103 protein-coding genes and 2 pseudogenes (2 of these 105 cut by a window edge) are annotated in these 115,343 nt (G+C 69.6%); 52 read left to right on the top strand and 53 right to left on the bottom strand.

Annotation, left to right across the window (positions count from 1 at the left end; all coding sequences use genetic code 11):
• On the bottom strand, nt 1-514 hold the 5' portion of the coding sequence (locus L324_RS03195; protein WP_037304443.1) for a GNAT family N-acetyltransferase. It extends 362 nt beyond the left edge of the window; 514 of the gene's 876 nt are visible here — the first part of the coding sequence; the start codon lies at nt 512-514; the stop codon falls past the left edge of the window.
• Between the two features lie 65 nt (nt 515-579).
• Here L324_RS03195 and L324_RS03190 point away from each other — a divergent pair, with 65 nt between their 5' ends.
• Together L324_RS03190 and L324_RS03185 are read left to right on the top strand one after the other, a co-directional pair.
• Entirely contained in the window at nt 580-1,425 is an 846-nt protein-coding gene (locus tag L324_RS03190; protein WP_037303949.1) for an SCO6745 family protein, read from the top strand.
• 40 nt (nt 1,426-1,465) lie between these two features.
• Complete coding sequence (locus L324_RS03185; RefSeq protein ID WP_037304442.1) at nt 1,466-1,951, top strand: pyridoxamine 5'-phosphate oxidase family protein; 486 nt, start codon at nt 1,466-1,468, stop codon at nt 1,949-1,951.
• 96 nt (nt 1,952-2,047) lie between these two features.
• Here the strand turns inward: L324_RS03185 and L324_RS03180 are convergent, their stop codons facing one another.
• On the bottom strand, nt 2,048-3,211 hold the full coding sequence (locus tag L324_RS03180) for a steroid 3-ketoacyl-CoA thiolase (protein ID WP_037303948.1): 1,164 nt from the start codon (nt 3,209-3,211) through the stop codon (nt 2,048-2,050).
• A gap of 243 nt (nt 3,212-3,454) precedes the next feature.
• On the opposite strand from L324_RS03180, the gene L324_RS03175 reads away from it, so the two are divergent.
• The 3 genes from L324_RS03175 (at nt 3,455) to L324_RS03165 (ending at nt 6,615) form a co-directional block, all read left to right on the top strand.
• The gene (locus tag L324_RS03175; protein WP_037303945.1) at nt 3,455-4,681 is read left to right on the top strand and encodes a cytochrome P450; all 1,227 of its coding nucleotides are present in this window, start codon (nt 3,455-3,457) and stop codon (nt 4,679-4,681) included.
• Between the two features lie 75 nt (nt 4,682-4,756).
• Complete coding sequence (locus L324_RS03170) at nt 4,757-5,545, top strand: transglutaminase-like domain-containing protein (RefSeq protein ID WP_037303943.1); 789 nt, start codon at nt 4,757-4,759, stop codon at nt 5,543-5,545.
• Between the two features lie 47 nt (nt 5,546-5,592).
• Nucleotides 5,593-6,615 (top strand): YhjD/YihY/BrkB family envelope integrity protein, encoded by a 1,023-nt coding sequence (locus L324_RS03165; protein WP_037303942.1) that lies wholly within the window; start codon nt 5,593-5,595, stop codon nt 6,613-6,615.
• 18 nt (nt 6,616-6,633) lie between these two features.
• Here L324_RS03165 and L324_RS03160 read toward each other — a convergent pair whose 3' ends face one another.
• From L324_RS03160 to L324_RS03150, 3 genes are read right to left on the bottom strand one after another with little or no spacing between them, the layout of a single operon-like run.
• Nucleotides 6,634-7,797: a thiolase family protein gene (locus L324_RS03160; protein WP_037303941.1), complete on the bottom strand. Its 1,164-nt coding sequence runs from the start codon at nt 7,795-7,797 to the stop codon at nt 6,634-6,636.
• Nucleotides 7,794-8,849 carry a thiolase family protein gene (locus L324_RS03155; protein ID WP_037303940.1) on the bottom strand — a complete coding sequence of 352 codons (1,056 nt, stop codon included), beginning with the start codon at nt 8,847-8,849 and terminating at the stop codon, nt 7,794-7,796. The genes L324_RS03160 and L324_RS03155 overlap by 4 nt, the downstream gene beginning before the upstream one ends.
• Nucleotides 8,850-8,857: 8 nt before the next feature.
• Nucleotides 8,858-9,886 (bottom strand): Zn-ribbon domain-containing OB-fold protein, encoded by a 1,029-nt coding sequence (locus L324_RS03150; RefSeq protein ID WP_051173595.1) that lies wholly within the window; start codon nt 9,884-9,886, stop codon nt 8,858-8,860.
• 53 nt (nt 9,887-9,939) lie between these two features.
• Here L324_RS03150 and L324_RS03145 point away from each other — a divergent pair, with 53 nt between their 5' ends.
• On the top strand, nt 9,940-11,499 hold the full coding sequence (locus L324_RS03145) for an acyl-CoA synthetase (protein WP_037303938.1): 1,560 nt from the start codon (nt 9,940-9,942) through the stop codon (nt 11,497-11,499).
• Between the two features lie 90 nt (nt 11,500-11,589).
• Here the strand turns inward: L324_RS03145 and L324_RS03140 are convergent, their stop codons facing one another.
• A complete protein-coding gene (locus L324_RS03140) occupies nt 11,590-12,378 on the bottom strand; it encodes a crotonase/enoyl-CoA hydratase family protein (RefSeq protein WP_037304441.1) in 789 nt (262 codons plus the stop codon).
• A gap of 79 nt (nt 12,379-12,457) precedes the next feature.
• Here L324_RS03140 and L324_RS03135 point away from each other — a divergent pair, with 79 nt between their 5' ends.
• Both L324_RS03135 and L324_RS03130 read left to right on the top strand, forming a co-directional pair.
• The gene (locus L324_RS03135; RefSeq protein WP_177342621.1) at nt 12,458-14,074 is read left to right on the top strand and encodes an acyl-CoA synthetase; all 1,617 of its coding nucleotides are present in this window, start codon (nt 12,458-12,460) and stop codon (nt 14,072-14,074) included.
• 184 nt (nt 14,075-14,258) lie between these two features.
• Complete coding sequence (locus tag L324_RS03130) at nt 14,259-15,365, top strand: NAD(P)H-dependent flavin oxidoreductase (RefSeq protein WP_037303934.1); 1,107 nt, start codon at nt 14,259-14,261, stop codon at nt 15,363-15,365.
• A gap of 72 nt (nt 15,366-15,437) precedes the next feature.
• Here the strand turns inward: L324_RS03130 and L324_RS03125 are convergent, their stop codons facing one another.
• Together L324_RS03125 and L324_RS03120 are read right to left on the bottom strand one after the other, a co-directional pair.
• A complete protein-coding gene (locus L324_RS03125; protein ID WP_037303932.1) occupies nt 15,438-16,244 on the bottom strand; it encodes a S1 family peptidase in 807 nt (268 codons plus the stop codon).
• A gap of 124 nt (nt 16,245-16,368) precedes the next feature.
• Entirely contained in the window at nt 16,369-17,622 is a 1,254-nt protein-coding gene (locus L324_RS03120) for an APC family permease (protein ID WP_037303931.1), read from the bottom strand.
• A gap of 72 nt (nt 17,623-17,694) precedes the next feature.
• On the opposite strand from L324_RS03120, the gene L324_RS03115 reads away from it, so the two are divergent.
• The 9 genes from L324_RS03115 to L324_RS03075 all read left to right on the top strand — a co-directional run bounded on the left by L324_RS03115 (nt 17,695) and on the right by L324_RS03075 (nt 25,248).
• Entirely contained in the window at nt 17,695-18,471 is a 777-nt protein-coding gene (locus L324_RS03115) for a GntR family transcriptional regulator (RefSeq protein ID WP_037303930.1), read from the top strand.
• Between the two features lie 186 nt (nt 18,472-18,657).
• Nucleotides 18,658-19,770, top strand: a complete 1,113-nt coding sequence (locus L324_RS03110; protein WP_037303929.1) for a TIGR03364 family FAD-dependent oxidoreductase — start codon at nt 18,658-18,660, stop codon at nt 19,768-19,770.
• A complete protein-coding gene (locus L324_RS03105) occupies nt 19,764-20,438 on the top strand; it encodes a phosphonatase-like hydrolase (protein ID WP_037303928.1) in 675 nt (224 codons plus the stop codon). Before L324_RS03110 ends, L324_RS03105 begins: the two co-directional genes overlap by 7 nt.
• A 16-nt stretch (nt 20,439-20,454) precedes the next feature.
• Nucleotides 20,455-21,474, top strand: coding sequence for a 2-aminoethylphosphonate ABC transporter substrate-binding protein (locus L324_RS03100; RefSeq protein WP_037303927.1), 1,020 nt, complete (start codon nt 20,455-20,457; stop codon nt 21,472-21,474).
• The gene (locus tag L324_RS03095; RefSeq protein WP_037303926.1) at nt 21,471-22,532 is read left to right on the top strand and encodes an ABC transporter ATP-binding protein; all 1,062 of its coding nucleotides are present in this window, start codon (nt 21,471-21,473) and stop codon (nt 22,530-22,532) included. Before L324_RS03100 ends, L324_RS03095 begins: the two co-directional genes overlap by 4 nt.
• Complete coding sequence (locus L324_RS03090; protein WP_037303924.1) at nt 22,529-23,383, top strand: 2-aminoethylphosphonate ABC transporter permease subunit; 855 nt, start codon at nt 22,529-22,531, stop codon at nt 23,381-23,383. The genes L324_RS03095 and L324_RS03090 overlap by 4 nt, the downstream gene beginning before the upstream one ends.
• Entirely contained in the window at nt 23,361-24,158 is a 798-nt protein-coding gene (locus tag L324_RS03085; RefSeq protein WP_037303923.1) for an ABC transporter permease, read from the top strand. Before L324_RS03090 ends, L324_RS03085 begins: the two co-directional genes overlap by 23 nt.
• A 51-nt stretch (nt 24,159-24,209) precedes the next feature.
• Nucleotides 24,210-24,686, top strand: a complete 477-nt coding sequence (locus tag L324_RS03080; protein ID WP_037303920.1) for a hypothetical protein — start codon at nt 24,210-24,212, stop codon at nt 24,684-24,686.
• 43 nt (nt 24,687-24,729) lie between these two features.
• Nucleotides 24,730-25,248 carry a hypothetical protein gene (locus L324_RS03075; RefSeq protein ID WP_037303918.1) on the top strand — a complete coding sequence of 173 codons (519 nt, stop codon included), beginning with the start codon at nt 24,730-24,732 and terminating at the stop codon, nt 25,246-25,248.
• Nucleotides 25,249-25,312: 64 nt separating this feature from the next.
• Here the strand turns inward: L324_RS03075 and L324_RS03070 are convergent, their stop codons facing one another.
• The 4 genes from L324_RS03070 to L324_RS03055 form a co-directional block, all read right to left on the bottom strand.
• A complete protein-coding gene (locus L324_RS03070) occupies nt 25,313-26,971 on the bottom strand; it encodes a fumarate hydratase (RefSeq protein ID WP_037303917.1) in 1,659 nt (552 codons plus the stop codon).
• Nucleotides 26,972-27,279: 308 nt separating this feature from the next.
• Entirely contained in the window at nt 27,280-28,311 is a 1,032-nt protein-coding gene (locus L324_RS03065) for a sigma-70 family RNA polymerase sigma factor (RefSeq protein WP_037303915.1), read from the bottom strand.
• A gap of 246 nt (nt 28,312-28,557) precedes the next feature.
• A complete protein-coding gene (gene dtd / locus L324_RS03060) occupies nt 28,558-28,983 on the bottom strand; it encodes a D-aminoacyl-tRNA deacylase (RefSeq protein WP_037303913.1) in 426 nt (141 codons plus the stop codon).
• Nucleotides 28,983-30,479 (bottom strand): DUF7782 domain-containing protein, encoded by a 1,497-nt coding sequence (locus L324_RS03055; protein WP_037303910.1) that lies wholly within the window; start codon nt 30,477-30,479, stop codon nt 28,983-28,985. Before L324_RS03055 ends, dtd begins: the two co-directional genes overlap by 1 nt.
• A gap of 72 nt (nt 30,480-30,551) precedes the next feature.
• Between L324_RS03055 and L324_RS03050 the strand changes: the two genes are divergently transcribed.
• Nucleotides 30,552-31,817: an amidohydrolase gene (locus L324_RS03050; RefSeq protein ID WP_037303908.1), complete on the top strand. Its 1,266-nt coding sequence runs from the start codon at nt 30,552-30,554 to the stop codon at nt 31,815-31,817.
• 17 nt (nt 31,818-31,834) lie between these two features.
• On the top strand, nt 31,835-32,188 hold the full coding sequence (locus L324_RS03045; RefSeq protein WP_037303906.1) for a DUF3099 domain-containing protein: 354 nt from the start codon (nt 31,835-31,837) through the stop codon (nt 32,186-32,188).
• 82 nt (nt 32,189-32,270) lie between these two features.
• On the opposite strand, the gene L324_RS03040 is transcribed toward L324_RS03045, so the two are convergent.
• Genes L324_RS03040 through L324_RS03025 form a run of 4 tightly spaced genes read right to left on the bottom strand, consistent with a single transcriptional unit; the run spans nt 32,271 to nt 35,517 of the window.
• Nucleotides 32,271-33,143, bottom strand: a complete 873-nt coding sequence (locus tag L324_RS03040; RefSeq protein ID WP_037303905.1) for a carbohydrate kinase family protein — start codon at nt 33,141-33,143, stop codon at nt 32,271-32,273.
• Nucleotides 33,140-34,057, bottom strand: coding sequence for a pseudouridine-5'-phosphate glycosidase (locus L324_RS03035; RefSeq protein WP_037303903.1), 918 nt, complete (start codon nt 34,055-34,057; stop codon nt 33,140-33,142). Before L324_RS03035 ends, L324_RS03040 begins: the two co-directional genes overlap by 4 nt.
• Nucleotides 34,058-34,066: 9 nt before the next feature.
• Nucleotides 34,067-34,711, bottom strand: a complete 645-nt coding sequence (locus L324_RS03030) for an HD domain-containing protein (protein ID WP_037303901.1) — start codon at nt 34,709-34,711, stop codon at nt 34,067-34,069.
• Nucleotides 34,711-35,517 carry a sporulation protein gene (locus L324_RS03025; protein ID WP_037303899.1) on the bottom strand — a complete coding sequence of 269 codons (807 nt, stop codon included), beginning with the start codon at nt 35,515-35,517 and terminating at the stop codon, nt 34,711-34,713. The genes L324_RS03030 and L324_RS03025 overlap by 1 nt, the downstream gene beginning before the upstream one ends.
• Before the next feature lie 58 nt (nt 35,518-35,575).
• Here L324_RS03025 and L324_RS03020 point away from each other — a divergent pair, with 58 nt between their 5' ends.
• Both L324_RS03020 and L324_RS03015 read left to right on the top strand, forming a co-directional pair.
• Nucleotides 35,576-35,818 (top strand): DUF3039 domain-containing protein, encoded by a 243-nt coding sequence (locus L324_RS03020; RefSeq protein WP_007033595.1) that lies wholly within the window; start codon nt 35,576-35,578, stop codon nt 35,816-35,818.
• Nucleotides 35,819-35,942: 124 nt separating this feature from the next.
• Entirely contained in the window at nt 35,943-36,779 is an 837-nt protein-coding gene (locus L324_RS03015) for a hypothetical protein (protein WP_037303897.1), read from the top strand.
• Between the two features lie 58 nt (nt 36,780-36,837).
• Here the strand turns inward: L324_RS03015 and L324_RS03010 are convergent, their stop codons facing one another.
• Together L324_RS03010 and L324_RS03005 are read right to left on the bottom strand one after the other, a co-directional pair.
• A complete protein-coding gene (locus tag L324_RS03010) occupies nt 36,838-39,972 on the bottom strand; it encodes an efflux RND transporter permease subunit (RefSeq protein WP_037303896.1) in 3,135 nt (1,044 codons plus the stop codon).
• Between the two features lie 134 nt (nt 39,973-40,106).
• Nucleotides 40,107-41,210, bottom strand: coding sequence for a YihY/virulence factor BrkB family protein (locus L324_RS03005; protein ID WP_037303895.1), 1,104 nt, complete (start codon nt 41,208-41,210; stop codon nt 40,107-40,109).
• Between the two features lie 261 nt (nt 41,211-41,471).
• Between L324_RS03005 and L324_RS03000 the strand changes: the two genes are divergently transcribed.
• From L324_RS03000 to L324_RS02980, 5 genes are all read left to right on the top strand, one after another.
• A complete protein-coding gene (locus tag L324_RS03000; RefSeq protein ID WP_037304440.1) occupies nt 41,472-43,226 on the top strand; it encodes a DEAD/DEAH box helicase in 1,755 nt (584 codons plus the stop codon).
• A 566-nt stretch (nt 43,227-43,792) separates the two neighbouring features.
• On the top strand, nt 43,793-44,926 hold the full coding sequence (locus tag L324_RS02995; protein WP_037303893.1) for a sugar ABC transporter substrate-binding protein: 1,134 nt from the start codon (nt 43,793-43,795) through the stop codon (nt 44,924-44,926).
• Between the two features lie 90 nt (nt 44,927-45,016).
• Nucleotides 45,017-45,790, top strand: coding sequence for an ATP-binding cassette domain-containing protein (locus L324_RS02990; protein ID WP_037303892.1), 774 nt, complete (start codon nt 45,017-45,019; stop codon nt 45,788-45,790).
• Between the two features lie 21 nt (nt 45,791-45,811).
• Nucleotides 45,812-47,272, top strand: a complete 1,461-nt coding sequence (locus L324_RS02985; RefSeq protein ID WP_037303891.1) for a sugar ABC transporter permease — start codon at nt 45,812-45,814, stop codon at nt 47,270-47,272.
• A gap of 11 nt (nt 47,273-47,283) precedes the next feature.
• A complete protein-coding gene (locus tag L324_RS02980) occupies nt 47,284-48,465 on the top strand; it encodes an ROK family transcriptional regulator (RefSeq protein WP_051173591.1) in 1,182 nt (393 codons plus the stop codon).
• A gap of 58 nt (nt 48,466-48,523) precedes the next feature.
• On the opposite strand, the gene L324_RS02975 is transcribed toward L324_RS02980, so the two are convergent.
• The 3 genes from L324_RS02975 to L324_RS43400 all read right to left on the bottom strand — a co-directional run bounded on the left by L324_RS02975 (nt 48,524) and on the right by L324_RS43400 (nt 50,275).
• Nucleotides 48,524-49,129, bottom strand: a complete 606-nt coding sequence (locus L324_RS02975) for a TetR/AcrR family transcriptional regulator (RefSeq protein ID WP_037303889.1) — start codon at nt 49,127-49,129, stop codon at nt 48,524-48,526.
• On the bottom strand, nt 49,110-49,973 hold the full coding sequence (locus L324_RS02970) for an alpha/beta fold hydrolase (RefSeq protein ID WP_037303888.1): 864 nt from the start codon (nt 49,971-49,973) through the stop codon (nt 49,110-49,112). Before L324_RS02970 ends, L324_RS02975 begins: the two co-directional genes overlap by 20 nt.
• A 122-nt stretch (nt 49,974-50,095) precedes the next feature.
• Nucleotides 50,096-50,275 carry a DUF7455 domain-containing protein gene (locus L324_RS43400; RefSeq protein WP_016332937.1) on the bottom strand — a complete coding sequence of 60 codons (180 nt, stop codon included), beginning with the start codon at nt 50,273-50,275 and terminating at the stop codon, nt 50,096-50,098.
• A 339-nt stretch (nt 50,276-50,614) separates the two neighbouring features.
• Here L324_RS43400 and L324_RS02960 point away from each other — a divergent pair, with 339 nt between their 5' ends.
• The 3 genes from L324_RS02960 to L324_RS02950 all read left to right on the top strand — a co-directional run bounded on the left by L324_RS02960 (nt 50,615) and on the right by L324_RS02950 (nt 53,488).
• Nucleotides 50,615-51,418: an EamA family transporter gene (locus L324_RS02960; RefSeq protein WP_037303885.1), complete on the top strand. Its 804-nt coding sequence runs from the start codon at nt 50,615-50,617 to the stop codon at nt 51,416-51,418.
• A 66-nt stretch (nt 51,419-51,484) separates the two neighbouring features.
• Complete coding sequence (locus L324_RS02955; RefSeq protein ID WP_037303884.1) at nt 51,485-52,837, top strand: type I glutamate--ammonia ligase; 1,353 nt, start codon at nt 51,485-51,487, stop codon at nt 52,835-52,837.
• Between the two features lie 15 nt (nt 52,838-52,852).
• Nucleotides 52,853-53,488 (top strand): DUF6885 family protein, encoded by a 636-nt coding sequence (locus L324_RS02950; protein ID WP_037303883.1) that lies wholly within the window; start codon nt 52,853-52,855, stop codon nt 53,486-53,488.
• Here the strand turns inward: L324_RS02950 and L324_RS02945 are convergent.
• From L324_RS02945 to L324_RS02935, 3 genes are all read right to left on the bottom strand, one after another.
• Entirely contained in the window at nt 53,463-54,908 is a 1,446-nt protein-coding gene (locus L324_RS02945) for an APC family permease (RefSeq protein ID WP_037303882.1), read from the bottom strand. The two genes, L324_RS02950 and L324_RS02945, sit on opposite strands and share 26 nt — an antisense overlap.
• 71 nt (nt 54,909-54,979) lie before the next feature.
• A complete protein-coding gene (locus tag L324_RS02940) occupies nt 54,980-55,633 on the bottom strand; it encodes a response regulator (protein WP_037303881.1) in 654 nt (217 codons plus the stop codon).
• Nucleotides 55,630-56,829: a sensor histidine kinase gene (locus L324_RS02935; RefSeq protein ID WP_037303880.1), complete on the bottom strand. Its 1,200-nt coding sequence runs from the start codon at nt 56,827-56,829 to the stop codon at nt 55,630-55,632. The genes L324_RS02940 and L324_RS02935 overlap by 4 nt, the downstream gene beginning before the upstream one ends.
• 109 nt (nt 56,830-56,938) lie before the next feature.
• Between L324_RS02935 and L324_RS02930 the strand changes: the two are divergent.
• Together L324_RS02930 and L324_RS02925 are read left to right on the top strand one after the other, a co-directional pair.
• Nucleotides 56,939-57,520, top strand: a pseudogene (locus L324_RS02930) (hypothetical protein); the annotation flags it as partial.
• 110 nt (nt 57,521-57,630) lie between these two features.
• Complete coding sequence (locus tag L324_RS02925; RefSeq protein ID WP_037303879.1) at nt 57,631-57,846, top strand: hypothetical protein; 216 nt, start codon at nt 57,631-57,633, stop codon at nt 57,844-57,846.
• Here L324_RS02925 and L324_RS02920 read toward each other — a convergent pair.
• Both L324_RS02920 and L324_RS02915 read right to left on the bottom strand, forming a co-directional pair.
• A complete protein-coding gene (locus tag L324_RS02920; protein ID WP_037303878.1) occupies nt 57,838-59,070 on the bottom strand; it encodes a hypothetical protein in 1,233 nt (410 codons plus the stop codon). The two genes, L324_RS02925 and L324_RS02920, sit on opposite strands and share 9 nt — an antisense overlap.
• Complete coding sequence (locus tag L324_RS02915) at nt 59,067-59,864, bottom strand: class I SAM-dependent methyltransferase (protein WP_037303877.1); 798 nt, start codon at nt 59,862-59,864, stop codon at nt 59,067-59,069. Before L324_RS02915 ends, L324_RS02920 begins: the two co-directional genes overlap by 4 nt.
• Nucleotides 59,865-59,926: 62 nt before the next feature.
• Here L324_RS02915 and L324_RS02910 point away from each other — a divergent pair, with 62 nt between their 5' ends.
• A complete protein-coding gene (locus L324_RS02910) occupies nt 59,927-60,304 on the top strand; it encodes a hypothetical protein (RefSeq protein ID WP_037303876.1) in 378 nt (125 codons plus the stop codon).
• Between the two features lie 46 nt (nt 60,305-60,350).
• On the top strand, nt 60,351-61,550 hold the full coding sequence (locus L324_RS02905; protein WP_235783386.1) for a hypothetical protein: 1,200 nt from the start codon (nt 60,351-60,353) through the stop codon (nt 61,548-61,550).
• Nucleotide 61,551: 1 nt separating this feature from the next.
• Here the strand turns inward: L324_RS02905 and L324_RS02900 are convergent, their stop codons facing one another.
• From L324_RS02900 to ppgK, 3 genes are all read right to left on the bottom strand, one after another.
• Nucleotides 61,552-62,406, bottom strand: coding sequence for an LLM class flavin-dependent oxidoreductase (locus L324_RS02900; protein ID WP_037303874.1), 855 nt, complete (start codon nt 62,404-62,406; stop codon nt 61,552-61,554).
• 99 nt (nt 62,407-62,505) lie between these two features.
• Nucleotides 62,506-63,903 (bottom strand): RNA polymerase sigma factor, encoded by a 1,398-nt coding sequence (locus L324_RS02895; protein WP_037303873.1) that lies wholly within the window; start codon nt 63,901-63,903, stop codon nt 62,506-62,508.
• A 246-nt stretch (nt 63,904-64,149) separates the two neighbouring features.
• A complete protein-coding gene (gene ppgK, locus L324_RS02890; RefSeq protein WP_037303871.1) occupies nt 64,150-64,911 on the bottom strand; it encodes a polyphosphate--glucose phosphotransferase in 762 nt (253 codons plus the stop codon).
• A gap of 67 nt (nt 64,912-64,978) precedes the next feature.
• On the opposite strand from ppgK, the gene L324_RS02885 reads away from it, so the two are divergent.
• Nucleotides 64,979-65,797: an inositol monophosphatase family protein gene (locus L324_RS02885; protein ID WP_037303869.1), complete on the top strand. Its 819-nt coding sequence runs from the start codon at nt 64,979-64,981 to the stop codon at nt 65,795-65,797.
• Between the two features lie 108 nt (nt 65,798-65,905).
• On the opposite strand, the gene cei is transcribed toward L324_RS02885, so the two are convergent.
• Nucleotides 65,906-66,589, bottom strand: coding sequence for an envelope integrity protein Cei (gene cei / locus L324_RS02880; protein WP_037303867.1), 684 nt, complete (start codon nt 66,587-66,589; stop codon nt 65,906-65,908).
• A 475-nt stretch (nt 66,590-67,064) separates the two neighbouring features.
• Between cei and L324_RS02875 the strand changes: the two genes are divergently transcribed.
• Nucleotides 67,065-67,373 (top strand): DUF4193 domain-containing protein, encoded by a 309-nt coding sequence (locus L324_RS02875; RefSeq protein WP_005164528.1) that lies wholly within the window; start codon nt 67,065-67,067, stop codon nt 67,371-67,373.
• Nucleotides 67,374-67,480: 107 nt separating this feature from the next.
• Here the strand turns inward: L324_RS02875 and L324_RS02870 are convergent, their stop codons facing one another.
• Nucleotides 67,481-67,975 (bottom strand): DUF3093 domain-containing protein, encoded by a 495-nt coding sequence (locus tag L324_RS02870; protein WP_037303864.1) that lies wholly within the window; start codon nt 67,973-67,975, stop codon nt 67,481-67,483.
• 24 nt (nt 67,976-67,999) lie between these two features.
• Between L324_RS02870 and dut the strand changes: the two genes are divergently transcribed.
• Entirely contained in the window at nt 68,000-68,482 is a 483-nt protein-coding gene (dut, locus tag L324_RS02865; protein WP_037303862.1) for a dUTP diphosphatase, read from the top strand.
• Entirely contained in the window at nt 68,482-69,138 is a 657-nt protein-coding gene (locus tag L324_RS02860) for a DUF3710 domain-containing protein (protein WP_037303860.1), read from the top strand. Before dut ends, L324_RS02860 begins: the two co-directional genes overlap by 1 nt.
• On the opposite strand, the gene L324_RS02855 is transcribed toward L324_RS02860, so the two are convergent.
• A complete protein-coding gene (locus L324_RS02855; RefSeq protein WP_201769632.1) occupies nt 69,135-69,845 on the bottom strand; it encodes an alpha/beta fold hydrolase in 711 nt (236 codons plus the stop codon). The two genes, L324_RS02860 and L324_RS02855, sit on opposite strands and share 4 nt — an antisense overlap.
• A 102-nt stretch (nt 69,846-69,947) precedes the next feature.
• On the opposite strand from L324_RS02855, the gene L324_RS02850 reads away from it, so the two are divergent.
• On the top strand, nt 69,948-70,328 hold the full coding sequence (locus tag L324_RS02850; protein WP_020637383.1) for an OB-fold nucleic acid binding domain-containing protein: 381 nt from the start codon (nt 69,948-69,950) through the stop codon (nt 70,326-70,328).
• Nucleotides 70,329-70,337: 9 nt separating this feature from the next.
• Entirely contained in the window at nt 70,338-71,075 is a 738-nt protein-coding gene (locus L324_RS02845; protein ID WP_037303855.1) for a DUF3159 domain-containing protein, read from the top strand.
• Nucleotides 71,076-71,159: 84 nt separating this feature from the next.
• Here the strand turns inward: L324_RS02845 and L324_RS02840 are convergent, their stop codons facing one another.
• On the bottom strand, nt 71,160-71,816 hold the full coding sequence (locus L324_RS02840) for a potassium channel family protein (RefSeq protein WP_007033567.1): 657 nt from the start codon (nt 71,814-71,816) through the stop codon (nt 71,160-71,162).
• Complete coding sequence (locus tag L324_RS02835) at nt 71,816-72,481, bottom strand: potassium channel family protein (RefSeq protein WP_037303851.1); 666 nt, start codon at nt 72,479-72,481, stop codon at nt 71,816-71,818. Before L324_RS02835 ends, L324_RS02840 begins: the two co-directional genes overlap by 1 nt.
• A 208-nt stretch (nt 72,482-72,689) precedes the next feature.
• On the opposite strand from L324_RS02835, the gene L324_RS02830 reads away from it, so the two are divergent.
• The 5 genes and pseudogenes from L324_RS02830 to L324_RS02810 form a co-directional block, all read left to right on the top strand.
• Entirely contained in the window at nt 72,690-74,717 is a 2,028-nt protein-coding gene (locus tag L324_RS02830) for an APC family permease (RefSeq protein ID WP_173426342.1), read from the top strand.
• Complete coding sequence (locus L324_RS02825) at nt 74,714-75,919, top strand: class I SAM-dependent RNA methyltransferase (RefSeq protein ID WP_037303849.1); 1,206 nt, start codon at nt 74,714-74,716, stop codon at nt 75,917-75,919. The genes L324_RS02830 and L324_RS02825 overlap by 4 nt, the downstream gene beginning before the upstream one ends.
• Nucleotides 75,920-75,970: 51 nt before the next feature.
• On the top strand, nt 75,971-76,369 hold the full coding sequence (locus L324_RS02820) for a hypothetical protein (protein ID WP_235783385.1): 399 nt from the start codon (nt 75,971-75,973) through the stop codon (nt 76,367-76,369).
• Nucleotides 76,370-76,511: 142 nt separating this feature from the next.
• On the top strand, nt 76,512-77,675 hold the full coding sequence (locus L324_RS02815) for an HNH endonuclease signature motif containing protein (protein WP_051173622.1): 1,164 nt from the start codon (nt 76,512-76,514) through the stop codon (nt 77,673-77,675).
• 1,075 nt (nt 77,676-78,750) lie between these two features.
• A pseudogene (locus L324_RS02810) lies at nt 78,751-79,455 on the top strand (IS256 family transposase); the annotation flags it as partial.
• Between the two features lie 159 nt (nt 79,456-79,614).
• Here L324_RS02810 and L324_RS02805 read toward each other — a convergent pair.
• From L324_RS02805 to L324_RS02795, 3 genes are read right to left on the bottom strand one after another with little or no spacing between them, the layout of a single operon-like run.
• Nucleotides 79,615-81,168, bottom strand: a complete 1,554-nt coding sequence (locus L324_RS02805; RefSeq protein WP_037303848.1) for a GMC family oxidoreductase — start codon at nt 81,166-81,168, stop codon at nt 79,615-79,617.
• Nucleotides 81,165-82,676: an APC family permease gene (locus L324_RS02800; RefSeq protein WP_037303847.1), complete on the bottom strand. Its 1,512-nt coding sequence runs from the start codon at nt 82,674-82,676 to the stop codon at nt 81,165-81,167. The genes L324_RS02805 and L324_RS02800 overlap by 4 nt, the downstream gene beginning before the upstream one ends.
• Nucleotides 82,677-82,692: 16 nt before the next feature.
• Nucleotides 82,693-84,180: an aldehyde dehydrogenase family protein gene (locus L324_RS02795; RefSeq protein WP_037303846.1), complete on the bottom strand. Its 1,488-nt coding sequence runs from the start codon at nt 84,178-84,180 to the stop codon at nt 82,693-82,695.
• Between the two features lie 217 nt (nt 84,181-84,397).
• Here L324_RS02795 and dxs point away from each other — a divergent pair, with 217 nt between their 5' ends.
• Nucleotides 84,398-86,302 (top strand): 1-deoxy-D-xylulose-5-phosphate synthase, encoded by a 1,905-nt coding sequence (gene dxs, locus L324_RS02790; RefSeq protein WP_037303844.1) that lies wholly within the window; start codon nt 84,398-84,400, stop codon nt 86,300-86,302.
• 64 nt (nt 86,303-86,366) lie between these two features.
• Here dxs and L324_RS02785 read toward each other — a convergent pair whose 3' ends face one another.
• From L324_RS02785 to L324_RS02765, 5 genes are all read right to left on the bottom strand, one after another.
• Nucleotides 86,367-87,821: a purine-cytosine permease family protein gene (locus L324_RS02785; protein ID WP_037303843.1), complete on the bottom strand. Its 1,455-nt coding sequence runs from the start codon at nt 87,819-87,821 to the stop codon at nt 86,367-86,369.
• A gap of 80 nt (nt 87,822-87,901) precedes the next feature.
• The gene (locus tag L324_RS02780; RefSeq protein ID WP_037303842.1) at nt 87,902-89,308 is read right to left on the bottom strand and encodes an aminobutyraldehyde dehydrogenase; all 1,407 of its coding nucleotides are present in this window, start codon (nt 89,306-89,308) and stop codon (nt 87,902-87,904) included.
• Nucleotides 89,305-90,960, bottom strand: coding sequence for a thiamine pyrophosphate-binding protein (locus tag L324_RS02775; RefSeq protein WP_037303840.1), 1,656 nt, complete (start codon nt 90,958-90,960; stop codon nt 89,305-89,307). The genes L324_RS02780 and L324_RS02775 overlap by 4 nt, the downstream gene beginning before the upstream one ends.
• Nucleotides 90,957-91,910: an agmatinase gene (speB, locus tag L324_RS02770; RefSeq protein ID WP_051173588.1), complete on the bottom strand. Its 954-nt coding sequence runs from the start codon at nt 91,908-91,910 to the stop codon at nt 90,957-90,959. Before speB ends, L324_RS02775 begins: the two co-directional genes overlap by 4 nt.
• A gap of 21 nt (nt 91,911-91,931) precedes the next feature.
• The gene (locus L324_RS02765; RefSeq protein WP_037304428.1) at nt 91,932-93,383 is read right to left on the bottom strand and encodes a sodium:solute symporter family protein; all 1,452 of its coding nucleotides are present in this window, start codon (nt 93,381-93,383) and stop codon (nt 91,932-91,934) included.
• Nucleotides 93,384-93,493: 110 nt separating this feature from the next.
• On the opposite strand from L324_RS02765, the gene L324_RS02760 reads away from it, so the two are divergent.
• From L324_RS02760 to L324_RS02745, 4 genes are all read left to right on the top strand, one after another.
• On the top strand, nt 93,494-94,981 hold the full coding sequence (locus L324_RS02760) for a PucR family transcriptional regulator (RefSeq protein ID WP_173426341.1): 1,488 nt from the start codon (nt 93,494-93,496) through the stop codon (nt 94,979-94,981).
• A gap of 81 nt (nt 94,982-95,062) precedes the next feature.
• Nucleotides 95,063-95,740 (top strand): response regulator transcription factor, encoded by a 678-nt coding sequence (locus L324_RS02755; RefSeq protein ID WP_037303838.1) that lies wholly within the window; start codon nt 95,063-95,065, stop codon nt 95,738-95,740.
• Entirely contained in the window at nt 95,737-96,864 is a 1,128-nt protein-coding gene (locus L324_RS02750) for a sensor histidine kinase (RefSeq protein ID WP_037303837.1), read from the top strand. The genes L324_RS02755 and L324_RS02750 overlap by 4 nt, the downstream gene beginning before the upstream one ends.
• Nucleotides 96,865-96,890: 26 nt before the next feature.
• Complete coding sequence (locus L324_RS02745) at nt 96,891-97,715, top strand: aldo/keto reductase (protein ID WP_037303836.1); 825 nt, start codon at nt 96,891-96,893, stop codon at nt 97,713-97,715.
• A gap of 49 nt (nt 97,716-97,764) precedes the next feature.
• On the opposite strand, the gene L324_RS02740 is transcribed toward L324_RS02745, so the two are convergent.
• The 4 genes from L324_RS02740 to L324_RS02725 form a co-directional block, all read right to left on the bottom strand.
• The gene (locus L324_RS02740) at nt 97,765-99,366 is read right to left on the bottom strand and encodes a PHP domain-containing protein (protein ID WP_037304426.1); all 1,602 of its coding nucleotides are present in this window, start codon (nt 99,364-99,366) and stop codon (nt 97,765-97,767) included.
• Between the two features lie 172 nt (nt 99,367-99,538).
• Complete coding sequence (locus tag L324_RS02735) at nt 99,539-99,724, bottom strand: hypothetical protein (protein ID WP_037303835.1); 186 nt, start codon at nt 99,722-99,724, stop codon at nt 99,539-99,541.
• A 161-nt stretch (nt 99,725-99,885) separates the two neighbouring features.
• Nucleotides 99,886-101,997, bottom strand: a complete 2,112-nt coding sequence (locus L324_RS02730) for a 3-hydroxyacyl-CoA dehydrogenase NAD-binding domain-containing protein (protein ID WP_037303834.1) — start codon at nt 101,995-101,997, stop codon at nt 99,886-99,888.
• The gene (locus L324_RS02725) at nt 101,997-103,238 is read right to left on the bottom strand and encodes a thiolase family protein (RefSeq protein ID WP_051173586.1); all 1,242 of its coding nucleotides are present in this window, start codon (nt 103,236-103,238) and stop codon (nt 101,997-101,999) included. Before L324_RS02725 ends, L324_RS02730 begins: the two co-directional genes overlap by 1 nt.
• Before the next feature lie 185 nt (nt 103,239-103,423).
• Here L324_RS02725 and bla point away from each other — a divergent pair, with 185 nt between their 5' ends.
• A complete protein-coding gene (bla, locus tag L324_RS02720) occupies nt 103,424-104,344 on the top strand; it encodes a class A beta-lactamase (RefSeq protein WP_037303832.1) in 921 nt (306 codons plus the stop codon).
• A gap of 336 nt (nt 104,345-104,680) precedes the next feature.
• Here the strand turns inward: bla and L324_RS02715 are convergent, their stop codons facing one another.
• The gene (locus tag L324_RS02715; protein ID WP_235783384.1) at nt 104,681-105,265 is read right to left on the bottom strand and encodes a D-alanyl-D-alanine carboxypeptidase family protein; all 585 of its coding nucleotides are present in this window, start codon (nt 105,263-105,265) and stop codon (nt 104,681-104,683) included.
• A 213-nt stretch (nt 105,266-105,478) separates the two neighbouring features.
• Between L324_RS02715 and L324_RS02710 the strand changes: the two genes are divergently transcribed.
• A complete protein-coding gene (locus L324_RS02710) occupies nt 105,479-105,637 on the top strand; it encodes a ribbon-helix-helix domain-containing protein (RefSeq protein ID WP_037303828.1) in 159 nt (52 codons plus the stop codon).
• Between the two features lie 38 nt (nt 105,638-105,675).
• Here the strand turns inward: L324_RS02710 and L324_RS02705 are convergent, their stop codons facing one another.
• From L324_RS02705 to L324_RS02685, 5 genes are all read right to left on the bottom strand, one after another.
• Nucleotides 105,676-107,289 carry an allophanate hydrolase gene (locus L324_RS02705; protein ID WP_037303826.1) on the bottom strand — a complete coding sequence of 538 codons (1,614 nt, stop codon included), beginning with the start codon at nt 107,287-107,289 and terminating at the stop codon, nt 105,676-105,678.
• Nucleotides 107,290-107,460: 171 nt separating this feature from the next.
• Nucleotides 107,461-111,030, bottom strand: a complete 3,570-nt coding sequence (uca, locus tag L324_RS02700) for an urea carboxylase (RefSeq protein WP_037303824.1) — start codon at nt 111,028-111,030, stop codon at nt 107,461-107,463.
• Nucleotides 111,027-111,644, bottom strand: coding sequence for an urea amidolyase associated protein UAAP2 (locus tag L324_RS02695; RefSeq protein ID WP_037303821.1), 618 nt, complete (start codon nt 111,642-111,644; stop codon nt 111,027-111,029). Before L324_RS02695 ends, uca begins: the two co-directional genes overlap by 4 nt.
• Nucleotides 111,641-112,474 carry an urea amidolyase associated protein UAAP1 gene (locus L324_RS02690; RefSeq protein ID WP_037303819.1) on the bottom strand — a complete coding sequence of 278 codons (834 nt, stop codon included), beginning with the start codon at nt 112,472-112,474 and terminating at the stop codon, nt 111,641-111,643. Before L324_RS02690 ends, L324_RS02695 begins: the two co-directional genes overlap by 4 nt.
• 11 nt (nt 112,475-112,485) lie before the next feature.
• Complete coding sequence (locus L324_RS02685) at nt 112,486-113,952, bottom strand: amino acid permease (RefSeq protein WP_037303818.1); 1,467 nt, start codon at nt 113,950-113,952, stop codon at nt 112,486-112,488.
• Nucleotides 113,953-114,130: 178 nt separating this feature from the next.
• On the opposite strand from L324_RS02685, the gene L324_RS02680 reads away from it, so the two are divergent.
• Nucleotides 114,131-114,787 (top strand): TetR/AcrR family transcriptional regulator, encoded by a 657-nt coding sequence (locus tag L324_RS02680; RefSeq protein WP_037303817.1) that lies wholly within the window; start codon nt 114,131-114,133, stop codon nt 114,785-114,787.
• A 79-nt stretch (nt 114,788-114,866) separates the two neighbouring features.
• Here L324_RS02680 and L324_RS02675 read toward each other — a convergent pair whose 3' ends face one another.
• A protein-coding gene (locus L324_RS02675) for a ribonuclease D (RefSeq protein ID WP_051173585.1) crosses the window boundary here: on the bottom strand, nt 114,867-115,343 show its end. 789 nt of this gene lie beyond the right edge of the window; the window shows 477 of its 1,266 coding nt (coding positions 790-1,266); its start codon lies off the right edge, out of view; it ends in the stop codon at nt 114,867-114,869.

The raw sequence follows: 115,343 nt of genomic DNA, 5'->3' as shown, positions 1-115,343 counted from the left end.
CGTCGAACGACGCCCGGATCACGGCGGCCCACACCTGCCCCTGGTCCGGCCCGATCACCTCGATCCGCACGCCCGGATCCTTCACCGGCTCGGTGAGGTCGAGACGCAGCGGCGTCCACGGCTCGTCGAGGTACCAGCCCCGCTCGGGCAACAGGTCCTGGATCAGCGCGTCCTTCGGTGCCTCGATGAACACCTTCCCGGCAGGCAGCACTCCGCGTTCCGGCTCGATCACGTCCTCGGCCAGCCGCCGCGCCAGCTCTTCGTCCCGGCGCGCGTCGGGATCGGTCGTCAGGCGCAGCAGGTCCGCTCCGTCCAGCAGGCCGACGGCGAGGATCCGGCCGTCCCGGCGCCAGATCCGGACCGCCGCGGCCGTCGCCTCGGCCCCGAACCGCCGGAACCAGCCCAGGTCACCCGCATGCAGCTGCCACGCCGTGCCCTCCCGCTGCCACTCCCGCAGTACGGCCACGGCCTCGTCCAGCCCGTCGGCTCCCGGCTTTTCCACGATGATCGCCATGGTCGTGATCAGACACCACGGCGGACGGGCTCGCATCCGGTTTTCGGTGCGGCCAAGATGGAGGAGTGAAGTCACTTCAGCGCCGCCTCTGGGAGGCGGTCGAGCCGCTGCACGCCGTCGTCTACTTCGCCCCGGAAACGGCGGCCGCGGCCAAGGCCGTGGGCCTGCCGGGCTGGTGGATGGGCTATTTCGCCGGACGCGTCGCGCCGCTCGGCCCGCTGGCGGAACCACCTGTCACCGCGATGCTCTTCGGCTTCGCACCGCGGATGGTCGCGCGATCTTTGCCCGACGCCTGGAAATACGCAGAACCGGCCGCCGTGCTCCAGAGCCGGATGGAGGCCGTCGAGGCGGCCCTGGACCGGATCCTGCCCGCCGACGCGCCGCTGGAAGAACTCGCCGGACTGCTCGAACAGGCCGTCGCCGGCTGCGATCACGCGGCGAGGCCGCTCGCCGCCGCGTGGTCCTCGGTCGCCCGTCCCGCCGGACCGGCCGGGCGGGTCTGGCTCGCGGCGACGGTGCTGCGCGAGCATCGCGGGGACGGTCACGTGCTCTCCGCCGTCGCCGCCGGACTGCGCGGGCTCGACACGACGCTGACCCACATCGGCAGCGGGGCGGTGACCCGCGAGGTCGTCCAGGTCAACCGCGGCTGGTCCGACGACGAGTGGGACGAGAGCGTCGCACGGCTCCAGGCCAGGGGTGTCCTCGACGGCGATCTGGCCCTCACCGACTCGGGAATCGCGCTGCGCCAACGGATCGAGGACGAGACCGACCGGCTCGCCACCGGGCCGCTCGAAGCGCTCGGCGAGGACGGCGCGGCCGAGGTGGTGCGGTTGGCCGTCCCGTTGAGCCGCCGGATCTTCGACACCGGCGCGATCCCGCTGCCGAACCCGATGGGGGCGCCGCGGCCCTGACCGCTCGAAACTGTCGGACCCCGGTGGGATGCTGTGCGGCATGGCGACGTGGCAGCAGTTCAGTGAAGAGGCGCCCGAGCTGGCGGCGAAGATCAAGGAGCGGTTCACCGCGGCCAAATCGCATGTGCTGGCGACGGTCCGGCGGGACGGCTCGCCCAGGGTCAGTGGCAGTGAGGTCGATTTCCGTGAGCAGGATCTGCTGATCGGTTCGATGATCAACGCGATGAAGGCGAAGGACCTGCGACGGGACGGCAGGTTCGCGATCCACGCCGCCTCGGCGATCGACGAGGGCGGCGCGGACGCGAAGGTGTCGGGAAAGGCCGTCGAGATCACCGATCCGGCGGAGGTCGCCCGCCTGCAGGGCGACGACGGGGAGGCACACGTCTTCCGGCTCGACCTCACCGAGGCGGTGCTCACCTGGGTCGAGGGCGACACCATCTATTTCGACTTCTGGAAGGAGGGCCAGGGGAGCAAACGGCTCGCGAGGCCGGACAACGGTCCGGTGGTCGAGGTCGCCGCGGAGTAGACGCGAACCGGCGTGCTGAATGTCCACAAGGGACACTCGCTGACGGGTCACCTGCCGCGTACTGTGCGGGGCCGGCGGCGGTCGCGTCCGCCCACGCTAGATCCGCTCGATGATGGTGCCGGTGGAAAGCGCGCCACCGGCGCACATCGTCACCAGGGCGGTGCTCGCGTCGCGGCGTTCGAGTTCGTGCAGTGCCGTGGTCAGCAGCCGCGCGCCGGTACTGCCGACCGGATGTCCGAGGGCGATCGCGCCACCGTTCACGTTGACCTTGTCCTCGTCGGGCCGGTGCACCCGCTGCCACGACAACACAACCGAAGCGAAGGCCTCGTTGACTTCGAAGAGGTCGAGGTCGCCGATCGTCATCCCCGCCTTGGCCAGGACCCGTTCGGTCGACTGCACGGGGCCGTCGAGGTGGTAGTACGGCTCCGCGCCGACCAACGCCTGCGAGACGATCCGCGCCCGTGGTTTGAGGCCCAGTGCCTTGGCCCGGTCCGAGTCCATCAGGAGGAGCGCGGCCGCGCCGTCGGAGATCTGCGACGAGGTCCCGGCCGTGTGGACGCCGTCTTCGAGGACGGGCTTGAGCTTGGCGAGCCCTTCGACGGTCGTCTCGCGCAGGCCCTGGTCGCGGGCCACCAACCGGGTCTCCCCGGTCGGCGAGCCGTCTTCGCCGAGCACGGGTGCCTTCACCGCGACGACCTCGCGATCGAAGTGCCCGGCCGCCCACGCGGCGGCGGCCTTGGCCTGCGAGGCCGTCCCGAAGCGGTCGACGTCGAGGCGGGTGATCCCGCGCCGTCGCGCGATCCGTTCGGCCGCGCCATACTGGTTCGGCATGTCGATCGACCACGACGCGGGCCGTGGCGTGCCGATGCCCTCACCGCGGTTCGCGCCCAGCGGCACCCGGCTCATCGCTTCGACGCCGCAGGAGACGCCGGCGTCGATCGCCCCGGCCGCGATCAGTCCGGCGATCAGATGCGTCGCCTGCTGCGCCGAGCCGCACTGGGCGTCGATCGTGGTCGCGCCGGTGGTCTCGGGCAGCCCGGCGTGCAGCCAGGCCGTCCGCGTGATGTTGCCTGCCTGCTCGCCTGCCTGGGTCACGGCACCGCCGATCGCCTGCTCGACCAGTGCGGGATCCAGGCCCGCGCGGTCGAGCAGGGCACGCTGTGCCGCGCCGAGGATCTCGGCGGCGTGCAGCCCCGCGAGGTGGCCCCCGCGCTTGCCGATGGGGGTGCGGACCGCCTCGACGATCACCGGACTACCCACGTTCGCCTCCCGGATAACACTGTTCACTACCGAAAAAGTAGAACACGTTCTTGATTTGAGCAAGTCATCCCAGGGTCGACTCGTTTTTGATCACTGGTCGCGGTTACCGCTCCTGGCTGGGATTCCATGATCCCGCTCGGGTGAGTTAACGGGTTTCACTGAAAACTCTTCACTTGGTAAACGCCGTATGCTTCAATCGGGGTTAGAACGTGTTTCATTGGCGAACCGCGTAGGAGGTAGCCCGTGGCCGCTCCCCTGATCCCCGCCGGTTTCGATTTCACCGATCCGGATCTGTACGCCACCAGACTGCCTCTGGCCGAGTTCGCCGAACTCCGCCGCACGGCACCGGTCTGGTGGAACCCGCAGCCGCACAACACCGCGGGCTTCCGCGACGACGGCTACTGGGTGGTCAGCCGGCTCGACGACGTCAAGGCGGTGTCGAGGGACAGCGAGCTGTTCTCCTCCCGGGAGAAGACCGCGATCATCCGCTTCGACGAGAACATGACCGACGACAGTCTCGAAGCCAACCGGCTCGTCCTCCTCAACATGGACGCCCCGCAGCACACGAAACTGCGCCGGATCGTCTCGAAGGGCTTCACGCCGAGGTCGATCGCGAAACTCGAGGACACCCTGCGCGACCGTGCGGAGCGGATCGTCAGCGAGGCCAAGAAAAAGGGTAGCGGGGACTTCGTCGCCGACGTCGCCTGCGAACTTCCGTTGCAGGCCATCGCCGAACTGATCGGCATCCCGCAGGAAGACCGCCTCAAGGTCTTCGACTGGTCCAACCAGATGGTCGCCTACGACGATCCCGAGTACGAGGTCGAACCGCTCGCCGCGTCCGCGGAGATCGTCGGCTACGCCTGGAACATGGCCGAAGAACGGCGCAAATGCCCGATGGACGACATCGTCACGAAGCTGGTCCAGGCCGACGTCGACGGTGAATCGCTGGCCTCGGACGAATTCGGTTTCTTCGTCATCCTGCTGGCCGTCGCGGGCAACGAGACGACGCGCAACGCGATCACCCACGGCATGAAGGCGTTCCTCGACCACCCCGACCAGTGGGAGCTGTACAAGAAGGAACGGCCGAAGACCGCGCCGGACGAGATCGTCCGCTGGGCCACCCCCGTGGTCGCCTTCCAGCGCACCGCGACCCGCGACACCGAACTCGGCGGGCAGCACATCCGCAAGGGCGACCGGGTCGGCATGTTCTACAGCTCCGCGAACTTCGACCCGGACCACTTCGACGAGCCGGAGAAGTTCGACATCCTCCGCGAGGACAACCCGCACGTCGGGTTCGGCGGCACGGGCTCGCACTACTGCATCGGCGCGAACCTCGCCCGGCTGGAGATCGACCTGATCTTCAACGCCATCGCCGACGTCATGCCGGACATCAGCGAAGCTGCCCCGCCCGACCGGCTCCGGTCGAGCTGGCTCAACGGGATCAAGCACTACCAAGTGCGCTATGCCTGACAACACGGCCTGACAACACAGCCTGACCGGACGGCCTGATCGGCCCGGACCGGCGCGGTGGGGCACCATGGGGTCATGGGTCCCCACGTGCAGGTCGACGTCGAAATGTCCTTCCGGGTCACGAAACCCGGTCCCGCCGCGTTCGTGGTCGCCCTCGCCGGCGGGGCCGATCAGGAGGAGTTCGCCTATCCCGCGCCGCCGCGCCAGGTGGCGTTCGAACACGGGACCCGGGCGCAGGTCGTCGATCTGCCGCCCGGGGAGCATGTCGTGCGGTACCGGGCCGCACGCGCCTTCGGCCCCGCCGCGGCCGAGCCCGTCGGCATGGAGGACCTCATCCGCTACACCCGGCCGAGCCGGTACTGCCCCTCGGACCGGATGGGCGGGCTCGCGCTGTCGCGCTTCGGCGACCTGCCCGACGCACGTGCCAAGGTCGAGGCGATCGTCCGGCACGCGGGCGAGCATCTGTCCTATGTGGTCGGTTCCGGTTCGCCGACCGACGACGCCGTCGACACCTATCTCGCCGGTGAAGGGGTTTGCCGCGACTACGCGCACGTCTGCATCTCACTGTGCCGCGTGCTCGACATCCCCGCCCGGTTCACCGCGGTCTACGCGCCGGGACTGTCCCCAATGGACTTCCACGCCGTGTTCGAGGCCGCGATCGACGGCCACTGGTACGTGTTCGACGCCACCGGACTCGCGCCGAGGCAGAGCCTGAGCCGGATCGCGACCGGACGGGACGCCGCCGACACCGCGTTCCTCTCCACCCTCGGCTGTGAGCTGGACTTTCTCGGCAACACCGTCCTGGCGACCGCGGGTCCTTCGCTGCCCGAGGATGACGGTTCGGAGCTGATCGCGCTCGCGTGATCGCGTGTTGCCCACGAGCTGTGACCTCACTGAGGTAGACAGTCCGTGTGAGGGAGAAGCAGGCACCGACGAAATGGCAGCGGCTGCGCGCCCGCTACCGCTGGCTGGACCACGTGGCGCGGGCGGTGAACCGCTACATCGAGTACGGCGGTTACCACTACGTCGCCTCGATCACGTATTTCAGCCTGTTCTCGCTGGTGCCCATCCTCATGGTCGCGGCGTCGGTGGCCGGCTTCGTGCTGGCGAGCCAGCCGCAGGTGATCGAGTCGATGCTGAACGCGATCACCGGCACGCTGCCCGGCGGCCTCGGCGACAAGGCGGGGGAACTGCTCACCGGATTCGTGGAGCAACGCACCAGCGTCGGGGTCATCGGTCTGGTGATCGGGCTCTACTCCGGCTGGAACTGGATGAACGCGCTGCGGGACGCCCTCACCGCGCTGTGGGGCCAGAACCGGTCGGATCTCCCGCTGCTGCGCACCATCGCCGCGGACCTGCTCGCGCTGCTCGGCCTCGCGTCAGCGCTACTGGTGTCCTTCGCCATCACCATTTCCGGCTCCGCGCTCGGCCGCTACCTACTGGGACTGGCCGGGGTCGACGACACCGCATGGGGACACAACGTCCTTTCGGCGATCTCGATCCCGCTCGCGTTGCTGGCCAACTGGCTCGTGTTCCTCTGGGTGCTCACCCGGCTGCCGCGGAAACCGGTCGGGGTCCGCAGCGCGATGCGCGGCGCGGTCGCCCTGGCACTCGGCTTCGAACTGCTGAAACAGGCCGGTGGGATCTACCTGCGCTTGATCGGCAATTCGCCGACGGGGGTCGCGTTCGGCTCCATCATCGGTCTCATCTTCTTCATCTCGCTGGTCGCCAGGATGCTGGTGTTCGTCACGGCGTGGACGGCGACCGCGCGCGACGCGCCCCCGGAGCCGGTCCGCCCACCGCCTCCCGTGGTGGTCCGGCCCGTGGTGGCGCCGCCCGATCGGCACGGGCTCAAACCGATGCTCGTCGGTGCGGTGACCGGGGTGGTCGCCACCCTCGTCGCACAACGTCTCCGCCCGCGCCGCCGCTCCTGACTCCGCGCGCGGCGGGGCTCAAGAGCCCGGCTTCGCCGAGCCCACCACCCACATCGAGAAGAACTGCGAACCGCCGCCGTACGCGTGCCCGAGCGCGACGCGCGCGCCGTCGACCTGGTAGTCCCCGGCCCGCCCCATCACCTGTTTGGCCGCCTCGGAGAACCGGAGCATCCCGGACGCGCCGATCGGGTTCGACGACAGCACCCCGCCGGAGGGGTTGACCGGCAGCCGCCCGCCGAGCGCGGTCTCGCCCGCCTCGGTGAGCTTCCAGCCTTGACCCTCGTCAGTGAACCCGAGGTTCTCCAGCCACATCGGCTCGAACCACGAGAAGGGCACGTAGATCTCGGCGGTGTCCACTTCGGACAGTGGATCGGTGATCCCCGCCGCCCGCCACAACGCGGCGGCGGCGTCGCGGCCCGCCCGCGGGTTGACCTGGTCGCGACCGGCGAACGTCGTCGGCTCGGTCCGCATCGCGGTCGCGTGGATCCACGCCGCGCCACCGGGAACCGCGTCGCCGGCGGCCTCGTCACCGATCACCATCGCGCAGGCGCCGTCCGAGGACGGGCAGGTCTCGTCGTAACGGATCGGATCCCACAGCATCTGCGAAGCCCGCACCGATTCCACCGTGATGTCGGACTGCCGCAGGTGGGCATAGGGATTCAGGGCCCCGTTACGCCGGTCCTTGGCCGCGACGATCGCGCCGACATGGTCGGGCGCGCCGGACCGCCGGATGTAGGAGCGCACGTGCGGCGCGAAGTACCCGCCCGCCCCGGCGCCCACCGGCATCTGGAACGGCGGAAGGATCGACAGTCCCCACATCGCGTTCGATTCGGACTGTTTCTCGAAGGCGACCGTCAGTACCCGCTGGTGTACCCCGGCCTGCACCAGCGACGTCGCCACGAGCGCGGTCGACCCGCCGACCGAACCCGCGGTGTGCACGCGCAGCAAGGGTTTCCCGGTCGCGCCGAGCGCGTCGGCGAGGAACAGTTCGGGCATCATCACGCCCTCGAACAGATCCGGCGCCTTGCCGAGGACGACGGCGTCGATGTCGTCCCAGCCGGTCCCGGCGTCGAGCATCGCCCGGTCGATCGCTTCCCGGAGCAGCCCGGGCATCGACACGTCGGTGCGCTTGGCCTTGTGGTGCGTCTGGCCGGTTCCCAGTACGGCCGCGAGGTGCTTCACGAGAGGACCTCCAAGGTCGCGACCAGGTTCTGCTGCAGGACGGGGCCGCTGGTCGCGTGGGCGAGGGTCTTGCGCGCGCTGCCGTCGAGGATGCGGTTCGCCGCCTCGCCGATGCGGGCCAGCCCGGCGGAGAACATCGGATTGCCGGTCAGCACGCCGCCCGAGGGGTTGATCCGCACCCGCTCGTCCAGGCCCAGCGCGTCGCGCAGGATCAGTTCCTGGTGGGTGAACGGCGCGTGCAGTTCGGCCAGTTCGACGCCGTCGAGGTCGAGCGCCCGGGCGGCGGCCACTGTGGACGGTGACCGGGTGAGGTCCCGTACGCCGAGCGCGGGGGAGTCGACCCGGTGCTCGATCCCGGTGATCACCGCCGGGCTGTCGGCGAGGTCCGCCGCCCGCTCGGCCGAAGCGAGCACGATGACGGCCGCGCCGTCGGTGACCGGGGCGATGTCGTGTGCCCGCAAGGGATCCGCGAAGTAGGGGGTGTCGAGGAGTTCGGCGACCTCGGCCGTCCCGGAGAACTGCGCGGCGGGATTCGCGGCGGCGTCGGCACGGCTGCGCGCGGCGACCTCGGCGAGGTCCTTTTCGGACCACAGCCCGGCTTCGAGGCCGAGTCTGGCCTGGATCCCGGCGACACTCACCGAGTCCGGCCACAGCGGCGCGACGACGTAGGGGTCCATCTGCAGCGCGAGCACGCGCCGGAGCTGCCCGGCCGAAGACTTGCCGAAACCGTAGACGAGCGCCGTTTCGACCTCGCCCATCCGGATCTTCAGCCACGCTTCGTAGAGCGCCCAGGCGGCGTCCATCTCGACGTGCGACTCGTGGATGGGCGGGAAGGCGCCGATGGCGTCGACAGCGGCGATGAAGGAGAACGCGCGGCCGGCGAGGTAGTCCGAGGAGCCCGAGCACCAGAATCCGATGTCCTCTTTGGATAGACCGGTTCCGGCGAGTACCTCGGCGAAGATCGGCACCAGCATTTCCACGCCATTGGTGGTGCCCTGGGTGCGGCGGACGTTGGGGGCCTGGGCGAAACCCACTACGGCGACATCTGGCACTGTGGTCCTCACAGATGGTGGGCGAAGGATTCGTAGGGCGCGTCCGGCTCGCCGGTCGGCTCGAAATGGCCGATGTTCTCCAGCGACGTCCACCATTCGTCGGCCGGTTTCCAGGCGGCGCGCACGCGCATGCCCATCCGGACGTCGGCGGCGTCGCAGCCGAGGACCAGGTGCAGGAACGCGATGTCCGCGCCGTCGAGCAGGATGTACGCCGCCACGTAGGGCGGTTTGATCCGCTGGCCGAGGAACGGCACGTTCACGATGCAGAACGTGGTGACGATGCCGGTGTCGGGGAGTTCGACCTCGTCGGTGGTCGGCACGCCGTCGGTGGGGCAGGCGCCGCGCGGCGGGATGTAGACCTTGTCGCACGACGGGCAACGCTGGCCGATCAGCTTCCCTTCGGCGAGCCCGCGCAGGTACCGGCTCTCCTCCGGTGACGCGGAATGCTCGTAACGCAGGTGGATCGGCGTGATCACCACGCTGACCGGCGCGCCCTCCTCGCGTTTCGCGATCGGGGGAGGCGTCTCGGTGAGTTCGGTGTCGGGTCCGTCGGCGGGGACGAAGTAGGCGATGTCGCGGATGTGCCCGACCGTCTCGTCCGCCCAGCGGATCCGCACCCGTTGCCCGGTGTGGACTCCTTCGGGGGAGCCGGCGTCGACAGCGTGCAGGATCGCGGTGTCGGCGCCGTCGAGCCGGATCAGCGCCCACGCGAACGGCCGCGACAGGGGCTGGCCGTCGAGCGGTTCGGCGATCCAGGACCAGGACACGATCTCGCCCTCGTCGGCGACCGGCACGAACTCGGACAGCGCCTCGGCGGTCACGGGGTCGTATTCCAGTGGCGGCACGTGGACGCGGCCGTCGCTGCCCCGGACGCCTTCGACGCGGCGCTCGCGCAGGGCGTTGACGAACCGGCCGAGTACCGGGCCGACTGAACGCGTGTAGTCGAAGCCCACGTTGAGCGGGGCCGACAGCGGGAGTTCTGGTGCACTCACGACTTGAGTGAAACACGTTCTCGATTTCTCGGCAAGATCGGCCATCTGGGCCTCCCTGACGGTTGCCCTTGAGTGAAACGCGTTCTAGATTTGCGCGTATGTCGACAGCCACGGGGACACTTGGGGTCTGGAATATCGCCGCGCAGGAGCCGGAGCGGGTAGCGCTCGTCGATCCGGACGGCCGTTCGATCGGCTACGGAGAGCTCGCCGCGAAGGCGAACGCGTACGCCCGGGGCCTGCAGGCGCTCGGGCTCGAGGCCGGGGACGTGGTCGTCGTCCTGCAGCCCAACGGCGACGAACTCGTGGCCGCCTACTTCGCCGCCATCCAGTCCGGTCTGTACATCGTGGTGGTCAACTGGCATCTGGTCGGGCCGGAGGTCGCCTACATCCTTTCCGACAGCGGCGCCAAGGCGTTCCTCGCGCACGAACGGTTCGCCGACGTCGCGATCGCGGCCGCCGACGAGGCGGGGATCCCGGAGCGGGGACGGTTCGCCGTCGGCGACGTCGAGGGCTTCCGCCGGATCGAGGAACTCGGCTCTGGCGAAGGCGACGGCCGCCCGGAGCGGCGCACGGCCGGCTCGCCGATGCTCTACACGTCCGGGACCACCGGGCGGCCCAAGGGTGTCCGTCGTCCCTTGAGCGGCGCCGATCCCGACGAAGTCCCTGGCGCGTCGACGTGGTTCTTCGGGATCTTCGGACTGGCGCCGCACGACGATCACGTGCATCTGTGCGGATCGCCGCTGTATCACACGGCCGTGCTCAACTTCGTCGCGATCTCCCTGCAGCTGGGGCATACCGCGGTGCTGATGGACCGCTGGGACGCCGAGGAGATGCTGCGGCTGATCGAGCGGCACCGCGTCACGCACAGCCATATGGTGCCGACGCAGTTCCGGCGCCTGCTCGCGCTGCCGGACGACGTCCGGGCGGCCTACGACCTGAGTTCGCTGCGCGTGATGATCCACGGCGCCGCGCCCTGTCCGCTCGAGGTCAAACGCCGGATGCTCGACTGGTGGGGGCCGGTCGTCACCGAGTACTACGCGGCCACCGAGGGCGGCGGCACGGCGATCTCGGGGGAGGAATGGCTCAAGAAACCGGGTTCGGTGGGGCTGCCGTGGCCGGGTTCGACGATCAAGATCCTCGACGACGAGGGCAGGGAACTGCCCGCCGGCGAGACCGGGACCGTCTACATGAAGATGGGCGACTCGAAGTTCGAGTATCACAAAGACCGGGCTAAGACCGACAAGGCGCGGGTCGGGGACCTGTTCACCCTCGGCGACGTCGGCCATCTCGACGAGGACGGGTACCTCTTCCTGCACGACCGCAAGGCCGATCTGATCATTTCCGGCGGGGTCAACATCTATCCGGCGGAGATCGAAGGCGAACTGGTGATGCACCCGAAGATCGCCGACGTCGCCGTGTTCGGCGTCCCGCATGAGGACTGGGGTGAGGCGATCAAGGCCGTCGTACAGCCCGCCGACGGTGTCGAGCCGTCCGACGAGCTGACCGCGGAGATCCTCGAGTACGCGGCGTCCCGGCTGGCGAAGTTCAAACTCCCGCGTTCGGTCGACTACCTGCCCGAACTGCCGCGCGACCCCAACGGGAAGCTCTACAAGCGCAAGCTGCGCGACCCGTACTGGGCCGGTCACCGCGTCCCCTGACCCCGCATTTAGTCCTCTGGATGCGGTAGTTGCGCACGCAACCACCGCATCCAGAGGACTAAATGCATGAGGGGGCGAGGGTGGCGGGGGTCAGCGGCCCCGGAAGACGGGCTTGCGCTTCTCGGCGAAGGCGCGGGGGCCTTCCTTCGCGTCTTCGCTCGCGAAGACCTCGATGCCGTACTGGGCGTCGAGCTTGAAGGCCTCCTCCTCGTGCATGCCCTCGGTGTCACGCATCGTCTTGAGGATCGCGCGGACCGCGAGCGGCCCGTTCGCGGCGATCAGCCCGGCCAGTTCCATGGCCTTGTCGAGCGCCTTCCCGTCCGGGACGACGTGGCCGATCAGGCCGATTTCCAGCGCCTCGGCCGCGGTGATATGCCGTCCGGTCAGCAGCAGGTCGGCGGCGACGGTGTACGGGATCTGGCGGGGGAGCCGGACGGCCGAACCGCCCATCGGGAACAGGCTCCACCGCGCCTCGGACACGCCGAACCTCGCGCTCTCGCCCGCGACACGCAGATCCGTCCCCTGCAGGATCTCCGTCCCGCCCGCGATCGCCGCGCCTTCGACGGCCGCGATCAACGGCTTCGTCAGCCGTCGTCCCTTGAGCAGGCCTTCGATCCGGCTGGGGTCGAACGTGCCCTTCTCGAACGAGTCACTCGGCGAGTTCTTCGACATCGACTTCAGGTCCGCGCCCGCGCAGAACGCGCCGCCGGCGCCGGTGAGCACGCAGCACCGGATGTCGTCGTCGGAGTCGACACGGTTCCACGCCTCGACCATGATCCCGAGCATCTCGCCGCTGAGCGCGTTGCGGGCCTCCGGCCGGTTCATCGTGACCACGAGGGTGTGGCCGATCTTCTCGACCAGCGCGTGCGGTTCGCCCACCAGAGCCTCCACTGACCCCATCGATTTCCCTGTAACAGCCACCATTGCCCAGAACGATAACATGTTCTACTTTGAGGGAGTGGCACTCAACATCGCGGATCTACTCGAGCACGCCGTCGACGCCGTGCCGGAGCGCATCGCGGTCGTCTGTGGCGATCGGCGGGTCACCTTCGCCGAACTGGAAGAGCGCGCCAACCGGCTGGCGCACCATCTCGCCGCACACGGCGTGGGAGCTGGAGCCCACATCGGTGTCTATTCCCGGAACTCGATCGAAGCCCTGGAATCGATGATCGCCGCGTACAAGCTGCGCGCGATCGCGATCAACGTCAACTACCGCTACGTCCACGGCGAGCTGCGGTACCTGTTCGACAACGCCGACCTCGTGGCGCTGATCCACGAGCGCGGCTACTCGGACAAGGTCGCGGCCGTCCTGCCGGAAACGCCGAAACTGAAACACGTTGTCGTTGTCGACGACGGGAGTGACGGCGACTATTCGTCCTACGGCGGCGTGGACTACGAGGCCGCGCTCGCCGAAGGCTCACCCGAGCGCGACTTCGCCGAGCGCAGCGCCGACGACATCTACATCCTCTACACCGGCGGGACCACCGGGTATCCGAAGGGCGTCCTGTGGCGTCACGAGGACATCTGGCGCGCGCTCGGCGGCGGCATCAACTTCGTCACCGGCGAGTACGTCCCGGACGAATGGACGCTCGCCGAACAGGGCAAGTCGGGCAGCCTGGTCCGGCTCCCGGCCGCGCCCCTGATCCACGGCGCCGCGCAGTGGGCCGCCTTCGGCGCGCTGTTCACCGGCAGCCCGGTCGTGTTCGTGCCGCGGTTCGACGCGCACGAGATCTGGAAAGCCGTGCAGGACAACAAGGTCCAGGTGCTCACCATCGTCGGCGACGCGATGGCGCGGCCGCTGATCGACGCCTACCGCGAGGGCGACTACGACGCGTCGTCGATCGTCGCGGTGTCGAGCCACGCCGCCCTGTTCTCCCAGTCGGTGAAGCAGGAATTCCTGGCGATGCTCCCGAACGTGGTGATCACCGACGCGATCGGCTCCTCCGAAAGCGGGTTCACCGGTATCGGCATGGTCAGCAAGGATTCCGATCATTCCGCCGGTCCCCGGGTCAGCTTCGGCAAGGACGCGATCCTGGTGGACGACGACGGCGGGCTCGTCGACCCGAAGCCCGGCGCGATCGGGTTGATCGCGCGCCGCGGTCACGTCCCCCTCGGCTACTACAAGGATCCCGCCAAGACCGAGAAGATCTTCATCGAGGTCGACGGCAAGCGGTACGTCGTTCCGGGTGACTACGCGCGCTACGAGGAAGACGGCACGGTGACCCTGCTCGGCCGGGGCTCGCAGTGTGTGAACACCGGCGGCGAAAAGGTGTACCCGGAGGAAGTCGAGGGTGCCCTGAAGTCACATCCGGACGTCTTCGACGCGCTCGTCATCGGCATCCCCGACGACCGGCTCGGCCAGCGGGTGGCCGCGGTGATCCAGCCGAGGTCCGGCCGGGAACTGGACTTCGCCGCGCTCGAAGCCCATGTGCGGACCGAGATCGCCGGGTACAAGGTGCCGCGCACCCTCTGGCTCGCCGAAGAGATCGGGCGTTCCCCCAGCGGGAAACCGGACTACCCCTGGGCTCAGCGCTACGCCTCAGAGCACGAGCCCATCAGCATCCAGCCCGCGTAAGAGCCAGTGGGCGGAGCTGAAGACGTAACTCGAAAAGCGACCGAAAGCGTGAACCCGCCTCGGCCGAAGGCCCCGCTATCGCGGTGGCAGGGCGCCCTCCTCATCTCGGTGAGGTGCATGGCGGGCCGCGCCCTGCCGACGTCGATCGCGGACGCGGGTTCACCAACAGGCACTAAGGAGTTTCATGCGCACGTCTCTGTGTGACCGGCTCGGGATCGACCTGCCGATCGTCGGGTTCACCCCGTCCGAACACGTCGCCGCGGCGATCAGCCGGGCGGGCGGGCTGGGCGTGCTGGGCTGTGTGCGGTTCAACGACGCCGCCGAACTCGACGCCGTCCTGTCCTGGATGGACGAGAACACCGGCGGCAAACCGTACGGCGTCGACATCGTGATGCCCGCCAAGATCCCGGCCGAGGGAACGTCGGTCGACCTCGCGAAGCTCATCCCGCAGGAGCATCGCGACTTCGTGGAGCGGACCCTGCGTGACCTCGCCGTGCCGCCGTTGCCGGACGACACCGACGAACGCGCCGGGGTGCTGGGCTGGCTGCATTCGGTCGCGCGGTCGCATGTCGAGGTCGCGCTGAAACACCCGATCCGCCTGATCGCCAACGCCCTCGGTTCACCGCCGGTGGACGTCATCGAGCAGTGCCACGCGAAGGGTGTGCCGGTCGCCGCGCTGGCGGGCAAGGCCGAACACGCCGTCCGGCACGTCGACAACGGCGTGGACATCGTTGTGGCGCAAGGCTATGAGGCGGGCGGGCACACCGGCGAGATCGCGTCGATGGTCCTGCTGCCCGAGGTCGTCGACGCGGTCGGTGACCGGGTGCCGGTGCTCGCCGCGGGCGGGATCGGCTCTGGGCGGCAGGTCGCGGCCGCGCTCGCGCTGGGCGCGTCCGGGGTGTGGATGGGCTCGTTCTGGCTCGCCACCGAGGAATACCTCCAGACCATGGGGGACTCCGAGGCGATGCAACGGGCACTGGTCGCGGCGGGTTCGTCCGACACCGTCCGGACGCGGATCTACACCGGCAAACCGGCGCGGCTGCTCAAGACGCGGTGGACCGAGGCGTGGGCCTCGCCCGACGCGCCCGAACCGCTGCCGATGCCACTGCAGAACCTGCTGGTTTCCCACGCGCACAACCGGATCCATCACGCGGCGGATCCGAGCGTGGTGTCGATGCCGGTGGGACAGATCGTCGGGCGGATGGACCGGGTGCGGCCGGTCGCCGACGTGATCGCGGAACTCGTTTCGGGGTACGAGGAAACACTGTCGCGTTTGGACAAAACCCGCTGAAGTGTCATAAGGGGTCCCCATAGGACGAGAATTGTCCTATGGGGACCCCTTATGACATGCCGTGCGAGGAAGCTAGAGACCGGCGGCCGCGTTCTTGATGGCGGTCGCGAAGGTGCTCACCTCGGTGTAGACGCCGGGAGCGTGCGCCCGCGCGCACCCTTCGCCCCAGCTGACGATGCCGACCTGGATCCAGGCTCCGGCGCTGTCGCGACGGAACATCGGGCCGCCCGAGTCACCCTGGCAGGTGTCGACGCCGCCGGAGTTGATGTTGCCCGCGCAGATCTCGGCGCTGTCGATCAGGTCGGCGTAGCTGCCGCCCTGCGCCTTGCAGGTCGCGTCGGAGACGAACGGGACCGTGGCCTTGAGCAGGTAGCGCTGCTGCGCCCCGCCCTCGGTCGCGGCACCCCAGCCGGCGACGGTGAACGTGCCGTTGTTGTAGGCCGTCGTGCCGGCGATCGGCAGCGTCGGGATCCCGCTGACCGGGCTCGCGAGCTTGATCAGGGCCCAGTCACCACCGGTGGAGGTGGGGTAGGTCGGCGACCGGTACACGTAGGTCGACTTGACCTTCTTGGCCGCGGTGCTCTGCAGGTCGACGACACCGAGGGTGGCGGTGATGGTCGTGTTGGCGCCGGTGCGCGACACACAGTGCGCGGCGGTCAGCACGATCTGAGAGGTGTAAAGCGCACCACCGCAGCCCATGGAAAGCCTTACCATCCAAGGGAATTCACCCTGGGCGGCTCGGGTTCCACCGACCACGTCGGTGGACGGCGGCTGCGCGGCCGCGGCGGGCGGGGCCGTGGCGAGGGCCGCCAGGGTTCCGGCCGCCGCGACGGCGATCAGGGTCTTTTTGAGCAGGCTGAACCGACGCTTGATGTCCAAGGGTTCATTCCTTCCGGCTGTCCACAGTGGAGGCAGGGAGACTGACTGCGGCCATCTGACTACAGCAGGTGGGCGGACGCCGGGACAACCGACTTTCTTCGGATCTTTGGGCCGATGATGGTGATTAACGGACGTTCGCCGCGAAGCGCCGACGAATGGCGTAGCCCAGAGCGCCTAACGCCAGTACTCCGGAACCGGTGAGCACCGAAACCGCCGGAAGACTGAACGCGAGTACCAGGCAGCCGAGCAGCCCCACGACGGCGATCGCCCGCGACCCCGGCCGCAGGGTCAGCGCGCTGGCGTTCGCGATGGCGTAGTACGCCAGCACCGCGAACGACGAAAAGCCGATCGCGCCGCGCAGGTCGACGGTGCTCGCGAGCAGGGCGACGACGACGCCGACGGTGAGCTCGGCCCGGTGCGGGACGCCGAAGCGAGGATGCACCGCGGTCAGGTAGCGGGGGAGATGCCCGTCGCGCGCCATCGCCAGCGTGGTCCGCGAGACCCCCAGCACGAGCGCGAGCAGCGAACCCAGCGCGGCGAGTGCGGCACCCACCCGGATCGCGGGGGTGAGCCAGGACCAGGACGACCTCGCGACGCCTTCCGCGATCGGGTCCGGGCTGTGGCCGAGCAGATCCGGTCCGAGCCGGTACAGCAGGACGAAGGCCAGGACGGCGTAGACGGCGAGCGCCAGCCCGAGCGCGATCGGCACGGCGCGGGGGATGGTGCGGGCGGGATCACGGACCTCCTCGCCCAGTGTCGCGATCCGGGCATACCCGGCGAACGCGAAGAACAGCAGGCCGGCGGCCTCGAGGACACCGCCGACGCCGGGGGTGACCGCCGGGCCCGATGCCCCCGCCGCGAGACCGCCGCCGAAGAGCATCGCCACCGCCGCCAGTGTCAGGATCGTCAGCGTGATGGACACGATCAGCCGGGTCGCGAACGCGGAGCGCTGGACGCCGCGGTAGTTGAGCCCGGTCAGGGTCGCGACGACGCCGACCGCGAACAGGCCCCGCCACGGCTGGCCGAGTCCGGGGGCGGCGTAGGTGACGACGGTCAGCGCCATCGCCGCGCAACTGGCGGTCTTGCCGACCACGAACCCCCAGCCGGCCAGATGCCCCCAGAACTCGCCGAGCCGTTCACGTCCGTAGACGTAGGTTCCGCCGGACGACGGATAGAGCGCGGCCAACCGCGCGGAGGAGGTCGCGTTGCAGTACGCGACGATGGCGGCGAGGGCCAGTCCGGCCGGGAGCCAGGCTCCCGCGGCGCGCGCGGCGGGGGCGAAGGCGACGAAAACCCCCGCCCCGATCATGGATCCGAGGCCGATGAAGACGGCGTCGCGGGTGCCGAGCCGCCGGGCGAGCGAGTTCTGTTCGTCCACGAGTGTGAGCGTGGCATGAACACTTCGTTCGGGTCAGTACAGGCCAGGTGAATTCGGCCTAGGATCTGGACAGTGCGTACACGTTCACCGAGAGTCCATCCGTCCTCAGACGGCCCGGTTCGGGACGGTATTCCCGAACACGGTCGCGTTCCCCGCTATTACGCGGTCAAAGTCGAACTGCTCGATGTGATCTCGGAATTGGGTGAAGGTGCCGTACTTCCCACCGAGAGGGAACTTTCCGAACGTTTTGAGGTTTCTCGCGCGACGGTCCGCCAGGCCGTCGGTGAACTCGTGCTCGAAGGCCGTCTCAGCAGGCGGCAGGGAAGCGGCACCTATGTCGCGGGCCCCAAGCTCGTCCAGCCGCTCGCCTTGGTGAGTTACACCGAAGGACTCAGGAGGCAGGGGATTGAGCCCGGCCGGAATTTGATCTCATTGGAACGCCGGGAAGCCGGTCCGTCGCTGGGTTCGGAACTGGAAATCGATCCCGACGACGACGTCATCCACATCGAGCGGGTGCTCCTGGCCGACGATGAGCGGGTCGGACTGGAATCGACGTATCTCACCGCCGCGCGTTTCCCGACCCTCATGGATGTGTTCGATCCCACACAGTCGCTCTACGCGTGTTTGCGGGAAAGGCTCGGCGTGGTCTTCGACGGCGCCGAGGAGCGAGTCGAGACCGTGCTCGCCACGCCCCGCGAGGCGCTGTTGATCGGGACGAATCCGGCACTGCCGATGCTGTTGATGCACCGGACGTCGTGGGGGCCCGACGGGATCCCCTTCGAACGCGTCCGGTCGCTCTTCCGCGGTGACCGGCTGTCCTTCGAGACCCGCCTCGGCCGCGTGGAGTAACCCGACCTCCACGCGTTCAGTCCTCTCGATGCGGTATTTGCGCATTCAACGACCGCATTCAGAGGACGAAACGCAGGGGTAATATAACGCAAAGATAACAGGTCTGGTCCACATTTCGGGGGTACTTCACCTGGGGTTAGGGTCAGGGTCACGAGGCGTTGGTGCGGGCCAGCGAGCGTCTGCGGGGTGCGAATCCTCATCATCGGCGGCGGAGTGCTCGGCACTCAGCACGCCTGGCAGGCCGTCGAACGCGGCCACGACGTCGTCCAGATCGAACGCGAGCCCGAAGCCCGGGGCGCCTCCGTGCGCAACTTCGGGCTGGTCTGGGTCGGCGGCCGCGCCACCGGCCCCGAACTGGAGACCGCCGCGCGGGCCAGGGTGCTGTGGGAGCGCATCGGCGAACGTGTCCCCGGGATCGGCTTCCGGCCGAACGGCTCGCTCACCGTCGTCCGCACGGACGCCGAACTCGCCGTCGCCCGCGCCGCCGCCGCGACCACGGAGGACCGCGGCTTCAAACTGCTCGACGCGGCCGAGACCCGCGAGCTGAATCCGGCCCTGCGCGGCGACATTTTCGGCGCGCTCTGGTGCGACCGTGACGCCGCCGTCGAACCGCGCGTCGCCCAGCCCGCCCTGCGTGCCGAGCTGGCGAAATCCGGCCGCTACACCTGGCTGCCCGGCCGCGAGATCCGCGACCTGACCACCCGCGGCGTCGTCGACGACACCGGTGAGACCCACGAAGGCGACGTCGTCGTCCTGTGCACCGGCGCCCGGACGGGTGGGCTGGTCAAGGAACTCGCCGGGCCGACCCCGATCCGCCGGGTCCGGCTGCAGATGGCGCAGACCGAACCGCTCGGGGAGACCCTCACCACCACAGTCGCCGACGCCGACAGCTTCCGCTACTACCCGGCGTATCGCGGCGAGGCGCTCGACGGCCTCAACGCCCGCCAGCCGCAGGGCGAGATCGCCGCGGCCAACGCCATGCAGCTCCTCATGGTCCAGCGCCTCGACGGCTCGCTCACCATCGGCGACACCCACGAGTACGACGAGCCGTTCTCCTTCGACACCACCGAAGACCCCTACGACCACCTGGCCGAAGTCGCCGGGGCACTGCTCGGACGGCCGCTCCCGCGGATCGTCCGCCGCTGGGCCGGGGTCTACGCCCAGACCACCGACACCTCCCGGATCGTCCACCGCGCCCGCGTCGCGGACAACGCGTGGCTCGTCACCGGACCGGGCGGCCGGGGGATGACCTGTTCCCCCGCCATCGCCGAAGACACCGCGGAGGAGCTGTCATGGTGAAGACCGAACTCGTCGTCCTGGACATGGCGGGTACCACCGTCGCCGACGACGGCCTGGTGATCCGCGCCTTCACCGAGGCGATCGCCACCGCCGGTGTGTCCGAAGAGGACAGTCGCTTCCCCGGCATGCTCGACTACGTGGTCGAAACCATGGGCCAGTCCAAGATCGTCGTCTTCCGCGCCCTGCTCGACGGAGACGAGGAACGCGCCCGGCTGGCGAACACCGCCTTCCAGGACTCCTACGGGAAACTCGTCGCCGACGGCCATTGCGAGCCGGTCCCCGGCGCCGAGGCGACGATCCAGGAGCTGCGCGCTCGCGGGGTGAAGGTCGCGCTCACCACCGGTTTCGCCGCGGCCACGCAGAACGCGATCCTGGACGCACTGGGCTGGCACGGTCTCGCCGACGCCGTGCTGGCGCCGGAGGAGGGCGTCCGGGGCCGCCCGTTCCCCGACCTCGTCCTCGCCGCCGCCCTGCGGCTCGAGATCACCGACGTCCGCCGGATCGCCGTCGCCGGTGACACCCCGTCGGACGTCCAGACCGGCTTGCGCTCCGGCGCCTCGCTCGTCGCCGGAGTGCTCACGGGATCGGCGAAGAGGCCGGAACTGGAAGCCGCCGGTGCCACCCACGTCCTCGAATCCGTCCGCGATCTCCCCGACCTGCTGTCCTAAAAGGAGTTTTGACGACATGAAGAAACTCGCGGCCGCCGCCCTCACCGGGCTGCTCACGATCACCCTGGCCGCCTGTGGTGGCACCGCCGGCGGCGCGTCCGGCGACCAGACCGTCACCCTGTACACAGTGGACGGTCTCGAAGACTGGTACGCCCAGCGCGTCGAGGAGTTCAAGGCCAAGACCGGCATCACCGTGCAGGCGGTGACCGCCGGATCGGGCGAGGTCGCCTCGCGGGTGGAGAAGGAGAAGGCCAACACCCAGGCCGACATCCTCGTCACCCTCCCGCCGTTCATCCAGCGCGCCGCCTCGCAGGGGCTGCTCGCGGCCACGGCGCCGTCCGGGATCGACCAGGTCCCCGCCGGGCAGAAGGACGGCCAGGGCCGGTACTTCGCGATCATGAACAACTACCTCAGCTTCATCCGCAATCCGCAGGTTTCGCCCAAAACCTGGGACGATCTGCTCGCGCCCGCGCTCAAGGGCAAGATCCAGTACTCGACGCCCGGCGAGGCGGGCGACGGCACCGCGGTGCTGCTGCAACTCCAGCACGCCCTCGGCGAACAGGGCGCGCTCGAGTACCTCGCGAAGCTCGAAGCCAACAACGCGGGCCCGTCGTCCTCCACCGGCAAGCTGCAGCCGAAGGTGGCCAAGGCCGAGATCCTGGTGGCCAACGGCGACGTCCAGATGAACCTCGCATCGATCGAGAAGAGCGGCGGTTTCGAGGTCTTCTTCCCGGCCGACGCCCAGGGCAAGCGGTCCACCTTCGCCCTCCCGTACTACGCGGGCCTGGTGAACAACGCGCCGCACGCCGAGAACGCCAAGAAGTTCCTGGAGTTCCTGCTCTCGCCCGAGGTCCAGGGCAAGGCCGTCGACGCCTTCGGCGCCCCGGCGCGGACCGACGTCACGCCGTCCGGGCCGCGGGCGGACAAGGTGAAGGCCGCACTCGACGGCGTCGAGATCTGGCAGCCCGACTGGGACGCCGTGCTCGCGAAGCTCGACGCCGACCTCGCCGCGTACAAGAAGGCCGTGGGCCGGTGACCCCGGCGGTCGAGTTCCGCGGCGTGTCCGTCCGCTTCGGACAGACGACGGCGCTCTCCCCGCTGGACCTCACCGTGGCCAGAGGGGAGACGCTGGCGATGCTCGGGCCGTCCGGCTCCGGCAAGTCGACGGCCTTGAAGGCGCTCGCGGGCTTCGTGGTGCCGAGCACCGGCCGCGTCCTGCTGGACGGTGAGGACGTCACCGCGCTGCCGCCGCACCGGCGCGGCCTCGGCGTGGTCGTCCAGAGCTACGCGCTGTTCCCGCACATGCGGGTCGAGGCCAACGTCGCATTCGGGCTCAAGGCGAGGAAGACCCCGCGCGCCGAGACGGCGAGCCGGGTGACCGAGGCGCTGGAACTGGTCGGCATGGGGAAGTACGCGCGGCGTTACCCGCGGGAGCTTTCCGGCGGGCAGCAGCAGCGGGTCGCCCTCGCCAGGGCCTTGGCCATCCGGCCGCGGGTGCTGCTGCTCGACGAGCCACTGTCCGCTTTGGACGCCGCCCTGCGCGAGGACATGGTCGCGGAACTGCTGCGGCTGCGTGCCGAACTGCCCGACACCACGCTGATCTACGTCACCCACGACCAGGGTGAGGCGCTGGCGCTGGCCGACCGGATCGCGGTCATGCGCGAGTCGAAACTGGTCGAACTCGGGCCGAGCCGCGAGCTGTACCAGCGTCCGTCGACGGAGTTCACCGCGAGCTTCCTCGGCGCGTCCAACCTCATCCCCGTGGAACTCATGCACAACGACGGTACCCGCGTCCGGCTCGCCGGCCGCGAACTGGCGGCGGACCCCGCCGGCGCGATCCGGGCGGGGCGGCCGGTCGCGCTCGGCGTCCGGCCCCACCGGGTCGGGATCACCGCGGTGGACGCTCCCGGCGCGGTACCCGCGATCCTGCGCGGTGTCCAGTGGCGCGGCACGGGTTTCCGGCTCGACCTCGAACTCGCGCACGACGGTGGCGAGGTCCGGGCCGAGGTGCCGGACGTCGAAGGGCTGCCCGTCGTGGGGGAGAAGGTCGGAGTGTCCATTCCGGACGGTTGCCCGCTGGTGAGCGTCGGATGACCGGTCTCGCCCTCGCCGCCACGGCGGCACCGGCGCGGCGGCGGGAGGAACGGCCCGGCCGCGGCTGGCTCCTGCTGCCACCGGTGCTCGTCCTGCTCGGCTTCTTCGGCTACCCGCTGGTGCTGGTCGTCCTGCAGTCCCTGGAATCGAAGACCGGTGAGTTCGGGCTTTCGGTGTGGCTGGACGTGCTGGGCTCGGCGGAATTCCGGGACGCCGCCTGGAAGACCGTCGCGCTCGCGCTCGGCGCCACCGCCGGCTGTGTGGTGCTCGGGACGTTCCTCGCGCTGGTGATCGCGTTCGTGCCGTTCCCCGGCGCGCGGACGCTCTCGCGGCTGGTGGACACCGTGCTCGCGTTCCCCTCGTTCCTCATCGCGCTCGCGTTCACCTTCCTCTACGGCGGCGCGGGGATCCTGGGCGCGGGCGGGTTCCTGTACTCACCGGCCGGGATCCTGCTGGCGGAGATCACCTTCTACACGCCGTTCGTGATGCGGCCGGCGCTCGCCGCTTTCGGCCAGGTCTCGTCGGCGCAGATGGAGGTCGCGGCCAGCCTCGGCGCGAAACCCGGGCGGGTGCTGCGTCAGGTGATCCTGCCCGAAGCGTGGGTGTCGCTGGCGTCCGGCGCCTGCCTGACCATGCTGCTGGCGATGAACGAGTTCGGCATCGTGCTGTTCCTCGGCGCCAAGGACGTCACCACGCTGCCGATGCTGGTCTACGGCAAGGGGATCGTCACCTTCGACTTCCCGCAGGCGTGTGTCATCGCGGTGGTCAACGTCGTGTTCTCCCTTGCCCTGTACGGAACCTACCGGCGACTGACGAAGGGAGGCGGCCGTGCTGCTGTGGACCAGGCGTAGCCGGATCCTGCTGTGGGCGGTGTTCGCGGTGCTGTTCACCGTGATCGTGCTGGCGCCGCTGCTGATGATCGTGCTGGCGTCGGTCGCCGGGACCTGGACGGGCCTGCTGCCCGGTGCGCTCACCGGCTCGCATTTCGCGCAGGCGCTGTCCGGTGAGACGTTCGCGAGCCTCTCGGTGAGCATCCAGACCGGCGTCATCACGTCGGCGGTCTCGGTGCTGCTGGGGACGTGGGCGGCGCTCGCGGCGCCGTCCGCGCCGCGACGGCTCCGGAAGGCCGTCGACACCCTGTTCCATCTGCCGATCGCGGTGCCGTCGGTGGTACTGGGACTGGCGCTGCTGGTGGCGTTCAGCCGTCCGCCGCTGGCCTTCAACGGGACACGCTGGATCGTGCTGCTCGGGCATCTGATGATCCTGCTCCCGTTCTCCTACAGCACGGTCTCCGCCGCGATCGCGCGGATGGACCCGCTGCTGGCGCAGGCGGCGGCGAGCCTCGGCGCTTCACCGGCCCGTGTGCTGCTGCGGGTGCGGCTGCCGGTCCTGTTGCCGTCGATCTCGGCGTCGGCGAGTCTCGCGCTGGCGATGTCGATGGGCGAACTGGGCGCGACGACGATGCTGTACCCGCCGGACTGGCGCACGCTGCCCGCGAGCATCTTCGCGCTCACCGACCGGGGACAGGTGTTCCTGGCGTCGGCGAGCACGGTGCTGCTGCTGGCCGTCACGCTCGCCGGGGTGGTGCTCCTCGGCCTGGTCCGCGGCCGCGCGGCTCAGCGGTGAAGGACAGGCGGGTGATGCAACCCCGGACGGTGTTCCCACCGTCCTGAAGCCATGAAGAACGCAGCGAAGACGCTAGGCGCGGGGCTCGTGCTCGCCGCGACGGCGGCCTGCGGCGCGGGCGGCCCGGGAGCACCGGCGAACACGAATGTCCCGCCAGTCGTCACCACACCCTCGGATCTGCCCACCTCGCTCCCGGCCAGCCCGCCGGTCGCGAAACCACCGATGTCGCGGCCGACCGTCGGCCCGCCGCCCTCGGACAAGATGCTGCCGCCGTCTCAGGTCGACGCCAAGGTGCCCGCCCAGGTCAGCGCCGAGAACGGCGGCCTGAACGTGTACCTCGAACTGAGCGGCTGCGACGAGGCGAAGGCGAGCCTCGCCGAGGAGAACGCGCAGCGGGTCGTGGTCAAGGTGAAGATCGACCACGGCAAGCCCGGGCAGATGTGCCCGCAGGTCATCCGCTACGCCGTCCTGCCGGTGAAACTCGCCGCCCCGCTCGGTCCGCGGACCGTCGTCCTGGAAGCGGGGTGAGACCATGTGCAACCCCACGACGGCCTCGTTCCGTCCCAGTCACATGAGGTACTTAACGAATGTCATCGGCCTGGGCCTGATCGTCGTTGCGGTATCCGCCTGCGGGGCGCAGAACCAGGCGGTGGAACCCGCGGCCGGACCCGCGAGCGGCAACCTGAGTACCGTCCCGCCGTCGCCGACCGCGCCGCCGTCCTCGTCACCGGCGCCCGCGCCGGGGAGCCAGCCCGGTGTCCCGGGCGCGCCGCGCCAGGAGGTCCCGGAAGGCAGCACCAAGGTGCCGGACAAACAGCTCGACGCGTCGGCGCTCCCCGCGGACTATCCGCGTGAGGTGTACACCAGCAACGGCGGGACGATCCTGAACATCCGCGGCCAGGAAGGCGGCTGCGGGCACGCGACGGCCGAGGCCGCGCAGCAGGACGGGACCCGGGTCACCGTCAACCTGACCGAACTGAAGGGCCAGACCGGCCAGATGTGCACCATGGACATCCGGTACCCGGTGATCTCGGTGGCGCTGGCGGCGCCGCTGGGTGAGCGGACCGTGGTGCTGAAGCAGATGCGGTAACGCGCTCGCGCGCGCCATGAAAGGTCCTTTCCTTGCGAAATTTGCAAGGAAAGGACCTTTCCTCTCACCGGAAGCTGATCTGCAGCACCGGTTCCGAGGTGGCCTCGAAGAAGTCGTTGCCCTTGTCGTCGATGACGATGAACGCGGGGAAGTCCTCGACCTCGATCTTCCAGACCGCCTCCATCCCCAGCTCGGCGTACTCGAGGACGTCGACCTTCTTGATGCAGTCCTGCGCGAGCCGCGCGGCCGGGCCGCCGATCGAGCCGAGGTAGAACCCGCCGTGCTCGTTGCACGCGGCGGTCACCTTCTTGGACCGGTTGCCCTTCGCCAGCATCACCAGCGAACCGCCCGCCGCCTGGAACTGCTCGACGTAGGAGTCCATGCGGCCCGCGGTGGTCGGCCCGAACGAACCCGACGCGTAGCCCTCGGGCGTCTTCGCCGGGCCCGCGTAGTAGACGGGGTGGTCGCGAAGGTACTGAGGCATCTCTTCGCCCGCGTCGAGCCGCTCGGCGATCTTCGCGTGCGCGATGTCGCGGGCGACGACGAGCGGACCGGTCAGTGACAGGCGCGTCTTCACCGGCAGCTGCGAGAGCTGGGCGCGGATCTCCGCCATCGGGCGGTTGAGGTCGACGGTCACCACCTCGTCGGACAGGTCGTCCTCGGTGACGTCGGGCAGGAACCGCGCCGGGTCGCGTTCGAGCTGCTCCAGGAAGACACCCTCGGCGGTGATCTTCGCCTTGGCCTGACGGTCGGCCGAACACGAGACGGCGACACCGACCGGGCAGGACGCGCCGTGGCGCGGCAGCCGGATCACGCGGACGTCGTGGCAGAAGTACTTGCCGCCGAACTGCGCGCCGATGCCGAACTGGCGCGTCATCTCCAGCACCTGCTGTTCGAGATCGACGTCGCGGAAACCGTGGCCCAGCTCCGAACCCTCGGTGGGGAGGTCGTCGAGGTAGCGGGCGGAGGCCAGCTTCGCGACCTTCAGGTTGAACTCCGCCGACGTGCCGCCGACGACGATCGCGAGGTGGTACGGCGGGCAGGCGGCGGTGCCGAGGCTGCGCAGTTTCTCGTCGAGGAACTTCGCGAGCCGCTTCGGGTTCAGGACGGCTTTCGTTTCCTGATAGAGGAACGTCTTGTTCGCGCTGCCGCCGCCCTTGGCCATGAACAGGAATTCATAGCTCGGGTCGCCTTGACCGTCTTTGTGGTAGAGCTCGATCTGCGCGGGCAAGTTGGTACCCGTATTACGCTCATCCCAGAAATTCACCGGCGCCATCTGCGAATAGCGCAGATTCAACTCCTGATAGGCGTCGAAAATGCCTCGCGACAGCGCGCGTTCGTCGTCCGCGCCGGTGAGCACGCCTTCGCCGCGCTTGCCGATCACGATGGCGGTGCCGGTGTCCTGGCACATCGGGAGGACGCCGCCGGCGGAGATCGCCGCGTTGCGCAGCAGGTCCATCGCGACGAACCGGTCGTTGCCGCTCGCCTCCGGGTCGTCGACGATCGCGCGCAGCTGCGCCAGGTGCGACGAGCGCAGCAGGTGCTGGATGTCGGTGATCGCGGTCTTGGCGAGCTTGGTCAGCGCCTCGGGCTCGACCTTGAGGAACTTCCGGCCCGCGGCCTCGACGACCTCGACACCTTCGGTGCTGAGCAGCCGGTACTCGGTGTGGGTGTCCTTCGCGAGCGGAAGGACTTCGGTGTGCTGGAACGTGGTGGGCGCCACTGCGCGGGCTCCTTTGCCGGCATCGGGAACCCGCCCACGGTACTAGGCGGTCCTCCCGTGACCGGCGTCACGTCCAGGTGAAGGCGGCGGGAATGCAATTCGCACTCCGCAATTTGTCGCGGGGCCGCACAAATTAGTTCGGGAGGCCGGGCCCACCCCGACGGACCCGACCTCCCGGGGAAAGCGATCCGGGCGCGAACACCCGACCGCGAAGACTTATTACCTGCTCGACGGTCTCGTGACGCAGGTCATAAGTCAACGCTGCCGAACGGGTGTCGCTTTTCGAGCGCCTAAAGGCGCAGTGAGGATTACGAAGCGTAGGCGCGCAAGCGGTCGGCCCGCTCACCCTGACGAAGCTTCGACATGACCTCTCGCTCGATCTGGCGAACGCGCTCACGGGACAGCCCGAAGTGCTTGCCGATCTGGTCGAGCGTGCGCGGCTGGCCGTCGTCGAGGCCGTAGCGCAGGCGGATCACCTGCGACTCCCGGTCGTCCAGCGTCGCGAGCACGCGGCGCAGGTCGTCCTGGAGCAGACCGGAGATCACGGCGCTCTCGGCGTCGGTCGCCTCGGAGTCCTCGATGAAGTCACCGAGCGGGGCGTCCTCTTCGGTGCCGACCGGCATGTCGAGGCTCACCGGGTCACGCGAGTGGTCGAGCAGATCGGAGATCTTGTGCGCCGGAATGCCCGATTCCGCGGCCAGTTCCTCGTGGGTGGCGTCGCGCCCGAGCTGCTGGTGCAGGTCGCGCTTGATGCGGGCCAGCTTGTTGACCTGCTCCACCAGGTGGACCGGCAGCCGGATGGTGCGTCCCTGGTCGGCCATCCCCCTGGTGATGGCCTGGCGGATCCACCAGGTGGCGTAGGTCGAGAACTTGAACCCCTTGGAGTAGTCGAACTTCTCCACCGCGCGGATCAGACCCAGGTTCCCCTCCTGGATCAGGTCGAGCAGCGGCATCCCCCGGCCGGTGTAGCGCTTCGCGAGCGAGACCACGAGGCGGAGGTTGGCCTCCAGCAGGTGGTTCTTCGCGACGTGGCCGTCACGCACGAGGGCCCTCATCTCGGAGCGCCGCTTCGGCGTGAGGTTCTCGGCGGTGTCCAGCACGTGCTGGGCGAAAACCCCGGCTTCGATGCGCTTGGCCAGCTCGACCTCGTCGGCGGCGGACAGCAGCGCCGTCTTGCCGATTCCGTTGAGGTACACGCGAACGAGGTCCGCGGCCGGGCTCTGGGCGTCGAGGTCGGCGTCGGTGAGTGCCCCCGCGCTCACCGGCTCCTGGGTGGATTGCGCCGGGATACGGCGCTCGCGAATCCCGCGCGCTTCGCGTTCGAGAGTCTGGACTGACATTCTGCCTCCCCGGTCACGGGCTGAACGTGCTGCGATGTGTCCGCCGGATCCGCCTCGGCGTAGCGAGCCCTGTGGAAACCCGCTACTCCTCGTCGGCCCAGCTTGGCTGGACACTTGGCTCAACGCCGGGAGGTCCGAAAACGTTCCCGGCCGCTATACAGGAGACGGGCGGCTGACCTGGGACGTTGCTCGACCAACCCTGAGCTTTTCCTGAGAATGCCCGCGCGGGGGAGCGGGAAACGTGGTCTAGACCTCTAGGAGGAGCGTGAAAGGACCGTCGTTCACGCTGCGGACCGCCATCATGGCCCCGAACCGGCCCGTTTCGACCCGTGCGCCGCGTTCGCGCAGGGCGTCGACGACGGCCGTCACGAGCGGCTCGGCGGTCTCGGGCCGGGCGGCCGCCGTCCACGACGGACGGCGGCCTTTGCGGGTATCGCCATAAAGGGTGAACTGGCTTACGACAAGTAGGGGAGCGCCGGTGGTGGCACAGGATTCCTCGTCGCGAAGTATGCGAGCTTCGTGAAGTTTGCGTGCCATCGTCGCCGCTTTCGTCACGTCGTCGTCGACGTGGATTCCCAGCAGCACCAGCAAACCCGGCTCGTCGATGGCGCCGGTCACCTCGTCGCCGACGGTCACGCTCGCTTCCGTGACCCGCGCCACCACCGCCCGCATCAGACCGCCGGGAGGAGCATGCCGTGCCGGACCAGTTCGCGGACGACAGGCAGCGCGGCGGCGGCCAGTTCCTCCGGTTCGAGGCCCTGTGCGGCCGCCAGGAGCACGATCAGGTCCTCCAGCGGAAGAGCGCCCTGGCAGCCGGCGAGCAGCCGGGTCGCCAGTTCGTCGACTTCATGCGACCACCCGGGGCCGTCGGTGCGGTGCAGGCGCTGGACGGTGGTGGCCCAGCCCTCCTCGCCCGGCTCGGCGACGCTCTCCAGAAGAACGCTCTCCGGGACGCGGAACCGGACATCGAGGAGCGAATCCCCGTTGGCGCGCAGCCATTCCACCCGGTCCAGCCAGTTCGCCGCCTCGGCGCCCAGCGGGTCGTCGTAGGCCTGGCGGAGGTCTTCGCACACGATCGTCGGCGTGCCGCCCGCCGCGCGGCGGAGGGTGACGAAGCCGAAACCGATGCCCTGGACGTTGTTTTCGGCGAACCAGTCGAGCCAGTCGCCGGATTTCGCCCTGCCTTCGGGGGAGCGGGGGTCGATACCCGCGTCGCGCAGCCACGTGCCGACGTACAGCCCCGGATCCGCGATGTCGCGCTGGACGAACCACGCGTCGGTCTCTGCGGGCAGCCAGCGGGTCACCCGGTCGCCCCAGTCCTCGCCCTCGACGTGCAGCCAGGACGCGAGGAGCTGCCCGGTGCCGCCGTCGTTGAGAAACCCGGGCAGCTGCCGCACCACGAGCGCGCTGGCGTCGTCGCCGGCGAGGCCGGAGTCACGGTAGGTGTAGTCGACCCGCGGCGGGCCGACCACGAACGGGGGATTGCAGACGATCTGGTCGAACCGGCGCCGCGCGACCGGCGCGAACCATTCGCCCCGCACGAGTTCGACGTCCAGTTCGTTGAGCCGGAAGGTGGCCGCGGCGAGCGCCAGCGCGCGGGCCGAGAGATCGGTGGCGGTGACCTTCTTCGCGTGGCGGGTGGCGTGCAGGGCCTGGACGCCGTTGCCGGTGCCGAGGTCGAGCAGGCTGCCGACCTCGCGGCGGCTGGTGGCGCGGATCAGGCTCAGCGAGGCGTGCCCGACGCCGAGCACGTGGTCCTCGGGCACGGTCTGGCCCAGGATGTCGGCGTCGAGATCCGAAACGACCCACCAGGAGCCTTCGTCGTCGCCGTGCGGCCGGACGTCGAGACCGGCCCGGTAGCCGTCGGCCGCGGGGACGAGCAGGGTGGCGGTGACCGCGTCATCGAGGGCCAGTGGCGCGAAAGCGGCCTCGACGTCCTTCTCCGGCTCTGTCGAACCCAGGAGGAACAGCCGGATCAGCGTCCCGAGGTCCCCCGCGTCGCGCGTGGCGCGGTAGGCGAGTTCGGGCTCGCCGCGGCCGAGGGCGGCGTGCGCGGAGCCGAGGACGTCGACCACGCCGTCGGCGTCGTACCCCGTCCGGCGGAAGGCGTCCCGCAGCCTCGCGCAGACGTCGTCGGACAGGTCGGGGAGGGCCGCTCGTGTGCTCACGGTCGGTAATTGCGACGGATAAGGTGCGCCGGGGCTTCTGCTCACGGTCGGTAATACTGCCAGGATGAGGTCGTGAGCCTAGAAAGTGTCCTGGCACCGCTGAAGGCGGCGCTGCCCGGACTGGAAGACCTGTACACCGACCTCCACCGGCATCCGGAGCTGTCGTTCGCCGAAACCCGCACCGCCGCCGAGCTGGCCAAGCGGCTCGAAGCCGACGGCTACGAGGTGCACACCGGCATCGGCCGCACCGGCGTCCTGGGTGTGCTGCGCAACGGGCCGGGCCCGAAGGTGATGCTGCGAGCCGACATCGACGCGCTGCCGGTCGAGGAGAAGACCGGCCTGCCCTACGCCAGCACCGCCCGCGGGGTGGACGCGGACGGCCGCGACGTGCCGGTGATGCACGCCTGCGGCCACGACATGCACGCCACCTGGCTCTCCGGCGCCGCCTCGCTGCTGGCCGCCGGGCGGGCGCACTGGTCCGGCACGCTGATGGTCGTCTTCCAGCCGGGCGAGGAAGCAGGCGACGGCGCTGTCGGCATGGTCCGCGACGGGGTCTTCGAACCCGCGGGCAAGCCCGACGTCGTCCTCGGCCAGCACGTCGTCCCCGGCCCGGCGGGCTGGGTGCTGACCAGGCCCGGCGTGCTCATGGCGGCCACCGACGCGCTGCGCATCACCCTGCACGGCCGGGGCGGGCACGGCTCGCGCCCCGAGACGACCGTGGACCCCGCGGTGCTCGCCGCGTCCGTGGTGCTCAAACTGCAGACGATCGTCTCGCGGGAGATCGCGGCGACCGACTCGGCGGTGGTGACCGTCGGGTCGTTGCACGTCGGTACCGCGCACAACATCATCGCCGACCACGCCGTCCTCGAGGTCAACGTCCGGTCGTTCGACCAGGCCGTGCGGGAGAAGGTCGTCGCGGCGGTCGAGCGGATCGTGCACGGCGAGGCGGCCACCGCGGGCGCGCCGAAGCCGCCGGACATCGAACGGATCGGGTCGTTCCCGGTCACCGAGAACGACGAGGCGGCCACCGAGAAGCTCACCGCGGCCTTCCTCGACCACTTCGGCGAGGGCCGGGTCATGCCCGCGCCGCTGATCACCGGCAGCGAGGACTTCAGCGAGTTCGGCCGCGCCGCCGGGGTACCTTCGGTGTTCTGGCTGGTCGGCGGGCTGGACGAGCAGCAGGTCATCTCCGCGATGGCCGCCGGCCGGTTCGAACAGGACATCCCGTCGAACCATTCGCCGCTGTTCGCGCCCGTCCCGCATCCGACGCTTTCGACCGGTGTCGAAGCACTCGTGGTCGCTGCCTGGCACCGGCTCACCCACCCGGGTGTCGGATGAGCCCGGCGAGTGGGAGCATGGAAGCCGGAGGTGGTGCTGTGAACGCGCCCGCCCACGGTCCCGAACCGAGGGAACCCGCTCCGGTGCTGATCACCGAAGCCGCCCCGTCCTACGAAGACCAGCTCGCCAGGCGGAAGCGGAAGTACATCATCATGATGTCGTTCCGCTTCCCGTGTCTCATCCTCGCCGGGATCTTCTACCAGACCTGGTGGCTCGCGCTGGCGCTGATCGCGATCTCGATCCCGCTGCCGTGGATCGCCGTCCTGGTGGCCAACGACCGGCCGCCGCGCAAGAGCGAGCCGGTGAACCGGTACCGGCCCGAGCCGACCCGCATCGAAAGCGGCGGGCACCAGGTCATCGACGGCGGCTGACGCGTTTCGCGCATGCCATGAAAGGTCCTTTCCTTGCAAAATTTGCAAGGAAAGGACCTTTCATGGCGTGTGACAGGGGCGGCTACGGCTGCGGACCGACCTTCGCGACCGCCCGCGCACCCAGCCGCGTACCGGCCCGGAGAACCTCCACCGTCGACTCGCCGCGCAGCCACGCCGCCAGTACACCGGCGTCGAAGGCGTCCCCGGCACCGGTGGAGTCGACGCACTCCGCGGGCCGCGACGGGACCGAGGTGACCGTGCCGCCCGCGTCGACCCAGCTGGCGCCGTCGAGACCGGCGGTGACCACGACCTCGCCGACGTAGTCCAGCAGTTCCTTCGCCGCCACCGGATCGCTCGACCCGGTCAGCGCGACCAGTTCACTGGTGTTCGGCATCAGCAGGTCGACGCCGCGCACGTCGTCGAGGAAGGCCGCCGGATCGGTGATCAGCGTCGCCGCCTGCGGGTCGACCGACGTCGTCAGCCCGGCCTTCTTCGCCGCGGCCAGCGCGGCGAGCGCGGCGGGCCGTGACGACGGCTGCAGCAGGACGTAACCCGAAAGGTGCAGGTGACTCGCGCCGGTCAGCGCCTCCGGGGTGATGTCGGCGGGGCTGAACTTCGAGTTCGCGCCGCGGTCGGCGAGCATGCTCCGCTCGCCGTCGCCGTCGACGAGGACCACGACGCAGAACGTCGGTTCGTCGGGGTCGACGGCGAAGGCACAGCGGACCCCGGCCGCCTCCAGTTCGCTCTTCACCATGCGGCCACCGGAATCGTCGCCGATCCGCGCGATCAGCGTGGTCTCCGCGTCCTCGGCGCGCAGCCAGAGCGCGGTGTTCGCGCCCGCGCCGCCGCTGGTGAAGTGGACCTTCGCGCGGATGTCGCCGCCGTGCGGGATCGGGCCCTCGTGCCGGGCGACGACGTCGAGGCCGACGTCGCCGACGACCACGATGCCGCTCATGCCGCGGTCCCGGCGAGCGCGACGGCGACCTCGGTGGCCAGTTCCGCGTTGGACAGCACCAGTGCCTCGTTCGCGTCGAGGCTCACGCCGCCGCTGGCGGTGTGGAAATGCTCCAGCAGGACCGGGGTCACGTCGCTGCCGTGGACTCCCCGCGTGCGCAGGAGTTCGAGCCCTTCGGTGAGCAGCCGGTCGTGCAGTTCTTTGTCCATTTCGGACGCTTCGGGAATGGGATTCGCCAGCAGTACCCCGGAATTCGCGTGCACCCGGTGCGCGGCGATGATCGCGGCCGCCTGCGCGGCGTCGTCGACCCGCCACGGCACCTCGAAACCGGACGAGCGGAGGTAGAACGCCGGGAAGTCGCCGGTGCGGTAACCCAGCACGGGGACCGAGTTGGTCTCCAGGACCTCCAGGGTCGCGGCGATGTCGAGCACCGACTTCACCCCGGAGCACACGACCGTGGTCGGCACCTTCGCGAGGACACCCAAATCCGCCGAGACGTCCCAGCTCTGTGCCGCGCCCATGTGCACGCCGCCCAGCCCGCCGGTGGCGAACATGCCGATCCCGGCCGCGGCGGCCAGCGCCGCGGTGCTGGCGACGGTCGTCGCCCCGGAGCGGCCGAGGCCGACGGCCGGGCCGATGTCGCGCAGGGAGAGCTTGTCCAGGTCCGCGCCGGGCGCGCAGACCCGCTCCAGCTGCTCGCCGGTGAGACCGACCAGGGGGACGCCGTCGAGGACGGCGATCGTCGCGGGTACGGCGCCGCCGTCCCGCACCACCTGCTCCAGCCGCCGGGCGACGTCGAGGTTGCGACCGGGCGGGAGACCGTGGGAGAGGATGGTGCTCTCCAGCGCGACGACGGGATCACCGTCGGCGAGGGCGGAGGCGACCTCTTCGTGAAGGGACAGTTGCGGAGTCACGAACGAACATCATCGGTGATGGGGGTCCGCGTCACTCCAGTGGGTCAGTTCGGTGGCGAGATTCTCCCGGGCCTTGCTCTCCCAGCGTGCCCGCGCGATGTCACTGCGGTACAACCGCGGCCGGGCCAGCAGTTTCTCCAGCACGGCCACGCGTCCCGCTCGCCAGTCCTCGTCGGAGTAGATCGAGTACTCCGCCCGGACGCCGCTCGCGTACTCCTCGTAGACCTCGGGCGCGGCGCCGAGGACGGCGAGATCGGCGTCGAGCAGCGCGGTCGCGAGGAGGTCGTCGGCCGGGGCGGCGTGGTCGATCGTGGCGAGGACCAGCCGCTCGGCGCGGGCGATGCCGTCTTCGGGGACGCCGGCGTTGGCGAGTTCGGCGCGGGTCCAGGCCGCGCTGGCCCGTTCGTCTTCGCCGGGACGGGCGTCGTAGACGACGTCGTGCGTCCAGGCGGCGATGGCGACGACCGCCCGTTCGCGGGAGCCCAGGCCGAACGCGACGGCCAGGTCGCCGCTGTCCCGCGCGACGGCCGTGGCGTGCCGGAGATCGTGGTAGCGGCGGTGCGGTTCGGCGTACCGGGTTTCGAGGTCGTTCCACGCGACGGCGGCGACCTGGTGGTCGCCGCCGAGCCGGGTGATCGCGGTCGGCCAGTCCATCAGTCGAAGATCCCGCGCGACTTGGCCACCTCGTGCAGCCAGCCTTCCAGCTGCGGCTCCCACTTGACCCGCTCCAGCGCGGCGTGGTCGACCTTGAACAGGCCCAGGAACTCCTGCCCGCGCCCGCCGAACCCGCCGCTCTTGGACACCCGGACCCGCTTGGTCACTTCGAGGACGACCTGCGTCTCCGCCGCCGAGGACAGGAAGGTCACCGCCACGGAGGTGAAGACGCTCGCGAACCGCGGCGACGGGGTGAAGCGGATCTCCTGGAAGAACGGGAGCTGCTGGACCGCGCCGTTGATCCGGCCCCGCTCCAGTACGGCCTCGCGGAAGACGAAGCCGGTCCGGCTGAAGGCGTCCAGGATCCGCTTCTGCGCGGGCAGCGGCTCGATCGCGGCACCGTCGACGTCCATCGGGTCGGTGACGGAGTTCGCGATGTCGAGGCTGGTCTGCAGGCCGACGGCCATACCGGGCAGCGGCTTGCCGAAGACGCTGGAGATCGGCGTCTCCCAGGGGAGGGCGACCTCGAACGGGATGCGGACCTGCTGGCCCGCCGCGACGCGTTCGCGGCCCACCAGCTGCTGGGTGCCGAACTCGAGATCCTCGACACCGGGAGCGCGCTCGTCCGGCGTCTGGACCCGGGCGAGCAGCTTGACCGAGAGACCGTTGATCTCTTGATCGACTTCGCCGCCGAGCAGCAGGACCTCGCCGCGCAGGGGACGGCCGGGGGAGACCGTACGGTCTAGCAGCCGGGCGTCGATCTTCGCTCCGCCCGAACCGAATGTCGCGAGCACCTTCTGGAACATGGGCGAGATCCTGCCAGGTCGCCGGTGTGCGCAGGAGGATTTGGGGCATTATGGAGGGGTGAGCACACAGACCCTTCCGAAGCCGGATACCCGTCCCGAGGGCACCGACGGCACCGACGACGATTCGCCGAAGATGTTCCACTACGTGCGCAAGAACAAGATCGCCGAAAGCGCGGTCATGGGCACGCACGTGGTGGCGCTGTGCGGTGAGGTCTTCCCGGTGACGAAGTCGGCGAAGCCCGGTTCGCCGGTCTGCCCGGACTGCAAGAAGATCTACGACGGTCTCAAGCCCGGCGACTGACGCATGACCGTCCGGTGTCTGATTCCGGACAAAATCTGAAAATCCTTCACATGGCGGCTGCCCGTCCCGGTTTTCGCTGGTAATTCATTACCCGCCAGCGAAAAACCGCCGGGACGGAGCCTTCATGCGTAGAACCGGGATCGTGCTCGCCATCGCCGCGTTGGTCGCGGTGTTCTCACCGGCCGCCGCTCAGGCGGTCACCGGCTGGACCACGGTCGGCTCGGACAACGCCCGCCCCCTCGACGAGGGGCAGGGCCTGGCCACCATCGAACGGCCGTCCGGGACCCTCTACCGCTACACCGGGATCGCGACCGTCCCGGTGAGCCTGTCGTCGCAGGGCTGGAACCACGTCGGCGACCCGGGTTCGGCGCAGGGCTGGTACGTCGAGCCGTACCAGCGCGACGACAGGGGCGCGAAGCTCTTCCGCGTCGAGTCACCCACGGGGACGTGGGCGAACTACACGCACACGCTGGAATCGTGGGAGGCGAACAACAACTCGTTCGCCGCCGTGACCCCCGACGCGCGCTGGATGGTGGCGGGTGAATGGGGCACGATGGACCGGCTCCTCGTGCATCCGATGCCCGGCGTCGCGCATACGGACCCGTCGGCGAACCTGCCGTACGCGTCCGCGATCCGGCTCGACCGGCCGGTGCGGGACATCCAGGGCTGCGACTTCCTCACCGCGACGCGGCTGCTGTGCGCGTCCGACGATCCCGAGGGCTCGCTGTTCGGCACGACCAAACCGCTGCTGCAGGTCGATCTCTCCGGGGCGCTGTCCGGTGCGGACGTGACCGGGCGGGTGACCTCGCTGGGCCAGCTGCCCTTGAAGAGCATGTGCAGCGGGAACTTCGAGACCGAGGGCGTCGACGTGGCCGCCGACGGGACCCTGCGCGTGATCGTGCTGTCGCCGAGCTGGTGTGTCGCCTTCGACAGCAAGACTTGGCGGTTCCGGAAGGCGTAGGAGCGCGTCTCGTGAGTGGTAATGACGGTTCTAACCGTCATTACCACTCACGAGCCACCTACGAAGCCGGTTCCGGGGTCAGCGTCTCGGCGGCCGGGGCCGCCGGGGAACGCTTCGCGTCCTTCTTCGCGCGGCGCTTCTCTTTCCGCGTCTCGACCATCGTGTACAGCGTCGGCACCAGGATCAGCGTGAGCAGGGTCGAGCTGACCAGCCCGCCGATGACCACGATCGCGAGCGGCTGCCCGATGAACCCGCCCTGGCCGGTGAGCCCCAGCGCCATCGGGACCAGCGCGAAGATGGTCGCCGCCGCGGTCATCAGGATCGGCCGCAGCCGCCGCCTGCCGCCCTCGGTCACCGCGTCGGTGATGCTCATCCCCGAAGCCCGGTACTGGTTGATCAGGTCGATCAGCACGATCGCGTTGGTCACCACGATGCCGACGAGCATCAGCATGCCGATCAGCGCGGGCAGGCCGAGCGCCGTCCCGGTGGCCAGCAGCAGCCCGATCGCGCCGGTCGCCGCGAACGGGATCGACACCAGCAGGATCAACGGCTGGATCAGGCTGCGGAAGGTCGCCACCATGATCAGGTACACGATCGCGATCGCGGCCAGCAGCGCGAGGAACAGGTTCCCGAACGCCTCCTGCTGATCCTCGCTGACTCCGCCGAGCTTGTACGCCGCGCCACCGGTGAAGGTCAGACCGTCCAGTTTGGACTGGATGGCCCGCGTGGTGGCGGCCAGGTCCGCGCCGGTGTTCTTGGCGGTGACCGTGGTGCTCAGCTCGCCCGAGGTGCGGTGCACCGCGGCCGGGCCGTCCACAGTGGACACCTTCGCGACCGAGTCCAGCCGGACGACGCCGGTGGCCGACGGGATCGGCAGCGCCTTGATCGCGTCCACCGACACCGGGGCCGCCGTGCCCGCGCGCAGCACGATGTCCGTGCGCTGCCCGTCCACCGGCAGCTGGGTCACCGTGCGGCCGGCGATGGCCTGGTTCGCGATCTGGCCGATCGACGTCGCCGAAAGCCCGCTCGCGGCGGCCGCGGCGGCGTCGACCTCGACCTGCACGCGCGGCGAGCCCTGCGCGAGGTCACTGGTCACCTCGGTCAGGTCCGGCACCCCGGCCAGCGCCTGCCGGACCTGTTCGGCGGCGGGTTTCAGCGCGGCCTCGTCGGGCGCCGTGACGGTGATCGAGATCCCGTCGGAGTTGAAGCCGGACGCGTCCGCGCCGACCTTGACCTCGCCGAGTTCCGGCCGCTCCAGCTTGTCCCGCAACCGGTTCGACAGCGCGTCGAGGTCGGTGTCCTTGGCGACGGTGACCGAGATGCTGGTCGACGTCCCGCCCATGCCGAAGAACCCGGCCCCGCCGATGCTGACCTGGTAGGTCTTCACCGCCGGTTCGGCGGCAAGCGCCTGCTCCACCGCGCCTGCGGCCTTCTCCTTGGCCTCGGGGCTGGTGCCGGGCGGCAGTTTCTGCGACAGGTTCAGCGTCGTCCCGCCGGACTGGTCGAGGAAGTTCGTGTTCAGTCGCGACGCCAGCCCGACCGTGCCGCCGAAGATGATCAGCGCGAGCAGGACCACGGTGACACGGCGCTTGGTCGCGAACCGGATCACCGGCACGTACCCGCGCTGCAGCAGTCCCCGGCGTTCCTTGTCCTCGGCCGCCTGCCGCGTGAGCTCGGCCTCGTGCTCGTTCGCCGGGGTCTTGGGCGGCTTGAGGAACCAGTACGCGAGCACCGGCACGATCGTCAGCGAGACCAGCAGCGACGCCAGCAGCGCCACGGTGACGGTGATCGCGAACGGCGAGAACAGCTCGCCGACGAATCCGCCGACGAAGGCGATCGGCAGGAACACCGCGACGGTGGTGAGAGTGGACGACGTCACCGCGCCGGCCACCTCGCGCACGCCGTCGAGCACCGCGCGCTGTTTCTCCTCGCCGTAGGCCAGATGTCGTTTGATGTTCTCCAGCACCACGATCGAGTCGTCGACGACCCGGCCGATCGCGATGGTGAGCGCGCCGAGGGTGAGCAGGTTCAGCGACAGATCGCCGGTCCACAGCGCGAGCAGCGCCACCACCACCGAAAGCGGGATCGACACCGCCGTCACGAGCGTGGACCGCAGCGACATCAGGAACAGCAGGATCACCACGACCGCGAACGCCAGCCCCAGCAGTCCTTCGGTGGTCAGCCCGCTGATCGCGTCCTTGACCGGGGTGCCCTGGTCGAACACGACGTTCATCTCGGCGCCGGTCTTCTTCGACAGGCCGGGCAGCTTGTCCCGGACGGAATCCGAGATCGCGACCGCGTTCCCGTTCTCCACCATGGTGATCGAGAGCCCGAGGCTCGGCTTGCCGTTGGTGCGCGTGATCGACGTCGGCGGCGCGAAGCCCGCCTGGACGTCCGCGACGTCACCCAATTTGACCGGCACCGGCTTGCCCGCCGGGGCGCCGGGGCGCGGCGACGGCGTCAGGTAGAGGTCGCGGATCGTGTCGACCGTGGTCGGCCCGCCGCCGACCTGGACGGTGAGCGTCTTGTCGCCTTCGGTCAGCGTCCCGGCCGGGACCGCGGCACCGGCCGTCTGCAGCGTGGTGGCGATCGACGACGGGTCGACGCCCGCAGCGGCCAGTTTCGCGTAGTCCAGCGCGATGGTGACCCGCGGCTGCCGCGCCCCGGTCACCTCGACCTCGCGGACGCCGTCGATCTTGCGCAGTTCCGGCGCGACCTCCCCGGTCAGCGCGGGCGCGAGCGCCTGCGGGTCGCCGGTGGTCCCGGCGGCGAGCAGCACGACCGGCAGATCGTCGGTGGACCCCGCCGACACCGACGGTTCGGTGTTCTGCGGCAGCCTGGTCTTGACCCCGTCGACGACACGCTGGATCTGCCCGACGGCGGCGTCGATGTCCGTGCCGAACTCGAAGCGCGCGGTGATCCGCGACAGGCCCTCCGACGACGTCGAGCTCAGCTCTTCGAGCCCTTTCAGGCCCTGGAGCCCCCCTTCGAGCGGTTCGGTGACCTGCCGGTCCACCGCGTCCGGGGACGCTCCCGAGTAGGGCGTGATGATCTGCGCCTGCGGGAACTGCAGCGACGGGAACAGCTGCTGCTTCAGCTGCGGGAGGGCGAAGGCGCCGAAGCCGATCACCACCAGGGCGAGCAGCCCGATGAGACTTCGGTTGCGCAGGCTCAGTCTGGCCAGCGTGGACATGGCGGGATCCCCCAGGAAAGGTGTTCGGGAACGTGCGGGATACCGCGAGCTTTTCATGGCGGAGGGCGGACTGGATTCACACCACGGGTGGAACCGAAGTACGACTTCGGGATGAGGCTATCCCCCATTCGGGGTCAGCTTCGCCGTTCTGTCACCTGTTCGGCTTCGCTCTGCGCCTCTTCGTTCACTGACTGTTCTGATTCGGTTTCGTCGTCCTGACGGGGACGCCGCAGCGGGACGGTGGTCCGTTCCCACAGTTTGCGGCCCTCCTCGGCGCGGATCCGCTCGCTGGCCCGTTCCATCTCCAGCCGTCGCCATTTCCGGCGCTGCCGCTTGGTCGCCTTGGCGGGCCACAGTTCCTGGATCGCGCTGTTGAAGTAGGCGCCGCCGACCACCGCGAGCCCGATGAAGAACATCAGCAGCAGGAACGCGATCGGCGCGGCGAGGGCGCCGTAGGTGTAGCCGGTCTTGGTGATCCAGTTGAGGTAGATGCGCAGACCGACACTGGAGAGCAGGAAGACGATCATGGCGAGCATCGCGCCCGGCAGCCCGCGGTGCCACGGCAGGCGGCGCGGCAGCGAGAGCTTGTAGAGCGTGGTGAGCGCCAGCACGATCATCCCGCCGAGTACGGGGTAGTACAGCGTGCCGACCCAGTACGAGACCGTGTCCCGCCACGCGTTCGGGAAGAACTGGGGAAGCAGGTCGGGCCCGATCGCCAGCAGCGGCAGCCCGACCACCAGGATGACCAGCCCGGCCAGGTACAGCAGCAGCGCGAAGATCCGCTGCCAGACGTCGTTGCGGACGCCGTACTGGTCGTGCGCCACGGTGATCGCGTCGACGAACGACGACATCGCCGACGAGCCCGCCCACAGGGAGATCAGGAAGCCGATCGAGACGATCTCGCCCTTGCCGACGAACAGGATGCTGTTGACCGTCGGCTCGATGATGTCGTGGACGGCGTTGTCGCTGAAGATCGTCTTGCTGAAGGTGATGATCCGGTCGTGGACCGCGGTCACGACCTCCTGGCCGAACCAGTCGCCGACGAAGCCGAGACAGCCGAGGAGACCGAGCAGCAGCGGCGGCAGCGACAGCGTCTGCCAGAAGGCGGCCTCGGCGGCCTCGGAGAAGATGTTGCCTTCCCATGCCTTGTTGAGCGTGCGGCTGAGCAGGCGCAACGGACCTCTGCGGACCTTCGCGACCCCGGCGGCCGTCTCTTCCCGGCCGTTCTCCTCGCTCATGCAGCTCCTCCGCCAGCGCCGAGCGCCCTTGACGATGTCCAGCATGGTGCATGCCCGGGCATTCGGCTCGTCACCCCTGGGTTTTCGGGTGAGTAACCCGACAACGGGGGTGGCGCTTCCGGCGTTCCACGGGCCCGGCGGGTAGGCTCACTCCAGTGCCCTCACCTCAGGCGCCGGCGTCGCGGCCGGATACCAAAGTGGGGGCTTTTGCTTGTCGGACAGCGGTGAACAGCGCTTGTGAGGGAGAGGGAGGTGACCGGCATGTCGGAAACAGTGGAACGTGATCGTGGCACGTTGGGCGCGCCTCCCGCGGCGAAGGACAGCACCGCGAGGCCGCTGCGTGCCTGGCAGCGCCGCGCGCTGACGAAGTACCTGACGAAGAAGCCCAAGGACTTCCTGGCGGTCGCGACGCCGGGCGCGGGCAAGACGGTGTTCGGTCTCCGGATCGCCGCCGAGCTGCTGAGCGACCGGACCGTCGAAGCGATCACCATCGTCGCGCCGACGGAGCACCTGAAGCACCAGTGGGCCGCCTCGGCGGCGGCCGCGGGGATCGCGATCGACTCGAACTTCCGCAACGGCGCCGGTGCCACCTCGCGGGACTACCAGGGTGTCGCGGTCACCTACGCGCAGGTCGCGGCGCATCCGACGCTGCACCGCGTGCGCACCGAGAACCGCAAGACCCTGGTCATCCTGGACGAGATCCACCACGGCGGTGACGCGAAGTCCTGGGGCGACGCGGTCCGCGAGGCGTTCACGCCCGCCGTCCGCCGTCTCGCGCTGACCGGGACGCCGTTCCGCAGCGACGACTCGCAGATCCCGTTCGTCACCTACGAGCCCGACGGCTCCGGGTTCCAGCGCAGCAAGGCCGACCACGCCTACGGTTACGCCGACGCGCTCGCCGACGGCGTCGTCCGGCCGGTCGTCTTCCTCGCCTACTCCGGTGAAGCCTCCTGGCGCACGAGCGCGGGGGAGGAGTTCACCGCGCGGCTCGGCGAGCCGCTGACCGCCGAGCAGAACGCGCGGGCCTGGCGGACCGCGCTCGACCCGGCGGGCGAATGGATCCCCGCGGTCCTGCAGGCCGCCGACACCCGCCTCGCGCAGTTGCGCGCCAACGGCATCCCGGACGCCGGTGGCCTGGTGATCGCCACCGACCAGGAGTCCGCGCGCGCCTACGCCAAGATCCTGCAGCGCATCTCCGGCCAGAACCCGACGGTCGTCCTCTCCGACGACCCCAAGGCGTCCGGGCGGATCAAGGAGTTCTCCGACTCGACCGACCGCTGGCTCGTCGCGGTCCGGATGGTGTCCGAAGGCGTCGACGTCCCGCGCCTGGCCGTCGGCGTCTACGCCACGAGCGCGTCGACCCCGCTGTTCTTCGCGCAGGCCATCGGCCGGTACGTGCGTTCGCGCAAACCCGGCGAGACGGCCTCGGTCTTCCTGCCGAGCGTGCCGGTGCTGCTGGAACTCGCCAGTGAGCTGGAGGCCCAGCGCGACCACGTCCTCGGCAAGCCGCACCGGGAGAAGGAAGGCTGGGAGGACGAACTCCTCGCCCAGGCCAACCGCACCGAGGACGAGCCGGGCGAAGAGGAGAAGGCGTTCACCTCGCTGGGCGCCTCCGCCGAACTCGACCAGGTCATCTACGACGGCAACTCCTTCGGCACCGCGGTGTTCTCCGGTTCCGACGAGGAACAGGAGTACCTCGGGCTGCCCGGGCTGCTCGAACCGGACCAGGTGCGCGCCCTGCTGCGGAAGCGGCAGGAAGAGCAGATCGCCGACGAGAAGCGGCGCAAGCCGAAGGCCGAGGAGGCCGCGCCGGTCGCGCGGCCGCAGTCGGTCAGTGAACGGCTCGGCAGCCTCCGCAAGGAGCTGAACGCCCTCGTCGGCGTGCACCACCACCGGACCAAGAAGCCGCACGGCGCGATCCACAACGAGCTGCGCCGGATCTGCGGCGGGCCGCCGACCGCGATGGCGACGGTGGAACAGCTCGAAGAGCGCATCGTCACCCTGCGTTCCTGGTAGCCGCTCCGTACAAACGTCATGAAGGGTCCCCATAGGACGAATTTCGTCTGATGGGGACCCCTCATGACATACGCGTGGCTGAAGGGCGCTTTCCCCGCATGCGATGCGAGGAAAGCGCCCTTCGCCGCATGCGATGCGGTGAAGGGCCCCTTCAGCCCGCCCACCCCGGCCCGCGCCTCATCGCCACCCTTCACGGTGCGTTGCCATGTGCCCAGGCCGGGAAGCGACCAAGCATCCGCGGGCCAGGGCGAAGACGTGCCATGAAAGGTCCTTTCCTGGCAAAATTTGCCAGGAAAGGACCTTTCCTAGCGTTAGGGACCCAGACACCGCGGCAGCCGCGGTCACACTCCGTGAGTGGTGGCGGTCACACCGTCAGCGCACCTAGACTTCGTACGCCTTGCTACGGCCACGTTGCCAAACCGTGTCCATTTGATGAGGCTTAATCGATCCAGCCGTCTTCCGTGGACCCCGTTCGGCGGCATATGTTGTCGCCCACAACATATGCGCGATGGTGCGACCGGTCCGCCAGGATCGCCGCCCGCGAGCAAGATCCGGAAGGAACGAGGATGCGCAGCAGAACCCTTACCCTCCTCGCCGCGACGGTGGGCGCCGGCCTGGTGCTCTCCGCCTGTGGCGCCAACACCGCCGACTCGGGCAGCAGCAACTCCTCGCAGTCCGCCCCCGCCCCGGGCGGTGCCGCCACCGGCGGGAAGGTCGGCGTCATCCTTCCGGAGACGGCGTCCTCCGCCCGCTGGGAGGCCTTCGACAAGCCGTTCCTGACCAAGGCGCTCAAGGACGCGGGCTTCGACGCCGACGTCCAGAACGCCCAGGGCGACGTCCAGAAGTTCACCACGCTGGCCGACGGCATGATCGGGCAGAGCGTCAAGGTCCTGATCATCGCCTCGATCAACAGCGAGGTCGGCGCGGCGGTGGCCCGCAAGGCGCAGGCCGCGGGCATCCCGACGATCGACTACGACCGCCTGAACCTCGGCGGCAGCTCCGACTACTACGTCTCGTTCGACAACGAGAAGGTCGGCCAGCTGCAGGGCCAGGGTCTCGCCGACGCGCTGAAGGACAAGAAGGGCGCCGAGGTCGTCATGATCGAGGGTGCCCCGACCGACAACAACGCGACGCTGTTCGCCAACGGCCAGAAGTCGGTCCTGCAGCCGAAGTTCGCCAGCGGTGACCTGAAGCTCGTGCGCGAACAGGCCATCGACAACTGGGACAACCAGAAGGGCGGCCAGACCTTCGAGCAGATCCTGACCGACAACAAGGGCAAGGTCGACGGCGTCGTCGCCGCGAACGACGGTCTCGCCGGCGCGGTCATCACCGTGCTGAAGAAGAACGGCCTCAACGGCAAGGTCCCGGTCACCGGTCAGGACGCCACCGCGGACGGCCTCATGGCCATCCTGCGCGGCGACCAGTACATGACGGTCTTCAAGCCGATCAAGGAAGAGGCGGAAGCCGCGGCGAAGCTCGCCGTCCTGCTGGCGAAGGGCGACAAGGCGGGTGCCGACGCGCTGGCCACCGGCAAGGCGAAGGACCCGAAGGGCAACCGCGACGTCAAGTCCGTGCTGCTCGAGCCGAAGCTGACCACCAAGGACGGCGTCAAGGAGGTCGTGTCGCAGGGCTACGTCAAGGCGGCCGAGATCTGCGGCGGCGAACTGGCCGCGGCTTGCGCGCAGCTCGGTATCTCCTGACCCGTTAAATCCAGACAACCGGGCCGGGGCGCTTCCCGTGGGACAGTGCGCCCCGGCCCGGTATCCAGCCGGGAGAATTCGAGAACCCCCATGAGTGAACCGATCCTCGAACTGAGGCAGATCAACAAGAGCTTCGGACCGGTCCACGTCCTCCACGACGTGGACTTCGACGTGCGGGCCGGTGAGGTCACCGCGCTGGTCGGCGACAACGGGGCAGGCAAGTCCACCCTGGTCAAGTCGATCGCCGGGATCCACGGCTACGACTCCGGCACGGTGAAGTTCCAGGGTGAGCCCGTGCACATCCACGGCCCGCGCGACGCCGCCGATCTCGGGATCGAGGTCGTCTACCAGGACCTCGCCCTGGCCGAGAACCTCGACATCGTGCAGAACATGTTCCTCGGCCGGGAACGCGGCAGCAAATGGCTGCTCGACGAGGCCAGCATGGAGAAGGCGGCCCGCGAGACGCTCGCGTCGCTTTCCGTCCGCACCGTGAAGTCCGTCCGCACCCCGGTTTCGGCGCTCTCGGGCGGACAGCGGCAGACCGTCGCGATCGCCAAGTCCGTGCTGTGGGACTCCAAGGTGGTCCTGCTCGACGAGCCGACCGCCGCGCTCGGTGTCGCGCAGACCCGGCAGGTGCTCGACCTGGTCCGCCGCCTCGCCGAACAGGGCCTCGGTGTGGTGCTGATCAGCCACAACATGGCCGACGTGTTCGAGGTCGCCGACCGCATCGCGGTGCTCTACCTGGGCCGCCTCGTCGCCAACGTGCACACCAAGGACGTCACCCACGGCCAGGTCGTGGAACTGATCACCGCCGGCCGCTCCGGCGATCTCGGCCTTGCCCGCCCCGAAGCCGCCGTCCTGTAAACGGGCGAGAAAGAACCGGAAATGACTGAGACACCTGCAAAGCCCGCCTCGCCGGAGGGGGGCAAGTCGGCGGCCGCCGCGCTCAACCCGTCGGCGGCCATCACGGACTTCGGCATCGACACGACATCGATGTCGACGTCGGAGGCGATCGGCGACTACTTCTCCCGGATCAAGGCGGGCCAGCTGGGTTCGCTCCCGGCGCTGCTCGGCCTGCTCGTGCTGGTGATCGTGTTCGCGTCGCTGTCGGACACGTTCCTGACGATGAACAACATCGCGAACCTGCTGGCGCAGGGCGCCGGCAAGGCGATCATCGCGATGGGCATCGTGTTCGTGCTGCTGCTCGGCGAGATCGACCTGTCCGCGGGTACCGCGTCCGGTGTCACCGCCGCCGTACTCGCGATGCACTACGTGCGCAACGGAAACCTGCTGGGCGGGATGGGGAACGGCGTCTTCATCGCGTTCCTCGTCGTACTCGCGATCGCCGGTCTGCTCGGCGTGATCCTGCGGATCTGGGCCGGTGTCGGGTTCGCGGTGCTCGCCATCGCGCTCGTGCTGTCCGGAACGGCGGCCAACCCGTGGATCGAGATCCTGCTCGCGATCAGCGTCGGTGGCGCGATCGGTGTCCTCACCGGGTTCCTGGTCTCGAAGATCGGCATGCCCTCGTTCGTCGTGACGCTGGCGCTCTTCCTCGCCTGGCAGGGTGTCATCCTGCAGTTCATCGGTGAGGGCGGCACGCTCGGCATCAGCACCTCGGACGTGCTGTTCAAGGTCGCCAACGGCAATCTGTCCATTGTGGGCAGCTGGGTCCTCTTCCTGATCGCGGCGGGCGGATTCGCCGCGGTGACGCTGGGCCAGCACTTCTCGCGGCTCAAACGCGGCCTGGTCACCCAGCCGACGCCGATGGTGCTGTTCAAGGTCGGCGCGATCGCCGTGGTGGCCGCGGTGGCGACCTACCTCCTGACGCTGAACCGCGCGCCCAACCCGAACATCGTGATCTCCGGCGTCCCGTACGTCGTGCCGATCGTGCTCGGCCTGCTGGTGCTCGGTACCTACGTGCTCAACCGCACGCAGTACGGCCGCCACATCTACGCCGTCGGCGGCAACCGCGAGGCGGCTCGCCGCGCGGGTATCAACGTCGAGAAGATCCGGGCGTCGGTGTTCGTCATCTGCTCGGCGGTGGCGGCGATCGGCGCGATCGTCTACTCGTCGAAGGTCGGCTCGGTCGACCCGCAGGCGGGTGGCCTCAACACGCTGCTGTTCGCGGTCGGCGCCGCGGTCATCGGTGGCACGTCGCTGTTCGGCGGCAAGGGCCGGGTGGTCGACGCGGTGATCGGTGGCCTGGTCCTGGCGGTCGTGGAGAACGCGCTCGGCCTGCTGAAGCAGTCGGCGGCGGTGGTCAACATCGTCACCGGTCTGGTGCTGCTGCTCGCGGCCACGGTGGACGCGCTGTCCCGGCGCCGCGCGGCTGCGTCACCGCGCTGAGTCCGCATGGAATGATGAAGTCCGTGACCAGCACACCCGTTGCACGACCAGACGAGGTGCGCAGGCACAACCGCACGACCTTGCTCAGGTTGCTGCACGTCAGCGGCCCGAGCACCCGGGCGACCCTGGCCACCGAGCTGGGGCTCAACCGCAGCACCATCAAGACCCTCGTCGACGGGCTCGCGGAAGCGGGCGTCGTCGAGGAGAGGGTCCCGAGGCCGGGACGAGGGGCGGGCCGCCCCTCGCTCCTGGTCCTGCCGCAGCCTCAGGCGGCGGTGGTGCTCGCGGTCGACCTCCAGGTCGAACACGTGGCGATCGCGCTGGTCGGGTTCGGCGGCCAGATCCTCGGGCGCAACAGCTGGAACCTCCGCGGCCGGATGCGGGAGGCCGACGAGGTGATCACGCACGTGATCGAGTCGACCACCATGCTGGCGGGCGACCTCGGCGTGCAGCCGATCGCCGCGGGGGTCTCCGTGCCCGGCGTCGTCCGCCGGGTCGACGGGCACGTGCACGAGGCGCCCAACCTGCGCTGGACCGACGTGTCGCTCGGGGAACGGCTCGGCGGTGTGCTGCGCGTCCCCGTCCTCGTCGGCAACGACGCCGAACTCGGCGCCGTCGCCGAACACCTGCGCGGAGCCGCGCGGGGCTCGTCCGACGCCGTGTACGTCTCCGCGGACGTCGGCGTCGGGGGCGGGATCATCGCGGACGGCTCGTCGCTGCGCGGCGGCGCCGGCTACGTCGGCGAGATCGGGCATATGGCGGTCCGGCCGGGCGGCCGTCCCTGCTACTGCGGCTCCCGCGGCTGCTGGGAGACCGAGGTCGGCGAGGCGGCGCTGTGCCGCGCGCTCGACCTGCCCGAGGACACCCCGCGCGGGGCGATCCTGGTCGAACTGCGCGCACTGGGCAGTGATCCGCGGGCGGCCGCGGAACGGCTGTCGGAGTTCGCCGAGTGGCTGACGGTGGGCCTGGTGAACGTGGTCAACCTGCTCGGCCCGCAGCTGGTCGTCCTGGGGGATCTGCTCACCGCGCTGCCGGATTCGGTGGTGGGGTCGGTCGCGGACGAGGTCCGGCGGCGAAGCCTGGTCAGCCGGGCGGTCGGCGGGACGCAGATCGTGAGTTCGGCGCTCGGCGCGGACGTGAAACTCCTGGGCGCGGCCGAAGCGGCGTTCGAGATGATCCTGGACACCGTCTGACACGCGTTCAGTCCTCTGGATGCGGTGCTTGCGCGACGCAAGGACCGCATCCAGAGGACTAAACGCGGTCCTTCACGAGGCCAGAGAGCAGGGCCACCAGGGCTTGCAGGGCCTTGGCCTTCGCCGCGTCGGGGTCCTCGGCGTGCGCGATCATCAACGCCGCCTCCGCGCAGGCGCTCAGCACCAGCTGGGCCAGCTCCGGGATGGGCCCCTCGATCAGCCGCCCGTCCGCGGCGACGGCCTCCAGGAGCTCCGTGATCAGGCCCAGCCCGTACCGGTTCTCCAGCTCGCGCCATTCCTGCCAGCCGAGGACGGTGATGGCGTCGGTGAGCGAGATCCGCACCACCTCGGGCCGCAGGCACAGGTCCAGGAAGCGGCTCAGCGCGCCGAGCGCCGCCGTCCAGGGATCGTCCGCCGCCCGCAGGACCGCCTGGAGTTCCGCGGTGATCTCCGTTTCGACCTGCTCGACCACGGCACGGAACAGTCCTTGCTTGTCCCCGAAGTGGTGGTACAGCGCGCCACGGGTGACCCCCGCCGCCCGGACGATCTCGTCGGCGGGCACGGCGGCGTAGCCCTGTTCGGCGAACAGTCTCCGCGCCGCCGTGATCAGGGCGGTCTGCGTCGACTGCGAGCGTTCGGTCTGGCTACGTCGTGGCGTGGGCACGCAGGAATTCCACCACCATGCCGCTCAGCCGCTCCGGCTGGTCCTCCGGCACGAAGGCGTAGGAGTCCTCGATCGTCTTCAGTTCGGCGTTCGGCAGGACACCGGCGAGTTTCCGGCCCAGCCACAGCGGGAAATGCCGGTCCTCGGGCGCCCAGACCAGCAGGACGGGCTTGCCGAACAGGGGCAGGCGCTCGGCGGCGGTCAGTGTGTAGCGCTTGTCGATCGCGGCGGTGAACCGGACGACGTCCTCGCGGATCGCGGGATTCCGCCTGCTGGGGAGCAGGTAGGCGTCGAGGACGTGGTCCGGGACCGGATGCTTGGCCAGCCACACGAACTTCGTCGCCTTCAGCAGCGAGCGCGAGCGCAGCGCCTGGATCACCGGCCGGAAGCCGCCGGGGATCCGCGCCAGTGTGCTCAGCGGGGCGAACATCGGCGGCAGGAACCGCTCGAAGGAGTCCGACGGCGTCAGCACGACCCGTCCGATCCGCTCGGGGGAGGTGGTCATGAGCAGCTGTGTGAGCGCGCCGCCGGTGTCGTTGGCGACCACCGTGACGTCGGTCAGGCCGAGCACTTCGAGGAACCGGGCGATGAGCGCGGCGACGCCGGGCGGGCTCAGGTCGGCGCCGGGGACCGGGATCTCGTGCGAGCCCAGCGGCCAGTCCGGGGTCAGGCAGCGGAAACCGGCGTCGGCGACCGCGGGGGCCACCTTGCGCCAGAGCAGCCCGTTGGTCAGCAGGCCGTGCACGAAGACCACGGGAGGCCCTTCGCCGCGGTCGCGGTAGCGGATACGGGCGCCGCCGAGGTCCACCTCATGCGTCTCGCCCAGGAGGTCGCTGGTCGTCATGCCAGAAACATACACGCTGTATGTATGTTTTCGGTAGGCGCGTGAGAGAGTGCCGCCAAAAACAGGGCGGCCGGCCGCTCCATGGGGGAGCGTCCGGCCGCCGGGTGGTCGTGGACTGGTGGCTACCGCTGAATGTCCGCGGACATTTCCTTGAGCTTGGTTTCGTGTGCGCGGGCGTGGTGACCACAGAAGAGCAACTCGCCACCGGTGCTGAGAATGGCTCGAACCTGGGCTGCAGCTCCACACCGGTCGCATCGGTCGGCAGCGGTCAGTTCGGGGCGGGTGAGCGTCGGTGAAGTCATTGGAGTCTCCCTCCGTCCCGGCACCGGTGACCCGGTGCCATCGATCCAGCTACGACCACTTCGGCACTGATACCGGAAACGTTCGTTCCCGGCCCCGCCGTGTTCGTGCTTCCACTCTTCCAGACGTTTGGCGGCCCGCAAGTGTTCCCGGGCGGGTGTCTCATTTGTCACTGGTAATTACCTCGGATGCCGTAGCGTAATCACGCAACGTAGGAGATGACTCCCCGTTCCCGGGCCTTTTCCCATGTCAGGCACCATGCGGGGGTGGGTATCGCAGTCGTCCGGAACCGCCTTTCGAGCGTGCCGGCCCCGATCTTGTTCGTTCTCAGCGGAATTTCCATGTACGCCGGTGCGGCCGTCGCCGTAGGTCTCTTTTCGGTCGCCTCCCCCGCGGGGGTGGCCTGGCTCCGCTGTCTCGGCGCCGCGGTCGTGCTCCTGGCGTGGCGGCGGCCACCCCGGTCGGCCTGGACCGGGCGCGTGTTCCTGCTCTCCGGCGCCTTCGGCATCGTCACCGCCGGGATGAACGTGCTGTTCTACGAGGCGATCGCGCGGTTGCCGCTGGGCACGGCGGTCGCGCTGGAGTTCGCCGGGCCGGTGCTGGTGGCGGCGTTCGGCTCGCGTACCCGCCGTGACGTCTTCGCGCTGCTGCTGGTGGTGGCCGGTGTGGTGGCCATCGCGGACGTCCGGCTCGAAGGCAGCCTGCTCGGCGTGCTCTTCGCGCTGGGCGCGGCGGCCGCCTGGGCCGGGTACATCCTGCTCGGGAAGCGGGTCGCGGTCGGCGGGACCGGGATCGACGGGCTGGCCGTCGGGTTCGCCGTCGGCACCGTGGTGCTGTCCCCGCTGGCCTTCGGCACCGGCGCGGTGTGGGGTTCGCCACGTCTGCTGCTGCTGGGCATCGGCGTGGGCGTGCTGTCGACCGTCGTGCCGTACGCGCTCGACCAGGTGGTGCTGCGCCGGGCCGGGCAGGCGCGGTTCGCGCTGCTGCTGGCGTTGCTGCCGGTCACGGCGGGGGTGGTCGGCTTCCTCTGGCTGAAGCAGGTCCCGACACTGCCCGAGGCGCTCGGCACGCTGGCCGTCGTCGCCGGGGTGGCGCTGCGCTCGCCGGAGAAACGCGACCGGACCGTGGCCGAACCGCCCGCGTGACCCGATGGCCCGCCGCCGCCCTGACCGGGATACTGACCCGATCAGGGCGAGCAGGAAGGCCGGGCCATGACGAAGGCGGCATCGGCGGCGGCGAAGGACCTCGCCGCGGCCGGGGTGAGCGGTGTCCACCTGGCCTGGGCGGACAACAACGGCATCCCACGGTCGCGGATCGTCCCCGTCGCCGGGCTGGCGAACGCGGCGACCCGGGGTGTCGGCGTGACGTCGCTGTTCGCGGTCTTCGACAGCCACGACGCGATCACCTTCGCGCATACGGGCCTGGCGACGCCTTCGGGCGACGTCCGGCTCGTCCCGGTGCTCGAACGCCTCCGGCGGCTGGCGGGGCAGCCCGCGCTCGCCTGGGCGCCCGGACGGCAGATCACCGCGGGCGGCGCGCCCTGGCCGTACTGCCAGCGCGGCGTCCTGGAACGTCAGGTCGCCATCGCCGCGGAGCGGGGCCTGGAGTTCCGGGCTGGCTACGAATTGGAATTCGCCGTCGCGCCGGCCGGGAGCCCCGGCATCGTCGGCTCGCCAGGACATCCGGGCCCGGCCTACAGCCCGCACGCGCTGGTCCCGCTGGACGGGTTCATCGCGTCGCTGCTGCACGACTTCGCCGCCAACGGCCTCGACCTCGGCCAGCTGCACGCCGAGTACGGCCTGGCGCAGCTCGAACTCTCGCTGCCCGCCACCGATCCGGTGTCCGCCGCCGACGACCAGCTGCTGGCCCGCCAGACCATCCACGCCGCCGCGCACGCCCATGGGCTCGCCGTGAGTTTCGCGCCGATGGTCGGCCTCGGCACGGCGGGCAACGGCTGGCATCTGCACACCTCCGTCCGCCGCAAGGGCCGCAACCTGCTCGCGGGCGACGGCGTTCCGGGCGGCGACGGCGCCGCGTACCTGGCTGGCCTGCTGCGGGACCTGCCCGCGCTGACCGCCGTCACCGCGCCCAGCGTCCCGTCCACGCTGCGGATGCGGCCCGGCTACTTCGCCGGGGCGTACACCTTCTGGGGTGTGGAGAACCGCGAGGCCCCGCTTCGCTACGTGCCGGGCTCCGACCTGCTCGGCGACGCGCACGCGAACGTCGAACTCAAGACCTCCGACGCCTCGGCCAACCCGTATCTCGCGCTCGCCGTCGTCCTCGCCGCCGGGATGGCCGGGATCGAGGACGCCCTGGTGGCCCCGGAACCGATCGGCACCGATCCGGGTGGCTGGACCGAGGGCGAACGGGAGAGCCGGGGGGTGGTCCGCCTGCCGGAGAACCCGGCGGCGCAGGACGCGGCGCTCCTCGCCTCGCCCAGGGTCGCGGGCGTGCTGGGGAACGAACTTCTCGGTGCCTTCCGCGCCGTCCGGGCCTCGGACGCCGCGTGGGCCGCCGACCGCAGCACCGAAGAGATCATCGCCGCGCATCTGTGGCGCTACTAGGACACGGACCAGACCGTGTCCGGGCCGCGCCGGCTGCCCGGCGGCGAGCACCTCGTCGCCGTCGCCCGAGCCGAACTGCCGCAGCGGGACGGGCTCGCCGGGCCGTTCACCGCGCTGGCCGCCCTGCGCGCGGCGGGGTTCGACGTCGCGGGCCAGGAAGAGGTCGCCGCGCTGGCGGGCACCACGATGGAGGGGCTCGCCCGGGCGATCGGGACGCTGTCGGGCGGACGGCTCGCCGCGGTACCCGCCACCGGGGACTGGACGCCGCGGACGTTGTTCATGCTCCTGACCGCGCTGTGGCGGCTCCCGCGGGTCGCGGTGATCGCGGAGGTCGATCCGGCCGAATTCGGCGCGCACGACACCCCGGAGCGGGCGCTGCTCGACTATCTCGACACCGGGATCCCGCCGCTGTGGTCGTCGCGCTGGCGTCCGGCGGCCGCGCATTTCGTCCTGGTGACCGGGCTGCGGATCGGCACCGAAGGAACCCTGCTGTCCATTATGGACGGTTACCCGTCCTTGGGGGACAACGGATCGCACGACCAGCCGGTCGAATGGGTGGCCGCGGCGCTGAGCCGGATGCTGATCGTGGTCGACGACGGCGACGCCGGGACCGTCGCCGCCGCGATCACGTCGGCCGGCCTGTGGAGCTGACGTCTCCGGCCGGTTCGGCGAAGCGTGAGTGCTTGCGCCCGTAGAAGACGTAGATCAGCAGGCCGAGCAGCAGCCACGCGGCGAACCGCAGCCAGGTCATCACGTCGAGGTTGAGCATCAGGTAGAAGCACGCCAGCGCCGCCGCGATCGGCAGGTACGGCGAGAACGGCACGGTGAACGGGCGCTCCAGGTCCGGACGGCGCTTCCGCAGCACCGGGACGGCCACCGCGACGATGATCATCGCCGACAGCGCGCCGATGCTGACCATGTCGGCGAGTTCGGAGATCGGGATGAACGCGGCCAGCGTCGCGATCAGCACGGCACCGGCGATGGTCATCCGGTGCGGCGTGCCCCACCGCGGATGCGCCGTGCCGAACTTCTTCGGCAGCAGCCCGTCGCGGCCCATCGCGAACCCGATCCGGCCGATCGTCACCAGCTCCACCATCATCACCGACGTCAGCCCGGTGACCGCGCCCAGCGAGATCAGCGCGCCCACCCAATGCTGCCCGACCCGGTCGAAGGCGTCGGCGAGCGGGGCGCCCGCGTCGATCTCGGCGAACGGCACCATCCCGGTCAGCACCAGCGAGACACCGATGTAGAGCAGGGCGCAGACCCCGAGCGCGCCGAGGATGCCGACCCGCAGGTCCCGCTTGGGATTCACGGTCTCCTCGCCGAGGTTGGCGAGCGCCTCGAACCCGGTGTAGGCGAAGAAGACGACCGCGGCGGCGGTGACCATCCCGGCGATGCCGTAGACGGACTGTTCGAGGCCGAGCGCGGCTTGCACGATCGGCTGATGCAGGGCGCCGGCGGTCTCCGTCGGCGGCTGGGCCGGCGGGATGAACGGGGTGAGGTTCTCACCGCGGATGTAGAACACGCCGACCGCGAGGATCAGCACGCAGACCGCGACCTTCACCAGCACGAGCAGATTCGTCACCCGCGCCGACTCCTTGATCCCGATGACGGCGATCACGGTCAGCACGGCGATGATCACGACCGCCCCGATGTTCACCTTCGCGTCTTCACCGAACCACTCGGGGGAGAGCCCCATCAGGTTCGCGAGGTAGCCGGACCAGCCCCGTGACACGACGGCCGCGCCGAGTGCGAACTCCAGCAGGAGATCCCAGCCGATGATCCAGGCGAACGTCTCGCCGAGGGTGGCGAACGCGTAGGTGTAGGCACTTCCGGCCGTGGGCACGCTGGAGGCGAGTTCGGCGTAGCAGAGCGCGGCCATCCCGGCGACGACGGCGCCGAGCACGAACGACAGCGTCACCGACGGGCCCGCGTGGGTCTTGGCTTCGACACCGGCGAGGGTGAAGATCCCGGTGCCGATGATGATGCCGACCCCGAAACCGATCAGGTCGCGCCCGTGCAGGCGGCGTTTCAGCTCACCCGAGTCCTGTCGCTTCAGGACTTCGTCCACGTCCAGAGTTCGCCGCATGGAGGGTCACGCTAGAAGATCGCCGCCCGGCCCGCAGATCGGTGGGAACCGCCTCAGTCTTCGAGGGTGATCCCGTTCTCCTGGGCGAGGATCGCCGCCTGTACCCGCGACCGCAGGTCCAGCTTCGTCAGCACCCGCGACACGTGGGTCTTCACCGTCGTCTCGCCGATGTGCAGCCGGGTGCCGATCTGCGCGTTGGACAGGCCACCGCCCAGGCACGCCAGCACCTCGCGCTCGCGGTCGGTCAGCTCGCCGAGCCCGTCGGGGACAGGGGAAGGTTCCCGCGTCCCCGCGGCGAAAGCGGTGATCAGCTTCCGCGTGACCTGCGGGGCGAGCACCCCTTCGCCCGCCGCCACCAGCTTCACCGCTTCGACCAGCCGCGACGCCTCCACCGATTTCAGCAGGAACCCGGCCGCGCCCGCCCGCAGCGCGGCGTGGACGTACTCGTCGAGGTCGAAGGTGGTCAGCACGAGGACCTCGCACAGCCCCGCCGTGGTCAGTTCCCGGGTGGCCGCGATGCCGTCGACGCCGGGCATCCGGACGTCCATCAGCACGACGTCCGGTTTCAGCGCCTTCGCCTGGCGGACGGCGGTGGCGCCGTCGGCGGCCTCGCCGACGACCTCGATGCCTTCGGCGTTGCCGAGGATCATCATCAGCCCCGCCCGGATCGCGCCGTGGTCGTCGGCGACGAGCACCTTGATGGTCAAGACCCCTCCAGAGGCAGTTCGGCGCGGACGAGCCAGCCACCACCGGACGGCCCGGCGGCGAGGGCGCCGCCCACCGCGGCGGCGCGCTCCCGCATGGTCAGCAGGCCGAGTCCGGTCCCGCCGTCGTCGCCCGAACCGGAGCCGGGACGAAGATCGTTGCGTACTTCGACGGTGAGGATGCCGCCGTGCGCGCGGATGCCCAGCACGGCGCGTCCGCCCGCGGCGTGCTTCGCCGCGTTGGTGAGCGCCTCCTGCGCGATCCGGTACGCGGTCAGGTCGACCGCGGCGGGCAACGGGGGCGTGTCGTCCACTGTGGAGACCACCTCGACCGCCAGCCCGCTCGCCCGCGCCGATTCGACCAGTTTGGACAGTTCGGCCAGCCGGGGCGGCGCCGTCGGCTCGATCTCCGGGTCCCCTGTGGACGGATCGGCGCGCAGCAGCCCGATCATCGCGCGCATCTCCTCCAGCGCGCTCACGCTGTTCTCCCGCACCGATTCCAGGACCGTCCTGGACAGTTTCGGGTCGGCCTCCGCCATCGACAACGCCGCTTCGGACTGGATGGCGATCGCGGAGAGGTGCCCGGCGATGACGTCGTGCAGATCCCGCGCCATCTTCGAGCGTTCCCCCGCCACGGAGGCCCGCCGGTCCAGCTCGCCGATCGTGGCCAGCTGCACCGCGTTCGCCCGTTCGGTGTCGGCGATGTCCCGCTGCTGCCGCACGGTCGCCGCCCACCACACCGGCGTGATCAGGAACGGCAGCAGCGAGAACGCGGCGAGGATCGCCGTCCGCCACTGCGAGGACATCAGCAGGGCCAGGCCCACCACCGCGAGGGTCCCGAGCGCGGCGACCCCGATCATCACCCGGCTGACGCGCCGGGAACCGTAGAGCGTCGTCGCGTAGAGGAAGTCGGTGAAGACGAGGATGATCGGCAGCGAGGTGCCCAGCGCGACGTCCACGCCGACCACGACCAGCGCGCACAACAGTCCCAAGGGGACCTTGCGGCGCAGCATTCCCAGGCCGCACAACACGGTCAGCTCGGTCAGCCGGATCCAGAGCGGGGTGTCGTCGCGGCCGTTGAGCAGGACCTGCATCCCGCTGAGGTAGACCAGCAGGCCCAGTACCCAGGTACCGACGGCGATGACGGCGTCCTGCTTCCACTCGGGAAGATGGGTCAGGCGCGGGACCAACGAGGACACCCGTCCATCCCAGCACACCCCGGCGCGCGCCGGGTCCTACGAAGTGATGACGGTGCTGTCGTGCCGATCACCGACGCGGCCGCGTCGCCGCGCGGGCAAGACTCGGATCGTGAACAAGATCTGGGACTTCATCGAGGAAAACCCCATCGCGGCGGTGGTCGCCGGCGGGGAGATCGCCTTCTGGGTCGCCATCGCCGCGGGCCTGGTGGCCCGCTATCTGCTCAAACTGCGGCGGACGAGCGTCGTCCTGCTGCTGCTCACGCCGGTGATCGACCTCGTCGTGCTGGCCGGGACGGTGATCGACCTGCGCGACGGGGCCAAGGCGAACTTCGTGCACGGCCTCGCCGCGGTCTACCTCGGCTTCAGCGTGGTGTTCGGGCACTCGATGATCAAGTGGGCCGACGTGCGGTTCGCCCACCGGTTCGCGGGCGGGCCGCCGCCGCACAAGCCGGACGGCCGGGAGAAGCTGCGCGCCGAATGGCGTGACTGGGGGAAATGCGTGGCGGCCTGCGCGCTCGCCGCGGTGGTGCTGCTCGGGCTGATCTTCCTGGTCGGCGACACCGAGCGGGTCGCGCCGCTGTGGGGGTGGCTGCCGCGGCTGGGGGTCGTGACGGCCATCTGGTTCGCGACCGGCCCGCTGTGGCAGCAGCTCACCCCCCGGCACGACCGGGCTGAAGGGGCCCATCACCGCATGCGACGCGAGGAAAGCGCCCTTCACCGCGTGCGACGCGGTGAAGGGCCCCTTCAGCCCGGCCCCGGAAGTGACCCGGAAGACGTCCACCGTCCGGAAGGAGCGCGGCGATGATCGAGGTGGTGGGGATCCTGCTGCTGGTCCAGGGCGCGGGAGGGCTGATCAACCGGCTGCTGGGCGGCTCCGGGCCGAGCTGGTTCGTCCAGCTCCACCTGCTCCCGCCGGGGACGCACATCGTGGCGAGCGCGCTGATGGTGGCGGCGGGCGTGGTGGTCCTGTTCGCCGAGCGCGCCCGCAAACAGCGCCGCCGCGGCGGATCAGAGTGACACGAGCACCTGCAGGACACCGAGGACGATGGTGACGATCGTCAGCACGACGGTCACCACGGTGAGCCGCGTGACCCGCGCGCTCACCGTGTTCTCGTAGGTGTACCGGGTCTCCTCGTCCATCGCCTCGGCCTGGCGGTCGAGCTGGGCGATGATCCGCTCCACGCCCATGCTGGTGACCAGTCGGCGCTCCAGCGAATCGATCTCGGGCGGGAGCACCGAATGCAGCATCTCGAGGATGTCGTCGAGCGAGCCGCGCAGCAGCCGGGTGCGGCTCGCCGCCTTCTGCTTCCCCGCCAGTGTCCGCATCTCATGCTGGGCGGTGCGCAGCCATTGGTCGGCCAGCGCCATCCGGATCAGGACCCGTTCGAGGATGAAGAGCATCCCGTGGTCGAGCCCGCCGACGTCGCTGTCGATGCCGAAGTACGGTTCGGCCGCGCCGAACGGGCCGCGCATCAGCTCGTCCTGGTGCTCGACGTACTCGGAATCCTTGCTGTTGAGGCAGACGATCCCGCCCGCCATCGTGTAGGCGGCGACGAAGGACCGGGTTCCCCAGGACGGACCGAGCGCGTCCCTGGCGACCTCGCGGGGCACGAACCGCCAGCCCTCGTCACTGGTCGCCATCCCGTAGAACGGCCGGGGATCGCCGGCGACCCGCTGCGCGGGCGGATGTCCGTCGTGGGACCGCAGCTCGACACACCAGCCCTTGCGGCTGAGCCCTTCGGTCAGCCCGCAGCCCTTGGTCAGGTCCTCGAAGATGTGGGTGACGGCCTTGAGGAGCGAGGGGAAGGTCTTCTCTCCGTAGCCGCCGTGCAGTCCGTCCGCCCCGTTCGCCGTCTCCCGGCCCTGGAGGCTCTGCAGGACGGCGATGGCGAGATCGAATTCCGCGGCGGGACGGTCCGCCGTCGGCGCGGTGACGGTGGTGGCGAGGATCAGCGTCATCGCGTGATAGCTCGGATGCCAGGTGACGACGAGTTCGCACGGCAGGCTGAGCGCGCCGAGGCGGATCGCCAGCCGGGAACCCCCGGTGCGTTTGCGCAGCACCCGCCGTAGCGGCGGGGTCGTGTAGCTGGTGAGGAAGTTCTCCGCGGCCGTCCATTCCTCGCCGAGTTTCCCGTCGAGGTGGGTCAGCAGGCCGCGATCCCGGCCGCCGTCCAGGACCTTCCCCGCCTCCCGCTCCGACAGCGGGACCGCCCAGGCGAAGCTGAGGAGGACCGCGGTCATGCGGGTTCGCGGCGCAGCAGGGTGACCAGGTCCCGGCCGAGGTGGCGGCGCAGCGGACCGGAGGCGTTGACCAGTTCGTCGCGGTCGACGTGCTCGTCGGCGGGGCCGAGGTCGTCGAGGACGTGATAGGTCCACTCCCACTCGGTGCGCCAGCCCGCTTCGGCGGCTTCGGCGGCGACCTCCGCCGGATCGAGATACCGGACCGGGAGCGCCGGTCCTTCGCCTTCGCGCAGGGCCTTGTCGAACTCTTCGCGGCCGATCCGGCGTGAACGGACTTCGCCGCCTTCGACGCTGTCCAGGCTGAAGGCCCCCTGCCCGATCGGTGACCGGCTGTAGGCCAGCACCAGCGCGCCACCGGGCGCCGTGAGCCCGGCCAGCCGCCGCAGGATGGGCGCGACGTCCGAGGTCGGCACGTGCTGGATGACGTGACTGCAGACCACGAGGTCGTACGGGCCGCCGTCCAGTTCGGTGATCGGCGACGCGGTGAAGGAGAACCGGGTGTCTTCGACGACGGTCTCGCGCGCCTTGGCCAGCCTGTCCTGGTCGGGGTCCGCGGCGGTGACCTCGGCGGAGAACCGGGCGACCCAGGGCAGGAGGCGGCCCTCACCGCAGCCCGCGTCGAGTGCCTTGATCCCGGCCCGCGCACCGAGTGTGGCGGTGAGCCGTCCGGCGACCTTCCCGAGCGCGCGGTCCTCGCTGGCCGTCCAATAGCCGTCGTAGGGTTCGTGCCGTCGGATGAACGTGCCGGTGACGTGGTCGCCGGTGTCCGGATAGCGATAGCTCTCGGTCAGCACAGTCGCGAATATAGCCGGATTCGCGGGCTTCTCCGGCTCCCCGCACGGGATTACCATGGGTCATGGCCACCGTGCCTGTCGTGCTGTACTCCGTCGTCGCCGTGGCGCCGTCGGCCCTTTTCTGGTGCGCGCTGAAAGTTCCCGTGCTGGTGCGCTGGTGGCGACGCCGCCGCGAACCGGAGCCTCCGGCCGGCCCGCCCATCGAGAAGCTCGCCGCCGATCTCCGCCGGGTGCACCGGCTGCTGGCCGAACTCCCTCCCGGTGCTTCGGCCGTCCGGCGGCACGGCACCAGGCAGGCGTACGACGCGCTGCTCGTCCAGGCCTGCCGGGAGGTCGAGGTCGACCACCGGCTGGACACCCTGCCCGAGGGGTTCGACCGCGGGATCGAACGGCTGCGCGTCGAGGAATCGCTCGCCGAGCGCGGGGTTTCGGTGTCCTGAGGCGGTTTGTATCGAACGTATGCGCGTGCCCGGCAGGCTCGGCGGCATGAAGAGGCTGGGATTGCTCGTTTCCCTGGTGCTGCTGCTCGCGTTCGCTCCCGGGGTCGCCTCCGCCGCGGCCGCCTTCCCGCGGCTGGACGCGGCCACGGTCGACGGCTTCCGCTGGACGCCGGGTTCGAGCTTCGACGTCTACGGCGCGCGGATCGCCGCGCTGGAGGCCAAGCTCCCGCCGCGCGGCCTGCCGGAGATCCTGTCGTCGGCCAACCGGTCGGCGCGGCCGTTGTGCCACGGCACCCATCTCGCGGCGGCGCTGAAACCGGCGGGATTCTGCTGGGAAGACGCTAACGACGACAAGACCAACGACTGGATCCCGCAGGGCCTCACCGGCTCCGGGGACGCCGACGCCGCGACCGGGAAGGTCGGCGGCAAGCGGGTCGTGGCCGCCTCCTGGCACACCCCGGGCGACACCATGGTCCGGCTGTCCTTTGTGGACGCGACCGGGCTCGGCTACCGCCACGTGCTGCTGGTCGAACCGACGTCGAACGACAACTTCGCCGTCGTGCAGGGGCATGGGCACGGGATGACCTGGATCGGGAACCGGCTGTTCGTCGCGACCACCGGGGGAGTGGTCCGGGTCTTCGACACGACGCACTTCTGGAAGGTCGACGACAGCTCCGGCGTCGTCGGCAAGGGCACGGACGGCAAGTACCACGCGGCGTTCTACGACTACGCGATGCCGCAGATCGGCGCCTACTGGTACCCCGGCGGCGGGACCTGCACCGGGGCTCCCGGCGTGCGGCCGTGTCTCGCGACGATGTCCTTCGACCACGGCGACGGCTCGATCGTGACCGCGGAACACGTGCCCAACGCCGCCGGTGGCCGGGTGCTGCGCTGGCCGTTCGACCGCGCGACGGGGCTGCCCAAGCTGTCGGCCGACGGGACCGTGCACGCGAAGGAAGGGTTCGTGTCACCGGTGTGGGGCATGCAGGGAGCGGTGTCGCGCAACGGATATTTCGTGATGACCGGCGTCTGCCCGGAATACGCCGGGGTGGCGGGCGACCATCCGTCCTGTCTGCACGGCGGGGTCGGCGGCACCACGACGTCGAGACTGTCCGGGCAGGCGCCGGTCAACAGCCAGAACCTCTCCTACTGGCCCGCCACCGGGGAACTGTGGCTGATGAACGAGCAACTCCGGGAACGGGTCACCGTGCACGTCCCGTGGACGACACTGACCGGCAGGCCCTGAGTCACAGGACGAGCTCGGCGAGCCTGGCGATGTCGTCGAGCTCGTCGGTGGCCGGGTTGAAGATCAGCTCGTCCGCGCCGATGTCGCCGAAGGCCTTCACCGCGTCGCGGACCGCCTCCGGGGTGGTGCGCACGCCGGAAGCGATGAAGTCGGCCGGCTCGGCGCCCATGTTGCCGTAGTAGTCGCGGACCTTCGCCCGTCCGGTGTCGGGCTCGCCGAGGGCGAAGTAGGCGATCGCCACCAGCCGCGGCTCGCCTTCGCGACCGGCTTCCCGCCAGGCGGCGCGGGCCTGCTCGAACGCCCCGGAAACCATCTCGGGCGGCATCGAGCCGCCGACGTAGCCCTCGCCCCACTTCGCCATCCTGGCCAGCGCTTTCGGCGCGAAACCGCCGAACAGCAAGGGAACCTGCCGGGTGCCGGGCGGCACGGCGGCGTTGTCCCCGCCGCCGACGGGCTCGCCCGCCCACACGTCGCGGTAGACCTCGAGGTCGGCGTCGATCCGCTTGCCGAGTCCCTTCGGGCCGAGCCCTTCGGCGACGAAGTCGTCCGTCCGCCCGCCGATGCCGACGCCGAGGGTGAGCCGCCCGCCGGAGACACCGTCGATCCCGGCGAGTTCCTTCGCCAGCAGCACGGGCGGCCAGACGGTGCCGAGCAGGACGTTGGAGATCAACCCGATGCGGGTGGTGGCGCCCGCGGCGGCGGCGAGCGCGACGGTGTCCATCACGCCGGGGTAGGCGATCCGGCCGACGGTGCCGAGGGTCGAGAACCCGGCTTCCTCGGACCGCGCGGCCCAGGTGGGCAGGACGGCCGGGCGCATGTCACGGACCTGGTTCGGGAGGCCGATGCCGATCTTCATGGAGGCTCCTGGAAGGAAGAGGATGTCCTTCCAACCTCCCGGAAAACGAAGAACCCCGCCACCAGGTGACGGGGTTCTTCGTGTCCGTGAAAGAAAAAATCAGTCCAGGTAGTCGCGTAGCACCTGCGAACGCGACGGGTGACGCAGCTTCGACATCGTCTTCGACTCGATCTGCCGGATGCGCTCACGGGTCACCCCGTACACCTGGCCGATCTCGTCGAGCGTGCGCGGCTGGCCGTCGGTGAGGCCGAACCGCAGCCGCACCACCCCGGCTTCACGTTCGGACAGCGTCTGCAGCACCGACTGGAGCTGGTCCTGCAGCAGCGTGAACGACACCGCGTCGACCGCGACGACGGCCTCGGAGTCCTCGATGAAGTCACCGAGCTGCGAGTCGCCCTCGTCGCCGATGGTCTGGTCGAGCGAGATCGGCTCACGGGCGTACTGCTGGATCTCGAGGACCTTCTCCGGGGAGATGTCCATTTCCTTCGCGAGCTCTTCGGGAGTGGGCTCGCGACCGAGGTCCTGCAGCAGTTCACGCTGTATACGGCCGAGCTTGTTGATGACCTCGACCATGTGCACCGGGATACGGATGGTGCGGGCCTGGTCGGCCATCGCGCGGGTGATCGCCTGACGGATCCACCAGGTGGCGTACGTGGAGAACTTGTAGCCCTTGGTGTAGTCGAACTTCTCGACCGCGCGGATCAGGCCGAGGTTGCCCTCCTGGATCAGGTCCAGGAACGCCATGCCGCGGCCGGTGTAGCGCTTGGCCAGCGAGACCACGAGCCGGAGGTTCGCCTCCAGGAGGTGGTTCTTCGCCCGTTCACCGTCGCGCACGATCCACTTGAGGTCGCGCCGCATCTGGGTGACGAGCTTCTCGCCCTCCTCCTCGGCGTTGCGGACGCGTTCGGCGGCGTAGAGCCCGGCCTCGATGCGCTTGGCGAGCTCCACCTCCTCCTCGGCGTTCAGCAGGGCGACCTTGCCGATCTGCTTGAGGTACGCGCGGACCGAGTCGGCCGAAGCGGTGAGCTCGGCGTCCTTACGGGCCTGGCGCAGTGCCTCGGATTCCTCCTCGTCCCAGACGAAGTCCGGGTTGTCGGAGGTCTTGCCGGCGTTCTTGTCGGCCGTCGTGCGGCGGCGCGGCGGCGTCTCTTCGGCGTCCTCGTCGGACTCCGCGTCCTCTTCCGTCTCCTCGGTGACCGTCGCGTCGACGACGTCCACCTCGACCTCTTCGAGGTCGGACAGATCCGGGGTTTCGAGGTCGGCTTCGTCGAGCTCTACCGGACCGTCTTCCGGATCGCCGTCGTCGACCTTGGCACCCTTGGTGGTGGGTTTCTTGGCCGGAGCCTTCTTCGCCGGGGCCTTCTTCGCGCCTGCCGCCTTGGTGGCGGTCTTGCGCGCCGCGGGCTTCGCCGCGCCGGTGGCTGCCTCGTCGGCCGGCTCGCCGGCTGCGGTCGCTGTCTTCGTCCCGCTTCGGGTTGCGGTTCTTGCGGCTGCCACTTACGCCCTTTCGCAGCGGTCGATCATGACGAGCCGAGGCGTGATGGTCTCGGCTGCCTCAAACTTCGGGGAACACCCCTCGGCCTGCGGTTTCCCTCGTTCTCGTGGGTGCCGCCGCCGTGGGCCGTGTTCCATTGTAACGACGATACGTGACAGCGTCGCGGCGCGGATCACCGCCCGGCGGGCGCGACACGCCGTCCGACCCGCCGAAGTGACACCCATGACCTGGATGTCAGCACGGGCGCGTCAGTGCTCGATGCCCTCCGCGGCGGCCGCCGCCGCGCCGACGATGCCCGCGTTGTTCTGCAAGGACGCGACGACGACCGGGGTACGGATGTCCAGCAGCGGGACCCACTTGTGCGACTTCTTGCTGACCCCGCCGCCGACGATGAACAGGTCCGGCCAGATCAGGTTTTCCAGCACGCTGAGATACCTGTTCACCCGTTCCGCCCATTCGGGATACGACAGGTCCTCGTTGTCCTTCACCGACGCCGCGGCCTTCTTCTCCGCGTCGAAGCCGTCGACCTCGATGTGGCCGAACTCGGTGTTGGGCACGAGCTTGCCGTCCTGGAAGACCGCGCTGCCGATGCCGGTGCCGAAGGTCAGCAGCGCCGTCACACCGCGCCGCGCGGCCGGGTCGCCCCAGCGGATCTCGGCCATGCCGGCGGCGTCGGCGTCGTTGAGCATCGCGATGTCGTCCACCCCGCGGCCGAGGCGTTTGGCGAACAGCGCGTCGGCGTCGGTGCCGATCCACTTGTGGTCGATGTTGGCCGCGGTGTGCGCGACGCCCTTCTTGACGACCGCGGGCAGGGTGACCCCGACGGGGCCGTCCCAGCCCGCCTGTCCGGTGATCTCCGCGACGACGTCCGCCACCGCCTCGGGCGTCGACGGCTTCGGCGTGTCGAACCGGATCCGGTCGCCGATCAGCTGTCCCTGCGCCAAGTCGACCAGCGCGCCCTTGATCCCGCTGCCGCCGATGTCGATACCGAAACCTCGGGTCGCCTCCACCACGGACGTGGTCCCTTCTCGCACGATTCAGAAGCCTGCCTCGGAGACTTTAACCGGATGTGGTGACATGGCGGACGTGGGAGTTGACGAGACGTTGCTGAAGAGTGTCGCCGAGCGTGTCGCGGGCGAGGCCGCCGAGCTGGTCCACGAGGCCTGGACCGGGATGAACGCGGGCCGCGAGGTGCGGGTGGACACCAAGTCCGCCGACACCGACGTGGTGACCGCCGTGGACCACGAGTCGGAACGGCTGGTGCGGGCGCGGCTGGCCGAACTGCGCCCCGACGACGCCGTGCTCGGCGAGGAGGGCGGCGGGAGCGCGGGCGACGGCGTGACCTGGGTGGTCGACCCGATCGACGGGACGGTGAACTTCCTCTACGGGCTGCCGTGGTTCGCGGTGTCGGTGGCCGCGCAGGTCGGCGGGGTCTCGGTCGCGGGCGCCGTCGCCGAACCGGTCAGCGGCCGCCGCTGGAGCGCCGCGCGCGGGCAGGGCGCGTTCCTCGACGGGCGGCGGCTGCGGGTCAACGCGCCGGAACGGCTCGACCTGACCCTCGTCGGCACCGGATTCGCCTACAAGGTCGAACGGCGTACGAAACAGGCCCGGTTCGTCGCCGAACTGGCGACCCGGGTGCGGGACGTCCGGCGCAACGGCGCCGCCTCGCTCGACCTGTGCGCCGTCGCGGCGGGCTGGCTGGACGCCTACGTCGAACACGGGCTCGGGCACTGGGACTGGGCCGCCGGCGCGCTCATCGCCGCCGAGGCGGGCGCCCTGGTGTCGATTCCGGGCGAGGACGCCGGGCTGGGACCGGACGCGACCTTCGCGGTGGCGCCGTCGATCGCCGCGCCGCTGCGCCAGGCGCTGATCGAGTCCGGTGCGGGCACGATCTGAGGTTCCGGCAGGGGCTGAAGGGCGCTTTCCCCGCATCGCATGCGAGGAAAGCGCCCTTCGCCGCATGTGATGCGGGGAAGGGCCCTTTCAGCCCGCTTGGGGAATCGGTCAGCAGGGGACTTCGCGGGCGGCCTTCAGCAGTGCCTGGTCGATCACCGGGGCGCCGCCGCCCGCCGACTGCTCGCCGCCGCCGGTGCCCTGCTGCGCCTTCGACCACTGCGTGAGCTGCTCGAGGACCTGACGGGCCTCCGCCTTCGGGCGGATGTCGCCGAACAGGGTGCCGGTGGTGAGGGTGACCGAAGCGTCCTTGCGGTTGTCCTTGACCAGTTCCGCGCACGGGACCACCAGGCTCACCGTGCGGGCCGCCGCCGCGCCGTTCTCGCCGAAGCGGATCTGGCCGCGGCATTTGGCCTCGGCGTTCTTGTAGGCCGGGTCGGTGATCGGCTCGAGTGCCTGGGAGAAGCCCATTTCCTTGAGCGTGCTGGTGGCGATGCCGCCCTGGCCGCGGATCTGGGAGCCGTTGAGCACCTGGAGGGCGACCTTGTCCGGCGGCACCGGCGCGCGATCGTCCAACCCGTTGTGCGCGAGCGACGTGTAGGTGACGCCCGGTTGCGGAGAGGGCGGTGGATCGCAGCGGATCTTGGCGTCGACGTCGGCGCCGCTCGCCACGACGTTCACCCAGACGATCACCGCGCCGAGTGCCAGCACCCCGATCACGATGAGCGCGGGCAGCGGGTTGTGCTTGCGATACGGCTTCGCCCCGCGGTCCCCGATGCCGTTCCCCGACGCCACCTGCCAGTCCCTTCCCCAAAGCCCGGATCCCCGGACGGTGCGTTCAGTCACACCGTCGTGTCCGATCAGCCTATGCGTTGAGGCGAAGGTCGTCGGCGCGGGCCTCCGGATAGCACCACGCGACGGCCACTCCGGGCAAGCGACCGGGCCCGGTCGGTGAGGTTCCCGACGCAGGGGCAACCCATTCGGACGACGGGCGTCTTCAGGACAGCTTCTCCGCCCTCGGGCAGGTTCCCCCTGTTGGGTGACGTATTCGCGGCAATGTCTGACTCGTTGCAGAGCCGGTATCGGCGTGAGCTACCCTTCGCGGGCTCAGGCGGCAGTAAGAGGCGCAAAAGAGAGACCTCGCTCACTGCCGAGCCGGGCACAAACAGGGGCGCTGGGACGTTAACCAGCGGCACGAAGGACTCACGAGCCACGCGCTCGCGGGTCCGGGCCATCTGACATCGAAGCTGATCGCAGGGGTGAGGGACAAATGGCGACCGACTACGACGCTCCGCGCCGCAGCGAAGCCGACGAGCTGGCCGAAGACTCGTTGGAAGAGCTCAAGGCACGGCGCAACGAAAACCAGTCCGGCGTCGTGGACGTCGACGAGGACGCGACCGCCGAAAACTTCGAGCTGCCGGGCGCGGACCTCTCCGGACTTTCCGGTGAGGACCTGACCGTGAAGGTCGTGCCCAAGCAGGCCGACGAGTTCACCTGCTCCGTCTGCTTCCTGGTGCATCACCGCAGCAGGCTGGCGGAGGAGAGTGGCGGACGGCTCATCTGCCGCGACTGCGCCTGAGCCTACGGGCACAGGGGTCGGCGCGACAGGGGTTTCGGGGTTCAAAACAGGAATAAGGGGGCCGGCCGTGTGGCCGGCCCCCTTTCCTGTGTCCGGGGCTCCTGTGTCTAGGCCTTCGAGGCGGGCTGGCGCAGCAGTGCGGCCACCTTCTCCGGCTGGCGGGTGCTGAACAGCCAGTACGGCGTCGGGTCGTCGGGATCGGTCAGCCAGACCCGCACGACCGGGCCGACCCAGCCCCGGTGCAGCACGAAGGCCGCCGGATCGGCGTCGCGGCCGAGGGCGTTCCGTTTCTCTTCCTTGCCGATGACTTCGACGTCGCCCGCGAACTTCAGCGGGAGGTGCGCGTCGCGGAGCCACAGTTCCGGCTCGTCGCCGCCGGTGACCTTCACCTTCGACCGGCCGAGCGAGATCATCAGCGCGATCACCGCGGGGAGCAGCACCACGTACGGCAGCCAGCCGCGGAGCCCGGGATAGCCCATGTCGATCTCCGCCGCCAGCAGCCCGCCGCCCAGCAGCGGCAACGGCCAGCCCCACCACGGGACGTAGAGCCGCTCTGAATGCTTGACGGCGCCGCCTTCGGCCGTGTTCACGCTTTCACCCACGCCTTCAGGGTAGTCTCGCCGCCCGTGTCCACCGTTCAGGTACTGCTTTCCCGGATCGATCCGTCGGTCCCTCTTCCCGCCTACGCGCGCCCCGGCGACGCGGGCGCCGACCTCGTCACCACCTCGGATCTCGTGCTCGCGCCCGGCGAACGCGGCGTGGTCGGGACGGGCGTCGCGATCGCCCTGCCGCCCGGGTACGCGGGCTTCGTCCACCCACGCTCGGGCCTGGCGGCCCGCGTCGGCCTCTCGGTGGTGAACACCCCCGGCACGATCGACTCCGGGTACCGCGGTGAGATCCGCGTCTGCCTGATCAACCATGATCTCTCCGAGAAGGTCGTGCTCACCCGCGGCGACCGGATCGCGCAGCTGGTCGTGCAACGGGTCGAACAGGCCGAGTTCGTCGAGGTCGCCGAACTCGCGTCGTCCGAGCGCGGCGAGGGAGGGTATGGCTCCACGGGCGGACACGCCACACTGGGAGCCGGAGCCAGGGAAGGAACGGAGAACTAGTGGGGATTTTCGGTCGCAAGCGCGGGGCGAAGCCCGGCGGACGGCACGCCGCGCCCGAGGTCGAGGACCGCCCCGGCGACGTCGACGACGCCGAGGAGCTCGAGCCGCAGCTGTCGGAGACCGCCGACGGCCCGTTCGACATCGCCGACGCGCCCGAGGACGGCATCCCGAGGATCGACCTCGGCTCGGTGAAGGTGCCGGTACCCGACGGTTCCCAGGTCCAGGTCGAGATGGACCCGGAAAGCGGCGGCGTCCGCGCGGTGCACGTCGTCACCGAACAGGGCCAGATCACCGTCAGCGGCTACGCGGCGCCCCGGTCCGGCGGCCTGTGGAAGGACGTCAGCACCGAACTCACCGAGCAGCTGCGCGCCGACGGCGCCAAGGTCTCGGTCGGCATGGGGGAGTGGGGGCTCGAGCTGTCCGCGATCGTCGGTGACGTCGCGCTGCGGTTCGTCGGGGTCGACGGGCCGCGCTGGATGCTCCGCGGTGTCATCGCCGGGCCGCAGTCGCAGTCGTCGCAGGCGCCTGCCGTGCTGCGCGAGATCGTGCGGCACACCATCGTCGACCGCGGCGACGCGCCGATGCCGGTCCGCACCCCGCTGACCATCACGCTGCCCGACGCCGTCGCCCAGCACATCGCGGAACAGCAGGGTTAGCGGCGGGCTTTCAGCCAGGCCAGCACGGTCGCCCGGCCCAGGGATTCCCGGTCCGCGCCGAGGGCGGTGAGCGTCGACTCGCCGACCTCGGCGCGCGGCAGGGCCTCCGCCCAGGCCCGCGCGACCTCCACCGGATGGATCGGGTCGTCCGAACACGCGCCGATCCCGGCGGGCACGTCGAGTCCTTTCAGCGTCTCGAGTTCCGGGGCGGGATGGGACGCCGCCGTCCGCAGGCTCGCCGCCAGTCCGTCGCCGTGCCGCCGCCAGGCCCGGCCGAGTTCCGCGGAAAGCCAGCCGGGCACGCCGTCGGACGATTTCGCCAGCGCCCCGTCGACGCCGTTTTCGGCCACCAGATCCGCTGACAGCCGCGCGGCGAGCGACGCGGGTGCTTGCCCGGCCGGGCCGTTCCAGGCCGGGAGCGCGGCCAGCAGGCCGGTGCAGTGCCCCGGATTGCGGGCCGCCCACTCCGCGGAGAGGTGCGCGCCGAACGAGATACCGCCGACGAGCAGCGGACCGTGTTCGGCGGACAGCCGGTCCAGCACCTCGAGACAGCCGTCCGCGAGCCGGTCTCCCGGAGGTGGTGGCGGGGCGAGCAACCGGATGCCGAGCGCCCGCAGCGGGCCGGCGAACACGCTGCGGACGAACACCTCGTCCGACCCGGTGCCGGGGAGCACTACTGCCGTCGTAGGCGGAATAGCGGAGGTCACGTTGCGATCTTCTCCCAAACCGGTTTCCCTGGCTGAACACAGTTACGCTGGATTACGCACGGGCCGTTCAAGTCGGGGGCCCCGGAGCACAGGAGCACCGTTATGCCCGCCAAAGACGGCGGCTACTTCAGCCGGTTGGTTCGCAAGCTGACCAGTGACGTCGAGGATCTCGACGCCGACGACCTATCCGAAAAATCCGAAGCGGGCGGGGCTCAGCGAGCCTGTGACTGCCGGTCGGGCGAAGAGGTGACGGTGCTCGGCAGACTCCGCAGCGTGGAGCTCTGCCCGACCAACGAGGCCGCGACACTGCAGGCCGAGCTGTTCGACGGCACACAGGGTGTGACGCTAATCTGGCTCGGACGCCGCCGGATCCCCGGGATCGAACCCGGGCGAACCATCAAGGTGCGCGGCCGGATGGCCGAACGTGATGGTCAGAAGGTGCTGTACAACCCCTATTACGAACTTCAGAGCCCTGTGAGTTGATCCCGCATCGTGACTGAACCCGCCGGCGGCGAAGAGAAGACCGACGACAAGAAGCCGCAGCCCACCCTGCTGGAACAGATGGGCGGGCTGTCGGGGCTGTTCTATTCCTCGCTGCCGGTCATCGTGTTCGTGATCGCGAACGCCATCTTCGGCCTGACCGTCGGCATCTGGGCCGCCGTCGGCAGCGCCGTGGCCATCACGGTGCTGCGGATCGTCCGCAAGGAGCCGCTGCAGCCCGCCATCTCGGGGTTCTTCGGGGTGGCGATCGCGGCGTTCATCGCCTACCGGACCGGATCGGCCAAGGGCTTCTTCCTGTTCGGCATCTGGACGAGCCTGGTCTACTGCGGTGTCTTCGTGCTGTCGATCGTCGTTCGCTGGCCGCTCGCCGGGGTGGTGTGGAACGCGCTCAACGGCAACGGCCACGCTTGGCGCAAGGACAAGAAGTCGCTGATCTCCTACTCGATCGCGACCGCCGCCATGGCCCTGATCTTCGGCGCCCGGTTCGTCGTCCAGCGCTGGCTGTACGACGAGGACTACACCGGCTGGCTGGCCTTCGCGAAGATCGCGATGGGGTACCCGCTGTACGCGCTCGGCCTGCTCACCGTCGTCTGGGCGGTGCGGCGGTCGGAGAAGCACCTCAAGGCGCAGGCCGAAGAGGCCCCGCCGGAAGAGACCGACGAAGAGATCGAGGCGCGGCTGCGGGAGAAGTACGCCCAGGCGCCCGCCGTCGACAACCCGCGCATTTAGTCCTCTCGATGCGGTAGATGCACGCGCAAGTACCGCATCCAGAGGACGAAATGCGGGAGGTCGGCCCTCCGTAGGCCGGGTCGCTCAGTAGCCGAGCGCGGTCCGGATCTCCGGTTCCACATCCGACGTCGCCACGAACAGCAGCTCGTCACCCGGCTCCAGCGGGTCCTCCGGCTGCGGCACGATCACCCGGTCCCCGCGCAGGATCGTCACCAGCGCCGCGTCCCGCGGCAGGTTGATCTCGCTGACCGCCTTGCCCGCCAGCGGCGTCTCCTCCGGGAGGGTGAGTTCGACCAGGTTCGCCTGGCTCTGCCGGAACGTCATCAGCCGCACCAGATCGCCGACGCTCACCGCCTCCTCGACCATCGCCGCGAGCATCCGCGGTGTCGACACGGCGACATCGACGCCCCAGGCGTCGTTGAACAGCCATTCGTTGGCCGGGTTGTTCACCCGCGCCACCACCCGGCGCACCGCGAACTCGGTCTTCGCCAGCAGCGACACCACCAGGTTCGCCTTGTCGTCACCGGTCGCGGCGATCACGACGTCGCACTGCTCGATCCCGGACTCCTCCAGGATCGACACCTCGCACGCGTCGCCCAGCACCCAGTCCGCCTGCTCGACCGTATGGGGCTCGAACTGGTCGGCCTCACGCTCGATGAGCATCACCTGGTGGCGTCCGTCGATCAGCTCCGCGGCGATCGACCGGCCCACCGCGCCGGCCCCGGCAATCGCGACCCGCATCAGTTCTCCTCTTCCGGTTCGCGAAGGGCGACGCTGGTCACGTCGCTGACAGTGCCCGACTTCGCGGCGACGTACACGACGTCGTCGGCTTGGATCACGGCCTTGGTGTCGGGCAACACGGCGGTACCGAACCGCATGATGAACGCGACCCGCGCGCCGGTGGTGTCCTGCAGGTCGCGCACGCTGCGCCCGACCCAGCCCTCGTGCAGCGGCAGCTGCAGGAGCGCCACGCTGCCGGAGGGATCACGCCACGCCGAGGCGACGCCGTCGGGCAGCAGGCTGCGCAGGAACCGGTCGGTCGTCCACGGGACGGTCGCCACCGTCGGGATGCCCAGCCGCTCGTAGACCGCCGCGCGCTTGTGGTCGTAGATCCTGGCGACGACCTTGTCGACGCCGAAGTTCTCCCTGGCCACCCGCGCCGAGATGATGTTGGAGTTGTCGCCGCTGGAGACCGCCGCGAAGGCGCCCGCGCGTTCGATCCCGGCCTCGATCAGCACCTGCCGGTCGAATCCGACGCCGACCACCTGCTGACCGTGGAAATCACTGCCGAGCCGCCGGAACGCCTGCTGGGTCTTGTCGATGATGGCGACGTCGTGCCCCAGTCGCTCCAGCGCCGCGGCCAGGGATGCGCCGACCCGGCCGCATCCCATGATCACCACGTGCACGCCCTGCCTCCTTTAGTTTCGGACTTCACCCGTCCGCAGGTACCCGGATACACCAGCGCCGAACCTACCGTGTGGGTCGCCCGTCGCCTCCAACCGTCCTCCCCTCCGCGACCCTCAAGGGAGACGCCGCGCGTCGCCGTTACTTCCCACCGTCCTCCCCGCCACCACCCTCAACGGAGACGCTGCGCGTCGCCGTTACTCTCTTGTGGTGTCGAAGTTCCCGACCGTGGTGAAGCGGCTCGTCCTCGGACGTCCATTCCGGAGTGACCGCCTCTCGCATACGCTGCTGCCGAAGCGCATCGCGCTGCCGATTTTCGCGTCCGACGCGTTGTCGAGCGTCGCCTACGCGCCTGAGGAGATCTTTCTGACCCTCAGCGTCGCCGGCCTGTCCGCGTACGCCTTCGCACCCTGGATCGGGGTCGCCGTCGCACTCGTCATGCTGGTCGTGGTCGCCTCCTACCGGCAGAACGTGCACGCCTATCCGAGCGGCGGCGGTGACTACGAAGTCGCCAACACCAACCTCGGCGGCAAATTCGGGCTCACCGTGGCCAGCGCGCTGCTGGTCGACTACGTGCTCACGGTGGCCGTGTCGACCTCGTCCGGCGTGGCGAACATCGGTTCGGCCGTGCCGTGGGTGGCGCAGAACAAGGTGCCCGCCGCGATCATCATCGTGACCGTCCTGACGGCGCTGAACCTTCGCGGAGTTCGTGAATCGGGCAAAGCGTTCGCCATCCCGACCTACGGGTTCATCATCGGCATTCTCGGCATGGTGGTCTGGGGCCTGATCGAGGCGGCCTCCGGCGCCGACATGCGGGCCGAGAGCGCCGGGTTCGAATTGCATGAAGAAGCCTCTTTGACCGGTTTCGCGTTCTTCTTCCTGTTGCTGAGGACGTTCTCCTCCGGCGCCGCGGCGCTGACCGGGGTCGAGGCGATCAGCAACGGCGTCCCGGCGTTCCGGAAACCGAAGTCGAAGAACGCGGCGACCACGCTGCTGCTGATGGGTGTGCTCGCGGTGACGATGCTGGTCGGCATCATCACGCTGGCGATCATCACCGACGTCAAGTTCGCCGAGCATCCAGAGACCCAGCTTTCCGGCACCCCGGCGGGGTACGAGCAGAAGACCATCGTCGCCCAGATCGCGCAGGCGGTGTTCCCCGACTTCCCGCCGGCGTTCTACTACATCTCCTTCTCCACCGGCATCATCCTGCTGCTGGCGGCGAACACCGCGTTCAACGGCTTCCCGGTGCTCGGCTCGATCCTCGCGCAGGACCGCTACCTGCCGCGCCAGCTGCACACCCGGGGCGACAGGCTGGCGTTCTCCAACGGGATCCTGTTCCTCTCCGCCTTCGCCCTGGTGCTGATCATCGCGTTCGACGCCGAGGTCACGAAGCTCATCCAGCTCTACATCGTGGGGGTGTTCGTCTCCTTCACGGTCAGCCAGGCGGGCATGATCCGGCACTGGAACCGCCTGCTGGCCAGGGAATCCGACCCGGCGGTGCGACGGCGGATGCGGCGTTCGCAGACGGTCAACGGCGTCGGCCTCACCATGACCGGCACCGTGCTGATCATCGTGCTGATCACGAAGTTCCTGCTCGGCGCCTGGATCGCGATCGCGGCGATGGTGGCCATCTACATCCTGATGACCGCGATCCGGAAACACTACGACCGGGTCGCCGAAGAATTGCGCGAAATGGAGCGCAAACCGGCCGTTCTGCCGTCCCGGAATCACGCGATCGTGCTGATTTCGAAACTGCACCTGCCGACACTGCGCGCGCTTTCCTACGCCAAGGCAGTCCGTCCCGACGTCCTCGAAGCGGTGACGGTGAATGTCGACGACGGCGAAACGCGCCAGCTCGTCCAGGATTGGGACGACCACAATTTCAAGGTGCCGCTGAAGGTGATCGAATCGCCGTATCGCGAGATCACGAAACCGGTGCTGGACTACGTGAAGCGCGTGCGCGGCGACAATCCGCGCAACGTGGTGACGGTGTTCATCCCCGAATACGTGGTCGGGCACTGGTGGGAGCAGGTACTGCACAACCAGAGCGCGCTGCGGCTCAAGGGGCGGCTCCTGTTCCAACCCGGCGTCATGGTGACCAGCGTGCCGTGGCAGCTGGAATCCTCGGCGAAGGCGATCGACCGCGACCGGAAGGCACGTCCCGCCGCGGGCGACGTGCGGCGCGGATTATCCCCGGTGGTCAAGCAGCCCGAAAAGACTAAGGACAAAACAGAATGACTGTGGACGCGTCGACCGGTACATGGCTCGGGCGGACGATCGAGCTGGAGGTCGGCGCGGTCGCGCACGGCGGGCACTGCGTCGCGCGGGCGGAGGGGCGGGTCGTGTTCGTGCGGCACGCGCTGCCCGGCGAACGGGTACTGGCCTCGGTCACCGAGGACAAGGGTGGCTCGTTCTGCCGTGCCGACGCGATCGAGGTCCTGGAGGCGTCGCCGGAACGCGTGGAGCCGCCGTGCCCGCTCGCGGCGCCGGGGGAGTGCGGCGGCTGCGACTGGCAGCACGCCGACCCCGCCTATCAGCGTGAACTCAAGGCCACGGTGGTCGCGGAGCAGCTGAAGAGGCTGGCCGGGATCGAGCGCGAGGTCGTCGTCGAAGCGCTCGAAGGCGGTCCGCTGGACTGGCGCAGCCGCGTCCGGCTCGTCGCGGGCAAGGACGGCCGTGCGGGTTTCAGGGCGCACCACAGCCACCGGGTGATCGCGATCGACGACTGCCCGATCACCGTCCCCGGCGCGCTCGACGACGTGGTTTCGCGGAACTGGCGGCCCGGCTCAGAAATCGAGGTCACCAAGGACGGCGACGGCAAGGTGCACCTCCGTGACCTGTCGACGGTCCACGGCAAGACCCGTTCCCGGCAGCTGACCGGCGGGCTCGCCGTCCAGCACGCGGCCGGTCGCGACTGGCGGCTGGACGCCCACGGTTTCTGGCAGGTCCACCCGGCCGCCGCGGACACGCTCGCCGCCGTCGTCGCCGAATGGGCCGAGGCCCCGCGCGACGGCGTGGCCTGGGACCTGTACGCCGGCGTCGGCCTGTTCGCCTCGGTGCTGGCCGACCAGGTCGGTCCCGGCGGACGTGTGCTGGCCGTGGAATCCGGTCGCCGCGCCGTCGCCGACGGTGAGGAGAACCTGGCGGACCTCCCGCAGGTCCGCTGGCGCTCCGGACGCGTCGAACATCTCCTGGCCGATGCCCCGAAACCCGTCGACGTCGTGGTCCTCGACCCGCCCCGCAAGGGTGCGGGCAAGGCGGTCGTCGAGTCCATTGTGGAGGGTTTGCCGGACCGGATCGTCTACGTCGCCTGCGATCCGGCGGCGCTGGCGAGGGACATCGCGCTGTTCGCCGCGCACGGTTACGGCCTCAGTGATCTGCGTGCCTTCGACGCGTTCCCGATGACCCAGCACGTCGAATGTGTTGCCTTGCTGCAATAACGGCGGAATTGTCGATCGTTGGAATGGTCGGGCTTCGTTCGGCTTGCCCGGGTGCCGGTGCTCGTCGACTGTGTCAAGGTGGACTATCTTCCTTCGATGTTGCCGCTCGGAGTAACGGCGCAGGAAATCACTTACCGGAATGACCGCAAGCAGATCATCTACACGGCGCCCTATGTCTCCGAGGGGCCGGTGCTCGTCCGGGATCTGCTGGGCAGACAGGCGTGGATGTTCATGTACGCCCACTTCGTCTTCGCCTGGGCCGAGGGCGCTGTCCAGGTACAGGTCAGTCACGGCACCCTGAACGGGCCGAAGATGCTGGTGTGGAAAGGGGTCAGCATCTCCGCTTTCTGGTCGGGGCCCGCGTTGGCCGAGTTCGGGCAGGCGTGGGCGGTGGAGCAGATATCCGGCCGCAGGGGCACCCCGGCCGTCGTCAAGGATTCGCTTGCCTGAAGGCCTGTCCCATTGCCGGAAAACGGTAACGGCCGTGGTGTGCGTGTGATCGGAAACTGTCGGTGGCCGGTCGTATGTTCGTGGGGTGGATACTTTCAAGGCGCCGGTGGCGCTTCTCGAAGAACTTACTGATCCTTCCGTTTTGGAGTTGGTCAATGCTTCGGTAGTTTCGTTGGATGACAAGGATTCCGTGGCTGTGGCGCGGGCGGCGTCGGCGGGGATCGCGCGGTTGGAGGCGGTGCGGTTCCGGGCGTTGGCGCAGTTGAGCCGGCATCGTGGGGGTGCGCGGAGTGTGGTGCAGGAGGTGGCGTTCGAGTTGTCTCTTGTGGACAGTCATGCGGGTGCGATGGTGGCGGCGGCTGAGGCGTTGACGACGCGGTTGCCGCGGACTTTGGGGTTGATGGATCAGGGGAAGTTGTGTGGTTTCGGTGCGATGAAGGTCGCGGCCGCGACGGCGTGGTTGTCGGATGAGGACGCGCGTGCGGCGGATGTGTTGCTGGAGGGTCGGTTGCCGGGCAGGAATGCCGGTCAGGTCCGGAAGGCGGCGAATCACGCGGCGATCAGTGTTGATCGGGAGGGTGCGGACAGGCGTGCCGCGCATCATCGGGAGGGGCGTCGTCTGAGTCTGCGGCAGGGGGAGACGGGGGTGGCGTCGATCGAGGTGGAGGACGGCCCGGTGGAGAAGGTCACCGCGGCGTATCGGCGGATCGATCGTGAGGCTCGTGCGTTGCGGACGGGTGGGGAGACCCGCACTCTGGATCAGTTGCGGGCGGATGTCGCGCTTGATCTGCTGCTGGGTGGGCGGGGCGGTGCGGGTGAGCGTGCCGAGGTGTTTCTGTATGTGGATTTGTTCACTTATCTCGGGTTGAGGGATGATCCGGCGGAGTTGGCGGGGCATGGCCGGATCCCGGCTGGGCTGNNGCGGCGGATTGTCACGGATCCGTTGTCGGGGCAGGTGCTGGATGTGGGGCGGGATCGGTATCGTCCGTCGGCGGGTCTGGGTGAGTTCGTGCGGGTGCGGGATCGTGAGTGCCGGAGACCGGGGTGCGGGCGTCCCGCGCAGGCGTGCGATCTGGATCATGTGGTGCCGTGGCAGTTCGGTGGTCATACCGCTGCTGGCGAGTTGGTCGATCTTTGCCGTCGTGATCATCGGCTCAAGGATGAGCCTGGTTGGAGTTATCGGCTTGCGGCTGATGGGACGTTGACGGTCACCACACCGACCGGGCACAGCTTTGACAGCAGTCCGCCGCCGCTTCATGAGCCGCGGCCGGAAGGTCTTTGGGGCGAGGAGCCGCCGCCGTTCTGAGCCTCTGTTGCCGGGAAACGGCGACGGCCTTCGCCTGGTCTCCGGCCTGGTGTCCTGACCGGTAGATGCCTTCTGTAGTGCTTCATTGAGCGGTGGACACGTCTTGGGCGTTCTCGGCTGGCTGGGGTGGCTTGGTGGCTGGAGAGGTGTTGGTTCGCGGTCGGGTAGGCCTCTTCTGGGGCGCAGGGGCTGGTTCCCGTCGCCGGATAGTGGCGGCAGCAACTCCGGCCGGGACTCCCGTCGCCGGAAAACGGCGGCAGTCCAGGCGTGCCTTTCGTGCTCTTGAGTCGAAGTGGAGATCTGTAGCCCTGTTCGTGGCAGTGCCAGTGCGGCTGATCTGGCCCTGAGGACCGAAGTCGCGCCGATTGCTGACCCACAGACGTACTCCGTTGCCGAAAAACGGCAACAGCTCGAGCTGGCTCCTGTCCGGGAGCGCCTTCCCGGCGATGTGGCGGTGATGGGTGTGGCTTGGTCGGTGGGAGCGGGACCGGTTCCCTGCCGGACGGGTCTCTTTTGCGCCGCCGGGCTGGACCCGTCGCCGGATAGTGGCGACAGCAAACACAGGGCGGGACTCCCGTCGCCGGAAAACGGCGACAGTCTAGGCGCGCCTTTCGTGCTCTTGAGTCGAAGTGGATATCTGTAGCCCTGTTCGTGGCAGCGCCACTAGCCGACTTGGTCCTGACGACCGAAGCCGCACCGATTGCTGACCAGCAGGCGCGCTCCATTGCCGAAAAGCGGCGACTGCTCGAGCTGGCTCCTTCCGGGAGCGTCTTCCCGGCGGTGACAGCGGTGATGTGTGCGGCTTGGGTAACTGGAGCAGTGCCGCTTCCCTGCCAGACAGGTCTCTTCTGCGTCGCCGAGACGGAACTCCATCGCCGAATAACGGCGACAGGATCGTGGTAGCGCCAATACAGCCGACTTGGGCCGTGTCATGGCAACCGTGTAAGCCACGGATGGACCAGGATCGGGTCGTCGAACGCGACCCAGAAAGGCTCTATCCGTGACCGAGGACACACCTGACCGGGATCCGGGCTCCGCGGCCGGCGAAGCGCTCGCGCGTGTGCTGCCGCCGGAAATGCTGGACGCGTTGGTGAAAGACGCGTATGCGAATGGCGGTGCGCTGGGCGCGCAAGAATTGCTGAATCAGATGACCAAGGCGGCGCTCGAACGAGCACTGGACGCCGAAATGACCCACCATCTCGGATATGAGAAAGGAGACCCTGCCGGGAACGGGTCCGGGAACTCCCGGAACGGCAGATCCTCGAAAACCGTATCCACCTCGAACGGCCCGGTCGAGCCGGCGGTGCCGCGTGACCGGAACGGCTCGTTCGAACCGGCGATCGTACCGAAACGTGCACGCAGGCTCGGTAATATCGACGAAGCGATCCTGTCGCTGTATTCGCGTGGCATGACCACCCGGGACATCGAATCCCATTTGCGTGAAGTGTATAGCGTGAACGTGTCACGGGAACTGATCTCCAACGTGACCGAAGTAGTGACCGACGAGATCGCGCTATGGCAATCCCGGCCCCTGGACGAGATGTACCCGATCCTCTATGTCGACGGCCTGCGGCTGCGGGTCAAGGACAAGGGCGTGGTCACCTCCAAGGTCGCCTACCCGGCCATCGGCGTGGACATGGAAGGCCGCAAACACGCCCTCGGGCTCTGGATCGCCGACACCGAAGCGGCGAAGTTCTGGGCCAAAGTCGTCACCGACCTGCGTAACCGTGGCGTGAAAGACATCCTGATCGCCTGGCTCTGTCATGATTTCCGTGGCTTACACGGAAATCATGACAGAGCCCCCTCTGGCTGCTAGCACGAGAACCCATCGCCGAAAAACGGCGACACCCCACCAAACCACCGACACCGCCGTCAAGAAAACGTGGGGCGAACCCCGAAGGATCCGCCCCACCACAACAAGCCCGCAGCCCGCCCCACCTCAGGAGCGAGCGTCCTCCTTCAGCATGTCCGCGCAGCGCTCGCCGATCGCCATCGTCGTGATGCACGGGTTCACCGCGACCAGGAACGGCATCGCCGAACCATCGGCGACCCGCAGCCCTTCGACGCCACGCACGCGCAGCCGGGCGTCCAGGACGGCCATCGGGTCGTCGTCGCCGCCCATTTTCGCGGTGCACGAAGGGTGATACACCGTGTTGTGCGTCTTGCGCAGGTAGTCGGCGATCTCGTCGTCGGTCTTGACGTCCTTGCCCGGCGCCAGTTCGGTTCCGGCCCATTCGTCCAGCGCGGGCTGTTCGGCGATCTTGCGCGCCAGTTTGATGCCGTAGGTCATCACGCGCATGTCGTGCGGATCGCTGAAATACCGCGGATCCACCTTCGGCTTGTCCCGGTAGTCACGGCTGCGCAACCGAACGGTGCCGGTCGACCGTGACCGGGTGACGTTCGGGGTCAGGCAGAAGCCGTTCTCCGTGGTGGGATAGCCCTGCCGGAGGGTGTTCATGTCGAAGGGCACCGAGCCGTAGTGGAACATCAGGTCCGGCCGGTCGAGCCCTTCCTCCGTGGTGGTGAAGATGCCGATCTCCCACCATTGCGTGGATTCGGTGGTCATCGGTTGCAGCGCGTCCCACTGGATGACGCCCTCCGGGTGATCCTGCAGGTTCTCGCCGACGCCGGGTGAGTCCACCAGCACGTCCACGCCGACCTCGCGCAGATGCCCGGCCGGGCCGATTCCCGACAGCATCAGCAGTTTCGGCGTGTCGATGGCGCCGGAGGACAGGATCACCTCGCGCCGTGCGCGCAAAGGAACGCCGTGGATCAGGTCGTCGGCGAGATATTCGGCTCCGGTGCAGCGTTTGCCGTCGAACAGCAACCGCCGGACCCGGGCGCCGGTAATGATCTCGAGGTTCGGCCGCTTTCCGATGATCGGGTGCAGGTACGACACCGACGCCGACGAGCGGGTGCCGTCCTCGCGCGCGTTGATCTGGAACCAGTTCGCGCCGTGCGTCACGGTCTTGCCGGAGTTGAATTCCACCCGCGGGATGCCGGCCTGCTCGCAGGCCTGGAGCAGCGCGACGCCGGTCGGATCGTTCGGCGGCACCGAGCGGATGGTCACCGGACCCGAGCGGCCGTGGTGGTCGCCGGGGCCGTCGTTGGTCTCAAGGCGTTGGTACAGCGGGAAAATATCCTTCGAAGACCAGCCGGGCAGGCCGAGTGACGACCATTCGTCGAGGTCCTCCGCCGGCGCCCAGAACGCGATGCACGAGTTGTGCGACGAGCACCCGCCCAGCACCCGCGCGCGGGCGTGGCGCAGGAACGAGTTCCCGGACTCCTGGGGTTCGACCAGGTAGTCCCAGTCGTACCCGGATTCCAGCAGCGCCATCCACTTCGTCAGTTCCAGCACCGCAGGATCGTCCACATCGGACGGTCCGGCTTCCAGTAGTGCCACGGTGACGTCCGGGTCCTCCGAGAGTCTGGCCGCGACCACTGACCCCGCCGTCCCGCCGCCGACGACGATGTAGTCGAACTCTCCGGTCACTGTGCTGCCTCCTCGGGAAGTGCCGCCGCGGCGTGATCGGCGAGGACGCCGCTCTTGTGCCGCAGGATGAACCAGTAATACGCGAAACCGACGACCGCCACCGCGCCGACGAACAGCACGGCCCCCCATTCGAGGTACCAGTGATAGGGCTCGGTCGCGTTGTAGACCTCTCGCCGCGGCCAGGCCAGGTTCACCACGATCGCGCCGCCCCACAGCACGCCGAGGATGTTGACCGGCAGGCCCAGCTTGCCGAGGGAGAAGTATTTGGTCCCTTCGACCTTCGGCGGCGGCCACTGTCCGCGCAGCCGCTTGACCAGCATCGGGATGGTGACCAGCAGGTACGCCAGGTAGATCATGATGATGCCGATACTGGTGATCACCGTGAAGATCTGCGGCTGGCCGACGTTGACGACCAGGATCAGCACCGCGATGACGCCGGAGACGATCGCGGGCACCACGGGGGTCTTGGTCTTCGGCGACACCCTCGCCAGATGCTTCCCGGCGGGCAGGTTGTTGTCGCGGCCCATCGCGAACATCATCCGGATCGACGCCGACTGCACGGCCAGGTTGCACACCGTGATCGCGATGACCACGGCCAGCAGGAAGATCGTGCCGACGGTGCTGCCCAGCACGTCGAGCACGATGAACTGCAGGCCGCCCGTCGCGATCTGGGGGTCGTTGATGTCGCTGACGGCCATCAGCGCCAGCAGCAGGATGAGCCCGCCGATGACGAACGACGCGATCAGCGCGCGCAGGATCGCCTTGGGCGCGTTCTTGCGCGGGTCATGGGACTCTTCGCCGAGCGAGCTGGCGGTGTCGAAGCCGTACATGACGTAGGTCGAGGCGAGCGAGGCGACCAGGAACGCGCCGAAGTAGCCCCAAGGCTGGTCGGCGCCGGTGTTGTTGGTCTGCATGACGACCTCGGGGCCCCGCGTGATGTTGACCGCGAGCGCGACGATCAGCAGGACCGCGGCGATCAGTTCGATGAACACCCCGGCGCTGTTGATCCGCGCCATCAGCTTCACACCCCAGGCGTTCACCAGCGTGGTGAACAGGATCAGGGCGGTGCCGAGGATGACCGCGTTCACCGCGCTGTCGCCGGAGAACGAGAAGAACGACGAGATCTGCGGGAGCGTGATCTGGTAGGCCAGCGCGACCGCGGCGATGCTGACGATCGAGGCGGTCAGCATCATCCAGCCGGCCAGCCAGGCGACATGCGGGCTGCCGAGCCGTTTCGACCAGTTGTAGATCGACCCGGCGACGGGATAGTGCGCGGCCAGTTCGGCGAACGACAGCGCCACCATCAGCTGGCCGACGAACACCATCGGCCACGACCACCAGTAGGCGGGCCCGCCGAAGCTGAAACCGAAGTAGAACAGCTGGAAGGTGCCGGTCAAGATCGAGATGTAGCTGATCCCGGCGGCGAAGGTGTGGAAGTTGCCGAGGGTTCTTTCGAGTTCCTGTTTGTAGCCGAAACCGGCAAGGCCGTCGTCGGAAGGAGTGCTCATCGGCAGTTTCCCGTCTTCAGTCGGATGCGGCAGGCTCCCCGGAGAACCAGCGCTGTGGTGCGGGCCGGAGGTTCTGATAGATGTGCTTCGCCTCCGTGTACTCGGCCAAACCCGTCGGGCCCAGTTCGCGCCCGAAGCCGGATTGCTTGTAGCCGCCCCATTCCGCCTGGGGCAGGTACGGATGGAAGTCGTTGATCCAGATCGTGCCGTGCCGCAGCCGGTTCGCGACCCGCTGCGCGCGGGAGGCGTCCGAAGTGAACACCGCGCCCGCGAGCCCGTAGTGCGTGTCGTTGGCGATGCGGACGGCGTCGTCCTCGTCGGTGAAGGTCTCGACGGTGAGCACCGGGCCGAACGATTCGTCGACGACGGCGCTGCTGCCCTGCTTCACGTTGTCGAGGATCGTCGGCAGGTAGTAATGCCCCTTCGCCAGCTCGCGATCGTCGGGGCGTTTGCCGCCGGTCCGCAGGACGGCGCCCTCGTCGAGGGCCGCGGCGACGTAGCGTTCGATCTTTTCCAAATGAGCGGCCGAGATCAGGGGACCGGTTTCAGCCTTCGGGTCGAAAGGTCCACCCAGTCGGATCAGTTCGGCGCGGCGGACGAGTTCGTCGACGAACCTGTCGTGCCACTCCTCCTGGACGATCAGCCGCGCGCCCGCCGAGCAGACCTGCCCGGAGTGCAGGAACACCGCGGTCAGCGCGTAGTCGACGGCGGTTTCGAAGTCGGAATCGGCGAAGACGACGTTCGGGTTCTTGCCGCCCAGTTCCAGCGCGACCTTCTTGACGGTGGCGGCGGCGGACGCGGCGATGATCTTGCCGGTCGCGAGGCCGCCGGTGAACGACACCAGGTCGACGTCCGGATGCTCCGACAGCGGCGCGCCGACCTGCGCGCCGGCGCCGAGCACCAGGTTCGCGACGCCGGCGGGGAGCCCGGCCTCGGTCAGCAGCTTCATCAGCATGATCGAGGTGTGCGGGGTCAGCTCGCTGGGCTTGAGGACGAACGTGTTGCCCGCCGCGAGCGCGGGGGCGACCTTCCAGATGGTCTGCAGGAGCGGGTAGTTCCACGGCGTGATCAGCCCGCAGACGCCGACCGGTTCGTGCACGATCCGGCTGAAGGCGTCCGGGTTGCCGGTGTCGACCACGCGGCCCGCGTCGTTGGCGGCGAGTTTGCCGAAGTAGCGGAGGCAGGCGGCGATATCCGCCATGTCGTACTCGCTCTCGACCAGCCGTTTGCCGGTGTCGAGCGATTCGGCGCGGGCGAAGGCCGCGACGTCGCGGTCGAGCAGGTCGGCGGCCTTCAGCAGCAGGTCACCGCGTTGCGGAGCGGGTGTCTGGGGCCACGGACCGGTGTCGAACGCCTTCCTGGCGGCGGCGATGGCCGCTTCGGTGTCCTCGCGGGTGCCCTCGGCGACCTCCGCGACCAGTGATCCGTCCGCCGGGCAGCGGATTTCCCTGCGACCGCGGCCGACCGCGTCGACCCACTCGCCACCGATGAAAAAATCCGCCATCAAGCCACTCCAAACGGGCTTCTTCTTAACCGTCGAAGAGCGATTATGTCGGCCACCCGACGTGACCGCTACTTGGCAAAAGAGACCATGTTCACACTGTTGGGTGTCGTGTGGTGATTTTCTGACATGTGACTCGTGACGCGGGCGCGGGAAGGTTCTCGGCGGCCCTCCGTAGACTGGCTGGAACGGCGGAAGAGGAACCAGGCGAGGTGGGAGAGTGACGTTGCTCGAGTCCGTGCACGGACCGGCTGACTTGAAGCGGATGGACCAGGAGCAGCTCGGCGAGCTGGCCGCGGAGATCCGGGACTTCCTCGTCGAAAAGGTGCGGCTCGCCGGTGGTCACCTCGGCCCGAACCTGGGTGTGGTCGAGCTGACGATGGCGCTGCACCGGGTCTTCGACTCGCCGCGCGACGCCATCGTGTGGGACGTCGGTCACCAGGCGTACGTGCACAAGATCGTCACCGGCCGTCACGACGGCTTCGGCAAGCTGCGCCAGCTGGGCGGCCTCACCGGCTATCCCGCGCGCTGCGAGAGCGAGCACGACCTCGTCGAGAACAGCCACGCCTCGACCGCCCTGTCCTATGTGGACGGGCTGGCGAAGGCGTTCGAACTCGGCGGTGGCGGCAGGCACGCGATCGCCGTCGTCGGGGACGGCGCGCTGACCGGCGGCATGTGCTGGGAGGCGCTCAACAACATCGCGGCGAACCCGCGCCGCCCGGTCGTCATCGTCATCAACGACAACGGCCGCTCGTACTCGCCGACCATCGGCGGTGTCGCCGACCACCTCGCGTCGCTGCGGCTGAAGCCCGGCTACGAGCGGGTTCTGGACCGTGGCAAGGAACTGCTGCGGCACACCCCCATCGTCGGCAAGCCGATCTACGCGGCGCTGCACGCGGCGAAGGCGGGGCTCAAGGACGCGCTGAGCCCGCAGATGATGTTCTCCGACCTCGGCCTCAAGTACCTCGGCCCGGTCGACGGGCACGACCTCGCCGCGCTGGAGAAGGCGTTCCAGAGCGCCCGCGACTTCGGCGGCGCGGTCATCGTGCACGTGGTCACGGAGAAGGGCCACGGGTACGAGCCGGCGGTCACCAACCAGGCCGACCAGATGCACCAGACCGACCCGATCGACCCCGAGACCGGCCTGCCGCCGGTCAAGGGCCCGAGCTGGACCGGCGTCTTCGCCGAAGAACTGGTGAAGATCGGCGCCGACCGCGAGGACGTCGTCGCGATCACCGCGGCCATGCTGCGCTCGACCGGGCTGCACAAGTTCGCCGAGGCGTACCCGGACCGCTGGTACGACGTCGGGATCGCCGAGCAGCACGCGGTGACCTCGGCGGCGGGTCTCGCGATGGGCGGCAAGCATCCGGTCGTCGCGGTCTACTCGACCTTCTTGAACCGGGCCTTCGACCAGGTCCTGATGGACGTCGCGCTGCACCGCCAGCCGGTGACGCTGGTGCTGGACCGGGCGGGCATCACCGGCCCGGACGGGCCGAGTCACCACGGCATGTGGGATCTCTCGCTGCTGGGCATGGTGCCGGGGATGCGGGTCGCCGCGCCGCGTGACGCCGGGACACTGCGCGAGGAGCTGCGGGAGGCCATCGCCGTCGAGGACGGGCCGACGGCGCTGCGGTTCTCCAAGGGCGGCGTGATCGACTCCGTCCCCGCCGTCGAACGCGTCGGCGTGGTGGACGTGCTGCGCAAGCCCACCGGCGAGGCCGACGTGCTGCTGGTCGCCGTGGGCGCCTTCGCCATGCTCGGGCTCGCCGCCGCGGACCGGCTCGCCGACCAGGGCATCGGCGTGACCGTGGTGGACCCGCGCTGGGTCGTCCCGGCGCCCGCCGAACTGGTGGCGCTGGCCGAACAGCACAAGCTCGTGGTGAGCGTCGAGGACAGTGGCCGCCACGGCGGCTTCGGATCCGCGCTGGCCGCGCTGTTCCGCGACGCCGAATGCGACGTGCCGCTGCGCGACCTCGCCGTGCCGCAGGTGTTCCACGACCACGGCTCGCGCGAAGAGGTGCTGGCCCGGGTCGGGCTCACCGCGCAGGATGTCGCGCGGCGGGTCACCGAGTGGTCCGCGAACCTGGCGAGCCGCACTCCGGCGCCGGAGGACACGCACCGCTGAGCCTTGACGTCTCGTGAGTGGTAATGACGGTTAGAACCGTCATTACCACTCACGAGACGGGGGCCTAGGCTTCCTGAGGTACCACGATCGCCGGTTCCGCGACGGGCTCCGCGTACGAGTAGACCTCACGCGGTTCGGGGAAGAGCCTGACGAGCACGGGATACGCGACGGCCGCCGTGCACAGCGTGATCACCATGCTGATGTCGACACCGCCCGCGATGTCCTTGAACGGCCCGGCGATCATCGGGGTGTTGGCGGTCAGGAGACCCAGCGCGGTCGCCGGGATCCACGCGGCCATCGCGCGCCAGTTCACGCCGCGGGTGAACCAGTAGCGCCCGCCCTTGCGGCCCTGGTTGAACACCTGCAGGTCGTCCGGGTCGTAGAACCCGCGCCGCAGCACGAAGCCGATCATCATGATCACCATCCACGGCGACGTGCACAGCACGATCAGCGTGGCGAAGGCGTTGATGCTGGAGACCATGTCCAGCACGAAATTGCCGACGAAGATGAACACGACGCTGAGTGAGCCGATCAGCAGTGTCGCCTGGACGCGGCTCAGCTTCACGAAGATCGAACTGAAGTCCAGCCCGGTCCCGTAGAGCGAGGTCGTGCCGGTCGAGAGCCCGCCGATCAGCGCGACCACGATCAGCGGGATCGCGTACCAGAGCGGGGAAATCGCGGTCAGGCCGGTGATGTAGTCGCCGGGGTCGGCCACCAGGGTCGCGGTGGCGATGCCGAAGCCGAACGGCAGCAACGTCGCCACCTGCGCCAGGAACGGCGCGGCCAGCAGGGAACGGCGGCTGTGACGGGCGGGGATGTAGCGCGTCCAGTCACCGAGGAAGGCGCCGAACGAGATCGGGTTCGCCATCGTGGTGAGCGCGGCCAGGATCCACGTCGGCCAGAACTCGCCGAGCGCGTAGGCGCCGGTGCCGGCGAACCCGGGGTCGAACGCGCCGCCGTAGGCCACGATCCCGAGCAGCATGATCGCCGTGCCCAGTACGACGGCGACCCGGTTCACCAGCAGCATGAACCGGTAGCCGTAGATGCACACGACCAGCGTCGCGATCGCGATGACGCCATACGCGACGCCGCGCAGCACCTCGCCGCCGTCGAAGCCGAAAAGCCGTTGTGCCGCACCGGCGACGGCGTCGCCGCTGACCCAGACCGAGATGGCGAAGAAGGTGATCGCGGTCAGCAGGGAGAGGAAGGAGCCGACGCACCGGCCGACGACACCGAAGTGCGCGCCGGAGGAGACGGCGTTGTTGGTCCGGGTGAGCGGGCCGAACAACGACATCGGCGAGAGCACCAGCGCGCCGACGACCACGCCGGCGACGGTGGCCGCGACCGCCGCCCAGAAGCTCAGGCCGAAGGCGATCGGGAGCGTGCCGAGGATGATGGTGGCGAAGGTGTTCGCGCCGCCGAACGCCATCCGGAACAGGTCGCGGGGCCGCGACGTCTGCTCTTCCGGCGGGATCGGCGCGATACCGTGCTGCTCGACTTCGGTGACCTTGTCACCCATGGGGACCTCCAAGTACGCGTTTCGTCCTCTGAATGCGGTCCTTGCGCGTGCGACTACCGCATCCAGAGGACGAAATGCGGTCAGGCGAAGCGGGTCATGACGTGCTTCACGCGCGTGTACTCGGCGAAGGAGTAGGACGAGAGGTCCTTTCCGTGGCCGGAGTGCCCGAAGCCGCCATGAGGCATTTCGGCGACCAGCGGCCCGTGGGTGTTGACCCAGACGCAGCCGAAGTCGAGTTCGCCCGAGACGCGGGTCGCGCGTCCGAGGTCGTTGGTCCAGATCGACGACGCCAGCCCGTAGGGGACGCCGTTGGCCAGCTTCACCGCTTCTTCCTCGTCCACAAAGGACTGGATGGTGATCACCGGGCCGAAGATCTCCTCCTGCACGATCTCGTCGTCCTGCTTCAGACCCGAGATCACGGTGGGGGAGAAGAAGAAACCGCGGTCACCGGCGGGTTTGCCGCCGGTCTCCACACGGGCGTGCGACGGCAGCCGCTCGACGAGTCCGCGGACCCGGCCGAACTGCGCCTCGCTGTTGAGCGGGCCGAAGTCCCGGCCGGGAACCTGCGCGGCGGCCGCCTTGGTCAGTTCCGCGACGAACTCGTCGTGGATCACCGCGTCCACCAGCACCCGGCTGCCCGCGGTGCAGTCCTGCCCGGCGTTGTAGAACGCCGCGCCGACGATGCCTTCCGCCGCTTCGGTCAGGTCCACGTCACCGAAGACCAGCAAGGGCGCGTTCCCGCCGAGTTCCAGGTGCGTGCGCTTGAGATCGGCCGCCGCGACGGTGGCGACGTCGATCCCCGCCCGCGTCGACCCGGTGATCGACACCAGTTCGGTGATCGGATGCCGCACCAGCGCGCGGCCGGTGTCGCGGTCGCCGCACAGGACGTTGAACGCGCCCCGCGGCAGGAACTCCGCGGCGACCTTCGCCAGCAGCACGGCCGTCGAAGGGGTGGTCTCGGCGGGCTTGAGGACGACCGTGTTCCCCGCGGCCAGCGCCGGGGCGATCTTCCAGACGCCCATCATCAGCGGGTAGTTCCACGGCGCGATCTGCGCGCAGACGCCGACCGGTTCGCGGCGGATCACCGAGGTGTGCCCCGGCAGGTACTCCCCGGCCGCGGTGCCGTCGAGCTGCCGGGCCGCGCCGGCGAAGAACCGCAGCGCGCTGACGCACTCCGGGATCTCCTCGTCCAGCACGACGGACCGGATCTTGCCGGTCTCCCGGATCTCGAGGTCGGCGAACTCCTCCGCGCGGGCCTCCACCGCGTCCGCGATCTTCAGCAGTGCCAGCTGACGCTGGGCGGGCGTGCTCTTGCGCCAGACCTCGAACGCCCGTTCCGCGGCGGCCAGCGCGGTGTCCACATCGGACTGCTCGGACAGCACGCTGGTGCCGAAGACGTCGCCGGTGGCGGGATTCACCAGGTCGAGCGTCCGCGTGCCCGACGCCGGTACCTCGGTGCCGTCGACGAAGTTCAGGACCTGAGTCATTTCTTCTCCAGGTGGGTCGGCTCGAACATCTTCAGCAAAGCGGGGAGGACGACCACCGAAGGGCCGGGAGTGCTCAGTGCCCCGGCGAGGTCCTTGCCGATAGTGTCCAAAGAGGACACGGTGGCCGGGACGCCGAAAGAGCGCGCCAGCGCCTCGAAATCGGGCCGCGCGAGTTCGGTGGCGGTGGACTGCCCGAAGGCCCCGGTCAGGTATTCGCGCAGGATCCCGTACCCGCCGTCGTCGACGACGAGCCACGTGACGTCCAGTCCGTGCTGGACCGCGGTGGCGAGTTCGGCGATGCCGTACATCGCGCCGCCGTCGCCGGACACCGCCAGCACCGGCCCGCCGGTCGCGACCGCGCCGCCGAGCGCGCCGGGCAGGCCGTAGCCGAGTCCGCCCGCGCCCTGCGCGGTGTGGATCGGCGCGCCATCGGGGTTCCAGGCCGACCAGGCCCAGTAGGCCGCGATCGTCATGTCCCAGAACGTCTGCGTGCCCTCGGGGATCGCCGCGCGGATGTCGTCGATGAGCTTGCGCTCGGTTTCGAGGGGCTGGCCGTCGAGCCGTTCGCGCACCTTGTCCAGCAACGCGGCCACCGCGGTCTCGGCCGCACCGTCGGCGCGGCGGAACGGCACCTGCTCCAGAAGTCCTTGCAGGACGAGGCGGACATCGGCGTGGATGCCCAGCGCCGGGTAGTTCGACTCCAGCTTCCCGAGGTCGGCCTCGACCTGGATCAGCCGTCCGCGCGGGGCGAACTCGCGGTAGTTGCTGGACAGTTCGCCCAGTCCGGACCCCAGCACCAGCAGGACGTCGGCGTCCGACAGGAATTCCGTGCTGTGCCAGTCCTCGAGCCACGACTGCCCGGACAGTTCGTGCTCCCAGTCGAAGACGCCCTTGCCGCCGAAGGTCGACAGCACCGGCGCGCGCAGCGCCTCGGCGAGTGCCTTCAGTTCGGCGTGGGAACCCGAACGCAGCGCGCCACCGCCGGCGAGGATCACCGGTTTCTTCGCGGCCCCCAGCAGATTCGCGGCCTCGGTGAGCAGCTCGGGCAGCGGCGCGAGCGGCGCGGGCCGTGCCGTCACCGAAGTGATCCGGGGCAGTTCCGTCGGTTCCAGCAGAACGTCCTGCGGGATTTCGACCCACACCGGGCCGTACGGCGCCGTCGACGCCGATTCCCACGCCTCGCGCAGCGCCGTCGGGATCTGGCTGACGGTCCGTACCACGTGCACCGACTTCACCACATCGCGGAAACTGGCCTGCTGATCGGGCAGTTCGTGCAGATACCCGTGCCGTCCGCCGCCGAGCCCGGCGACCGGGACCTGGCTGGAGATCCCGAGCACCGGCACCGACGCCGCCCGGGATTCCTGCAGGGAAGCCAAAGTCAGCAGCGCGCCGGGTCCGGTCGACACGATCATCGGGGTCACCGGGACCGGCCCGTCGGGATCCGCCGCGAGCCGGGCACGGGCGTGCCCGTCGGCCGCGAACGCCAGGTTGTTCTCCACCCGGGAGCTGATCACCCGGACGTTTTCCGCGCGCCGCAACGCTTCGAACAAGCCGAGCGCGTGCTGGCCCGGCAGGCCGAACACGGTGTCCGCGCCGAGCGCGCGGAGGGTTTCCACGACGACGTCGCCGCCTATCCGTTGTGCGCCGGTCATTCGCCCTTCCCCAAGCTGAGCAGGCTCACCAGGTCGTAGGCGACGTGGGAGGCCGCGATGGCGGTGATCTCCGCGTGATCGTAAGCCGGGGCCAGCTCCACCACGTCGGCTCCGATGAGGTTGCAGTCCCGCAGGCCGCGCAGGATCTCCAGCAGCTCGCGGCTGGTCATGCCGCCCGCTTCTGGGGTGCCGGTGCCCGGGGCGTGCGCGGGGTCGAGCACGTCGATGTCGACGGAGATGTAGAGCGGGCGGCCGCCGATGCGCTGGCGCAGCGCGTCGACGGTCTCGGCGACCCCGCGGCGCAGGACGTCGCCGGAGGTGACGATGCCGAAGCCGAGGCGGCGGTCCTCTTCCAGATCCCGCTTGCCGTACAGCGGGCCGCGCGTGCCGACGTGGGACAGCGCTTCGGTGTCGAGGAGGCCTTCCTCGGACGCCCGCCGGAACGGGGTGCCGTGGGTGTACGGCTCACCGAAGTAGGTGTCCCAGGTGTCGAGGTGCGCGTCGAAGTGCAGGAGTGCCACCGGTCCGTGCTTCTTCGCCGCCGCCCGCAGCAGCGGCAGCGCGATCGTGTGGTCACCGCCGACGGTGACCAGCCGCGTACCGTCCGCGGTCAGCGCCTCGGCCTCGCCCTGCAGGGTCTCGATCGCCTCCCCGATGTTGAACGGGTTGAGCGCGATGTCACCGGCGTCGACCACCTGCGTTTCCGCGAACGGGGAGATGTCGAGTTCCGGGTGATACGGGCGCAGCAGGCGGCTCGCCTCGCGCAGCGCGGCCGGGCCGAAGCGCGCGCCGGGGCGGTAGGACACGCCGGCGTCGAACGGCACCCCGACGACGGCGACGTCCGCACGCTCGACCTGATCGATCCTCGGCAGTCTCGCGAAGGTCGCGAAACCGGCGAACCGGGGCACCTTCGCGGAGTCGACGGGTCCGATCGGGTTCTGCACAGGCACTGTGTCTCCTTCGAATGGTTTTCAGGACTGGGAAGCGGCGAGTTCCGCCTCTTCTTCTTCGTCGGCCGCGCTGCCGTTCAGGCGGCGGGTCCACACGGTGAGGATCTCGTCCGAGGTGCGCGGCGTCAGGAAGCTGACCAGCAGGTACACCGCCAGGCTGGAGCCGAGGCCCCAGTAGATCGGGCTGTTGGCCTCTACACCGTCGATGACCATGAACGCCACGACCACGACCGTGCCGACGACCATCGACGCGAGCGCGCCCTGACGGGTACCGCGCTTCCAGGCCAGCCCGCCGATGATCGCCACCAGCAGCCCGCCGACGAGGATGTCGTAGGCGATGGTCAGCGCGTTGACCACGTCGTCGACGATCATGGCGATGCCGATCGCGACCACGCCGAGGACCAGGGTGGTGAGCCGGTTCCTGCCGACCTCGGAGGCGGCTTTCCTGAGGCCCAGCTTGGAAAGCAGATCCGAGGTGCTGACCGTGGAGCAGGCGATGAGCGCGCCGCTGGCGGTCGACATCATCGCCGACAGCGCGGCCGCGAGCACCAGGCCGCGGATCCCGGCTGGCAGTTGCTGCTCCACGATGGTCGCGAACGCGTCCTGTGCGCTGGCGAGGTTCGGGTAAAGCGTCTTCGCCGCGGTGCCGATGAGCGCGCCGGCGAGGCCGTAGACCAGGCAGTAGACGCCGGAGATGACGCCGCCGCCGGTGGCGATGCCCGGCGTGCGGGCGGTGAACACACGCTGCCAGATGTCCTGGCCGATCAGGAGGCCGAAGCTGTAGATGAGGAAGTAGGTGAAGATCGTGTCGCCGCCGATGGCGGTGAGTTCGAAGTAGCTCTCGTCCAGCCGTGTGGCCATCCCGTCGAAGCCGCCCGCCGAGACGATCGAGACCGGCAGCAGGATCAGCAGGATGCCGATGGTCTTGATGACGAACTGGACGATGTCGGTCAGCGTGATCGACCACATGCCGCCGAGTACCGAGTAGAGCACCACGATCGATCCGCCGATGGCGATGCCCGCCCAGCTCGGGACGTTGAAGAGGACCTTGAAGATGGTGGCGAACGCCAGCGTCGAGGTGACCGTCAGCATCAGCGTGTACGCCCACATGACCACGCCGGAGATCGCGCTGGTGGAACCGCCGTAGCGCAGGTCGAGCATCTCGCCGACGGTGTAGACGCGCAGTTTCACCAGCCGCCGCGCGAACAGCGTGTGCAGGACCAGGATGCCGACGCCGATCGCGATCACGAGCCAGGCGCCGGAGATGCCGTAGGTGTAGCCGAGCTTCACCCCGCCGACCGTCGAAGCGCCGCCGAGGACGACCGCGGACATCGTGCCCGAGTACATGAACCAGCCGAGGCGGCGGCCCGCGACCAGGTAGTCGGATTTGGTCTTGGCGAGCCGCAGACCGAACCAGCCGACCCCGATCATGCCCGCTATGTAGAGCGCGATCACCGCGTAGTCACCGGCCACGGTGTCCTCCTTGCCTTGGGCTGTTCGCTTCGTCCGGGTCACCGTAGGTTCGTTCGCCCGGTGAACGACATGGGATGATCCGTCCAAAGTTGCGCACAGATGAGGACGAAATGACCCAAGCCCACGATCCACTCGGTTCGGATGTGAATGTCCCGTTACGGGCCGTGGTCGGCAACCCGGAACTGGCACTCGACCCGGTCGTGGAGACGCTGGGGCCGGGCGCGCTCGACGCCCCGGTGCGCTGGGCCCACGTCAGCGAGCTGCGGGATCCCGCGCCGTACCTGCTCGGCGCGGAACTGCTGCTCACCGCCGGGGTGAACCTGCCGGTGGAGCCGCGCGAGATCGACCGCTATGTCCGGCGGCTGGCCGACAGCGGGATCTCCGCGCTGGGGTTCGGGCTCACCCCCGGCACCTACGAGACGTTGCCGCCGCCCCTGCGGACGGCGTGCGCCCGGTACCGCCTCCCGCTGCTGATCGTCCCGCCGCGGACGCCGTTCCTCGCGATCAGCCGGGCGGTGTCGGTCGCGCTGGCCGAGGCCGGGAAGCGGGAACAACGGCGGATCGCGGTCGCGCGCGAGGCGCTGACCAGGGCGGCCGGTGACGGACTCGGCGAACTGGCGAGCGCGCTGGGCGGGCGGCTGAAAGCGTGGGTGGCGCTGGTCGGCGCCGGCGACGTCCTCGCGGCCGACCACGGCACGCCGTCGCCGCTGCCGGCCGAGGTCGGGGAGCTGCTCACCACACTGCGGGCCGGACGGGGGATCCGCAGCGCGACGACGGAGCTGCCCGACGGCACGCACGTCGTCGCGCAGCCGGTGTATCCGCAGGCGACGGCGTCGCATCTGGTCGTGGTCGGCCGCCCCGGCCGGTTCGACGGGGCGGACCGGTCGATCCTGTCGGTCGGCGCGGCCCTGCTCGGCCTGGTCGGCCGCGCGGGTTCGGACGCGGCCGGGCCGGGTGCCGCCGCCACCGCGTTGCTGCTGGGCGAGACCGATGCGATCGGCGGGGAAGAACGCCGTCTGGTCGCGGGGATCGCCTACCGCCGTGGGCCGGACGAGGTCGCGGCCCGCTACGACTGGCTGCGTGCCCGGCTCGACACCCCGTTCGTGCGGCTGCGGCCGGGACCGAGATTCGACGCGATCGTCCGTGAGGCGCCCGAGATCGGGGACCTCGACCGGCTGCGCGCCGACGGCTGGCTCGCCGTGGTGGCTTCCCCCGTCCCGCCCGATCGGCTTCCCGAAGCGGCCACCGAGGTGGAGTTGCTGTTGAAGCGGGCCGCCGCGCTGGAACGGCCGGTGGTGGCGGAGGCGTCCGGGCTCGGGCTGGACGCGCTGATCACCCCGGAGGCGGCGGCCGGGTTCGCCGCCCAGGCGCTCGCGCCGCTGCGCGAGCTGGACACGAAGGGCGACCGCGAACTGGTCGAGACCTTGCGGACCTGGCTCGCGCACCACGGCGGCTGGGACCGGACGGCCGCCGAACTCGGCGTGCACCGCAACAGCGTCCGGCACCGGATCGGGCAGATCGAACGGGCGCTGGGCGCGGATCTGGCGGATCCGGAGATCCGGATGCGGCTGTGGTTCGCCCTCCGCTGGGCCTCGTGAGTGGTAATGACGGTTAGAACCGTCATTACCACTCACGAGTCAGATCAGGTCACTCTCAGGAATCTGTGGCAACGTAGGGTCGTGCGAATTCTGGTAGTCGAAGACGAAGAACCCCTCGCCGACGCGATCGCACGCGGCCTGCGGCGCGAGGGGATGGCGGTGGACATCGCGCTCACCGGTGACGACGGGCACGAGAAGGCCGCCGTCACCCGGTATGACGTCGTGCTGCTCGACCGCGACCTGCCCGGCATGTCCGGTGACGACCTGTGCCGCGAGATCGTCGCGTCCGGCGAGCTGACCCGCGTGCTCATGCTCACCGCGAGCAGTTCCGTGTCGGACCGCGTGGACGGGCTTTCCCTCGGCGCCGACGACTATCTCGCCAAACCGTTCGCGTTCCCCGAACTCGTCGCGCGCGTGCGGGCGCTGGGCCGCCGCGCCACCCCGGCCGCGCCGCCGCTGCTGACCTCCGGCGACGTCGAACTGGATCCGGCGAAGCGGACCGTACGCCGCGCGAACGGCCCGGTGGAGCTCACCCGCAAGGAGTTCGGCGTCCTGGAGGTGCTGCTGTCGGCCGCCGGTTCGGTGGTCAGCAGCGAGGAACTGCTCGAGCGGGTGTGGGACGAGAACGCCGATCCGTTCACCACCACCGTCCGCGTCACCGTGATGACGTTGCGGAAGAAACTCGGCGAGCCGGGCATCATCGAGACCGTCGTCGGCTCCGGGTACCGGGTGCCGGAGCAGGGGACCGCACGCGGGTGATCCCCTCCGGTGCCCGCAGCCTGCGCGCGCGGGTCACGCTCCTCGCGACCGGGCTGGTGGCACTGGTCAGCCTCCTGTTGCTCTGGCTGACCTGGAACCTGGTCGGCGACGCGGTTTCCGCCGTTCCGCAACTGCCGCCGGGGACCACGGTGCGGGTCGACGGCGTCGACGTCGACGCCTCCGCCGTCACCGAGCATCTGCGGGTGTACTCGCGGAACCGGGTGCTGCTGTTCGGCGCGGTCGCGTTCTGTTTCGTCGTGCTGGCGGCGGGGATCCTCGCGTGGACGTTCACCGCGCGGGTCCTGCAGCCGCTGCGCGAGATCACCGGGACGGCACGACGGCTGTCGATCGAGTCGATGGGGGAGCGGATCGGCGAGGTCCGCACCAAGGACGAACTCGCCGAACTGGCCGAGACCTTCGACGACATGCTCGACCGGCTGCAGGCCGCGTTCGACGCGCAACGGCATTTCGTCGCGAACGCCAGCCACGAACTGCGGACGCCGCTCGCGGTCATCCGCACCGAACTCGACGTCACCCTGGCCGACGAGTACGCCGACGAGGCCGAACTGCGGCGGATGGCCGGGGTGGTCCGCGACGCGACCGAACGGGCCGAGCGGCTGGTCGGCTCGCTGCTGCTGCTCGCGCGCACGGACGGCGCCGGACTGGTGGCCAGGGAACCGGTCGACCTCGCGGTGATCGTGGCGAGCGCGTGGCGGGCGGTTCGGGTCGAAGCCGAGAAACGCGGTATCCGCACCGAATTCGCGACACCTGGGGCGCCGACGTTCGGCGATCCCGCGCTGCTGGAACGGATCGCGGGCAACCTCCTGGAGAACGCGGTGCGGCACAACGTCGAGGGCGGCTGGCTCGACGTCGTCACCCAGGCCGGTCCACAATGGTCGGTGCTCCGGGTGCGGTCGTCCGGCGGCCTGCTCGACCCGGCCGCGGTCCCCGAACTGTTCGAACCGTTCCGCCGCGCCGGCGTCGCCAGGACCGCCCGCACCGGTGCGGGGCTGGGACTCTCGATCGTGCGCGCCGCCGTCCAGGCCCATGGCGGCACGGTGTCCGCGGAACCCGTTGTGGGCGGCGGTCTTTCGGTGACCGTCCACCTGCCCGCTCTGCCCTGAACCGCCGCCGGGGTTACGGTTCAAGGATGGTCCCCAGCATCAGGCTGAACAACGGAACGTCCCTGCCCCAGCTCGGGTTCGGGGTGTACAAGATCGGCGACGACGAGGTCGCAGGCGTGGTCCGCACCGCCATCGAGGTGGGCTACCGCGCCATCGACACGGCGACCCTGTACGCCAACGAGCGGGGCGTCGGTGAGGCCGTTCGCACCAGCGGGCTACCCCGCGAGGAGCTGTTCGTCACCACGAAACTGTGGAACACCGAGCACGGCCACGACCCGGCGTTGCGCGCCTTCGACACCAGCCTGAGCGAACTCGGCCTGGACTACGTCGACCTGTACCTGATCCACTGGCCGCTGCCGTCGCTGGACAAGTACGTGGAAACGTGGCGGGCGCTGGAAAAGATCGCCTCCGACGGCCGCGCGAAGGCGATCGGCGTGTCGAACTTCCAGATCCCGCATCTGGAGCGGCTGATCGAGGAGACCGGGACCGTCCCGGCGGTGAACCAGATCGAGTGCCACCCGTGGCTGCAGCAGCCGCTGCTGCGCGACTTCCACGAGAAGCACGAGATCGTCACCGAGGCATGGGGCCCGCTGGCCCGCGGCGGGGACCTGCTCGCCGACGAGAAGATCACCACGATCGCGCGGAAACACGGCAAGACCCCGGCGCAGGTCGTGCTGCGCTGGCATATCGAGATGAACCACCTGGTGATCCCGAAGTCCGTGACGCCGGAACGGATCGAGGAGAACATGGACGTCTTCGACTTCGCGCTCGACGCCCACGACGGCGCCGCGATCGCGACCCTGGAGCAGGGCAAGCGCCTGGGACCGGATCCGGACAAGCTCGGCTCGTGAGTGGTAATGACGGTTCTAACCGTCATTACCACTCACGAGGCCCCAGGGGTTACCGCACGTCCACGAAGATCGGGTTCCCGTACAGCCACAGATCCTCGAACGGGTTCGACCGCCCGATGACGTCGGCGCTCGGCTCGATCCCGCCGGGCACGTGCTCCCTGCCGTCCGTTCCGCGTGCCCGCACGAAGAACGGCTCGCGCACATTACGGAAGGTGTGCCGGAAGACGACCCGCCGCCCGGGCGCCCACCGCGGCTCGAACGACCGCACCACCCGGGTGCCCGGGGCGGTCTGCGTGTCACGGTCGGCGGCCGGGCCGGTCACCGGTCCGGAGACGAGGTCGAGCCGGGCGAGCCGGGGGATCGCGCCGCCGCCGTTCGGCCGGGCCGCCAGTTTCGCCGAGACGACGACCGTGACGTCGTCCCCGCGCCGGACCCGCAGCCTGCCGCCCATCGTGGCCGAGCTCCAGCCGCTGTGGGCGCCGAACTCCAGCTCCTGGGCGAGCCCGCCGTGCACCACCCAGACGCGTCCCGCGCGCAGCCCTTCCAGCACCCCTTCGTGGCTCCGGCGGGTCACACCGACGACCGTCCGGCTGAACTCGGCGGGGGCGAAATCCGCGTACGGGGGGAGAGTCTGCGGGACACCGGTGTCGACAGGGTCCGGGTAGTTGCCGTGCTCGTCGTAGTAGCCGTCGGGGACACCGGGCCGCACGTGCGTGTCGCCGCGGTTGTAGTGCGAGTCGGAGTTGCTGGTGATCCACCACGGCTTTCCTTCGGCCAGCAGCGAATCCCACAGCCCGCCGACGGTCGCGGTGCTCCAGTCGAAGCCGCCGTAAGTGCGGTAGGCCGACTCCGGGAAGCCCGGCCACGAGTTCGAGCCGGGGGAGTTGCCGTACCCGCCCCGCGCGCCACCGCCGCTCCCGAGCGGTTTGGGGAAGCCGTCGGCCTGGGCGCCCGGCGCGCCCTCCATGCCGATGACGATGCCGGGCGCGGCGTCGCGCAGCGCGCGGATCTCGTGCGGCGCGATCCGGCCGTTGCGCAGCGGATGGTTGATCACCACCACCGGCGCGTGGATCCGGCGTGCCCGTTCTTCGGCGGCGAGCCAGCGGATCGCCTTCACGGCCAAGGCCTCGTTGTCCGGCGTGCCCGATTCGGTGCCGGTCAGCCGCCAGTCGAAGGAGCGCTCGAACTCACGCAGCTTCGCGGCCTGGTCGGCGCCGGCCTGGAAGAACAGCGTCGCGTGCTCGGCACCCGGCACGTTCCACTCCATGCCCTGCCACAGCAGGAGATCGGGGTGCTCGCGCTGCGCGGCCCGGACCGCGGCGTTCGTCCGCTCCACCGACGACTTCTCGTGGGTCGCGTGGCCGTGGTCGGTGATCACCGCCCAGTCGGCGCCGTGCGCGCGGGCGGCGTCGGCGATTCCGTCCACTGTGTACATCGCGTCGTAGGAGTACTGCGTGTGGATGTGGTGATCGCCCACCAGCCACTGGTACCGGTCCCGGCCGAAGAGACGGCCGAGATCGAGGTCGAGGTCGAAATCGAGGGCTTCCGCCGGGGTGGTGGCGGCGAGCGGGGCACCCGCGGCCGCCGCGGACACGAGGCCCGCGCGCTTGAGGAATCCGCGGCGGTCGACGCCCGGTTTTTCGCTGTTCACCGGCGGCACGCTAAAGAGCCTCGCTGAACGGGCGGTGTCCGGACGGCCAACGTAGGGCGCCGTGTGACGATCGTCCCTGCGGGAGAAGACCGAGCGCGTTCCGCCGGTCGCTCTGGGTGAAACGCCGAAAGCCCGGCTCCCCGGAGGATGGCTGGGGAGCCGGGCCTCCCCGCTAGAAGTCCCGGTTGGCCGGAGCGACCCCGAATTCGCGGTTGTCCACTCCGGTGATCCGGACACTACCCGTCTCGTCGCCGGTGATCCGGACGCTGTCGTCAGCGCCCGCGACACCCGCTCCGAGCATCAACCCCAGAACCGCCGCGCCGGCCCCCAGGCCCACGCGCACGACGATCTTCTTCATCGGCTTTCCTTCCCTTTTCTGTTGTTCCCCAGTACCTGGAAGAACCAGGTGTAGGCCGAGTGTTCCGGAAAGCGCGGCATCTCGCCACAGAAGTCACGAAATACGCAAAAAGCCACCGTCGGCGATCAGAAGATCGCCGACGGTGGCCTTGCGTCACAGGCTCAGGAGAGCGGCACGCTCGCCACACCCGGGGCCAGGAACGGCTTGCCGTTGACCTTCTCGGACACCCCGGCCCGGTCCAGGTACGGCGTGATGCCGCCGAGCCAGAACGGCCAGCCCGCACCGAGGATCAGGCACAGGTCGATGTCCTGTGCCTCGGCGACCACGCCCTCGTCGAGCATGATCCGGATCTCCTCGGCGATCGCGGCCAGCGCGCGGTCACGCACCTGCTCGGACGTCGACGGCGAGTCGCCGCGCTGCCAGAGCTCGTCGACCTCGGGGTCGACGGTGGCGTTGCCGTGAGCGTCCCACTGCCAGACGCCCTTCTTGCCCGCCTTGACGAAGCGGTCGAGGTTCTCGCTGACGGTGAACCGGTCCGGGAACGCCTCGTGCAGGGTTTCCCCGACGTGCAGGGCGATCGCCGGGCCGACCAGCTGCATCAGCGTCAGCGGGGTCATCGGCAGGCCCAGCGGTTCCAGCGCCTTGTCCGCGACCTCGAACGGCGTGCCCTCGTCGACGGTCACCAGCACCTCGCCGAGGAAGCGCAGCAGCAGCCGGTTGACCACGAACGCGGCCGCGTCCTTGACCAGCACGCTCGACTTCTTGAGCTGCTTGCCGAGCGCGAACGCCGTCGCCAGCGCGGCGTCGTCGGTCTTCTCCGCGCGGACGATCTCCAGCAGCGGCATCACCGCGACCGGGTTGAAGAAGTGGAACCCGACCACGCGTTCCGGATGCTTGAGCTGCGAGGCCATCGCGGTGATCGAGAGCGACGAGGTGTTCGTCGCCAGGATCGCCTCGGGGGAGACGTACTGCTCCAGGTCGGCGAAGACCTTCTGCTTGACGCCCAGCTCCTCGAACACCGCTTCGATCACGAAGTCGGCGTCGGCGAACGCGGCCTTGTCGAGCGAGCCGGTGACGAGTGCCTTCAGCCGGTTCGCGCCGTCCGGCGAAACCCGCTTCTTGGCCAGGAGCTTGTCGATCTCACCGTGCACATAGGACACACCCTTGTCGACCCGTTCCTGGTCGACGTCGGTGAGCACCACCGGCACCTTGAGGCGGCGGACGAACAGCAGTGCCATCTGGCTGGCCATCAGGCCGGCGCCGACGATGCCGACCTTGTTCACCTTGCGCGCCAGCGACTTGTCCGGCGCGCCCGCCGGCCGCTTCGCCCGCTTGTTGACCAGGTTGAACGAGTACAGCCCGGCCCGCAGGGTGTCGTCCATGAGCAGCTCGGCGAGCCCGTCGGTCTCGGCCGCGTAGCCGCGGTCGAGGTCGTTCTCGCGGGCCAGCTCCAGCAGCTCGACGGCCTTGGTCGCGCCCGGCGATGCGCCCTTCGTGCGGCCGTCCACAATGGACTTGGCGCGGGCGATCGCGGCGTCCCAGCCCGCGCCGCGGTCGATCTCGCGGCGGGCGGGGGTGATCTCGCCGTTGACGACCTTCGCCAGCCACAGTAGGGACTGCTCGAGGTAGTCGGCCGAACCGAAGACCTCGTCGACGATGCCGAGTTCCGCCGCCTGCGCGACCTTGAGCATCTTGTTCTGCGCCAGCGCGTTCTCGATGATCACGGTGACCGCGGCGTCCGGTCCGATCAGGTTCGGCAGCAGCTGCGTGCCGCCCCAGCCGGGGAACAGGCCGAGGAAGACCTCGGGGAACGCGATCGCGGCGGTGTTCTCCGACAGCGTGCGGTAGTGGCAGGAGAGCGCGAGTTCGAGCCCGCCGCCCATCACCGCGCCGTTGATGAATCCGAAGGTGGGGATCTCGGACTCGGTGAGACGGCGGAACACGTCGTGCCCGGTCTGCGCGATTTCCCGTGCCAGCGCGGGATCCGAGACCGCCTCGACGCCGGAAAGGTCGGCGCCCACGGCGAAGATGAACGGCTTGCCGGTGACCGCGATCGCGGCGGGCCCGGCCGCGAAGGCGGCGTCGATCGCGGCGTTGAGGCTCACCAGCCCCTGCGGGCCGAAGGTGTTCGGCCGGGTGTGGTCGTGGCCGTTGTCCAAGGTGATCAGCGCGACCGGCTTGTCGAGCCCGGGCACCTTCACCAGTCGCGTGACCGCGTTCGTGACGACCTCGTCGGGGAAGGCGGCTTTCGCCTGCTCAGCGGTGAAAGTCATTACTTCGCCCCCTCGGAGCCGTTGTAGGCCGGGTTCTCCCAGATCACGGTGCCGCCCATGCCGATGCCGATGCACATGGTGGTCAGGCCGTAGCGCACGTCGGGGCGCTCGGCGAACTGACGCGAAAGCTGCGTCATCAGCCGGACGCCGGAGGAGGCGAGCGGGTGACCGCAGGCGATCGCGCCGCCCCACTGGTTGACGCGCGGATCGTCGTCGGCGATGCCGAAGTGGTCGAGGAACGCGAGCACCTGGACGGCGAACGCCTCGTTGATCTCGAACAGGCCGATGTCGTCGATCGACAGGCCGGTGCGCTTGAACAGCTTCTCGGTGGCGGGCACCGGGCCGATGCCCATGACCTCCGGCTCGACACCGGCGAAGGAGTAGCCGACGAGCCGCATGCCGATCGGCAGGCCGAGTTCGCGGGCGGTGTCCTCGTCGGCGAGCAGCGCGGCGGTGGCGCCGTCGTTGAGGCCCGCCGCGTTACCCGCCGTGATCCGGCCGTGCGGGCGGAACGGCGTCTTCAGCCCGGCGAGCTGCTCGACCGTGGTGCCCGGGCGCGGCGGCTCGTCCTCGGTCGCCAGCCCCCAGCCGAGTTCCTTCGAACGGGTGGCGACCGGGACCAGTTCGGGGCCGATCTTGCCGGTCTTCACGGCTTCGGCGTACTTCTCCTGGCTGCGCGCGGCGAAGGCGTCGGTGCGCTGCTTGGTGATCGCGGGGAACCGGTCGTGCAGGTTCTCCGCGGTCTGGCCCATCACCAGTGCCGTCGGGTCGACGAGCTTGTCGGCGATGATGCGCGGGTTCGGGTCGACGCCCTCGCCCATCGGGTGGCGGCCCATATGCTCGACGCCGCCGGCGATGGCGATGTCGTAGGCACCGAAACCGATTCCGCTCGCGGTCGTGGTGACCGCCGTCATCGCGCCCGCGCACATGCGGTCCAGCGCGAAACCGGGCACCGACTTCGGCAGGCCCGCCAGCAACGCGGCGGTGCGGCCGATGGTCAGGCCCTGGTCGCCGATCTGGGTGGTGGCGGCGATCGCCACCTCGTCGACGCGCTCGGGCGGCAGCTCGGGATGCCGCCGCAGCAGTTCACGGATGGCGTTGACGACGAGGTCGTCGGCACGGGTGCCGGCGTACATACCTTTTTCGCCTGCCTTGCCGAAGGGCGTTCGCACCCCTTCGACGAAGGCGACATTGCGTACCGACCGCGCGTTCGGCGCGAGCGGTGTTGCTCCTGCGGCCACGAATGCTCCTGAAGTAGAGGTAGTCCTGACCGCACCCTAGCCCTGGTTACCGGTCGGTAACCAGGATGGTGGCCCGGTCGAGTGGGCGAAGGCACACTCCCGGGTTCATCGGCGTCGGCCGCTTGGCCGATCCGGAGGCCGTGGGGAAGTTGCTATGTTCGAGGTGATCAGGGGGAGGGATCACGATGACAACGCCGGGGCCGGCCGTCACCCGTCGTGCGCTCTTGGGGATGGCGGTCCTCATGCCGCTGGCCGCCTGCACCCGGGCCGCCCCGTCCGCGCCGTCGTCCGTCCCCGCGCCGCCGCCTCCGCCCACCCGGCAGTTCCACGACAGGCTGCTGGAACTGGAGAAGAAGTTCGACGCCAGGCTCGGCGTGTACGCGCTCGACACCGAGGGCGGCGCCACGGTCGAACACCGCGCGGACGAGCGGTTCGCGTTCTGCTCGACCTTCAAGGGCGTCGCGGCCGCCGCGGTCCTGCAGCGCAATCCGTTGTCGCATCTGGAAACCCGGGTCACCTACGCCCGGGGCGACCTGATGAAGCACGCCCCGGTCACCGGGCAGCACGTGGCCACCGGGATGACGATCCGCCAGCTGTGCGACGCCGCCGTCCGGTTCAGCGACGGCACCGCGGGCAACCTGCTGCTGCGGGATCTCGGCGGCCCCGGGGAGTTGACGGCCTTCGCGCGCAGCATCGGGGACACCGTCACGCGGATGGACCGGATCGAACCGGCGATCACCGAGGCCACCCCCGGCGATCCGCGCGACACCACCACGCCCCGGGCGTTCGGCACCGACTACCAGAAGATCGTCCTGGGTGACACGCTGACGGCCGACAAACGCGAGTTCCTCAGCGATCTGCTGCGGCGCAACGTCACCGGCGCCGGGCGGATCCGGGCGGGCCTGCCCGGCGGATGGACCGTCGCCGACAAGACCGGTACCGGCGAATACGGCACGATGAACGACTTCGCGATCGTCTGGCCGCCGGGCAAGGCGCCGATCGTCGTGGCGATCATGTCGAGCAAGGCGGCCAAGGACGCCCCTTACGACGAGGCGCTGCTCGCCGAGGCCGCGAAGTACGTGGTCGAAAAGCTCACTGCCTCGTGAGTGGTAATGACGGTTCTAACCGTCATTACCACTCACGAGGCCCGATCGGATACGCGCGGCTGGTCGTGAAGGCCCCCTTACCTACCCTCCAGGTAGCGAAGGAGCCCTTCGCTACCTGGAGACAGGCATGGGACTCCCTCATGAGGCAGGGGCGTCCCATGCTACTTGTCCACAAAGGACGATTTTGGAGAACTCGGTGTCCGATTGCTGCCTAGATGTTCGGTCCTGACCATCTCGCGAGACCGCGCAAACGGCTCAAGTCGGGCACTTATCGTCAGGAAAGTGTCTCTCATGGACACTCGGCGCCGCGGGTGGCGTCGAAAACCTCGGCACCACTCAATTGCCGGTGGCGCTGGGGAGCAGGGGCGGGCAGCCGTTGGTGGTGTAGGCCGGGTCGTACTCGAAGTGCCACTTCTCGTTGTCGTAGCGGCGGCACCACCCCAGCGCGCCGCCGTTCTTGTCCACCCAGGAGGCCGAGTTCAGCGGCTGGATGTCGACGGCGATCCCCTTGACGTGCATGGACGTCTCCGGCTGCAGCGCCCACTTCTTGGCCTGCTCCACCGAACCGAACCGCTCGACGGCCTTGTCGAACTCGCGCTGCTGCTGTGCCCGGCTGCGCTTGCCGTCGTTCACGCAGAGCGTGATGTTCTGGGCTTTGGCCTTGGCCCGTAGGGCTTTCCACGCGTCGACCACGTCCGGGCGCATGCCGTAGGTCTCCTCGTCGACATAACGTTTGTCGACGGCGCACGTCGGTCCGGTTTCGGGTCCGGGGACCTCCTCGAGCACCGCGAGCGCCTGCCCGTTCACCGGCTTGGCGGTGACACCGGTGGCTCCCAGCGTCACCATCGCGACAGCGGCGAGCCCCAGCGCCACGAGCACGCTGATCACGGTTCTGCGGCTGGGAGTGGATGTGGTCGGCACCACTCCGAAGCTACCCAGCGCCCGGCGGGCCGCCAGGGTTTGTGACCTTCTTCCCAGATTGCCCGCGCAGGCCAACCGAACCGGAAAAGGCCAGGTGAGCGCGCCGTCTCGTGAGTGGTGATGACGGTTCTAACCATCATTACCACTCACGAGACCAGGGCACTGTGCTGCCACGCTTAGCTTGCTAGCAACCTAGGGCGCTAGCATCGGCTCATGGGTGACGAGGTGGTCAAGCAGTTCAACGTGTACCTGCCGGTCGGGCTGATCAAGCAGGTCAAGTTCCGCGCCATCGAGTCGGGCTCGTCCCTGTCGGCGCTGGTCGCCGACGCCCTGCGTGCCTACCTCGAGGAAAGCGACGACAAGAAGAACTGACCTGGCGACCCCAGGTCCGGCCCGCGCCGCACCGGCGCCTAACGGGCCAGGTGGCCGAGCCAGCCGCCGAAGCGCGTGATGTCCTCGGCACCCTCGACGGCTGAAGGCTCACAGACGAACCCGGGCACCTCGCTCCCGTCGGCCAGGCGCACCTTCCCGATCGCCAGCGGCGCGGGAACACCCGCCACGAACTCGCCGAACCCGGCGAACGGCAGGTCCCAGACCTCGGCCTCGATCGGTTCGCCACCCGAGGCGACCCGGACGAGGCCGGGTTTGGGCGGCACGGTGTCCAGCGCGTAGAGCCGGTACTCGGCCGCGGTCGGGCCCGCCGAAACGAACCGGCCGCCCCGCGAGGTCAGTTCGTGATTCAGCGGCTGACCGCGCAGATGCGCGCCCACGACGGCGATCCGCGTCCGGCGCGGCACCAGGCGGGCGACGTCGGCGAGGATCCGGTCGGCGTGGGCGGCTCCGACCAGCATCACCCCGAACGGCAGGCCGGCGACGGTCCCGGCCGGCACGGCCAGCGACGACAGGCCGAGCAGGTTGGTCGAGTTCGTGAACCGGCCCAGCCGGGCGTTCACGCCCAGCGGATCGGCTTCGACCTCGGCGATCGTCGGATGCTCCGTCGTCGTCGGCAGCAGGAGGCAGTCCACAGTGGACAGGACAGCGGCCGCTTTCCGCTCCAGGCCGCCGAGCGTCGCCAGATCGGTGAACAATCGGTGCGCCGGGATGTCCTTGGCCGCGCCGATGATCCGGCGCACGGCCGGATCGACGGCGTCCGGATGCGCGTCGATGAACTCGCCGACCGCCGAATACCGCTCGGCCACGAAAGCGCCTTCGTACAGCAGCCGCGCCGCGGCCAGGAACGCCGATATGTCGACAGTGACCAGTTCGGCGCCCGCGTCCCGGAATTCCCGAGCCGCCGCGGAGAACGCGCCTGCCCACCCGTCCCGCAGCGGGCCGGCGTCGTCCGGGACACCGATCCGGAAGGGACGCCTGCCGACCGGGAGATCCCGCGGCTCGCTCAGGCAGTCGAACGCCGCCACCGCCTCGTCGACCGTCCGCGCGAACACGGTCACGCAGTCGATGCTCGCGCACGCGGGCACGACTCCTGCCGTCGGCAGGAGTCCCCGCGTCGGCTTCAGGCCGACGATCCCGTTGAACGCCGCCGGGATCCGCCCGGAGCCCGCGGTATCCGTGCCCAGCGCGAGATCCGCGATCCCGAGCGCCACCGCGACCGCCGAACCCGAACTCGACCCGCCCGAAACGTACGCCGGGTCGATCGCGTTCCGGACCGCGCCGTGCGGACTGCGCGTGCCGACCAGCCCGGTCGCGAACTGGTCGAGGTTGGTCGTGCCCAGGATCAGCGCCCCGGCCGCGCGCAGCCGCGCCACCACCGGCGCGTCCTCGTCGGGAAGGTAGGCGTACTCGGGACAAGCGGCCGTCGTCGGCAGGCCGGCGACGTCGATGTTGCCCTTGACCGCCGCGAGTTTCCCGTACAGCGGCAGCACCTCGCCCGCCGCGCGCCGGGCTTCCAGCTTCTCCGCGTCGGCGAGCACGTCCGCCTCGGGCCGCAGGTCGATCCAGATCTCGGGCCGGTCGACCCGCGCGATCCGGTGATACGCGGCGCGAACCCGTTCCAGCACGCTCATCCCGCGCTCCTTCCCAGTGTCTGTTGGTGAACCCGCGTCCGCGATCGACGTCGGCAGGGCGCCGCCTTGTCATCCAGGTCACGATGAGCGGACAGGGCGCCCCGCCACCGCGATAGCGGGGCCTTCGGCCGGGGCGGGTTCACGCGTACGGTCACTTTTGGTGGATACATCTCAGCTCCGCCCACTGGCTCCCAGAACCACCAGCGGGGTGCCGGGGGCCACCTGATCGCCGGGGGAGACGAGCACCTCGACGACCTCCCCGGCGGCGGGCGCGGGGATCCGCGCCTCGGTCTTCATCGCTTCGAGGATCACCAGCGTCTCCGCCGCGCCGACCCGCTTGCCCGGCTCGGTGTCCACCCGCCACACCGTCGCGGCGAACGGCGCTTCCACGACGTGACCGCCGGGCGGGGCTTCGACCTTCGTGGTCGGGACCTTCGCGCCCACCGGTTCCGGCCTCGGGTCGAATTCGCCCGCGGCCGCCCATGCCCGGCGTTCGGCTTCGAACGCCGCGCTCTGTTTCGCCCGGAACGCCGCGATGTCGGCGGCGTTGTCGGCCAGGAACCGCTCATGGTCGGCCAGCGCGAATTCGCCGTCGGTGATGTCGAGTTCCAGTTCCCCCGCCTCACTCCGGGCCCGCAGGTCCAGCAGTTCCTCGGCGGAGACGGGATACCACGAGATCCGGTCGAAGAACCGCAGCAGCCACGGCGAACCCGGCTCGAAGGAGCCGCGCTGCCGCCAGCCGCTCCACACCTGCGTGGTCCGCCCGACGAACTGGTACCCGCCGGGACCTTCCATCCCGTAGATGCACAGGTACGAACCGCCGATGCCGACGGAGTTCTCCGCGGTCCAGGTGCGTGCCGGGTTGTACTTCGTGGTGACCAGCCGGTGCCGCGGGTCCAGCGGAGTGGCCACCGGCGCGCCGAGATACACGTCGCCCAGGCCCAGCACCAGGTATTCCGCGTCGAACACCGTCCGGTAGACATCGTCCACACTGGACAGACCGTTGACCCGCCGGATGAACTCGATGTTCCACGGGCACCACGGCGCGTCGTCGCGCACGCCGGCCATGTACCGCTCGATCGCCTCGCGGGTCGCCGGGTCGTCCCAGGACAGCGGCAGCCGTACGGTCCGGCTCGGCACCACGAGATCGCCGGTGCGCGGCAGCTCGTGCTCCACCTCCCGCACCAGGCCGAGCAGCTTCGAGACCGGCAGCACGTCGGGATCGACGTGGACCTGCAGCGAGCGTATGCCCGGCGTCAGGTCGACGACACCGTCGAGGCCTTCCGCGGCCAGCCTGTCGGCCAGCGCGTGGACCCGCATCCGCAAGGCCAGGTCGAGTTTCATCGGCCCGTACTCGATCAGCAGGTTGTCGTCGCCGCTGCGCCGGTAGGTGACCTCGGGGTTTTCGTCCGATGTGGACAGACGGCCGAAGATGCCGCCGTCGTCGATCGGTTTCCGGCTCGCCTCGACCGCCGTACCGGGGGCCTTCCGCAGCGAAGCCGCGTGGTCGATGGTGATCGGCACGAACCGCACGGTGTCACCCGGCCGCAGCTGGCCGAGTTTCCAGCGCTGCCCGGTCACCACGGTCGCCGGGCAGACGAACCCGCCGAGGCTCGGCCCGTCGGGGCCCAGCAGGATCGGCAGGTCGCCGGTGTAGTCGACGGCGCCGATCGCGTACGGCGTGTCGTGGATGTTCGACGGATGCAGGCCCGCCTCGCCGCCGTCCTCCCGTGCCCAGCGCGGCCGCGGCCCGACGAGCCGGACACCGGTGCGCGCGGAGTTGAAGTGCACTTCCCAGTCGGTGGCGTAGAACGTTTCGACGTCGTCCGGGGTGAAGAACTCCGGGGCGGCGTGCGGTCCCTCGGACGCGCCGATCTCCCAACGGGTCCCGAAAACGGGGCGTTCGGCCTCGGGAACCGGGCCGGTGACGGCGTTCTCCGGCAGCGGCCCGGGGGAGAGGACGTCGCCGGTCGCGAGCGCGCGTCCGCCGTGCCCGCCGAAACCGCCGAGGGTGAACGTCGCCGCGCTGCCCAGGAAAGCAGGCACGTCGATCCCGCCACGGACGAGGACGTACGCGCGGAGCCCGGCGGTGCCCGTACCGACGTCGAGGACGCCGCCCGCGGGCACCTCGACCGGTGTCCACTGGGGAACGGTCTCGCCGTTCACGGTGACCGGTGACGGGGAACCAGTGACGCAAACGATTGCGGTGTCGGTGAACCGCAGCGAGACACCGTCCACAGTGCACTCGAGTCCGGGCGCGCCTTCCGGATTGCCCAGCGCGCGATTGCCCAGCCGGAGCGAAAGGTCGTCCATCGGCCCGCTCGGCGGCACGCCCACGTGCCAGAAGCCCAGCCGTCCCGGCCATTCCTGCACGGTGGTCATCGTGCCGCCCCGCAGGACCTCGATCCGCGGCTCGGGATCGGTGATCGCGTCGAGCGTCGCGGTGTCGTGCGTGACCGCACGCAACCGCGGGTCCGCGGCGGCCGCGCGCAGCTGCCCGAGGTTCGTGCGGACACCGTCCACCCGGCTCTCCCCGAGCGCGGCGCCCAGCGCGGCCAATGCCCCGTCCCGGTCCTCGCCGACGGCGATCACCTTGGCCAGCAAGGGGTCGTAGTGCGTGGTCACCTTCGTCCCGGCTTCCACCCACGTGTCCACGCGGACCCCGGAGGGGAAATCGGCGCGGGTCAGCAGGCCGGCGCTCGGCCGGTGCCCCGCCGCCGGATCCTCGGCGTAGACCCGGGCCTCGACCGCGTGCCCGCGTGGTTCCGGTGCGGTGGCGAACATCCCGGTGTCGCCGTCGGCGAGCCGGAGCATCCACGCCACCAGATCGATGCCGTAGACCGCTTCGGTGACCGGATGCTCGACCTGAAGCCGCGTGTTCACTTCGAGGAAGGCCGCCTCTTCCCGGACCGGGTCGTAGATGAATTCGACCGTGCCCGCCGACCGGTAGCGCACCGACGCGCAGAGGCCGACGGCCGCCGAGACCAGTTTCCCGTGTATCGCCTCGGAAAGTCCCGGGGCGGGACATTCTTCGAGCACCTTCTGGTTACGCCGCTGCAGGGTGCAGTCCCGCGTGCCCAGCGCCAGCACCTCACCCGCGCCGTCGCCGAACACCTGCACCTCGACGTGCCGGGCGCGGGTCACCAGCCGTTCGAGGAACACCCCCGAGGTCGAGAAGCTCTTCGCCGCGATGCTCTGGACCGCGTCCCAGGCGTCCCGCAGTTCTTCCGCCGAAGCGCAGGCGCGCATGCCGATCCCGCCGCCACCCCCGGTGGCCTTGAGCATCACCGGATAGCCGATCTCGGCGGCCGCCGCTTCGGCGTCGGCGAGCGTGTCCAGCAGTCCGGTGCCCGGCAGCAACGGGACACCGGCGGCCACGGCCTTGTCCCGCGCGGTGTGCTTGCTGCCGAAGACTTCGAGCTGAGCCGCGGTGGGCCCGGCGAACCGGATCCCGGCCGCCTCCACCGCCTTCGCGAAAGCGGTGTCCTCGGACAGGAATCCGTAGCCGGGATGGATCGTGTCGGCCCCGGTCTTCAGCGCGGCCTCGATGATGGCGTCGCCGAGGAGGTAGCTCTCCCTCGCCGCTGCCGGGCCGAGCCGGACGGCTTCGTCGGCAAGCCGGACGTGCGCGGCCGCACGGTCGGCGTCGGAATGGACGGCGACCGTCGGAATGCCCATCTCCTTCGCGGTCCGGAGGATCCGGACCGCGATTTCCCCCCGGTTGGCGACGAGCAGCTTCACTCGCCACCACCGGTGACGATCATCCTGACCGGCGTCGGGTCGAAACCGTTGCAGGGATTGTTGATCTGCGGGCAGTTCGACACGAGCACCAGGACGTCGGTCTCGGCGCGGAGCTTGACTTCGAGACCGGGCGCGGAGATGCCGTCGACGATGCCGAGCGTGCCGTCCTGTTCGACCGGGACGTTCATGTACCAGTTGACATTGCTGACCAGGTCCCGTTTGCCGAGACCCCATTTCGCGCCCTCGGTGAGGAAGTTCTCCACACAGGCGTGCTGGTACCGCGTGTGCTGGCCGTACCGGAGGCTGTTCGACTCCTTGCTGCAGGCACCGCCGAGGGTGTCGTGCCGCCCGCAGGTGTCCTCGACGACGGTCAGCAGCGGCGCGCCCTCGCCGGTGCGCAGCACACTGCCGGTGGTGAGGAAGATGTTGCGCTGCGCGGCGATCGTGGCGGCCGCGGAGTACCTCTTCGCCGTGTCGGCGGCGTCGTAGCAGAGGAAGTCGACGGCCTGGTTGCCGCCGAGGTCGATGATCGAGAGGGTCTCACCGCGCCGGAGGACGGTGGAATACGGCGCCCGCGCGGGGACCTCGGTGTCGGAGATGATCGTGGTGGTCATGCCATCCCCCTGGCGGTGAGGTAGTCGGCGGTGTTCTCGAAGGCGCGCTGGGCTTCCGGTGTCGCCGTCCATTCAGGACTGTCCGGAGTGGACGGAGTGCCGCGCTGGGCGAGGACGCGCAACGGGGTGACCGTGTAGTCCGGACGCGGGTCGAGCGGATGCGCGACATTGGCGATCAGGACGACGGCCGGGAGTTCGGTCCGCAGGACCACGGATTTGCCCGGTCCGGCCGAGCCGGTGAAGGTCAGCCCGCCGTCGGCCTCGACGTGGACACCCTGGAAGAAGGACAGGCTCGGCGGGAGATCGCGAGGGGAGAGGCCGTGTTTCGCCGCGGCCAGGGTGAACAGCGCGTTCCCCGACGGCGAACCGCCCTGCGGACTGCCGTCACCGTACCGTTCGGCGTTTCCGTCCACAGTGGACGTTCCGCACAGGGCGTCGTGCTCGCCGCTCTCGTCGGTGACGACCGTCGCGAGCACGCGGGCCTGATCGGACAGCAGCGCCATCCCTTCGCCGAGGTAGGCGTTCCACTGGACCTTCACCGTGTCCGCGACGTTCAGCCGCTCCCACGGCTGGTCGGCGTTGAACAGCAGCAGATGCGCGCAGGCGTCGCCCTCGACGTCGGTCAGCCGGAGTTCGGTGCCGCGGGCGAGGACCTTGTGCGTGTAGCCGCCACCGGCGACGGTCTCGGCCCAGACCAGCTTGGCCGGGTCGATCCCGGGCGGCGGATCCGGCCAGGTGGACGCCGGGATGGACGGCATCGCGTCGGCGACCTTTCCCGCCTGGGCGCGGGCGTGGTCGCGAGCGCCGTACGTGGTCGATGTCGTGCTCATGGAACCTTCCTTCAGATCGTGGGGACGGGAACCGTGGTGAGCGCGGAGCGGCGGCGCCAGCAGAGGTAGCCGGTGAGCAGCGCGGCGCCGACGAACTCGATCGGGAACAACCGGACCCAGACGGAGCCGGTGCCCGCGAGGTCGTAGATCTCGGCTCGTGGCCAAGCGATGTTGACGATCATCATCGCGCCGTACCCTACTGCCGCGACGTTGACCGGAATAGCCCATCGTCCCAGGGAGAAGTGGCCGGGCTCGGCGGTGAAGCGACCCTGGCGGCGCCGCCTCAGCAGCGGTCCGGTCACCAGGAGGTAGGCGAGGTAGACCACGACCACCGAGGTGCCGGTGATGGTGCTGAAGACGGTGGGATTCCCGAGGTTCAGCAGCAGCAGTCCGATGGCGAGCGCGCCGGACAGGATCGCGGGCGCGATCGGGGTCCCGGTGCGGGCGTTGACCGCGGAAAGCCGGTGTGCGCCGGGAAGCGCGCCGTCGCGGGCCATCGCGTAGATCAGCCGGACGGTGCCGGTCTGGATGGTCAGGGTACAGACGACGACCGCGATCGCGACGTCGGCGAGGAAGATCCTGCCGAGCGTGTCACCGAAGACGGCCGTGATGACGTACGGCAGGCCCTTCCCGGCCAGTTGCCCGTCAGTCAGGCTCGGGGCCGCCATCAGCGCGGTGAGGACGACCGCGAGCCCGCCGAGCCCGGAGATCAGGAGCGCGCGGAGCACGGCGCGCGGGGCCGTGCGGCGGGCGTCCTTGGTCTCCTCGGCGACGGAGGCGGCGGTGTCGAAACCGTACAGGACGTACGCGGCCATGAGTGCCGAAGCGAGAACGCCGCCCACGCCCGGGTTTTCGCCCGCCGGCTGGAGCACGACCTGCGGGCCGCGGACGGCGAACAACGCCAGGCCGGCGATCAGCACCAGGACGCCGGCGAGTTCGGCCGCGACGCCGACGTCGTTGATCCGCGCCATGAGCCGCACGCCGCCGGCGTTGACCGCCGTGGTGAACACGATCAGCAGGGCGCCGAGCAGGACCGCGTTGGTGGCGCCGGTCGGCGACGTCACCGCCGGGTCGCCGCCGACGAGCTGGAACCCGCTCCAGACCGAGGGGAGCACCACCTGCAGCGCGATCGCGGCCGCGGCGAGCGCGACGACACAGCCCAGCAACATCATCCAGCCCGCGAGCCAGCCCGCGAATCCGGGCGACAGGTGTTTCGCCCACTGGTAAACGGAACCGGCCAGCGGGAAACGGGCGGCGAGTTCGGCGAAGCTGAGTGCGACGAGCATTTGCCCGGCGAGTACCAGCGGCCAGGTCCAGAAGAACAGCGTGTCGCCGAAGGAATAGCCGAAGGCGAAGAGCTGGAACACCGTGGTCAGGATGGAAACGAAGGAGAAACCGGCGGCGAAGGCCGAGAAGCCGCCGAGCGTCCGGCGGAGTTCTTGGCGGTACCCGAAGGCGGAAAGGTCTTCGGCGGGCATTTGCGGGGGCTCCTGTCTGAAGGACCGAATTTCGATCGGCCGACCGAAATTAAGCGCGTGCGGGGTCCTTCTGATCTCCGCGGGGTAAGCGCGGTGTTAACAACTACCGGATTCGGTAACCTGGGCCGACCACCGGACGTAACAAAGATCGCCGCGAAGAAATGGCAGGATCGGATAGATGACGAAAACGACCGGGGTGGGCAGACCGAGGGCCAGTGGCGCGGCGGCGAGCAAGCGGGAGGCGCGGCTCGCGGTCTTGGACGCGGCGGGGGAGCTGTTCACCGGAGCCGGCTACGCGGCGACGACCACACGGGCCATCGCCGAACGCGCCGGCCTGCGCCAGGCGTCGCTCTACTACCACTTTCCGTCCAAAGAGGACATTCTCGCCGCGTTGCTGGAGGACACCGTCCGGCCGTCGCTCGACGTCGCGGGCGGGCTCTCGGCCGAGCACGCGCCGGTCGGCACGCGGCTGTGGGCGCTGGCTTACGCGGACATCCAGCTGCTCGGCAGCGCGCGGCACAACCTCGGCGCCCTGTACCTCCTGCCGGAGATCTCGTCGCCGAGGCTGGCCCGGTTCCGGGCCGAGCGGGCGGAACTCAAACGCGTCTACGGCGCGCTCGTCGCGGCGGCCGGGGTCCCCGGTGACCTGTCGGGGATCCGGACCGACCTTGTTTTCGGGCTCGTGGAGAGCATCGCGATCGTCCGGCGCGACCGGCCGGATCTGGACGTCGAGGCGCACGCCGTCGAAGGTGCCGACAGCGTGCTGAGGCTCGCCGGTCTCGGGGAACCGGACGCCGGACTGCGTGCTTCGGCCCGGTCCCTACTGGAGAGCTGAAGGGGCCTTTCCCCTCATGCGATGAGACGAAAGCGTCCTTCGCCGCGTGAGATGCGGCGAAGGCGTCCTTCGGCTCCCGTCAGGCGGCGGTGGCTTGGAGCGCCTTGCTCAGCACCGCCACGGTGAGTTCGATCTGCCACGGCCGGGCACCGCCGTCGCCGAGGACCTTCGCGACCGAGTCCTCGCTGAGGTCGGCGGGCGGGCGCCAGCAGGTGCGGCGGACGAGTTCCGGCAGCAGCAGGTTCTCCACCGGCAGCCGGCGCTCCTCCGCGATCGCGGCCAGTGCGGCACGGGCGGCCGAAAGCCGGGCGGCGGCGTCGGGATCCTTGTCCGACCAGCGGTTCACCGGCGGCGGGCCGTCGGTCTGCTGGGCAGGGGTCGGCAGTTCGTCGGCCGGGAGCGAGCGGGCGTTCTGCAGATGCCGCAGCCAGCTCGCGGTGTACTTGCGCTGGACCCGGCCGCTGAACACCGGCAACGCCTGCAGTTGTTCGACGGTCTTCGGATCCGCGGTGACGGCGTTGATGATCGCGCTGTCGGGCAGGATCCGGCTCGGTGC

This window comes from Amycolatopsis orientalis DSM 40040 = KCTC 9412 (assembly GCF_000478275.1).
GTDB classification, from domain to species: Bacteria; Actinomycetota; Actinomycetes; order Mycobacteriales; family Pseudonocardiaceae; genus Amycolatopsis; species Amycolatopsis orientalis.
Note: the sequence above shows the minus strand (reverse complement) of the source record. Positions and strands in the feature narration are given on the sequence as shown.

Coding starts and splice junctions, on each gene's coding strand:
- L324_RS03030 (WP_037303901.1), bottom strand. CDS start 34,711: ATGGACTGGCCGACCGCGATCACCCGGCTCGGCGGCGACCACCAGGTC.
- L324_RS02840 (WP_007033567.1), bottom strand. CDS start 71,816: ATGCGGGTCGCGATTGCCGGGGCCGGCGCGGTGGGCCGGTCGATCGCC.
- L324_RS02920 (WP_037303878.1), bottom strand. CDS start 59,070: ATGACCGCGGTCCTCCTCAGCTTCGCCTGGGCGGTCCCGCTGTCGGAG.
- L324_RS02900 (WP_037303874.1), bottom strand. CDS start 62,406: ATGAAGATCGGCATCGGCCTCCCGAACCAGGTCCGTGACATGCGCCCG.
- L324_RS02705 (WP_037303826.1), bottom strand. CDS start 107,289: ATGAGCGTGCTGGAACGGGTTCGCGCCGCGTATCACCGGATCGCGCGG.
- bla (WP_037303832.1), top strand. CDS start 103,424: ATGACAACGCCGGGGCCGGCCGTCACCCGTCGTGCGCTCTTGGGGATG.
- L324_RS02825 (WP_037303849.1), top strand. CDS start 74,714: ATGACTGTGGACGCGTCGACCGGTACATGGCTCGGGCGGACGATCGAG.
- L324_RS02905 (WP_235783386.1), top strand. CDS start 60,351: ATGAAGAGGCTGGGATTGCTCGTTTCCCTGGTGCTGCTGCTCGCGTTC.
- L324_RS02710 (WP_037303828.1), top strand. CDS start 105,479: ATGGGTGACGAGGTGGTCAAGCAGTTCAACGTGTACCTGCCGGTCGGG.
- L324_RS03150 (WP_051173595.1), bottom strand. CDS start 9,886: ATGGCCGATCTTGCCGAGAAATCGAGAACGTGTTTCACTCAAGTCGTG.
- L324_RS02990 (WP_037303892.1), top strand. CDS start 45,017: ATGAGTGAACCGATCCTCGAACTGAGGCAGATCAACAAGAGCTTCGGA.
- L324_RS02850 (WP_020637383.1), top strand. CDS start 69,948: ATGCCCGCCAAAGACGGCGGCTACTTCAGCCGGTTGGTTCGCAAGCTG.
- L324_RS03010 (WP_037303896.1), bottom strand. CDS start 39,972: ATGTCCACGCTGGCCAGACTGAGCCTGCGCAACCGAAGTCTCATCGGG.
- L324_RS02680 (WP_037303817.1), top strand. CDS start 114,131: ATGACGAAAACGACCGGGGTGGGCAGACCGAGGGCCAGTGGCGCGGCG.
- L324_RS03045 (WP_037303906.1), top strand. CDS start 31,835: ATGGAAGCCGGAGGTGGTGCTGTGAACGCGCCCGCCCACGGTCCCGAA.
- L324_RS02745 (WP_037303836.1), top strand. CDS start 96,891: ATGGTCCCCAGCATCAGGCTGAACAACGGAACGTCCCTGCCCCAGCTC.
- L324_RS03000 (WP_037304440.1), top strand. CDS start 41,472: ATGTCGGAAACAGTGGAACGTGATCGTGGCACGTTGGGCGCGCCTCCC.
- L324_RS03100 (WP_037303927.1), top strand. CDS start 20,455: ATGAAGAAACTCGCGGCCGCCGCCCTCACCGGGCTGCTCACGATCACC.
- L324_RS03040 (WP_037303905.1), bottom strand. CDS start 33,143: ATGAGCGGCATCGTGGTCGTCGGCGACGTCGGCCTCGACGTCGTCGCC.
- L324_RS03075 (WP_037303918.1), top strand. CDS start 24,730: ATGAGGTACTTAACGAATGTCATCGGCCTGGGCCTGATCGTCGTTGCG.
- L324_RS03025 (WP_037303899.1), bottom strand. CDS start 35,517: ATGTTCCAGAAGGTGCTCGCGACATTCGGTTCGGGCGGAGCGAAGATC.
- L324_RS02800 (WP_037303847.1), bottom strand. CDS start 82,676: ATGAGCACTCCTTCCGACGACGGCCTTGCCGGTTTCGGCTACAAACAG.
- L324_RS02980 (WP_051173591.1), top strand. CDS start 47,284: ATGATGAAGTCCGTGACCAGCACACCCGTTGCACGACCAGACGAGGTG.
- L324_RS43400 (WP_016332937.1), bottom strand. CDS start 50,275: ATGACTTCACCGACGCTCACCCGCCCCGAACTGACCGCTGCCGACCGA.
- L324_RS02925 (WP_037303879.1), top strand. CDS start 57,631: ATGATCGAGGTGGTGGGGATCCTGCTGCTGGTCCAGGGCGCGGGAGGG.
- L324_RS03145 (WP_037303938.1), top strand. CDS start 9,940: ATGTCGACAGCCACGGGGACACTTGGGGTCTGGAATATCGCCGCGCAG.
- L324_RS03130 (WP_037303934.1), top strand. CDS start 14,259: ATGCGCACGTCTCTGTGTGACCGGCTCGGGATCGACCTGCCGATCGTC.
- L324_RS02995 (WP_037303893.1), top strand. CDS start 43,793: ATGCGCAGCAGAACCCTTACCCTCCTCGCCGCGACGGTGGGCGCCGGC.
- L324_RS03080 (WP_037303920.1), top strand. CDS start 24,210: ATGAAGAACGCAGCGAAGACGCTAGGCGCGGGGCTCGTGCTCGCCGCG.
- L324_RS02960 (WP_037303885.1), top strand. CDS start 50,615: ATGTACGCCGGTGCGGCCGTCGCCGTAGGTCTCTTTTCGGTCGCCTCC.
- L324_RS02885 (WP_037303869.1), top strand. CDS start 64,979: ATGGCGGACGTGGGAGTTGACGAGACGTTGCTGAAGAGTGTCGCCGAG.
- L324_RS02910 (WP_037303876.1), top strand. CDS start 59,927: ATGGCCACCGTGCCTGTCGTGCTGTACTCCGTCGTCGCCGTGGCGCCG.
- L324_RS03065 (WP_037303915.1), bottom strand. CDS start 28,311: ATGTCAGTCCAGACTCTCGAACGCGAAGCGCGCGGGATTCGCGAGCGC.
- L324_RS02730 (WP_037303834.1), bottom strand. CDS start 101,997: ATGACTTTCACCGCTGAGCAGGCGAAAGCCGCCTTCCCCGACGAGGTC.
- L324_RS03105 (WP_037303928.1), top strand. CDS start 19,764: ATGGTGAAGACCGAACTCGTCGTCCTGGACATGGCGGGTACCACCGTC.
- L324_RS03185 (WP_037304442.1), top strand. CDS start 1,466: ATGGCGACGTGGCAGCAGTTCAGTGAAGAGGCGCCCGAGCTGGCGGCG.
- L324_RS02955 (WP_037303884.1), top strand. CDS start 51,485: ATGACGAAGGCGGCATCGGCGGCGGCGAAGGACCTCGCCGCGGCCGGG.
- dtd (WP_037303913.1), bottom strand. CDS start 28,983: ATGCGGGCGGTGGTGGCGCGGGTCACGGAAGCGAGCGTGACCGTCGGC.
- L324_RS02985 (WP_037303891.1), top strand. CDS start 45,812: ATGACTGAGACACCTGCAAAGCCCGCCTCGCCGGAGGGGGGCAAGTCG.
- L324_RS03015 (WP_037303897.1), top strand. CDS start 35,943: ATGCGTAGAACCGGGATCGTGCTCGCCATCGCCGCGTTGGTCGCGGTG.
- L324_RS02780 (WP_037303842.1), bottom strand. CDS start 89,308: ATGACTCAGGTCCTGAACTTCGTCGACGGCACCGAGGTACCGGCGTCG.
- L324_RS02690 (WP_037303819.1), bottom strand. CDS start 112,474: ATGAGCACGACATCGACCACGTACGGCGCTCGCGACCACGCCCGCGCC.
- L324_RS02695 (WP_037303821.1), bottom strand. CDS start 111,644: ATGACCACCACGATCATCTCCGACACCGAGGTCCCCGCGCGGGCGCCG.
- L324_RS02760 (WP_173426341.1), top strand. CDS start 93,494: ATGACCCAAGCCCACGATCCACTCGGTTCGGATGTGAATGTCCCGTTA.
- L324_RS02785 (WP_037303843.1), bottom strand. CDS start 87,821: ATGGGTGACAAGGTCACCGAAGTCGAGCAGCACGGTATCGCGCCGATC.
- L324_RS03090 (WP_037303924.1), top strand. CDS start 22,529: ATGACCGGTCTCGCCCTCGCCGCCACGGCGGCACCGGCGCGGCGGCGG.
- L324_RS02685 (WP_037303818.1), bottom strand. CDS start 113,952: ATGCCCGCCGAAGACCTTTCCGCCTTCGGGTACCGCCAAGAACTCCGC.
- L324_RS02875 (WP_005164528.1), top strand. CDS start 67,065: ATGGCGACCGACTACGACGCTCCGCGCCGCAGCGAAGCCGACGAGCTG.
- L324_RS03005 (WP_037303895.1), bottom strand. CDS start 41,210: ATGAGCGAGGAGAACGGCCGGGAAGAGACGGCCGCCGGGGTCGCGAAG.
- L324_RS02970 (WP_037303888.1), bottom strand. CDS start 49,973: ATGACGACCAGCGACCTCCTGGGCGAGACGCATGAGGTGGACCTCGGC.
- L324_RS03170 (WP_037303943.1), top strand. CDS start 4,757: ATGGGTCCCCACGTGCAGGTCGACGTCGAAATGTCCTTCCGGGTCACG.
- L324_RS02795 (WP_037303846.1), bottom strand. CDS start 84,180: ATGGCGGATTTTTTCATCGGTGGCGAGTGGGTCGACGCGGTCGGCCGC.
- L324_RS02735 (WP_037303835.1), bottom strand. CDS start 99,724: ATGAAGAAGATCGTCGTGCGCGTGGGCCTGGGGGCCGGCGCGGCGGTT.
- L324_RS02775 (WP_037303840.1), bottom strand. CDS start 90,960: ATGACCGGCGCACAACGGATAGGCGGCGACGTCGTCGTGGAAACCCTC.